This is a genomic window from Oleiagrimonas sp. MCCC 1A03011 (assembly GCF_003267965.1).
GTDB classification, from domain to species: Bacteria; Pseudomonadota; Gammaproteobacteria; order Xanthomonadales; family Rhodanobacteraceae; genus Oleiagrimonas; species Oleiagrimonas citrea.
The window spans coordinates 228,814-344,156 of the sequence record NZ_MSPY01000002.1 but is presented as its reverse complement, the minus strand read 5'-3'; the positions used below and the strand labels follow the sequence as shown (position 1 = coordinate 344,156).

The following is a 115,343-nucleotide window of genomic DNA, read 5'->3' as shown; positions in this document are numbered from 1 at the left end:
GTGCAGTGCGAGCACGGCGAAGCCTTCGTGCCCTACACCCGCTCCACCGCGCACGCCGCGGGCTGGCAATGGCGCATTCCGCTGCAGCACCGCGTCGGCAACGGACACGTCTACTGCAGCCACTACATCAGCGATGACGAAGCCACCGCCACGCTGATGGATCACCTGGAAGCCCCCGCCCTGACCGAACCGCGCCTGCTGCGCTTCACGACCGGCCGACGGCGACGCTTCTGGCATCGAAACTGCGTCGCCATCGGCCTTTCCGCCGGTTTCCTCGAACCGCTCGAATCAACCAGCATCCATCTGATCCAGTCCGCCGTCACACGCCTGCTGGCGCTGTTCCCGGACCGCGACTTCGATCCGTACACCACGGCGGAATTCAATCGGCTGACGGGCCAGGAATACGAGCGCGTGCGCGATTTCCTGATCCTTCACTACTGTGCCACTCAACGCGAGGAACCGATGTGGCGCCACGTTGCACGCATGGATATCCCGCAACCACTGGCCTACAAGCTGGCACATTTTCGTGGCCATGGGCGCCTGGTCGCGGAGAACCACGAACTGTTCCAGAATCCGAACTGGCTGGCGGTCCTCGTCGGCCAGGAGGTCTGGCCCGAGCGATACGACCCACTGGTCGACCTGCGCAGCGAAGTCGACGCCCCGCAGATCCTCGCCGGTCTGCGCGACGTGATCGGCCAGGCCGTCGATGCCATGCCCACGCAACGCGAGTACATCGACCGTTACTGCCGCGCGCAACCGGGGAAATAGTCAAACTGCGGCGCACGGTCTGCGCCGCAGTTTGATGATAGGGTCCGTGGATGCGTCGCGATGGCACACCTCGCCTCGCACAGCGGCGCTGGATCACCCGGCCTTCAAAGCACAGGATGTATTGCATGCGATCAAGCCGGCGCTGCCTGCGGACACTTTTGCTCGCTTGCGCTGCGCTGCTGACATCGGCCAGCGCATGGGCGGCACGCCCCTTGCGCGTGATCTATCCGCGCGCCGAATCGCAGCAGGACGCGCGCCAACGGTATCCTCTGGAAGTCCTGCGGCTGGCACTTGCCCACAGCGGCGTCGCCTATCGGCTGCATCCCAGCCACACCGACATGCAGCAAGCACGCAGCCTGCGCATGCTCGAAGCCGGACGCGCCCTCGATGTCGTATGGACCGTCACCACCCGCGAACGCGAGCGACACCTGCGCGCCATCCGATTCCCCATCGACCGCGGCATGATCGGCTGGCGCGTACTGCTGATTCATCGCGGCGATCGTGCGCGTTTCGCAGACATCAAGACCTTGCACGAACTCTCCGACTTGCGTGGCGGGCAGGGACATGACTGGCCAGATCTGGCCATTCTTCGCGCTAACGGTCTGCGCGTCGACGCCGCGGCAACTTATGAAGGCCTGTTCCAGATGCTGGCTCGCCGCCACATCGACTACTTCCCGCGATCGATCGCCGAGGTCGACGGTGAACGGGTGCACAACGCGGCACTGCCGATCGAACTCGAACCGCATCTGCTGCTGCACTATCCCTCTGCATTGTATTTCTTCGTCAACCCGCGCAACACGGCGCTGGCCGACGCCATCCGCCTCGGCCTAGAGCGCAGCCTCGACGATGGCAGCCTGCTGCGCCTGTTCCACCGCACCTACGACCGGGATCTCGCCCGACTCGGTCTGGCCCGACGCCATATCATCGAACTGCGTAATCCGGATTTCCCGCGCGATGCTCCGCTGCAACGTCACAACCTGTGGTTCCACCCGGAAAAGCGCCCATGACCGCCCGCGCGAAGAATCGACATTCGATCAGTCTGCGGCTGGCTGCCGCCACGGTGTTGCTCGGACTCATCGTTTCCGTGGCTGTGACCGCCCTTCAAGTCCATGAGATCTACCGCAACCAGGTCGAGAGTGCACGGGAGCAACTCGACGAGATTCGGCAAAGCCTGGTGCCGAGCCTGGAAGCCGGACTCTGGCAGGTCGACCGCGGCCGTACCCGCCTGCTGCTCGATGCACTGGCCCACACTCCCGGTATCGGCTACGTGCAACTCGACAGCGAAGGACGGCATGTGACCCGCGGGCAGGCCGATGCCCCGGTGCTACTCGAGCGCAGCTATCCGCTGATCCACGACGACGGCCAACGTTTCGATCTCGGCACGCTGCGCGTCGTCATCGACAGCCGCAGCACAATGACGCGGCTGCGCAACGCCATCGCACGCGAATTGCTGACCACGACCGCTGCACTGCTGAGCATGTCGCTGCTGCTGCTGTGGTTGTTCCGCCGCTGGGTGACACAACGCCTCAAAACCATGGCCACCTACGCAAGCGAACTGGACATCGAGCGTTTGCAGACCCCTCTGGAATGGCCGAAGCGTCCCAGTCGACATGCGGACGACCTCGATCTGGTCGCACAGGCCCTCAATCAGATGCGCGAGCGCATGCTCGAGGAATTCGAAGTACGCGTCCGTCACGAGCGCGAATTGCAGCAGCACCGTGAGCGCCTGGAGTCACTGGTCCGGGCACGCACCGCCGACCTGGAGGACAAAACGCGCCAACTGGAAGAAAAAAGCCGCCAGTTGCAGGAACTGGCCAACACCGACAGCCTCACCGGCGTCTGTTCGCGACGCCAGTTCCTCGCACTGCTGGACCAGGAACTTGCACGTGCGCAGCGCGGCGGCGCCGCCATGACCGTGCTGATGTTCGACGTCGACCACTTCAAGCGCATCAACGACACCCACGGTCATGCCACAGGTGACCGCGTGCTCGTGCGCATCGCCGAATGCTGCCGCGAGCAGCTGCGCCGCATTGATGTGCTCGGACGTCTTGGCGGCGAGGAATTCGCCGTGCTGCTGCCGCGCTCGGATCGGCGCGGCGCAGCCGTCACGGCCGAGCGGCTGCGCGCAGCGATCGAGGCACTCGTGATCAAGAGCGATCAGGGCGAACGCATCTCCATCACGGTTTCGATCGGGGTGGCCGAACTGGTCCACCCGGACGAGAAACCCGACGCCCTCATCGCACGCGCCGACGCCCAGCTCTACCGCGCCAAGCACTCGGGCCGCAATCGCGTCTGCGTCGACGACGAATCGACGCTCTGATTCGAACCCATCCCCGTTCCTCCATACCCGTCTGACACCGTATTTTTCCCGGGTCCGTCCGGTGCTTCATACTCTGCGTCCGCCCCCGTAATCCGGACGACTTCATGACCCCGAACGATCAAGCGCTCAAGCAGGCCTGCACCTTTGTGCTCTCGCGACTGTCGCCGCCCAGCGCCGCCGAAACCCTGAACCGACTGGCCCGCCACGCAGCCTCCGAGGACGGCATCGACCTGTACGGGGAAGGCGGCGCGGTCGAGCGTCTCGAAGCCGTCACCACCGACCGCCTCGGCAAGGAAACCGGCCTTTTCTTCATCAAGGGCGTGACCGCGCAGTTGTGCGTGCTGCGCGCCTATGCCGAGGCGCGCAACTGCCGCAACGTCGTCATCCATCCGCTGAGCCACCTCGGCATGGACGAATCCGACGCCATCGAGCGCGTCGCCGACCTGCACGCCATCCGCCTCGGTCATCACGCACCGTTCACGACCGCCATGCTGGAAGACGTGACCGAACCGCTGGCCGCCGTGGTGGTCGAACTGCCTCTGCGCCGGGTCGGATATCTGCTTCCCGATCTCGACGAACTCCACGCCATCTCCGCCTGGTGCCGCGAGCACGACGTGCCGCTGCACCTCGACGGTGCACGCCTGTGGGAAGCCGCCGCCGGGTATGGCGTGACCGAAGCCGAGCTGACCGCACTGGCCGACAGCGTCTACGTTTCCTACTACAAGGGACTCGGCGGCCTCGGCGGTGCGCTGGTGGCGGGAAGCGAGTCCTTCATTCGCACACTGCGCGTGTGGAAGACGCGTTACGGCGGCAATCTGTTCACGGCCTATCCCTATGCCATCGCGGCATTGGACGGGCTGGAGCAGCGTGCACCGCACCTGCCCTCCTACGTCGAACGCGCACGCAAGCTGGCGGACGCGCTGAACAAGCTTCCGGACCTGATCGTGCATCCCCGGCGTCCGCACACCAACGCCTTCCAAGTCTGGTTGCCGGGTACGCCCGCGGCGCTGACCGAGCAGCATCGCCGCTTCGCGCACGAGCGCAAGACATGGCTGTTCGAACGCTTCGGCGAAGCGCCACTGACCGGCTACGCCATGGCCGAGATCGAGATGGGGCCGGCCTCGGATCGCTATGTCATCGCCGACGCCATGGAGCACATCGCCCACTTCCTGACATTCATTCGCGCCTGACCCGGGGCGCCTGCCGCGCCCGCCGACACGCGGCAAGTGTGCGGCAGGCGCACGAACGTTGCACGAAAACGGCAAAACCGTGGCCGTTCGTACGTTTCCGGCGCGAAACAGCGATATGCTGGATCGGTCATTTCCAGCCGGAGCCGTCACTCTGGTTCAGATGCGCCCGGCCATGAACGTGGCAGACAGGGGGACACGGAAGCGGTCCGCCTTCGCGTTGCATCGCTTCCTTCGCACGATCTCGATTCGCATTGACGATCAGTGATCTCAAGGAGGATTCATCATGTCTGCATTCCACCGCTCGATCCTCGTCGGCAGCGTACTGTCCGGCGCCCTGCTCCTGGCATGCGCCGGACCCGCGCACGCTGCAGGAAGCACCACCGGCGCGACTCCGCAGGATGCCGTACACCACGACCGACTACCATCATTGCGCGGTCTCCTGCCGCGTCCGGAAGACTTCTCCAACGGCCAGGCGCACCCCGCGCGTCCGATCCCGTTCCTGGTACAGAAAGGCAATCTGGGCGACGGGGCCCTCCAGACCAGCGCCATCGTCAGCGCACTCCCGGCCGCAGGCGCCGGCTTCGAAGGCATCGGCGAGGGCTTCAGCGGACCGCAGGGCGCATTCACCATCCAGTACGCGCCGCCCGACACCGTCGACGCCGTCGGCGCCACGCAATACGTGCAGGTCGTCAACGACGCGCTGGCCGTGTTCGACAAGTCGACCAAGGCTGTGGTCTACGGCCCGGTACCGACCAATACGCTATGGCAGGGCTTCGGCGGCGGCTGCGAGAACAACAACGACGGCGATCCCGTGGTGGTCTACGACCAGATCGCCGGACGCTGGGTCGTCTCGCAGTTCTCGGTGTCGACCACGCCGTATCTGCAGTGCGTGGCGGTGTCGGCGACCAGCGACGCTACCGGCGCCTGGTATCGCTACTCGTTCTCGTACGGCAGCGTTTTCCCCGACTACCCGAAGATGGGCGTCTGGCCGGACGCCTACTACGAGACCTTCAACATGTTCGGTAACACCTTCCAGGGCGCCAAGCTGTGCGCGTACGATCGCAGCGCGATGCTCAACGGACAGCCGGCCACGCAGCAGTGCTTCCAGCTCTCGTCCAGCTACGGTGGCGTGCTGCCCTCGGACCTGGACGGCAGCAGCCTGCCGCCCTCCGGCTCGCCGAACTACATGATGAACTTCACCAGCAATGCGCTGAACCTGTGGCGGTTCCACGTCGACTGGAGCAATCCGGGCAACACTACGCTGACCGGACCGATCAACATCCCGGTGGCCGGGTTCAGCGCCGGCTGCAGCGGCGGCGGCACCTGCATCCCGCAGAGCGGCACGCGCAACAAGCTCGATTCACTGGCCGATCGCCTGATGTTCCGCCTGGCCTACCGCAACTTCGGTGATCACGAATCGCTGGTGCTCAACCACACCGTGCTCGCCGGCAGTGGCAAGGGCAATCCGACGAAGAACAACTACACCGGCATCCGCTGGTACGAGATCCGCAACCCGGCCGGCACACCGGTGGTCTACCAGCAATCGACCTATGCGCCCGACAGCACCTATCGCTGGATGGGTTCGATCGCGATGGACAAGCTGGGAGACATGGCACTGGGCTACAGCGCATCCAGCAGCAGTATCCATCCGGCGATCCGCTACACCGGTCGTAAAGTCGGCGACCCGCTCGACACCATGCAGGCCGAGCAGACCATCCTCGCCGGCACCGGCTCGCAGACCGGCAACCTGAGCCGCTGGGGCGACTACAGCGCGATGACGGTCGACCCGGTCGACGACTGTACGTTCTGGTACACGACCGAGTACCTGGTCAACGACGGCTCGTTCAACTGGCACACGCGCATCGCTTCGTTCAAGTTCCCGACCTGCCAGTAAGCCCGCAGCCTTCGCTGCACGTACCACCGCCCCGGCGCTTCGCCGGGGCGGCATCCGCACCGGACGCCCGCAGGCCACAGATCACTTCTTCGGCTTCGACAGTTTGCTCTTCCATCCACCCGGCACCTGCCCGAGACCGTGCTTGTTGAACTTGCGCTGCACATGCTCGCTCAGCCGGTGCTCGGGGACGCCCTTGGCCTGTCCGAGCCGGCCCGCATGCTTCGCCGCCTTCATGCGCGATGCTGCGATCTGGTCGACCAGTCCCTGCTCGCCCTGCCTGCGCAGCTTCTGCACGCTGTCCAGCTGCGGGAAGAGCTTCGTCAGATGCTTTAGCGCCTTCGTGGGCGAAACCTGGGTGCGGTCCTCGCGCGGCAGATGCTGCTGCCGGCTGCTGTGCTTCCATTTCTGCGCCATTGCCTCGGCCATGAGTCCCAGGCCCGCGTCGCTCTCCTCCGACCCCATGGACGACCCACCCAGTGCCGTATGCGGTTCATTCACGCGAAACAGCACGGCGGTCGCCTGCGCTTCGCTGCTGTAGGGCTTGCCGCGCCAGAGACTGAGGCCCGGGGTGGGTTGCAGCATGTCGCTACCCCCCTTGACGAACGCCTTGTTGGCACGTCCCAGGTCGGACAATCCCTCCAGATTCTCGAACAGCCGGGTGTACTTTGTGCTGGCGGTATCCGGCGCGGTCAGCTTCCACTGATCCCACACCTCTCCTTTGCTCGGTGCGAGCTGCGAAGTGAAGCCCTCGTAGACGCCGGAGCGGCTTCCGCCGGGGCGCACAAAGGCCGACTCCAGCTTTTCCGGCTGCTTGCGCAACGCCTGTCGCGCCCGGCGCAAGCTCTTGAAACGTCTCGGACGGCGACCGCCGAAGCCGCCGGTATACGCCGAACGGCGATCTTCGCTCTCGCCGTCCTCTTCACGCCCCCGCTTCAGCGAGGAGCGAAACCCTCGCGCATCCGGCACCTCGCCCAAGCCGTGCTTCTCGAATTTTCCCTGCACATAGGCATCCAGGTCGTCGCCGCGCTTGCCCTTGGACTTCCCCCAGGCCCGCGCTGCCTTGGCGGCGCGCATGCGGGAATCCTCAATCTTCGCACGCAGGCCGTCTTCACCTTGCGCGCGCATTTTTTCGGTCGTGTCGAGCTGCGCGAAACGGCGATTCAGTTTGCTCAATGCGCGGCGACCGCCGAGCCTGCTCGTCCTACCCTGCTCTTGCTTGTGGGACCACTTGAGCGCCAGCGTCTCGGCCATCATGCCCGTGCCCGCATCTTCGCCATCCACGCCCATCGACGCCGAGCCGAACGCCGTGCTCGCCTCGTTCACGCGCATGAGCGAAGCCGTCATCTGCGCCTCCTTGCTCAGCGGGCGTCCTTGCCGATCCGTCCCGGCCTTGCCGCTGACGAGGGCCTTGTTCGCACGAGTGAGCTCGGACACATCCCTGATCTTGCCGAACAGCGCCGTGTACTTGGTACTCATGCGCTTCGACGGCTTGGCGAACTGCTGCGTCCAGGTCGTGCCCTCGGTGCTGGTCACGTGGGTCGCGGTACCCTGGTACACCGTGAACGAACTGCCCTCCGACCGCAGACCGAAACTCTGTCCGTGCTTCGATGCCGTCCGTGCCTCTTCCAGCGTGCGAAACAACGGCATCGGCCTTGGATGGAGCGCACCATCGGACGACGTCCCGGCGTCCTCTGGATGACTGCGCCGGCTCCTCTTGCCCGATGACTCCGGCAGCCCCGTGCTGGCCGTTGTCCGTGCGCGTTTCTTGTTGTTGGACCGATCCATGTACTCCGTCCCCGGCACGTCCATCGTCGCCCAGTGAGCTTGCATGCTCATGCAGTTCGCCTACAAGTGCACGCCCGGGACACATACGCCTCATGCCCTTGCGCCGTTATCTGTGGAGTGCGCTCCTTCTACCGGTCCTCTGGTGGTCAAAAGAGACGCAGATCACGCTTTACCTGAAGCTTGCCGAATTCGCGCATGGTGGCCACAAGCCATTTTTCCGCACACAAATCCATCCCAAGCAGTATGGATTCGTCAAAAATGGATCACGTAAATAACTGTTTATATTACAATAAATAGATAACAAAACATCCGGAAAACATCGCTGATGCAGATTTCTCTTAGTTTTCACTTATAGCCATTTTTCTTATTTACCCATCCTGGGGATGATTCCTAAGGTCAATGCACCCACCGACTCGGAGAAGTTCTGGATGGGTGGTTCTGGAGAGATGGTCCGCTGCGCGACGAACGCCGCGACGTCTTCAAGATGCACGAACTGTCGTCAGGGAGGGACGTACACAGGACGTGCATCCAGGCGGAACCCGCACAAGAGCAAACACGCAGTCCATCACCATCCGAAGCGTGTACTTCATGCGTTCGGGGCAGGAACGGCTTTGCCTGCGTTCCGGGCACCGAGCGATCCAACCTTCATTGGGGAGTCGAATATCCATGGCTTTGAATATGATGAAAACGGTAGTCGCGACTGCCGTGCTCGGTCTGATGACCAGCGCGGCCTACGCGGGTACCGGTCACTCCAACAAGATCCACAACCCGTATTCGCCGGCCTACGGCCACACCTACCGTCACGGCGCTGTGCCGACCCGCGAGACCTGGGGTCAGATGCGTCGTTTCGAGGATACGCACGCCTCTGCGACTACCGCAGCGACCGGCACCAAGACGCTGAGCTACGGCGGCGGCGTCGACGGCATCGGTGTCACCAGCGGCACGCCGAAGGTCTACCTGGTCGTCTACGGCAGCCAGTGGGGCAGCGCAGGCACCGACGCCAACGGCAACATGACCCTGTCGGGTGACTCGCTGGGTGCGGTTCCGTACCTCGAGAGCATGTTCAAGGGCCTGGGCACCGGCGGCGAACTGTGGTCGGGCGTCATGACCCAGTACTGCGACGGCTCGGCCGTCAGCTCCGGCGCCACCTCGTGCCCGTCGAACGCCAACTACATCGGTTATCCGACCGGTGGCGCGTTTGCCGGCATCTGGTACGACAACTCGGTGTCTTCGCCGAGCAACGCCACGGCCGCGCAGCTGGCCCAGGAAGCGATCAAGGCGGCCGCGCACTTCGGCAACACCACCGCCGCCTCCAACCGCTACGTGCAGTACGTGATCCTGTCGCCGACCGGCACGCATCCGGACGGCTTCAACACCTCCGGCAGCGGCTTCTGCGCATGGCATGACTGGAACGGCGACGCGGGCGTGTCCTCGTCCTACGGCGATATCGCCTTCACCAACATGCCGTACGTGGCCGACATGGGCACCAGCTGCGGCCAGGGCTTCGTCAACGGCTCTTCGGCCGGCAAGCTGGATGGCTTCTCGATCGTCGAAGGCCACGAGTACGCCGAGACCGTCACCGACCAGAATCCGGCCGGCGGCTGGACCAACCACACCGGTAGCAGCTCCAACGGTCAGGAGAACGGCGACGAGTGCGCCTGGATCTCGTCCGGTCAGGGCGCCAGCGCCAACGTGAGCATGGGCAACGGTTCGTATGCCATGCAGAGCACCTGGTCCAACGACACCAACGAGTGCGACATCAGCCATCCGATCGTCACCGGCAGCGGTAGCGGCGGTGGCGGTGGCGGCGGCGGCTCCGGTCAGCTGCTGAGCAACACCGGCTTCGAGAGTGGTTCGGCCGCACCGTGGTCGCTGAGCTCCGGCGTTCTGTGCAGCAACAGCACCTGCAGCGGCCAGTCCGCCCACAACGGCTCCTGGTTCGCGTGGCTGGACGGTTACGGTTCCTCGCACACCGATACCGCCTCGCAGTCGGTGTCGATCCCGAGCGGCAACACCTCCGCCACGCTGGCGTTCTACCTCCACATCGACACGGCGGAGACGACCAGCTCGACGGCCTACGACACGCTCAAGGTGCAGGTGCTCAACAGCAGCGGTTCCGTGCTCGCGACGCTGCACACCTACTCCAACCTCAATGCTGCGTCGGGCTATGTGCAGCACAGCTTCGACCTGAGCAGCTACATCGGCCAGACGGTGACCATCAAGTTCACCGGCACCGAGGACTCGTCGAACCAGACCTCGTTTGTCCTGGACGACATCACGCTCAATGCGCAGTGAGTCCTTCCGTGACCGTCCAGCCCTTCGCCGGACGGTCGCATGAAACGAAAAACGGGGCCGCAATCGCGGCCCCGTTTTTTTGTTCAACGCGGCATGTACGGCGAGTACCGTTCATGCCGGCGAACCCTCGCCGTCACGGCGCAGCACACTGATCGTGCGGACAGGCGAAGTTCACTTCCAGACCGCGCCCGACCGTCAACGGCACTCGGTGGTACATATCGATGACCTTGTCGCCCTTCTTCAACGTCACGCTGTAGACGCCGAGCGGAAGATGCCGCAACTCGAACTGACCGTTCTTCTTGACCACGGTGGTCCGGCGCACGCCGGAGGTACTATGCGCGAGAACCACATCCCCCGCCTGGGCCTGGCCGTGGATCATGCCAGCCGTGGATTGCGCCCGCACTGCGGTCGCGGGTAGTAATGCTCCGGCACAGGTGACAACCGCCACCGCCAGCACGGCCGACATCCCACGCACTCGGCCGCCATGCAAACCGTTCTTCTGCTTCCTGCCTTCCATGTAAATCCCCATCGGTTTTCGTTGATTTTCTGATCGCGCTCCTGTGCGCGATTTTCGCTGTTACCCGGGACATTTTTCGTTGCGCGCCCGGATAGCAACAGATTGAGGATATATAGAACGCGCTTCCTGTGTACAGACCACCAACCCGAGCCATTGGCGAAACAAGCATGCATCATCGAGACATGCTCGTTTGATACGGATGCTTGTCCTGCGTCACGTGGCACCCGACATCAGGGGCGTTGCGCATGGTTCTCGGACATGCGCCGATACCGCAAGATGCGCAAAGATGCGCCATCCCGAAGCCGCCATAGTGCCGGCCTGACTTGAGAGGGCAGACCATGCAATCGACCCAGGCCGACGCCTACGCGCAACGGTTCGAGGCGGTATTCGCGCACATCGAACGCCACTTCGCCGAAAACCTCACCGTCGAACGGCTGAGCCGAGTCGCGCATTTTTCCCGCTTCCATTTCCATCGCCAGTTCACGCAATACGCCGGCATCAGCGTCAGCCGCTACATCCAGCTGACGCGACTGCGCAACGCTTCGTACCGGCTCGTGTTCGAGGACCGGCGACGGATCATCGACATTGCCCTGGAAGCGGGATTCGAAAGCGCTGCCGCGTTCTCGCGAGCGTTCCGCACCGCGTTCGGTCAATCGCCCTCGCAATTCAGGAAGCGCCCGGCCTGGCAGCCGTGGCGCGAACGCTATCGACTTCCTGTCCGCGAACGGAGACCTTCCATGGACGTACACATCATTGACTTCCCCACCACCCGCATCGCCACGCTCGAACACCGGGACGCACCCGAACGCGTCAACGACACGGCCCGCACCTTCATCGAATGGCGCAAGGAAACCGGCCTGTCGCCCGTGGCGAGCAGCGACACCTTCGGCATCGCCTACGACGACCCCGACACCACCCATCCGGCCGCCTTCCGCTTCGATATCTGCGGCTCGATCGAGGATGACGTGCCAGCCAATCCGCAAGGCGTCGTCACACGCTACATTCCCGGCGGACGCTGTGCGGTGGCCCGCCATCACGGTTCACACGAACGTCTGGGCGAAGTGGCCTACTACCTGTATCGCGACTGGTTGCCGGAAAGCGGCGAGGAACTGCGCGACTACCCGCTGTTCTTCCATTACCGCAACCTGATCCCCGACACGCCGGAGCACGAACTGATCACGGACGTGCATCTGCCCCTGCGCTAGTCGTCGCCCCCTGCAACCCGCGCGGATCGTGAAGCTCTTCGTCCGATCCGCGCGGGTCGCGTGCGCGACCATAACGCGTGTATCTGACCGCATGCTCTACCTCCCATGAGCCATAGCAGGCACCTATCGGGCCCATAAGAAACTTTCATTGGAATCTATATTAGATTTTTCTTATAAATAGATCGTACACACGACTCCCCCTTTCCAATGAGGCAACGTCCATGAACGATAAGATCGAAACCAAACCCTTCGGCATGCCCCAGCTCAATGCGCCGGCGCCGGACTTCGAAGCTCGCACCACGCACGGCGTGCGCAAGCTGTCCGACTACAAGGGCAAGTGGCTGGTGCTGTTCTCGCACCCGGCCGACTTCACGCCGGTATGTACCACCGAGTTCATGGCCTTCGCCAAGGCCTATCCGGAATTCCAGAAGCTCGACTGCGAGCTGCTGGGTCTGTCGATCGACAGCTACTACTCGCACGTCGCCTGGGTGCGCAACATCAAGGAGAAGTTCGGTGTCGAGATCCCGTTCCCGATCATCGAGGATCTCAGCATGAAGGTCGCGCAGTCCTACGGCATGATCCATCCGGGCGCGGCGGACACATCGGCGGTGCGCGCCACCTTCGTCATCGACGACAAGGGCATACTTCGCGCCATGGTCTACTACCCGATGACCAACGGCCGCTCGATTCCGGAATTCATCCGCCTGGTCTCCGCCCTGCAAACCTCCGACGCAAACGGCGTGGCGACGCCCGAGAGCTGGGCTCCCGGCGACAAGGTCATCGTGCCGCCGCCGGCCACGGCCGAGGCCGCCGAGGCGCGCATGGACGAAGGCTACGAGTGCACCGACTGGTACTTCTGCAAGAAAGCGCTCTGACGCGAATCCGGACCGCTCCGCCATGCGGAGCGGTCCGGCACCGAGTCAGGCATGCCCCGCCTCCGCGGCCTTGCGCGCCAGCCCTGCATGCATGATGCGGTCGGTCCAGGCGATGCCGATAGCCGACAAGATGAAGACCACGTGGATGATGGTCTGCCACATCACGCCCGTCGAGGTCAGCGTGCCGCAAGCCAGCGGCTGGTTCGGGTCCAGCGCCTGCGCCGCCGCCAGCGCCTCGGGCGTGCAGAACGGCAGCCCGCCGATGGTGCCCGCGGCGATGAAGGTCTTCAGCAAGTGAATCGAAGAGATGCCGATGATCGCCATCGCCAGCTTCACCTTCAACACCGATGCATTGACGTGCGACAACCACTCGGGCTGATCCGGATGCCCCTCCAGCCGCAGGCGCGAGACGAAGGTCTCGTAGCCCCCGACGATCACCATGATGAGCAGATTGGAGATCATCACCACGTCGATCAAGCCCAGCACGATCAGCATGATCTGCTGCTCGCCCAGGTGCGGCGCGTCGTGGATCAGGTGCCACAGCTCCTTGACGAACAGGAACACGTACACACACTGCGCCACGATCAGCCCCAGATACAGCGGAAGCTGCAGCCAGCGCGAACCGAAGATCAGGAAACGGAGCGGCTTGAAACCGCCATTCGTGGACTCGTGCATCGATGCGACCCATAACGGAACCGACGCAAGCGTAGCGGTCCGCGCGCTCCCTTCCAAGCACGGAATCGAGCCTGCGTAAAAGCCCGGTGCAATCGGGTTGCCGATTCGCTTGCATCCGCTTCGACATGGAGAGATGCTGAGCGTCCGGACTACAGGGAATGTGCTCTTCGCAAGGAGTCGACCGATGCCCAAGGAAAGTCTGCGCACCCGCGTGGCGAACAAGCTCGCCGAAGCCAACCGGACCGGCAAGGCGCCCAAGCTCGCCAAACGCGAGGAACGATTCGTGCCACGCCTCGCCCGCAAGCCGCGGGCCGGTTTCACGCCGGAACTCCTGCAACGCCAGAAGGGCGCATTGCGCCGCGTCGAGGAAGTGAATGTCCATGGCTCGCTGAACAACGTGCAGGTCAAGCGCACGAGCGCGCAGGATGTGGGTTCGTTCGTCGATCTCGCCACGGATGCGAGACGCTCGATGCACGAGGTGATGAGCAAGCCCGGCGGCCATCGCATGATGACCGAGCTGGACGACCGGATCGGCCGCAATCGCGCTCACGCCGGCACCCACGCCAACGTGTACATCCGCTCGCTCAAGCCTACCGACACGAGCAACATGAATTCCCCGCACGCGACACCGGGCGTCGAGGAAGGCTATCGGTTCGACGGTCACGAAGGACGCGGCTGGGGAAGCGAGGTGCGCTACGACCCCAGTGCGTCGACCGCCAACCGCTTCATCGGCCTGGGCCATGAAATGGTGCATGCGCATCGGCTTGCACACGGCAAGGCCGTCGGTGTGCCCCAACTCAATCAGTCCGGCAATCCGCTGTTCACCGACCCCAGGTCCGTCGGCGCGTCTGTGGATTCCGGCCAGAACGTGGCGTTCGGCACGCATCTGATGAACGTGGTGCAGCAGGCCAACCACCTGCAGGAAGAATTCGAGACCGTCGGACTCAGTCCCACACCGCGCGGCGCATTCAATCCCACCGAGAACATGCTGCGCCAGGAGCACAACAAGCCGCTGCGAGACAACTACAGCCGCATGCGGCCCGGGCAGTTCGACGACACCGTGAACCGGTCGGATGCGCTGTTCGATCGTCGCTCGACGGCCAGCAAGATCTGGCACGGAATCTCTGGCAACTCGCCAGCCCCGACGCCCGTACGCAATCTCGTCAAGCGCTACAAAGACTGACGACGCGTCCCATCCAGCGCAGACCGGCGAGCAGTCACGGAATCAAGTGAATCAGGTAGATCAGCATCGCGCCGAACACGATGGACACCATCAATGCATCGGCCGCCTTCGAACGATAGATCCGGGCCATGTCGATCTGTGACCCTCCGCCGCCGAGCATGAACGGCTCGCCGTTCTCGGGCTTGCGCACGACGTCGACTTCCGGCTCCGCCTCGCTTCGCCGCATCCGTGCGGCAACTTCGGTTCGGGCCGCTTCGCGCGCAGCCTCCCACTCGGCCATGTCGATACGGCCATCCTGATCCGTGTCGAAACGTTCGACCAAGCGCCCCTGATCCTGCTTCCACTGCGCCAGAAGATCGGCCACCGCGCGCTCGAACGTCTCCCCCTGCCGATGACCCGAGAACGTTTGCAACTCGCCGGCCACGTAGAGTTTCTCGCCCACGCGCATGCGCTCTTCGGTATAGAGGTAACGTCCATTGCGAACATGGTCGCGAACATCCATGGGGCGCGGCGGCGATGCCAGACGGCCTCGCCAGCGATGCGTGATCGATGGCGTGACCTCGGCGCCATCTGGATCCACCAACAACTCTCCGCCCCGGTTCTTGAGGAGAATCGGCGTCGAGCTGGTGCCTTCCTCCAGCGTTGTCAGACTTTTCTTGCCGTCGAGGCCCCGCTTCTGCACTTGAATGCGGTAGCGCCACCACGTGCAGGGCGTGCCCGTCAGCGGAGCCTCGACCGTCTGATCCGGCGGTGCGTACTGACGCCCGATCAGCTCGACATAGCCCTGTGCCGCAGAGGGAATCCTGGACGTGGGAATGTCCTCGATCCGGCGCGCGCACTTCAAGGAGTTATACCAGCCCCGCAGGAACACATAGGTCATCAAGGCGCAGAGCGCCATGCAGAAATAGAGCATGCCCAGCGTGACGTAACCATTCAGCTCATGCCACATGCCGACCTCCCGCGAGCGCCTCCGTGACCACGAAGGCGCCGACGCTTCCTGAAACCGTCGCCATGGCGTCAGCCGAACAGTGCCTTGATATCGACGTCCCGAGTCTCCCGGGCGCTGAATCGAAGCATCTCGGGCGGACGGAAACGGAACACCCGCGCGACAAGAAGGTCGGGAAACTGATCGATGCGAACGCGGAACAGATTGACGGAGTCGTTGTACAGCTCGCGGCGATCCGCAATGGCGTTCTCCAGCCCCGAGATGCGGCTCTGGAGATGCTTGAACGAAGTGTCCGCCTTCAGATCGGGATAGTTCTCGGCCAGTGCGAACAGATGCGTCAGTCCGTCACGCAGCGTCTGCTCGGCCTGTCCCAGTTCCTTCAGATCGGCCGCGGCGCGCGCGGAGAACACCTCGGCACGCGCCTGCACGATCTGCTCCAGCGTGCTCTGCTCGTAGCGCATGTACTGCTTGCAGACTTCCACCAGCTTGGGCAGTTCGTCGTGCCGCTGCTTGAGCAGCACGTCGATGTTGGCCCAGGCCTTGGCGGCGTTGTGCTTGAGCTGCACAAGATTGTTGTAGACCAACACCACGTAGGAAAGAACAAGCAGCGCGATGGCGCCTTCCACGATTTCCCTGATCCCCATTGCGAGCGCTCCCTAGCCTTTGTTCCATGCTGCCATGCACGCGGAATATAGCGCAGTCTCACGGCAACCTGGGTCACATGCGTTATCCGGCGTGGTGTCCGGCGAGCACGCCGATCGTTCGCATCCACTTTGTGGCCAATGCGGGCCACCGGGTGATCGGCGCCTTTGTCCGGCGCAGCCCGAATGCATGCCCGCCGTGGGCATACAAATGCATCTCAGCCGGTACACCGGCTTTCGTCAGCGCGGTGTAGTAGACCAGCGCCTGTCTCACGCCATCGACATGATCGCTCTCGGCCTGCACCAGAAATGTGGGCGGCGTGGCATGCGACACGGGGACGTTCGGATTCAGCTTCCACGCATCGTCCGCGAGATGCCCCGGATAGATCGCCATGGCGAAATCCGGCCGGGCGCTCTCGCGATCGGCCGCATCGACCGGCGCGTACAAGCGGTCATCGAAATGCGTACTGATCTCGGCGACCAGAAACCCGCCTGCCGAGAATCCGATCACGCCGATCTTGTGCGGATCGATATGCCACTTCGATGCATGCGCGCGCACCAGCCGGATCGTTCGCTGGGCGTCCTGCAATGCAGGCACCGGCACTTCGAAATTGTGCGGCCGACAGTTACATGACCAGCGATAGGGAATACTCGGAACCCGATACTTGAGCAGTACGCAGGTCACGCCGGCAGAAGTCAGCCAGTGACAGACCTCGGTGCCTTCGAGATCCATGGCCAGCACTTCGAACCCGCCGCCCGGAAACACGACCACCGCTGCACCCGTATTCTTTCCCTTGGGCGCATACACCGTCATCGTCGGTCGGGTCACATTGGTCACGGCCATCCACGGCCGCCCCGCCACATCCCCGCTGGATTGCGTGAGGGTTTCCGGACCCGGAACCGGCTTCAGATCAGGCGCCTTGCCGGGCCACAGAAGTACCTGCTTGTGCCCGACCGTCGGCGACCAGACCTTCGGCTTCGCTTGTGCAGCCGGGGCCACGACGACACACAGGCACAACACGATCACCCACCACGATTTCATGCTCATCTCCAGTCCATCACTGATCGACGCCCTCGCGTCGCATTCGCGTCGGTGAATCCCGTTCATTGTGCATGACCATCAGGCCGAACGCGGGCAAATACATGGCCATTCGCGGCCCGGATGCAAACTCGTTCCGCATGGCCTCAAACGATTTTCTATTGGCGCATTCAAATCGCTTCCGTTAGGTTATCTCCACACACAGGACGTGTAGGGGAAAATAATGAAACACCCATTTCTGGTCTGGCTCACGCTGGGCCTTAGCGCACTTGCTCTGCTGCCGACAGTCTTCGGCTTCTTTCACATGCTGTTCAACATGCTCGGCGCCGTGCATGTATCGCACCAGGCCGTGGTCGCACTCATCTTCCAGCTCGCATTCTCGATCTATCTTGGGCTGGTGATCTACGGCGTCATCCGTCGTCCGCGCTGGGGACATGGGCTGTGCATCAGCTTCAGCCTGCTGCTCGTGCTCGCCGCAACGCTCGCGGCCTTCGATCTGCGTGCGGATTACCAGTACATGATCTTCCCGATATCCCGCATGCAATGGAAGATTGCGCACGCGCAGATCGTGATCGCCAGCGTGCTTTACGCTTACCTGATCGCCATCGGCTCCCGTCAGTTCCGGCATTACTTCTCGCCGCCTCCGATCGCGGACGATGCCGAGACGTACGAGGAAGAGGCCCCGCACAACGCGAACGCCCCCGCCCACGACACGCCTGCGAGAGCAGCCGTGAAGGCGCCGCCCCAGCCGGCTCCGCCTCCGAAGCCGGCCCCGGTCTCTGAGCAACCGGATGCCGTAGAGATGCGCCTGGATTTCGACTGACCACAACCCAAGCCGAAGCCGGCCCGCATACGGAATCGCCAGGGTTGCGGATCTCGATGGTCCGCAGCCGCGGCACCACCACGAGGCACTCGACGCACACCTATCCCGTGCGCACCGCGAACACTGCGGGGAACGCAGCTTTCATCGAGCGGTCCATCCTTTGTCAGACGACGCTCGAAGGAAGGAATCCGGCTCATGGAAGTCACCCGCTTGCAGCCGGATCATCAACAGGCGTTTTCGCTTCGACGGGCCACGATCATGGCCTGGATCGTCTTCGGTCACGGCATGCTCGGACTGTTGCTGCTTGCTCCAGCCTCGCCACGGCGGTTCGTTCCGCGCTTGCGCGCTCGCGCGCACTCGACCCCAAGAGGATTGATCGCAGTCTTCCTGAAATCGAACGAACGGCACGCTGAGCTGCCGTTGAAATCTCCACACTCACCCCAGACCAAAGCCGTCAACAAACGGGGCTCGGTACAACCGCCACACCCACCATCAAGGCGCCTCAAGACGCCACGAATCCGCACGACGGGCCCGATTCACCCCATCGCTTCGCCCCATCGCCTCGAACTCGGACTTCCTTCTCCACACCACCGCAACGCGCATAGCTCACCCGCCCCCGTGCCCCGCTACATCGCCGGCGGCCAAGTTTTTCAGCAGCGGCTTCGTCGCGCACGTCTGGAAGCAGAACGCGGTGTGCCTCACGATGACGACATTCCCGGCATGCCGCACTTCGCCATGCGCGATCCGAGAAAACGCGGGATCGCCGGAGTGCTGCACTTCATCACGCACTCCGTCCTGGATGCAGCGGACCCGGCCTGCGTCCAGGCCGGCGCCGATGTCACCATGTCGAAAGCGCAGCGCGAACGGGTCGTCTTCGAACATCACTGCATTCTGCGACCACATTCCTGGCTGGCGCCCGACGGACCCGCCACACATCTCACAGGACGCCCTCCTGGACATGGCATGCCATGAAACGTCGGCCGTCATGCAAGCCCGACGGGACATGCACCCATCCACCACCACGCGGACTCCACCGCACGACGTGGAATCCACGATCGGATTGAACGAATACGCATGAAGCCGGGAGCGTCTCCCGGCTCACATCAAAGCTTTACCCGGACTCGCCGCTTGCCGACGCTGAAGGAAATCCGGAGATCCCTCGGCTCGGATTCCGCAGCGCCATGCATGTTCGCGTTGATCCATTGGTGCGCGGCTTCGGTCACATACCGCCCCACCACGGGGGAACAACTGGAATTCCCCTTGTCCACCTCTTGCACGCGTCCATGCACGCCCACGGTCACCCACACGCTCATCTCGCATGCCTGATGCCGATTCGCCGGAATACGCGGAGCCGGGGTGTACACCCACTTTCTGGCCGCCGTGGCACGCTGCCGAGGCAGGTACATCGAGCGTTGCCGATCCCCGGCCATGTACAGAACCCGCCCCGACTTGCCGTCGAACTGCATGGCCACCGGCCAGCCATTCCCCTTGCCGGGTGGCAGCGGAAACGTCACCGAAGCAATTTGATCGGCCACGCATGCGGTAAAGGCGTTGTCCGGCAGCGGAACGGGCGCCTTGAGCATCCCGTCCAGTCGCATGATGCCCAACAAGCTGAATGTCTTGACGCTCGCATGATGCTTGCGGGCGCATGCTTGTTCCACGCGTCGCACGGCATCTGCATTGACGGATTTCTGCAACTCGCGTGAGTATGCCGACTGGGATGCAGTCGAACTCACCTTGCTGATCTGCACAAGCAGTGCGTCGAAATTCTCCGGCGACCGATCAGCCGCCTCGGCGCTCGCTTGCAGCGCTACTGTGCCCATGACGCATATCGCCAGGCATGCATACCATTTCATGTCCCCTTCCCCCTGAATGTACCAATCTCTAAATCCCGCCCTCTCCTCTGTACAAGCCTCATCCGTCCCTGATTTCGCGATGAAACGCTACCAGACTACTCCACTCTGGATCGAAAAATGCGATGGGGGCCATGGAATGATCTGCCGATTTCCGAATTGTCCGGGTCCCATTCGGGTCTACCGCAATCGAATACGGACCGTATCGCCGATCATTTGGACACAGCGGACCCGCCAGAACGGACCACTGATCAGCGATCGAATCTGCTGCCCCTAACGACAGCCGGCGAACCCGACATCGCTTCCATCTCATGAACAAAAAAAGCCCCGGCATACGAATGCCGGGGCTTTGCATGGATACGGCTATCGATCACATTGCAGATAACCGATCAACGCGCTCACTCATTGACACCCAAAATCCGCACCGTCGATGTAACCGTCGAAATCATTGTCGATGCCGTCGGAGCAGGTGTTGCCGACATACTTGCTTTCCGAACCCGGATTCTTGCAGATGAACATGTCGGGGATCGCGCCCCACAGGTTGTTGTAGTACGTCTCGTAGTCGTAACTCATCGCACCGACCGCGCCGTTGCGGATCCACAGTGTGTTCTCGTCGTTGTCGGCGTTGGCCGCGCCCGTGAAGTTCTGCGAGCCGATGATCATGCTGTTGTTGTCGGCCAGCAGCGCCTTCATGTGCATGCGGCCCTTGAAGTTCTCGATCTTCACCGGAATGCCCGCCGCGCACAGTTGGTCGTGCGTACTGTAGGTGTTGCTGGCGCCGTTGCTGTCCAGAATCACGCGCACGGTCACGCCGCGGTTCTTCGCCGCCAGGATCGCATCGGTGATCGGCTGGCTGGTCAGATAGAAGATCGCGATGTCCAACGTGTGCTGGGCGCCGTTGATCGCCGGGATGATGGCGTTGTTGGTAGCGTCATCGGTCGGCGAGAAGTAGCTCTCGACCTGGGTGCCGTCGGTATAGACGGGCAGCAGGTGCACCGTGTTGTCCGACTTCAGGTGATGGGTCAGTCCATCCATCCACATCTCGTCGAACTCGGTCGTGTAGACGCTGGCCAGATTCGCGGACTGGATGATGATGGTCCAGTTGGCGTTGTACTCGCCGCCGATGCCGGTGTCGCTGTAGTTGGTCGAGCCGGTCGAGACCCAGTCGCTGTCGATGACGAAGAACTTATTGTGCATGATGTAGCCGAAGCCCTCGCCCGTCGACGGATTCTTGTCGACGCGGACCCAGGGATTGCCGGAGCTGTCCTTGCCCAGCGCCGTGATCACGGCCTGCGTATCGCAGCCGTTGTTGTCGTGGTACGTGAAGCTGCCGTCCGAATTCTGGTCGACCACGCCACGCACGACGACGCCACGCGCCTGCGCCGCGACCAGCGCATCCTCGAATGCGCACTGATCGCGGAAACCGTAGACCGCGAAGTCGATGGTCTTGGTCGCCGCATTGATGCGCGCCAGCATGGCCTGCGCCATGGGCAGGTTGTCGCTCGACGAAGGTTCCCCGTACGGGTCGGTCACCGTACTGCCCGACAGGCCGCCGGCGAACTTCAGGTCATAGTGGAACGCCTCGCTGATCATCGGCGGCGGCGTGTCGGCCGCATCCTGCGGCGTACCGTAGCCGAGACCGGAGCCGTAACCGGTGGTGGCCGTGGCCCAGCTGCTGGCAAGCGTGCCGTCGCCGCTGAGCTTGGCGCGCTGCATGGTGGCCTTGGTGGTGTTGTCGCCAGCCGCCCAGGCGGAAGCGGTCTGGTCCTGCACCGTGCCCTGGCTGTCGGTCAGCACCAGCGTCTCGCCGCCATTGCCCAGCGCACCGGTGTAGATTTCGTCCGCGGCCACGCCCGGGACCGAGGTATCGTCGGTGCGCTCGAGCAGGAAATGCCCGTGGGCCGGAATGGTTCCGCTCAGACTGACGGACGGCGTGCCGTCCTGCGACTGCAGCGTCCAGCCGTTGAGACTGATCGGCGCGGCCGTGGTGTTGTACAGCTCCATCCATTCATCGGACGAACTGTTCGTCGTGCCCATCCAGGACACTTCGGAAATGACCACCTGACGGGCATCCGCAGCCCTTGCCCACGAAGGGAACAGACTGGCGGAAGCGACGACGGTCGCGAAAAGAAAGACAAGCGCACGCGGTACCGCGTGAACGGCACGATTCATGGTCGATACTCCCCTCTAAAGCAGCTCTTGGCTGCGAAAATGACCGAGGGAGTCTCGTGGGGACGTTTGACAACGCGGTGACAACCGGAACTATCGGGCCATCCGGCTCCCGGCACCGTGAGCCCAGTCACGGTTCATGCGGCACACAAGAACGCCGTGGACCTGAAGCCGCTGAGGGTCTTGATGTCATCGCCTCTGGAGTTTGCGAAAGTAAAGCGCAACTGTGCTTTGCTGTAGCACAATCGTTTCGTCACTCTTGCAAGGGAGTTCCAGATGAAAAAGATACCCACTGATACATGGATCCTGGTCGCCGATGGCGCGGAAGCACGCCTGTTCCGCAACGCAGGAACCGACTACAGGCTTTCGCTGGAACAGATCGAACTCATCCAGCCCCGTGATCTGCTCGATGAAGGCCCTTCCGGTCACCGGCCGCCCGAGTCCGACGAGCAATCCACCGATGAAGCCACTTTTGCCAAGCAACTGGCGAATCGGCTCAACGCCGCCGCACTGCAGAACACTTACGCACATCTCGTGCTCGTGGCCGATCCGCAGACGCTGGGCCAGATGCGACCGCAATTGCACAAGGAAACCCAGCGACGCCTTCTCATGGAAGTCGCCAAGACCTTCACCAACGCGCCCCTGGCGGACATCCAGAGCGCACTGCAGGCGGAATGAACCGTCTTCGCCTGACGCGCCTGCCTCGGCGACGCGACAGTACAAGGAGCACGACATGCAGATTCAGCTCAACACCGACGACCGAGTTCCCGGCGGCGAGGCGCTGCAGGCCAGCGTCGACAGTCTGGTCACGCAGCACCTCGAACGTTTCTTCCCCTACCTGACGCGTATCGAAGTGCATCTGGCCGATGCCAACGGCACCAAGGGCGGCGGCCGCGACAAGCAGTGCGCCATCGAGGCGCGCATGAGCAACGGCCCATCCATGGGCGTCAACCATGACGATGAAACCATGGAAAAAGCCATTCGCGGCGCCTGCGAGAAGATGCGCTCCCGCCTCGACAGCCGCATCAGCAAGCGCGGGCATTGAGCGCAACGCCGGGATGCGAAGCATCCCTGCCATCCCGGCGCTTCCATGATTGCGGCAACGGCCCGGGCATCCGAAGCCGGACCGGCGCGGACCGGCTCCGGGCCTGCCGTTCCAGACCGCCACCGACCTGGCTCTCCAAGGATTCTTGACGAACGAACTCGACGCGCAGTAGCTTGATCCGAAAGCTTTTCTTGAAACAAGAATCGCCCCGTCGAGGGGACCTCGCCGGCTGCGATTCCGGACCTCGACACGGCACGGCACACTCGGCAAGGATGCGCGACGCGGAAGCTCCCGCCCATCGTGTCGTACCGACCCACCGAAGCATCACCGACAAGGACGCCTCGCATGCCCAACGTGACCAAGGAACAGCTGCAAGCAGGCCGCCGGAATCTTCGGGCGGCCGACCATGGCGTGGTCAGCCCCAAGTACAGCGGCATCCGCGCACGCCGCGGCATGGTGCAGTCCGCCGCCGAGTACTACGACCACATGCTGGAGACCCGGCGGGCCATCACACGCCTGGACAGCAAGCCCGTCGGTTCACGGATGCTCAGCGAGCTCAACAGCCGCACTTCGACCGTGTCGCCTCCCACAGACCGACACAATGCGTACACGCCCAATACGTCCGTCGACATCTACGCCCATGATCGCCGCGGTCACCACCACGCACCGCGCACCACCATGTTCGGCGGTGCGGATCTGCAGGCGGCCGAGGCGCGGATGGCCTATCGCTACAAGGGCGTTTCCGGTCCCGGCCAGGCCAGCGAGGTGAAATTCGACGCCTTCGCGACCAACGACCGCGGCGACGCCTTCGTGGGTCCTCAGCGGCGCGCGATCGGTCTGGGGCACGAACTGGTCCACGCGTGGCGCGCCTCGCACGGCATGGCGGTCAGCCCGCCCGAAGTCAGCATGGACCGCCATGAACCCCTGCTCCATCCGACCAACGAGCACGGACAGTCGGCCAAGGACATCCTCGACATGGGCATGCGCCTGAAAGAGGAATTCGAAACCGTGGGGCTGGAACCGACGCCCAGGATGCGCCACCGCTTCCAGCCCACCGAGAACCTGCTGCGTCACGAACACGGGCTGACCGCCCGACGGCACTATTCCGGTTACCGGCCGGGCAGCATGGATGGTGACCTGGATGTGGCGGACCGGTTCACCGATACGCGCTCGATGAAGCAGAAATACTGGGACAGCCCGACTCCGCTGTCGCCGATGCGGCGCATCATCAAGAATCTGACGGACTAGCGCTTGTTCACCCGATCCTGATCGTTTCTATCGGCTCGGTCCCGTCATCGGGCTTGCAGGGATGCGTCAGCGTGCAGAGAGAAGACCAGAGCAGCGTGCCATGACTCTGCCGCTTTCCGGTTGCCCGGGCCTCAGCGCCGTCACTTGTTCTTGTTGATCAGCTCTTTCATCTTCGGCATGGGCGTCATGCCCGAGTACTCGGTGCGTGGCGCAATGCCGTGCTCCTTGCGCAAGGAGTTCTCGGTGATCCCCTGCGGCGCCTTCAGCAAGCCGACGGTCTCGAACTCCTCGATCTGCGTGTGCAGCAGCTTGCGCTTGGGCATGTGATCGAGTGCGTTGGTATCGACCGCCATGCCCGTCTGGTTGCGCAAGGCATGGACCAGCTCGTGCCCCAGGCCAATGAAGGCCGGACGCGAACCGTCGGATTTCTTGATGTCCGGGTTGTAGTGCACGGTCGTTGCCTCGCCGAATCCCGGCGAGTCATGCTTGAGTGGCTTGTCCCGAAACGCCAGCATGCCTTGCGGTTTGGCGGTGTTGCCCTGGTCGTCGCGCGTACGGGCGTCGGCGATCATCACCGTCGAATGGAAATCGACCATGGATGGACTGGGGCCATTGTTGAGTTGACTCAGCAACGATTTGCCTTGCGGCTGGCTGTCGAGCGTATGCAACGCGCGACGAGTATCGACCATGAAATCGGTGAACCCGTGACTGCTCTGCCCTCTCTTGCGCTGCAGACTGAGGTGGTCGTAGCCGGACATGGCCGGCATCAGTCCGACCTTCCGCAGCTGGCTCTTCTGTCCGGTCAGTTCCTGCCCGGTGATCTTGGCGCGACCGTGATTCGGGTGAATAGGCTCGACGCCCAACTGCTTATGCTTGCCACGCGCCACATCCGCGTAGCTCATCACCTGCCGGGGTTTCCATGGACCGGACATTGCGCACCTCCCTGCATGCAAGAATCGGACATCCAACCGTTTGTTTTTGCAGTATCCCTGTCGGTCGCTGGCAGATCAACTCTCCGGTCGCGAACCGCCCTCGGATAATGAGGGAGGGCGCACCGGTCGCATCCACGCCAGGCAAGTCCTCGTCTGCTGGATGCTACGGCGGCCTCTCGCTATCCGGATTGTCGGACTGGACTCGGGTAGCGTTGTGCTCGTGCGTCAGTGCATTTTCGGCCCAAGGCCGCGAAGACGAAGGTTGAGGCGCCATCATTGGGATCGGCCCTCGATCCGTCCTCGTCGCGAATAGCACCGTCGACACGATCATGAAAGTGACCCCCAGGCCACCAATCAGGATACGTTGCCAACCCAACAATTCCTGGAGTTTCATATCCTTGATTTTCATCGGCTTTCCGATGACGGCCCAGACCAGAAGGATCAGTCCGGCAAGCAACAGGAAGCCAGCCAACGTCTTGGGCATGATGATCCCTCCTTCCTGGAAGCATGCTGCTTGTTAACATGGCAGCGAGCGGGATTGAACTAGCCGTTTGACCGACTTACCCATGGACGAGCAGCGCGTTGATCCGCGGCATCAGGGACTCACCCTTGGAGCAAAGCCCGCGCCCACTCAGACTGCCGGGCCCCGGCTAGGGGCCGCTGCGCGTACGGGGTCAAATGCCGCTTTCACTGGTGCCAGCCAAGCTGCGTATGCCCAACTCTGCCTCATGGAACAAGCTTCCCGGCATGGCTCTACGGAACGGACAACTGCCACGCTTCCTCCGTCCTCGGCTGATTCAATCATCAGCTGATTCAATCATTCGCAGGCCGGGCACAATACGCCCCCTGTCTTCGGGCGTCGCCGGGTTGTACACGATCATGCTCAGATCGGGCGGCCGTCCACCGCGAAGATGGAATACTCGAAGGCCAGCAGCCCGAGTTCCGGGCGCTGGATGTGCTTAACCGCTGGGCGGTTGTTCTCGTACTCGACGCGGCGAAACTCTACCGTCAGGTCATGGAAAGCAATCAGCCCGGCGCGAGCTACCAAGCAGGTGCCGAGGAAGGCATCGCGCCCCGGGACATCGCGCGGACGCTCGGCAAAGGGCTACACCTGCCGGCGAAATCGATCCGCGCCGACGAGGCCGCAGCGTACGTCGCCTGAGTGGCGCCGTTCGCCAACATGAACCTCACCGCCGCCAGCACCTGCACGCTCAAAACACTGGACTGGCATCCCACCGAGCCGGGCCTGATCGAGGACCTGGAAAACAGGGACTACGCGCTCATTAAAAAATAACAGAATTGAAGCAAGCAGAAGGCAGAGGCGATAACCTGACTTGTTCGCATCTGAACTTTTCAGTACGAATAAAAGCCCTATGTATTGCTATGATCGCAAGCCTGAAAACAATGAGGCCACGAATCCGCCCGCATTAACTTTATCTATACGTAGAAAATCATGCTTTCGAACGGCCTGATCGTAGGCATGAAATTTTCTCCGACCTTCTTCCTGAGGCATCAGCTCTGTAGTACCTGCAGCCCCAACGATAAAGAACTTCGTGACTTTCGAACCCGAAGACCCAAGATACGAAACCCTCAAGTATCTACGCACAGCTATATTTGCGGAATACCCTCGTAACTTAGCATAGCCTTCAATAGATTTTTCAAGATCGAAAATTTTTAGATTATTCCCCGACCTACTGTATACAGCAACCACACCTTTCCGCCCATCACCCGGAACATACGAGTCATAGTACAACCTCAATGCAAAATCTTTATTTAGCACCACCTCTCCTGTACTGATTTTTTTAATCGTAACGCCCAGCATAACTTTGCATGTTGGGTGGAATTCGAATACCGGCGCCCCCTCGTTCACTATATTGAGCACATCTCCGGCGTACACACCCAAATCGCTTTTATCCACGTATTTGGATGTTGGAATAATCAAAGGATCCACCCCGCGCTCGGCAACACGAAGCTGCGCGGACATCAGCTTCATTTCCTTTATGGACACAAATAGCTGCGAAAGAGAAACCGCAAGAGCCATGATCCCGAGCAGCACCATGGCAAAAATCTCGAAATAGATCTTGTTATCTTTGAGCCACGACTTTGCAAAAATCTTCATCGCATAACCCCCTTTGCGAATCCATTCATCCAAAAACTGGAATACATCTCATCGATAAGACGCGCACTGAAATAAAAGTTACGGCCGCAATAACTTCCCACTCACTGCCTTACTCTTTTTGTTAAAGGCATTAGAAACCTACACGCAAAGCAGGAACAATTACACGCACAAACATATTCTCAGGAGCATCGCCGCTCAAGCAGATAACATATGCGAGGTGTGATGTCGAAAATTTCTTGCATCCATCCAGGCTTCGTCAACTCAACCCCGCCAGTTCGCATGCTCCTGCCAGAAGGCCACGCTTTGCTGATATGCCGCGCGATCCAGCGGCACGCCCGAACCGCCTTCGTCGACGCCGACGGCATTGCGCATCATGGTGATCGGCGCCATCGGTGTCTCGGCCGGCTCCATGGTGTACAGACAACCGACCACTCCCCAGTCCGCATCGATGGGCGAGCCCTCTTTCTCGAGTTGCCCGGCACTGTAGAGAATCGGCAGCAAGTAGCGGGCGACGGGCGGATCCACACCTTCGAACCAGCGCACCAGCACCGGCAGTTCGTCCGTCGAGCGGGCCTCGTAGGCCGAATGCAGCAAGTGGCGGTTGTCGTCGGTGATCGGCACCGCCATGCAGCGGGTCGAAGTCCAGTTGCGATGCACGTGCAGGCGGCAGAACGGCGCATAGCCTTCCAGTACTTCGAGCGGCGCCTCTTCGTTCAAGCGTCGCTCGAACGCCTCGGCGGTGCAATTCTGGATCGTGTTGCGTCGCGGCGCATCGGGAAACAGCCGGGCGCGGGCAAAGGGAGTGAGGACAATGGACATGGGCAGTTGTCTGGGAAACCAACGGCAAGGGTAACGCGACGCCTCGTCTGACCGTCGCGCACGGCGTACGCGGCAACCGCAAAAACCGTGACAGGCGCACTCTGCGCAAGCGTACCGGCCACCGTTTTGGAAGTCCGGATATCAAGCGTATACACCCATCAAGGAAAAAGAGGCCGGGCGCACGTCATTACCCGAAGAACGAATCCGCCAATCATTTTCGCGGACGAAACGATCGACTGGCGACGAACCCGGGCGGCAGCTCGGGTTCCAACGTCGGCGTCAACAAGGGTACATACATACCGTAATAGCCCGGCGACCAGTTGGAACGCCTGACAAGGTCTCTCTCTGCGGCCAGCTCGAAGTGATCAAACTGGGGACTGTAATACTGAAGTCTTTCGGTGTTGGGGATGCGCATGGCGATGCCCTCTGACGCTCGCATAACTGGCGTGACTGCGAATGCAACCATCCACGTCTCCGATTCAATCGGAGATTCGGTCCAGTCGCGATGGGCATACTGAGAGCCGAAGCGTCTGAAAGTCCCAGTGACTTCGATCTACGCATAACGAGGATACGCTCATTCCTGCCCTCTGCCTGTCGCACGCCTGCCACCGGGCCGCGAGTTTATAGCCGGTACAGGCCGGCCAGTGCTAGGATCGAAGGGGACGGTTTGGTTGGTTTTCATTTCATGACCGCCCTCGCATCTCGTGAGGCGCACCATTGAACCGCAACCCAGGCAACAACGCCCCGGCTCTCCCTGTCACCTTCCCGGTCGCGGGCAGGTTCGTGATCAGTCTGCGTGTCCTGCGTACGAAAGTCGCCGCAACCATTCGGCGGCTACCGGGGTGCATGCAGACATGACCTCTCCAGAATCCACGCGCCTCCCGCACAAGATGTCCGACCGCTTCACTGTTCCGTTCCTGCGTTTCCTGCGGATCGAAGCCGTCGCCGGCGCTGCACTGTTCCTTGCAGCCGTAGCGGCGCTGATCGTGTCGAACACGGCCTGGTCCGAGCCGTTCCATGCCTTCTGGCAGATTCCGCTTGGCCTTCAAGTCGGAACGTGGGCGTACGCGCGCCCGATGCAGGACTGGATCAACGACGGCCTGATGACGCTGTTCTTCTTCATCGTCGCACTCGAACTCAAGCGTGAGCTGGTTCTGGGCGAATTGCGTCATGTGCGCATCGCGGCGCTATCGTTCGCCGGCGCGCTTGGCGGCATGCTGGTGCCCGCGGCCATCTATCTGATGATGATGCTCGGTCGCACCGGGATCCACGGCTGGGGCTCGGTGATGCCCACCGACACCGCGTTCGTGATCGGGTGCCTGGCGCTGCTGGGGACGCGCATTCCACCGACGCTGCGGTTGTTCCTGCTGTCTTTGGCCATCTTCGACGATATCGGCGCCATCATCGTCACTACCGTGGGTTATGGGCATGCCCTTCACGTCATGCCGCTGGTGCTGGGCATCGGCGGCCTGACCGCTATCGCAGGCGTATCGTGGCTCGGAGTCAAGAGCATGTCGATCTACGTCCTGGCCGGTTGCGCGATATGGTTCTGCATCGATGCATCGGGCATCCACCCGACATTCACGGGCGTGGCACTGGGACTGATGACCCCAACCGGCGCCTGGGTCAAGGATGCGCGCTTACGTGCCATCCTGGAACGCATCCTGACCCATGAAACAGGCGAGCACTGGAGCGGGGATACCAACGGGCGCCGTGACCTACGCATCGCTCGCACTGCGGTCACCGAAGCGCTGTCTCCCGTGGAACGGCTCGAAATCGTGCTGCATCCGTGGGTCGCATTCGTCATCATGCCGATCTTCGCCCTGGCCAACGCCGGGGTCACACTCTCCGGCGTAGATACGTGGCAGCCCGTGTCCACAGCCATTCTCGCGGCCCTGGTCATCGGCAAGCCCGTCGGCGTCATGGCATTCACCTGGATCGCGGTCCGCCTGGGTCTGGCCCGGCAGACCGCCGGGCTGCACTGGCCCCTGCTCGCGGCCGGGAGCCTGCTCACCGGTATCGGCTTCACGATGTCGCTCTTCATCGCCGAACAGGCCTACCCACCGGATCTGCTGGACGCCGCAAAGATCGGCATACTCGGCGCATCGACCTTGTCCGCAGCCATCGGCCTCGTCTTCCTGGTCAGGCATGGTTTCAAGAATCGGAATGAATGATGCGCGATGGAAACCTCAGCCAAGAGGGGACGGCAACACAACCGACTCAGGCCCATTTCGAGGGCAGTCAAACGCTGTGATCCGTCCGCCCTTGGACGGCCAAAAAAGCGTCGCGCCCCCTCGGGACGAGACGCTCGTTTCACAGGACGCTTCCTGGTTTCCGGAAGCGGTGCCGCGCTTCCTGCCCGCATCGCTCATCCACGCGGTTCGGACAGACAGGTGGCTGCTTAGTGTCGGGTCGCCGGCTTGGGCGGCTGCATGACCACATCGATCGCATGGATCACGCCATTGCTCGATGTGATTTCTGTGCCGACCATATGCGCATCGTCGATGGTGAAGTCACTGCCATCTCTGGCGATGCTCACCGACTGACCCTGCATCATCTTCGGATGAGCCATCGTCCCGACCTCCTTTGACGAGACGCGCCCAGGGAGTACGTGATACTTCAGCACCGAAACCAACTCGGCCTTGTTTTCCGGTTTCAACCAGTTTTCGAGCGTTTCCTTGGGCAGCTTGTCGAAGGCTTCGTCCGTCGGTGCGAAGAGCGTGTACGGACCACTTCCTTTCAACACGTAGCTCAGCTCGGCAGCGTCCAGCGCCTTGCACAGCGTCTTGAACGAGCCATGAGCCCTGGCTGTGTCAATGAGATTGGTAGCGCGAATGTCGGTAGCGGTACTGTTCATGGGGATGCCTGTGAGTGATGGCCTGCCGATGCAGGACTTGGCGGCCGAGACCGCAACCCCGGAGTTGCCCGGGGACATGCTCAGTGGCGTTAGGAAGAGAACCGCTAGGCTGAGGTGCGACAGGAGCGAAACTTGTCCCGGCACCCGTCCACTGTACGCGTTCCGTTGTTACGCGCCTGTGATGCGGTGCGGTGAAGAAATCAGCGATGTGGCGTAACAATATGCGCGGCTGTGCGCACCGGCCGGCGGAGTGTGTTCGCACGAAGCGCTGCAGGACTCTTTTCCTCCGACATGGCTCTGTTAAGAGCGCTACCAAGAGTGATACCAAGCGCACTTTCCGAAGAGCCCAGGTCTCGCTTCAAACGGCGCAAGTGAACCTGAAACCGTTTTTTCCGTCGCCCTAAAGTGCACTCTGACTCGGGTTTTGGTTAGTCTGTAGCCGACGGCAAAGCGTTTGAACCATCTTTCCGTCGGGTTGTGCTTCATCCGTGCGCACGTCGCGCGATCAGCGGGCGGCGCTTCAGGGGCAGGTATGCCCCGTGGTCAGGGTGGTCGGGCCGGGACCGATATGAAGCTGAGACGTGCTTATGCAGGGTATCAGGCGGCCAATCTGAGGCCGATGATTCCGCTGAGCCTGCTTGCCACGGTAGCGGTGTACCTCGCGGCGGTGGAGGCGGATGCCTGGACACTGCCTGGAGTTCTACGCTTTGCGCCCACGCTGCCGCTACTGTTGCTGGCACTGCTGGCCGGCCGCACCAAAAGGCCTGTGTCGCTGAGTGTGGTGGCACTGTGCGCCGTGCTGTTCACAGAGGTGACGATCAATTTCGCCGGCATCGGCCTGACCGAGGGGCTGACCTGGGCAATGCCCGGAAGCCTCCTGCTGCCGGTGGTCACCTCGGTGTTCTGGCCTGCGCGCTGGAGTTTTCTGACGGCAATGGCGCTGACGGCATTCGGACCGCTGCCGATGCTCCTGATGCAGGGGAGCGAGCTGCAGCAGTTGCAGTTCGCTGTCTACATGAGCGTGGCAGTCACCTTGTCAGCCATGATGCACGCAGTGATGGAGCGCACCTCGCGCCGACAGTTGCAACTCGAGTTGCAACTGCGCGAACAGGCGACGTTCGATGGCCTCACCGGGGTACTACTTCGCAACCGCTTTCTCGATGCAGCGCAGCGTGTTCTGGAGGAGCATCACGCGCAGCGCACGCCAGTGTGCGTGGCGTATCTGGATGCCGACCGCTTCAAGCGGATCAACGACCACTACGGCCATTCCGCCGGCGACGCGGTGCTGATCGGCCTGGCCGATGTTCTGCGCGCCCACGTACGCGCACACGATCTGATCGGTCGCGTGGGTGGGGAAGAATTCGCCATACTGCTGCCGGACATCGACCTGGCGGCGGCGCAGTATCGAATGGAGACGGTACGGCGGGCCGTACGCCTGATGGTGCAACGCCCGGATGGACCGATGACGATCAGCATCGGCATCGCCCAGAGCCGTGGACCCGGCGAAACCATCGACGCGCTACTGGTGCGCGCCGACCACGCCATGCGCCAGGCCAAAGAAACGGGCCGCGACCGCGCCGTGCTGGACACTACCTTGTCCTGATGACGACCCCAGGGAAGAGTCCGGGACTTCCCTCTCGAATCCTTTGCCCTGGCCAGAACAGTGCCCCTGAAGAATCAGGTCGCCGCCCCTGCGCGAGACGGTACGTTTGTGCTGACCAGCACCCGAGCGCCGCCAGCGAAAGCAAGCAACGATGCCTCAGACACCCTTTTTCGACTGCCTGCGCAAGATGCGAACGATGCGGTGGTAGACGACATTCGTCAGCAGTTCCTTGTTGTCACCGGTGGTGCTCGCGAACTCAACCACGACCGTGTCGATGTCCCGGTAATAACGCGCGATGCTTTGATATCCCGGTAGCCAGCCGGCATGCCCGTACTGGTAGACCGAGGCATAGAGGGCCTGCTCGTCGGGAGTCAGCAGGGTGCCGTCATTCAGCGCCCGCACGAACACCCCGACATCACGTGCCGTGGCCACCATCGAACCGCCGGGCGTCTCGAAATCCAGCGTCTTCATGTCCGCGTCGACACCGTGCTGATGGCCGCTGGCCAGATCGGCAAGGTTCACGTCGCGGAGCGAGCCGTAGGTGTGCGTCAACCCGAGCGGCTTGAGGATTTCCCGCTGGATGTAGCGCTGATGGCTATAGCCCAGCGCCCGATCCAGGATGGCGCCGAGCAGCAGGTAGTTGGTATTGGAGTACTCGCGACGCGCGCCTGGTGCGAAGTCGGCCGGTTGGTCCAGCACCAGCTTCAGATTGTCATGGGGATCGGCCTGCCGCTGCCCCCAGTCGAACCCGTCCGCGTCGACGAAATTGGGAATACCGCTGCGATGCTGCAGCAACATGCGCAGGGTAATGCGGTCCGCGTTCTGGATGCGACCGGCCAGCTCCGGCAATCGCTCGGCCAGGGTGTCGTCCAGCGACAGCACATGCTGGTGGACCAGCTTGACGGTGGCCACGGCGATATACAGCTTGCTGATGCTGGCGATCTTGAACAAGGCATGCGGATCGGCGGGCACCCGATGCGCCGCGTCCTTCCAGCCCGCGGCGTAGAGCCGGGGCGGCTTCCCGCCCTGATCGACATACACGATGATGCCGTCCAGCCCGTCATGCGCGGCATCGTCGACCTGCTGCTGGACCGTGTCCGGCAACGGCGCCAGCCAGGCCTTGATGCCCGGCCACGGCGGCAGCGTCACGACACAGACGATCGCCACGACCGGCATGACGATCCGGAGTATGCGGATGATGCGTTTCTTGTCGGCTTTCATGCGGCGGCTTCGAGGCAGGAGGCGTAATGAATAGGTGGAAACGGCAACAACTCGAGCATACACGCCAGCGCGACCATCCAAACAAAGCGCGCAAACCGCTCCAGCCCCACGCACAACGGAGCGGAGGGGAAGGCCATCAAGGCGATTTAATGGCCTCCGCTTCCCTTTTCGCCATCAACCGTCCGCCTCGAATTCCTCGTAGGCGCGCACGGCTTCGGCGGCATACATCAGCGACGGGCCGCCGCCCATGTAGACCGCGACGGCCAGGGTCTCCATGAACTGATCGCGCGGGACATCCATGCGGCGCAGCGCCTTGACGTGGAACCCGATGCAGCCATCGCAGTGCCCGGCGACGCCGATCGCCAGCGCCATGAGTTCCTTGTGCACCGCCGTCAACGCGCCAGGCGCGAGCGCCGCCTTGGCCAGGGACGAGAAGCCGGCCATGGTGTCCGGTTGATCGGCGCGGAAGGTCGCCAGGGCCTGGTTGAGATCCTGGGTCAGGGTCTTGAATGAAAGGTGGGACATATGCACTCCGGGTCGTCGGGACGGATTCGAAGTGTGCCCGCATCGTGCCGCGGGCGATTGGACCTGGATCAAGTCCGGCGCCGATCGCCCGGCCCGTCGGTCGACGCGACACGGGGGTCAAAGGTCACAGGAGATTGAATCGGCTTCATGGCCTCCTTCCCCTTTTTGCGCCTTTTAGCAGTCGAGTCGTGAAAGAATCGACGCTGACCTTGTGTGCTCATCACGGTGAAGACCTGCATGCACCCGCCGCAGCACAAACCGCGCAGACCACCTGGCGCCAGTACGGTGCACCTGTCGCCGGGCGACGGGGACACGGTGCTGGAGTGCCTGTGTTCGCGCTTTCCCGCCGTGTCGCGGGACACCTGGAAGGAACGCATGCAGCGGGGACGCGTGCTCGATGCAGCCTGGGAGCCACTGGCCATGCATGCGCCGGTCCGGGACGGTCTGTGCGTGCATTATTTCCGCGAGGTGATCCACGAACCCCGCATTCCGGTGACCGAGACGGTGCTGTATGCCGATGCGCACCTGCTGGTGGCGGACAAGCCGCATTTTCTGCCGGTGATGCCCGCGGGACGGTTCGTCGAGGAGACCTTGCTGACGCGCTTGCGTCGCCGCATGGGCCATCCGGACCTGGTGCCGTTGCATCGCATCGACCGGGCCACGGCGGGCCTGGTGTTGTTTTCCGTTAATGCATCCAGCCGAGCGGCGTATCAGGCACTGTTTCGCGAACGCCGTATCGTGAAGTCCTACGAGGCGCTGGCAGCCCCGCTGCACCAACAGGCATTCCCACAGATCTACCGCTCGCGACTGGTACGCGGCGAGCCGTTCTTTCGCATGCGGGAAGAAGAAGGACGCCCCAACAGCGAAACGCACATCGCCGTCCTCGAGCGTGGCCCGGATCTATGGCGCTACGCATTGACCCCAGTCACGGGCCGCACGCACCAGTTGCGGGTGCACATGGCCGCACTGGGTGCGCCGATCCTGCATGACCGCTGGTATCCGCAGTTGCAGCCCGAGGCGGACGATGATCACGCCCATCCGCTGCAACTGCTGGCGCGCACGCTGGAGTTTGTCGACCCGTTGAATGGTCAGCCTAGAGTCTGGCACAGCCAGCGGCAGTTGCTGCCTATCGACTGAGAGGGAAATGGTCCCTGACACCATTTTTCTTTACTGCCGGAAGTGTACCTGGAACCGTTTTTAGCAGTGCCCGGCGACGCCGATCGCCAGCGCCATGAGTTCCTTGTGTACCGCCGTCAGCGCCCCAGGCGCGAGCGCGGCCTTGGCCAGGGACGAGAAACCGGCCATGGTGTCCGGTTGATCGGCGCGGAAGGTCGCCAGGGCCTGGTTGAGATCCTGGGTCAGGGTCTTGAACGAAAGATGGGACATATGCACTCCGGGTCGTCGGGACGAATTCGAAGTGTGCTCGCATCATGCCGCGGGCGATTGGACCTGGATCAAGTCCGGCGCCGATCGCCCAGCCTGCCGGTCGGCGCGACACGGGGGGCAAAGGGCACAAGAGATTGAATCGGCTTAAGAGCCGCCTCCCCTTTTTGCGCCTATTAGCGGTCGAGCCGTGAAAGAATCGACGCTGACCTTGTGTACTCACCACGGTGAAGACCTGCATGCACCCGCCGCAGCACAAACCGCGCAGACCACCTGGCGCCAGTACGGTGCACCTGTCGCCGGGCGACGGAGACACGGTGCTGGAATGCCTGTGTTCGCGCTTTCCCGCCGTGTCGCCGGACACCTGGAAGGAACGCATGCAGCGGGGACGCGTGCTCGATGCAGCCTGGGAGCCTCTGGCCATGCATGCGCCGGTCCGGGACGGTCTGTGCGTGCATTATTTCCGCGAGGTGATCCACGAACCCCGCATTCCGGTGACCGAGACGGTGCTGTATGCCGATGCGCACCTGCTGGTGGCGGACAAGCCGCATTTTCTGCCGGTGATGCCCGCGGGACGGTTCGTCGAGGAGACCTTGCTGACGCGCTTGCGTCGCCGCATGGGCCATCCGGACCTGGTGCCGTTGCATCGCATCGACCGGGCCACGGCGGGCCTGGTGTTGTTTTCCGTTAATGCATCCAGCCGAGCGGCGTATCAGGCACTGTTTCGCGAACGCCGTATCGTGAAGTCCTACGAGGCGCTGGCAGCCCCGCTGCACCAACAGGCATTCCCACAGATCTACCGCTCGCGACTGGTACGCGGCGAGCCGTTCTTTCGCATGCGGGAAGAAGAAGGACGCCCCAACAGCGAAACGCACATCGCCGTCCTCGAGCGTGGCCCGGATCTATGGCGCTACGCATTGACCCCGGTCACGGGCCGCACGCACCAGTTGCGGGTGCACATGGCCGCGCTGGGTGCGCCGATCCTGCATGACCGCTGGTATCCGCAGTTGCAGCCCGAGGCGGACGATGATCACGCCCATCCGCTGCAACTGCTGGCGCGCACGCTGGAATTTGTCGACCCGTTGAATGGCCAGCCTAGAGCCTGGCACAGCCAGCAGCAGTTGCTGCCTATCGACTGAGAGGGAAATGGTCCCTGACACCACTTTCCGAAATGCACGTGACGACGACCCGGCATGTTCCCTACTTCGTGCTGACATCCCTGGCGACCGTGGCGAAGAACACGACCTGGCCGAGGAACAGCGCGACGAGCCACACGTAGAGACTGTCCCCTGAGAACCAAATCCTGTAGATGGCCAGCACATGGGCCAGCATGAACAGCACCCAGAGACTGGAAACGCACCGCGCAATCGCCTTCGGCTTCCCCTTGTTGAAATGGAGAATGCCGAAGCCGCCCGGCAGATACAGGACAATGACGCCGAACGCGAAGGCCAACGTCGCTGCAATCTTTGCAAAAATGTCCAAGCCTGCCCCCCTGTCGACACTCGTCCGTAGTCTATTGCGGGAATGGTCTGCTGCGATGCAGCGCCCCGTCGATCATGCCGCAGCCTCTCGCGTGCGCAAACCAATCAAAGGGGACGGAGGGAATTATCTCGATTTAATTGCCTCCGCCCCCTTTTTCGAAGCATTCATCGCCCGATACAAACAAGCGTAAGTGCGCCTGGAACCGTTTTTTAACCGTTTTTTTGTTTTATGCGCCCAGTGCGGCACGGTCGTGTCGCTTCACGTTCCGCACCATCATCCAGATGTTCGCGAGCAAGAGAACGACGAGGAGACTGTAGACGCTTTGCACGGCCCACGTATGCTGCGCGGCGAATACCATCGTCCAGATCGCGCGACAAAGCATCAGACCATTGAGCGTCAGCGCAACAACCGGGCGCCAACGTATCCGTGGCTTCCTATCTGCGTACAGGACGCTCGCATACGGCAAGGCGAGCAAGAGACCAAGCAAGCCGCGCGCCTGTCCTTTCAGCAGCACAAAGACTTCCGTCAATAGCAGAACGATCAGCACAACCCAGTTGAGAACGACCCAAAGACGACGCATAGCACCCCCGCACGAAATAAGCTCGGACCGACCCATCCAACTGAGCTCAAGTGTACCTGTCACTGTTTTTTGACATCCCGATTCAAACGGGTGTATGTGTACCTGGAACCGTTTTTTCGGCAGATACAGGACAATGACGCCAAACGCGAAGGCCAACGTCGCTGCAATCTTTGCAAAAATGTCCAAGCCTGCCCCTGTCGACACTCGTCCGTAGTCTTTTGCGGGAATAACGGTGCCAGGTGCACTATCAAGGTGTTGAGCGCACCGACGCACACGGCCATATATGCACCTGGAACCGTTTTTGTTGTTAGGCGCGCCTGACCTTGTGCCTATCGGGAAGGAAAAACAGTACCAGCAAACCAATGATGCTCAGGAGGCCGAACAGTCCGAACCAACCGGAGTGCCCCTTGGCTTTTGCGTACTGCGCGCAACCCCAAATGAATACGATGATCGCTGCCAAGGCGACCACGCCACCGAGCAATACCTCACCAGGCGCTTTGGAATCGATGAGAACCCTGCCGGGAAATGGTCCCTGACACCATTTTTCTTTACTGCCGGAAGTGTACCTGGAACCGTTTTTATCAAGTGTACCTGTCACTGTTTTTTGACATCCCGATTCAAACGGGTGTATGTGTACCTGGAACCGTTTTTTGGACACACTTCCGAGCTGAGGCAAAAGAAGAACGCTCAATCAAAGGGGACGGTGGGAATTATCTCGATTTAATTGCCTCCGCCCCCCTTTTTCGCATTTTCCATCCTTAATTATGCCCAACAGGAAGGAAAATTTTTGAATTGCAAGCTGCGAAGAATTTCGGCCATGGAGCGACGATTTTGCAAAGAACCCTATATTGCATAGGTGCAGACAAGTTGATTTTTTCTACAAAAACCTGGACCTCATCGCTATCATCTGCGAGAACATTAAAATCTTTTGCATAGTATTTTGGTGCGTACCCAACTAAAGACACTGGATCATCTGTACGCAATAAGAGAGCGAACGGGTCATGAGGATTCTGAAAATCTTTCATCAAATACAACCGACCTCCGACCTCGAGCTTTTTACATCTCTCGCCCACTTCATCTGGAAAATGTCTAATGCCGCGAGCGAAAAAATAAGCGACGTATTCATTCGATTCATTTGGCTCCGGGCAGGGGATTAGCTCCAATGAATCTGTGGCCCTCAGCCCCCCGGTTCGAGCAAGCTCCTCCAAATCACTATGGCTCTCTGGCGTAAGGCCAAGCCAACTTAAATATTCCATATACTCAGGACGTGATTTCGGAAGCACGCGGTTGGTGAATAAGGGGAAAAGCTTCGTTGAAACGTACTCTTCCTCAAGATTACTCATCCTGCCAAAACCAGAGAAACCTTCCAACTCACGAGCCCCATTTGTATACACAAGATGGTAATTTGTTTCGGTTTTCGTTAAACGCGCCACTGGAAACCAGTGACGCGTTTCCTGATCTTGATATGCAAGGAAAAGGGCTTTCATTGGAAAGTCTCAGCCAAAATTAATTTACGGTTAATTCTCATCATCTCGTACGCAAAATCTCTTGCCGGTTCAGTTATCCATTCTTCTGGCACTTCACTGATAACTTCACGAAGCCTCTCTTCACTGACACGCCTCAAACGCTCCTGCCAGTGGGCCCCAGCCTCAGGCTCTAACTCAGCAAACGCTCGGAATGCCTCCAGTGTTCGTAGGCGCTTCTTTGCAAGATCGTACAACTGACTTTTTGCTTTACGTACGTAGGCATCTACTGATCTAGCTGTATCGATCGACTCCATCCTAGTAAGCCGAAATTCATCAGATTCATTCCGGCCAAGACTTGACGCATGATCGAACGTTGGCGATAGACGCACCTGTTGGGATCCAACTAATACTGCCCAGTTTTCTTCGTGTCGATCTTGGTTTCCGATCAATGCATCTAACATCAAGTATCCCACGAACACACCCGCAGCATTCGTGATTGCATCCGGTTGGTTCCAGGTTGGTGGAACGAGAATGTTCGGGTGCTTCAGCAATGCATAAACGCGACGAACCGTGTGCATTCGTCGCCGAAGTTCTCCCATCGCTGTCTCACGGGTCGAGACGACCCCGATAAGCTCGTTCCCATGCACTAAGCGCCACCCCTCTGGAACGAAGTTAGGGGTGACAACGCCTTGGTGTTGATCAAACGTAGCTAGCTCGTAGGAAGCATGGGGCAAGCCTAGGTCACTGGCAACTTCAGCAGACACCTTTTCCGCCCAGTTCTCTCCGGTCCCTTGTCGGCCTCGCTTGAAGAGAAACGCCTCGTTCTCAAACCAGAACTTACTCTTTGTACCAAGCTGTTCAAATTGCTCTGGAGCCCCTTTGGGAACCTGGATAACTTGATACATATCAGTTACCTAAACACCAATTAGCAGCTATCACAAAGACAAAGGGCGGCACATCGGCCGCCCTTGATTCTTACATCAACAATTCACATCACCCACACTTCGAATACCCACAATTCAAACAAGTCTGACAATTATCCATCAGCACAAGCGCCTTGGTATTGCACTTGCTGCACAGACTCGCACTGGCCGGAAACGCCCCACCCTCGGCACTCTCAGCAGCCGGCATATCGGTATCCTCAGCCGTCTTCTGCCCACTCTCGTAAGCCGCCCGCTTCTCCTCCATCAACGCCCGCTGACTATCGCTGATATCCGGGTCCTTGATCATGCCGATCAGCTTGAGATGCTGCTCAATGACAGACCCGATCTCGGCGACGATGGACGGCATGTACACCCCACCCGCCTTGAAATACCCACCACGCGGGTCGAACACGGCCTTCATTTCCTCGACCAGGAAGGTGACGTCGCCGCCCTTGCGGAATACCGCGGACATGATGCGGGTCAGCGCCACGATCCACTGGAAGTGGTCCATGTTCTTGGAGTTGATGAAGATCTCGAACGGGCGGCGCTGCTCGTGCGGGGTGCCCTGGTTGAGCACGATGTCGTTGATGGTGACGTACAGCGCGTGCTCGAACAGCGGCGACTTGATCTTGTAGGTGGAGCCGACCAGAACCTCCGGGCGCTCCACGCTTTCGTGCATCTGGATGACCTCGGCGCCGGCACTCTTGGGCTTGGCGGCGGCCTTGGGGGTCTCGGCGGGCTTGTCGTCCGGCTTGACGACCTGGTAGCCCTTGATTTTCTTTTCGATCTTGATGGTCATGTCGGTGGTTCCTGTCTCGCCCTGCCGGAAAGAGGTCCCGCCCCGGCACCATGCCGAAGCGGGCTCAGTGTTCGCGGTCCGGTGCTGCGACCGCGCTGGCAGTGGGCTCGGTAGCCGCCGGTGGCGGCCGTCCCGGCGTCGGGTTCTTGCCCGTCGCCTCGTTGTCGGCAGTCTTGCCGCTGCCTCGGCTTCCCCCTTGGGGAATGTCCAAAACTTTTTGTCGTCATCCCGGCGAAGGCCGGGACCCAGTGACTGCGCGCACTTGCGTGGTCCCAAGGCGCTGGGTTCCGGCGTTCGCCGGAATGACGGGGTGCTCAGAACTTGCCGTAATAGCCTTCCTTGAGGGCATCGAACAGGTTGGCGGCGGTGTGCAGTTCGCCGTCGTATTCGATCTCTTCGTTGCCCTTGGCTTCCACCACGGTGCCGTCTTCCAGCTCGAAGCGGTAGGTGGTGTTCTCCAGGTCCGATTCCTTGACCAGCACGCCCTGGAAGGCGGCCGGGTTGAAGCGGAACGTGGTGCAGCCCTTCAGGCCCTGCTTGTACGCGTAGACGTAGATGTCCTTGAAGTCTTCGTACGGGTACTCGGTGGGCACGTTGGCGGTCTTGGAGATGGACGAGTCCACCCACTTCTGCGCCGCGGCCTGCATGTCCACGTGCTGGGTCGGCGAGATGTCGTCGGCGGCCACGAAGTAGTCGGGCAGCTTGGCCTTGGGGTCGTCCGAGTACGGCATGGCGTCGGCGTTGATCAGCGCGCGGTAGGCCAGCAGCTCGAAGGAGAACACGTTGACCTTCTCCTTGGTCTTGCGGCCCTCGCGGATGACGTTGCGCGAGTAGTGGTGCGCGAAGCTCGGCTCGATGCCGTTGCTGACATTGTTGGCCAGGCTCAGGCTGATGGTGCCGGTCGGCGCGATGGAGGTGTGGTGGGTGAAGCGCGCGCCCTGTTCGGCAAGCTTCTCGACCAGCTCCGGCGCGGCCTCGGCGATGCGCTGCATGTAGCGGCTGTACTTGGCGTGCAGCACGGAGCCGCGGATCTTGCCGCCGACGGTCCAGCCGTCCTTTGCCATCTCCGGACGCTTGCGCAGCATTTCGGCGGTGACGGTGTATTCGTCGGCCAGCACCGGCGCGACGCCCTTCTCCTCGCCCAGCTCCAGCGCGACTTCCCAGCCGGCCACGGCCATCTCGCGGGCGACCCGCTCGGTGAACTCGGCCGCTTCCTTGGAGCCGTAGCGTTGCTTGAGCATGGTCAGCGTGCTGCCCAGGCCCAGGAAGCCCATGCCGTGGCGGCGCTTGTTCATGATCTCGGCGCGCTGCTGCGGCAGCGGCAGGCCGTTGATCTCGACCACGTTGTCGAGCATGCGGGTGAAGATCTTCACCACCTCGCGGTACTCGTCCCAGTCGAAGCGCGGCTTCGGACCGAAGGCGTCGCGCACGAACATGGTCAGGTTGACCGAGCCCAGCAGGCACGAGCCGTACGGCGGCAGCGGTTGCTCGCCGCAGGGATTGGTGGCGCGGATGTGCTCGCACCACCAGTTGTTGTTCATCTCGTTGACGCGGTCGATGAGGATGAAGCCCGGCTCGGCGTAGTCGTACGTCGAGACCATGATCATGTCCCACAGATGACGCGCGCGAACGTGGCCGTAGATCTTGCAGGCGACCAGGCCGTCCTCGCGGTCGACGTAGTCGGCGTGCGTGGGCCATTCGCGCCACACCACCTGCGACTCGTCGTTGAGGTCGACTTCGTGCTGTTCCTTGATGTGCACCGGGAACACCAGCGGCCAGTCGGCGTCGGCCTCGACCGCCTGCATGAAGCCGTCGGTGATCAGCAGCGACAGGTTGAACTGGCGCAGGCGGCCGTCCTCGCGCTTGGCGCGGATGAACTCGCGCACGTCCGGATGGCGCACGTCGAAGGTGCCCATCTGCGCGCCGCGGCGGCCGCCGGCGGAGGACACCGTGAAGCACATCTTGTCGTAGATATCCATGAACGACAGCGGGCCGGACGTGTAGGCGCCGGCGCCGGACACGTACGCGCCGCGCGGACGCAGCGTGGAGAACTCGTAGCCGATGCCGCAGCCGGCCTTCAGGGTCAGGCCGGCCTCGTGCACCTTGTCCAGGATGTCGTCCATGGAGTCGGTGATGGTGCCCGACACGGTGCAGTTGATGGTCGAGGTCTTGGGCTTGTGCTCCTGCGCGCCGGCGTTGGAGGTGATGCGGCCAGCCGGGATCGCGCCATGGCGCAGCGCCCACAGGAACTTCTCGTACCAGGTCTGCTTCAGTTCGTCAGTGGTCTCGACGTCGGCGAGGGCGCGCGCGACGCGCTTCCAGGTGTCGTCGACCTCGACGTCGACGGGTTCGCCGGTCTTGGCCTTGAGGCGGTACTTCTTGTCCCAGATGTCCTGGGACGCCGGCTGCAGCGGAATGGCGGTGATGTCGGTGCCCATGGCTTTCTTGCGTGCCGTGCTCATTGTTCCGAAGCCCCCCGCCCGATGGTCTCTACATGCATGAATCTGGCCTTGTTTTTCTGGTCCGCCGGCGTGCGAACCGGCGGCGAAGCGGTGTCGCTGCGCACGCACGGAGCGAGCGCATCGACGGAAATTCCTGTTATCGCTGGCGAACCCTGGAAGTCACTGCGCACATCCCCCGTGGGCCTGAGGCCCGTGCTGCACGTTGATCCGGCGTACTCGTGAATGGGACACAAGATGTTGTGATCGCTCGCGAGAGACAACACTAACCCTGCGGTGGGCGCTTGTAAAGCATCCAAATGGCCGAGGTGATCGGGAGGCTGCGCAGGGGCCTGAATGCTGAAGAAAAGCGGCGCTCGGGAGGCATCCGGGACGGTTTTGTCCGCGCCTTGAGAAACTCCGGAAGGGGTTCCACAGTCCATGTTCCATGGGCGCCCCGCGCCCGCGACCGACACACCCAAGGAGACGACCATGCAAGCTGCCGCACCGGCGCGCCTCTCATCCACGTTTCTCGCCCTCTGCCTGGGACTCGCCGCACTGGTTGCCGCGCTGCCCGCCGGGACCGCCCACGCGGCGCTGCCGACCGCCGTGAACGGCCAGCCCGTGCCGTCGCTGGCGCCCATGCTCAAGCAGGTGACCCCGGCGGTGGTGAACATTTCCTCGAAGACGCTGGTGCGCGAGCGCAATCCGTTCTTCAACGATCCGGTGCTGCGCCAGTTCTTCGGCAGCCCGCCGCCGCGCGAGCGCGTCGAGCAGAGCCTGGGGTCGGGCGTGATCGTGAACGCGGCCAAGGGCTACGTGCTGACCAACAACCACGTCATCGCTGGCGCCGACGACATCACCGTCACGCTGAAAGACGGCCGCGACTTCAAGGCCAAGCTGGTCGGCGCCGACCCGGACACCGACATCGCGGTGCTGAAGATTCCCGCGCAGAACCTGGACGAGCTGCCGCTGGCCGATTCGGGCAAGACCCAGGTCGGCGACTTCGTGGTCGCGGTGGGTGACCCGTTCGGCCTCGGCCAGACCGTGACCTCGGGCATCGTCTCGGCGCTGGGACGCAGCGGGCTGGGCGACACCTACCAGAACTTCATCCAGACCGACGCCTCGATCAATCCGGGCAATTCCGGCGGCCCGCTGGTGAACCTGAACGGCCAGCTGATCGGCATCAACTCGATGATCTATTCGCCGTCCGGCGCCAGCGCCGGCATCGGTTTCGCCATTCCCGCCAACCTCGCGCACGAGGTCATGCAGCAGTTGCTGAAGTACGGCAAGGTGCGCCGCGGCAGCCTGGGGCTGTCGGTGCAGGCCATCAACGACCGAATGGCCCGCGCCCTGCACCTGAAGCGCGCGCAGGGCGTCGCGGTGACGCGGGTGCAGACCGGCTCGCCGGCGGACAAGGCCGGCGTGCAGGCCGGCGACGTACTCACCGCGATCAACGGCAAACCGGTACGCGGCCCGCGCGATCTGGACAACAGCGAGGGCCTACTGCCGGTCGGCAGCCAGGTCGACCTGACCCTGCTGCGCGACGGCCGCACCGTGCACGTGACCTCGCGCATCGAACCGGAGCAGGTCGCGCACGCCGACGGCGCCAGCATCGACCCGCGCCTGGACGGCGTGCGTCTGAGCGGCCTGACCCGCAATCAGCGCCACCAGGGCCTGTACGGCGCGCGCGTGGACACCCTGCAGGACGGCAGCCGCGCGGCCCGCAGCGGACTGCAGAAGGGCGACGTCATCATCGCCGTCAACCGCCAGCGCATCGCCACGCTGCGGCAGATGCGCGAGCTGCTGAAGGAATTCCACCCCTCGCGGCTGGTGCTGACGGTGGTACACGGAAACCGGCTGCGTTTTGTGATGCTGCGCTGAATTCAAGCACTTCCACCGCCCGTGGATGAACGCAACGTGACGCGCTAGACATGCGGGATACAGCGACGGACCGCATAATCGTGGCTGTATTCCCATGATCTGCCTGTCCCGTATGAAGATCCGATTCCGCTACATCGCCGCCTTCGCCCTGGCCTGCGTCACCGGCAGCGCCTTCGCCCACGGCGGCCGCGCCCCGGCCGGCCACACGCTGACCTGGCGCGGCGACGTCACCACCGCGCGCGCCTTCGTCGACGACATGGCCGCGGCCTGGCGGCGCAGCGGGCACGCGCGCGTGACGCTGGAGCCGTTCAACACCATCTCGGCGCTGGATCAGCTCAGCCACGGACAGGTCGACATCGCCGGCACTGCGCGCGGCGTCGCGCCGCGCCGCGCCGAGGAGAAGTCGCTGCAGTTCACGCCGGTGGCCTGGGACGCGCTGGTCATCATCACCAATCACCGCAACCCGGTGCGCGGCCTGACCCTGAAGCAGCTGCACGACATCTACTTCGGCAAGATCCGCAACTGGAGCCAGCTCGGCGGCCCGCATCGCCCGATCAATGTCTACGCGGTGGCCAGTCCCAGTGACGGCGTCGAATTCAGCCTGCGCCGCCTGCTGTACGGGCGGGGCAACCAGCCCGTCGCCGCACCGCGCCTGTACATCAACGTGAAGAGCCTGGAGAAAGCCGTGGAGCTGGATCCGGACGGACTCGGCGTCAGCACGCTGTCCGGCGTGCACGGCAACCGCAAGCTGAAGATGCTGGCCATCAGCGGCGTGCGTCCGAGCACCGCGCACGTGGCCAACGGCAGCTATCCGCTGTACACGCCGCTATACCTGGTCACGCGCAACGACGAGCACAACCCCAGCGCGCAGGCCTTCATCGATTTCACCGCCAGCGCCACCGGCAAACGCATCCTGCGCAAGCATCATCTGCTGCCCTACGCCGACGGCACGGCGCTGGCCCAGGGCGACGACGAACGCATGGCGAACATCGCCGACGCGGTCGGCCGCGTGATCCACAACGGCCCGACCGCCGCCCCGCGCGCCACCTACACCTCGCGCACGGCCATCGCGCCGACCTCGCCGCTGACGCGGGCCGCGCGCGATCGCATGCTCGACAAGCAGGCGCGTGAGGCGGAAAACCGCAAGGCGGCCAAACGCTCCAATGCGGCCAATGCCGCCGCCACCCGCAAGGCAAGCGACAAGCAGGGCTGATCTCCCCGATCCGTACGCCCTTCGACGCCCGGCCATCGCGCCGGGCGTCGTCGTTTACGGCGCCCTGACGCTGCATGCCCAGGCAGGCAACCGCGGTATGCTTGTCCTTTCGCACACAGCACTACGCAGAAGGAGTTGGGCATATGAGCGGATTGATCGAATACCGAGGCCGTGGCGCCGTCACGCCGATCGAGGCCGTCGACCGCCAGAGTATCGCCGCCTGCCGACGCCGACTGGGCGCCGCGGCGCGCCGCTGGCTGGATGCCTCCGGATTCGAGCCTTCGCGCGGCAGCGCCGTGCTGATTCCCGACGACAAGAACGGCCTGGCGCGCGTGCTGGTTGGCGTCGACCCGCAGCAGCCACTGGCGGCCCTCGCCGGCCTGCCGCAGCAGCTGCCCGCCGGCCGCTACCGGCTGGCCGAGGAAGGCGTCGCGGTGGACCCGCAGCTGGCGGCGCTGGGCTGGGCGCTGGGCGCGTACCGCTTCGACCGCTACCGCAAGAGCGCGCCGGTGCCGGCGCAGCTGGTGGTCTCGCGCGCCGACCTGAACACGCTGAAGCCGCAGATCGAGGCCGTCGGCCTGGTCCGCGATCTGGTCAACACGCCGACCGAGGACATGGGGCCGGAGCAGATCGCGCAGACCATCAAGGACATGGCGCGCACGCATCGTGCAAAGGTCAAGGAATGGGTCGGCGACGCGCTGCTGAAGGCCAATTTCCCGACCATCCACGCGGTCGGTCGCGCCAGCCACCGTGCGCCGCGCCTGGTCGAGATGACCTGGGGCAAGGCCACCGACCCGAAGCTGGTCCTGGTCGGCAAGGGCGTGTGCTTCGACACCGGCGGCCTGGACCTGAAACCGTCCGCCGGCATGCGCTGGATGAAGAAGGACATGGGCGGCTCGGCGCACGCCATCGCCCTGGCCAGCCTGGTGATGGCGGCCAAGCTGCCGGTGCGCCTGACCCTGCTGATCCCGACCGTGGAGAACGCGGTGTCCGGCAACGCCCTGCGCCCCGGCGACGTGGTGCGCACGCGCGCCGGCCACGCGGTGGAGATCGACAACACCGACGCCGAGGGTCGCCTGATCCTGTGCGACGCGCTGGCCTACGCCGGCGAGCAGGACCCGGACCTGATCGTCGACTTCGCCACCCTGACCGGCGCCGCGCGCGTGGCGCTGGGGCCGGACCTGCCGGCGCTGTTCACCAATCGCGAGCCGCTGGCGTCGGGTGTGCTGGAAGCCGCCGAGGCCACCCACGACCCGATGTGGCGACTGCCGCTGTGGCGGCCGTACCACAGCATGCTGAGTTCGTATCTGGCCGACTTCGCCAATTCCGGCGCCTCGCGTCACGCCGGCGCGATCACCGCCGCGCTGTACCTGGAACGCTTCGTGCCCGAGGCCACGCCCTGGATGCACGTCGACGTCTATGCCTGGAACGACAGCCATCGCCCGGGCCGCCCGCGCGGCGGCGAGGCGCAGAGCCTGCGCGCCTTCTTCGCCTTCCTGCAGAAGCGTTACGGCAAGGCCCAGCGCGCCAGCAAACCGCGCAGCCGCAAACGCTGACACCGCGCTCCGACATGCGGACGTCGCTCCCGCGACGTCCGCGATGCGTGCGGCACGCGCTTGCGCACGGTGCGAGGGCGGGGATACTGTCAGCTTCTCCCGTCATGGCAGAGGCTCCGATGATCCGGTTGCTGCCGTTGCTGCTGGTTCTGCTCACCGCACCGACATTCGCCTCCGGCGCACGCGCCGATGCGCACGCCGCCGCGCCCTCACCGACGCAGGTCTGTACACCGGCCTGGTATCACTGGGTCGACCGCAATGTGTCCACCCGCGATGCGCAGCAGCACGGACCCGACGTGGGTTCGGCGGAGTGGCAGTCGGCGCTGGAATTCCGTCTCGGACTGCGTGGCGACGCCAACCTGCCCGCCCGCGGCAGCAAAGCCTGGTGCCAAGCCATCGACGCCCGCGTGCGCCAGCGCATCGCCACCCCCAAGATCGCCACCACGAAAGACGCGAAGCACGTGTCGAACGGCCCCTCCTTCGATTGCGCCAAGGTGCAGCCGGGCAGCATCGAGGCGCTGATCTGCCGGGAACCGGCGCTGTCCGATCTGGACCGCAAGCTGGCCTTCCTCTACACCGCCGCCTCGAACAAGGTCGATGCGCGCATGCAGGCGCAACTGCGCGCCGAGCAACGCGGCTGGATCAAGGGCCGCGACGACTGCTGGAAGAGCGACGACCGACCCAGCTGCGTGCGCAGCGCCTACCTGCAACGCATCGCCGAGCTGGAAGCGCGCTACCGACTGGTGCCGTCGAAGGGGCCGCAAACCTACGCCTGCGACGGCCAGCGCGCCAACGAAGTCGTGGTGACGTTCTTCGAGACCCGACCGCGCACGCTGATCGCCGAACGCGGCGACCAGACATCGCTGATGTTCGCCGAGTCTCCCGAGATCTACCGGGGACGCAACGAACGCATCGTCCTGCGCGATGGTCACATGACGCTGGTCTGGGGCCACGGCGCCGCCCTCGTGCACTGCGAGATCGTCCCATCACGCTGAATCGACCGCGCGCAACGGCCACAAGGAACCCGCCATGACCAGAACCGTCCGTCTGCACTGCATCGACCGCGCGCCACCGGCAAGCCTCTGGGCACGGAACTGAATATCGTCCAGGAGAGGGGCGGCCCGACGCGATCCCAGTCGAGACCGGCTATCTGGGCGGGCAGGAATCGCTGACGCTGCTGGCTCACCGGGTCGAACCCGATATTCCGGACGGCACACCGTCCTGACCGCGTACACTCGACCGCAAAGCCATCGCCCGTCACGAAACGCCATGAGTCCGATCACGTTTTCACGCGAAGAAAAGGACCGAATCATTGGTCGCATCAAGCGCTATTTCTCCGAGGAACTGGATCAGGAGATTGGGCAGTTCGATGCCGAGTTCCTGCTCGACTTCTTCGCCGAGGACATCGGCGCCTACTTCTACAATCGCGGCCTGTACGATGCGCAGACGGCCCTGTCGGCGCGCCTCGACGATGTGCAGGACGCGATCGGACAACTGGAACGACCGACCGAATTCAGGAAATAGCCGCGCACTCTCTCCTATCGAAAACGCGACGGCGCGGCCAAAGGAGTGACCAAGCCATGTTGACGTCCCCGATCCTGCTTGTTGCCGTCGTGCTGATCGCACTGATCGCGCTGACGTATTTCAAGCGTGTCGCGAGCGGCTCGGTGGGACTTCCCTACCGAGCACGCAAGACACTGTTCTCCCCGGCGGAGCGCTCGTTTCTCGGCCTGCTCGATGCCGCCGTCGGCAGGGATTACCGCGTGTTCGGCAAAGTGCGCATCGCGGACATCGCCACGGTGCGCAGCGGTCTGGGCGCATCGGCGCGGCAGGCTGCCCTGAACCGGATCGCCTTCAAGCATTTCGATTTCGTGGTGTGCCGCGCGGACGATCTCTCGGTCGTCTGCGCGGTGGAACTCGATGACGCCTCGCACAACCGTGCGCGTGCGCGACGGCGCGACCGATTGGTCGCGGATGTATGCCGCGTGATCGACCTTCCGCTGCTGAACGTTCCGGCGCGGCACGGCTACGCCCTGCCGGAACTGCGCGAGCGCTTCCGTTCCTGCATCACGCCCGCATCGACGGTGACATCGACGGATGCGCCTCACCCCGCATCGCCGCTCGCTCCCTGAAAAGACAGGTCCGGTCCGGTTAGCATCGCCCCACCGTCCTTGCGCGATAATGGGACGCAGAAATCCCGCACTGCCCTCTCGCCTCGGAATCGCTGCATGACCCTATCCTCGACTTCCTCCGCGTCGCCGGACGACGCGGCCGGAGGCATTTCCGCCGGCCTGACCGTACTGCTCGCTGCCGCCTGCGGCCTATTGGTGGCGAATCTGTACTACGCGCAGCCGCTGGTCGGTCCGATCCATCGCGCCTTGGGACTGTCGGCCGAGGCCGCCGGCCTGATCGTGACCCTGACCCAGGCCGGCTACGGCATCGGCCTGCTGTTCATCGTGCCGCTCGGCGACCGGCTGGAGAACCGCCGCCTGGTCGTCGGCCTGGTACTGCTGTGCGCGCTGGCCTCGCTCGCCGCTGCCTTCGCGCAGGGACCGGACACCTATCTGATTGCCGCGATGCTGATCGGCATCTGCGCGGTCGGCGCCCAGGTGCTGGTGCCCTACGCCGCGCATCTCGCTCCGGAGCAGCGGCGCGGGCAGGTCGTCGGCAATGTGGTCAGCGGCATCATGCTGGGCATCATGTTCGCGCGCCCGCTGGCGAGCTTTCTCACCGACGCGTTCGGCTGGCGCGCCGTGTTCTTCCTGGCCACAGCGCTGATGGCGGCGCTGGCCGCGCTACTGCGGTGGCGCATGCCACCGCGTCACGCGCACGAACAGACGATGAGCTACGCGGCGTTGCTGGCCTCGCTGCCGGGCCTGATGCGCGACACGCCGGTGTTGCGCCGGCGCGCGCTGTACCACGCTGGCCTGTTCGGTGCGTTCAGCCTGTTCTGGACCGCCGTGCCCCTGCAGCTGGCGGACACGTTCGGACTGTCGCAGAACGGCATCGCCGTGTTCGCGCTAGTCGGCGTCGCCGGGGCGATCTCCGCACCCATCGCCGGGCGCATCGCCGACCGTGGCTGGAGCCATGGCGCCACGGCACTGGCCATCCTCGGCGCCATGCTGGCGCTGGCGCTGTCCTACGTCGGCCATGTCGCCGGCGATCTGCGCTTGGTGACGCTGGCCGCGGCCGGCGTGCTTCTCGATTTCAGCGTGACCGCGAACCTGGTGCTGGGCCAGCGCGCCATCTACAGCCTCGGCGCGGCCGAGCGCGGGCGCCTCAACGGCCTGTTCATGGCTACTTTCTTCGTCGGCGGCGCGGTTGGATCGGCACTGGGCGGCTGGGCCTATGCGCATGGCGGCTGGCCGCTTACCCTCGGCGCCGGTCTGGTACTTCCCGGTCTCTCGCTGCTGTACTTCCTGACCGAACGCCGACCGCGCTGACGAAGCGGGCGGAACGCGTCACCCGTGCCGCGCCGGACGCGGCGCGCCCGGCTGGTGCGCTGGGTGGCGGTATTCGGGCACGAACAGCACGATCACCGCGGCCAGTACGACACATGCCGGGACCGTCAGCAGCGCCATCCGCAGGTCACCACCGGCCAGGCTCTCCAGATCACCGACCAGCGGCTGGAAAATCAGCGCGCCACCGATGCCGATCATGTTGACGAAGGCGACCACGGTGCCGACGCGGCGGTTGTCCTGCCCCTCCTTGGCCATCACGAAGGTCAGCATCTGCAGGCCACCGAAGAAACCGCCGGCGAACAGCAGCGCGCCCAGTTGCCACTCGGTCAGCGCAGGCAGATAGAGCGCTCCGGCATAGGCCGCTCCGGTCAGCACCGCCCCGACAAACACCAGATACTTGCGATGGCCGAGCCGGTCGGAGAGCCAGCCACCGGCGATGCTGCCGCAGGCGATGCCCCAGAAGATCGTCGACACCACAGTCTCAGCGTGCACCGGAGTCAGTCCGCGGTCGCGGACCAGTTCAGTCACGCCCCACAGCCCGCCGTAGACGTTCACCGGCATGTAGTACAGCAGTCCGACCACGGCGATGCCCCAGGTCCGCGCGTCGCCGAACACGGCCCGCAGGCTGTCGCGTACATGGGCGGCCGCACCGGACGCCTTCGGCCCGGATGCCGGCGACGCAGGCTCGCGCAGGAACAGTGCGGCCAGCAGAAAGATCACGAAGCCGCCACATGCAGTGGCAATGAACACGACGCGCCAGCCCACGTGATCGATCAGCCCAGACAGGGCAACACCGCCGATTGCCGTGCCCAGCATGCCGATCGCGTTGACGCTGCCCGACAGCAGTGCGAAGCGTTCCGGCGCGAACCAGTGGTTGACCAGCCAAAGCGCCGAGACGAAGGCGAACGACGCGCCGAACCCCATCAGCACCCGGCCCGCGCCACCGACCCACGGCTGCGCGGTCAGCGCGAACACCAGCACGCCGCTCGCGCAGAGCGCGCTGCCCAGCAGCACGAAACGGCGCGCGCCGTAGCGGTCCAGCAGCAGGCCCACCACGATCTGCATCGGCGCGTAGATCCAGAAGAACAGACTGGCCAGAGTGCCGAAACGCGCATCCGACAGACTGTAGAAGCGCTCGATCGCCCCCGTCGCCAGACTCGGTTCGATGCGCACCACGAATTCGAAAAGAAAGAACAATGCGGCGATCGCGAATGCGATCCAGGCAGCCGTGGCGGGCGACCACGAACGGGACATAGTCATGCGGAATCCTAACGTGCGCGATGACGCGCTTTATGGGTGTACAGCGCCGCGTCTGCGACTTCGATCAGCGCCGTCGCAGTGCGACCGTCTTCCGGCGCGGCCGCGACACCGGCGCTGACGCCGGGATAGGAAGGCTCGCGCGCGGCCACATCGTGAACGGCCTGCACGATGCGACGCGCGATCACCTCGGCCTGTTTCTTGCCGGTGCGCGGCAGCACCGCGATGAATTCGTCGCCGCCGTAGCGGCCCAGATGATCGCCTTCGCGCAGCAGCCCCCGCACCTTTTCCACGACCCAACGCAGTGCGCGATCGCCGGCAGTATGGCCGAAGCGGTCGTTGATGGCCTTGAAGTGATCCAGGTCGAGCACGAACAGACTCAACGGCTGCTGCGTACGCAGACAGGATTCCAGCTCGGTCTCCAGCAGCGCCAGCACCGCGCGCCGATTGAGCGCGCCGGTCAGCGGATCCTCCGCGGCCTCGGTGACCAGGGATTGCCGCGTGACTTCCCAAGTCTCCGCCATCTCGTTGAAACAGGTGGCCAGTGCGGCCAGCTCGTCCTGTCCCTCCACCGGCACGCGCACGCCGGTTCGACCGGCACCGATCTCGCGCGACGCGCCGACCAGCTGCCGTATCGGGCGCAACAGCGAATACAGGAAGGCGCCGGCCAGCGCGATCGCTGCCGTCAGCGTCAGCACCCAACCCCAGACCAGCCACCACAACTGGCGGTGGCGCTGCGCCGCGGCGCGCGTGTACCGTGCTTCGATCACGAACGACAAGTGCTGGCGTGCCGTGGATACGTCGTGAATGGCGCGCTCCAGCTCCTCGCGCGTATGCGCCAGGCCGTCCTGCGGAAGGCTGCCGCGCGTGGTGCGCACCTGCTCGACAAGGCGCCGTACGGCCGGACGCGCCTGCATCCAGGCATGCTGCGCATCGTCCATCACGGCGAGCGGAAGATCCTGCTTGTCCGCGCCGACGCGCAAACCGGAGAAGCTCTTGTCGATGCTGTCGGTCAGGCCGGAAAAATCCGGTGCGGACTGATTCGATTCGGCCAGCAATTCATCGACCAGCGCGCGCTGCAGGTAATGCTCCAGAGTGGTCAACGGCAGCAGCGTGTGCACGGACTCCTCGACCGATTCGCGAAAGGCCATCTCCTGCTCGTTGAGCACGACCATGCTGACCGCGCTCAGCACCGCCATCGGCAACAGCAGCAGCGCGACAATCATCGCCACCCGCTGACCGACCGACCATTTCCGCAACTGACGTCCCAGTCTCATCGTCTGTGCCGAACTCCTGTTTTCATCATGACTGCACACGCTTACGCCGTGCGCACGGACCGATGATAACCGCAGCTCGGTCTGTCAGCAGCGTACTCCGCGCAGGTCCCTATGCCATGGCCGGAAACGGCGCGTCGACGACACACATCACCGCCATGCTTGTCGCCCCCTTCAATGGAGACATGCCATGGCCTCGTTTCGTCTCACCGGCCTTGATGCCTCGCCGTTCATCCCGCTTTTCACACTGTCCGATGCCGAGTTGGCGCGCAGAAACATGGTTCGCGTGTTCGCGGATGACGACTCCGGTTATCCGTGCCGCGTCAGTCTGGAGGATGCGGCCATCGGCGACGAATTGCTGCTGCTGCCGTTCGTGCATCTTCCCGAAGCCTCGCCCTACCGTTCCTCGGGCCCCATCTTCATCCGGCGTCACGCACAGCAGCGCATCCTGGTGCCCGGCGAGGTGCCGCCCTATGTCACGCGTCGGACGATCTCGCTGCGCGTGTACGACACCGCGCACCGAATGATCGACGCGCATGTCCTGGAGGGTCCGGAAGTGGCTGCGGGCATCACGCACGCCTTCACCCACCCACGCGCCGCGTACATGCACCTGCACAATGCCCGACATGGATGCTTTTCGTGTCAGGCCGACCGTGCGCAATATGCTGGATCGCATCAGTGACTCGTATCGCGTGCCCCTGATGCCTCCAGGGAATCTCGAGTCACAGGAACATGACCAAACAGCTGATTAAAAAAAAACCCACCCCAACGTCTATGCCGCTGGGGTGGGTTCTTGTCCACGGACCGTGTCGCGTTGGCTACAGGATGTCGTGACTGTGTTCCATGAACTCCATCTTGCACAGTCGCCCGCCCATCGCGAAAGGCGCGTCCTCCGGCCTCTCGTGCTCCATCAGACCCATTTCGCCACCCGAGCCACCATCGAAGTCGGACATGGCCTGGATCAGCCGATGAATCTGGAGATCGGTTCCGGCATCCGGAGCAAAATGATCCGCACTCGCTTGAAGATGGTAATTCTTGCCAAGCCAATGAGAATCAAGCGTACTTGCCCCTTCCTCTCCGACGTCCAAGGGAGAGATTCCGCCTGAACTCGGAATACTTCCCGCATGAGTGTGCACGTTTTTCGTACCGCCGGAAGCCATCCCCAGCATGTCAGGCGAAACCTGGACGCCTTCGCCGGAAGAAGCGATCTGGGGTTCCCCACTCAGAGTGGCAGTTGTCGTACTGGCAGATGCAGAAGGCATCGGCGTGAGCATGCCGTCGATGTCGGAAGAAGGAATAGCGTATCCGTCGCTGGGCTGTACGTAGCTGATCACGTAATCCCCGCCCTGGAAATAGTTCTTTACCCGCACGCTCTGACTGCTGTCGTCATCAACCATGATGACCAGGTCATCACCATCCTGGTGGAAACCCAGGCGAGTACGGTCGATATCGCTGAAGAACAGCCAATCGGTGCCACCTCCCGTATTGTCGATCGTGTCGCTGCCCGAGCCGGTCTGCCACACGTACTTGTCGTCACCCGCGCCACCGATGAGCATATCCGACCCGTCTTCGCCGACCAGCTGGTCGGCACCATTGCCGCCAATCAGAATATCGTCGCCGGAGCCACTGAACGAACCATTTCCGCCATAAAGCTGGTCGTCACCATCGCCGCCTTCGAATTTGTCGTCGCCGCCGAAACCGAAGATGGTGTCGTTACCGCCCAGGCCGTGGATGAGGTCGCGACCTCCGCTGCCAAGCAGCTGCTCGCCGGCCGAGGTGCCGTCGACCACGTTGCCGTAGTCGGCATCGTTGCCGGTCTCGCCCGAGGTACCGCCGCCGCTTCCGCCGCTGCTGCCGCCGTCGACCAGGGCATTGATCGCCGCGGTATCCAGCAGCGAACCGCTGGCCGGCTGCACGTAGTCGATCGCGGCATCACCGCCCAGGAAGTGGTCGGTGACGCGTACAGTGCTGGAGGCATCGCCACCGACGGTGATCACTAGATCGTCGCCGTCACGGCTGAAGGCCAGATCGCCGGCGGTGATGCCGTCGTTGAAGAAGATGCCGTCGTTGCCGCCGTCGGACGTGTCGATGACATCCTGACCGCCACCGTAGACGTACTGATCGTCGCCAAGACCGCCGATCATGGTGTCGTTGCCGTCTTCGCCGACTAGCGTGTCGTTGCCGTCGCCACCCTCAAGACGATCATTCCCCGAACTCGTGCCGCTGCCATTTCCACCGGCGAGATAATCGTTGCCGTCGCCGCCCTGCAGCACATCGTCACCGGCAAAACCGAACACGGTGTCGTCACCGCCCATCCCCTCGACAAGATCATTACCGGAACTGCCGGTCAACTGTTCACCTGCCGCTGTGCCCTCCACAACCTGGTCGTACTGCCCACCCGTATCGTTGGCGGCCACAATCTGATTGATCTGAGCCGTTGTGAGGTAATTTCCGCCGTCGGGCTGTACGTAGTCGATGGCTGCATCGCCACCCAGGAAATGATTTTGCACGCGGACCGCAGGATCGGTGGCGTCATCCACGTAAATCAGCAGATCATCGCCATCTCGGGCAAAGCTCAAGCGATCGCTCGTGATGCCGTCACCGAAAAATACGCCGTCGAAGCCACCACCCGTATTGTCGATGAGGTTGCTACCCGAACTGGCATCGATGACGTACTTGTCGTCACCGGCTCCGCCGACGAGCACATCGTTGCCTTTGCCGGCAGCCAGTGTGTCGGCACCATCCATCCCCTGGAGTACATTGTCTCCATCATTGCCCCCGAGGTAATTGTCCAGCGCATTGCCCGTACCATCGAGATTGCTGCTTCCGTTCATCAGCAGCAGATTCTCCACGTTGCCCGAGAGCACATACGAAGCACTTGCCTGCACCTGGTCCGTACCTTCATCCGCGTTCTCGATGACCACGTCGTTGGCATTGTCGACGATGTAAACGTCATTGTCGGTACCACCCGCCAGGGTATCGACACCGGCACCGCCATCCAGGTAGTCGTCGCCACTTCCACCATCAAGCCGGTCATTGCCGTTGTTGCCGAACAGAACGTCGTCTCCGGCCAGTCCTTCCAGCACATCGTCGCCGTCGAGGCCCGCCAGGGAATTGGCGGCAACATTGCCCGTGACATGGTTGTCCAGCGCATTGCCGTTTCCGGTCTCGATGCCGTCAGCCAGATACAGATCCTCGATGTTATCGGCAAGCACGAGGTTGGTCTCGTAGTGCCGCTCGACCGTGTCGTGGCCTCCTCCGGCCTGCTCGAATACCAGATCGCCGCTTGAATCGACGACATAGTAGTCATCACCCTGACCGCCACTCATGGAGTCTGCGCCCAGACCACCATCCAGACGGTTGCTACCGCCGTTGCCGACAAGCACATTGTCCTTGTCATTGCCCGTACCGTTCAGGTCGGCAGTCCCCAGCAGGGTGAGGTTTTCCAGCGTGCTCGCCAGCGCGTAATCGATGCTGGCCTTGACCGTATCAGTACCTTCTCCTGCGTTCTCGACCACGTCGTCATTGACGTTGTCGACGACATAGGTGTCGTCGCCCAGGCCGCCAGTCAACGTATCGGCCCCTTCTCCGCCATCCAGCATGTTGGATGCGGAGTTGCCCACAATCGTGTTGTCATCGCTGTTGCCGACACCGTCATGCGCGGCGCTGCCCTCGACCAGGGTCAGCTTTTCGATATGGTCGGAAAGGGTGTAATCGCTCGTCGTCTCGACCCCGTCGAAGCCTTCACCGGCCTGCTCGACGATGACATCGTTGGCGTTATCCACGATGTACGTATCATCGCCCGCGTTGCCGGACATCGTATCTGCGCCCGCGCCTCCATCGAGCGTATCGTTACCAGCTCCGCCTTCGAGCACATCGTTGTCGCCCTGACCGGAAAGCACGTCATCACCACCCAATCCTTGAAGCTGATTGACGCCGTCGTTGCCCGTCAGCTGGTTGTCCAGCGCGTTGCCCGTTGCATCGATGTCGCCCATACCCGTCAGCGCAATGTTCTCGACCTGATCGGGCAAGGTGTAGCTGACCGAACTCTGGATCGTGTCGATGCCTTCGGCTGCGTTCTCGACCACAACATCGCCGACATCATCGACGACATACGTGTCGTTGCCCGCTCCACCCTGCATCGAATCCGCGCCGGCACCGCCATCGAGCGTGTCATCGCCCGCATCTCCGTACAGCGCATCGGCGCCGTTCCCGCCGTTGAGTTGATCCGCTCCCTCACCACCCTGCAGCGAATCGTCTCCCTCATCGCCGCGAAGATCGTCGTTGCCGACACCACCCGCAAGCGAGTCCGCACCATCGTCGCCGTGAAGCACGTCATCCCCAGCGCCACCGTCAACGATGTCGTCGCCTGCTCCCGCGTACACCGTGTCCTGACCATCCAATGCCTGGATGGAGTTACCCAGATCATTGCCGTAAATAACGTCGTCGCCAGGCGCACCCTGCATGACCTGAGTGTCCACATCCTGTTTGCTCAGATCCCAGGTCGTATCGCCTTCGATACGGAGTGCAAGGAGGGCCTCGCCTGTCGTGGCATCGAAGAAGCCGTCCAGGCGGATTTCGTCTCCGGCGTTGCCGTCATAGTGGACCACCAACGTGGTTCCATCGCGCCGCATCTGCACATCACTGTTCGCCACGCCATCGAGCGTCAGCGTGCTGAGCCCATCCACGTCGACGATGGTGTCCGTGCCATCGCCAGATGCAAAGACGTAACGATCATCGCCCTGGCCGCCCTCGAGCTCGTCATCGCCCGCACCACCGGACAGCACATCGTCATCCTGACCTCCCTGCAACGTATCGACGCCGATGCCGCCCGTCAGACTGTCGTTGCCGGCACTACCCTGGAGGAGGTCGTCTCCGTCACCACCCGCCAACGTATCGTTGCCGTCACCGCCGTCAAGCGAGTCGCCGCCAAGGCCTCCGTCGAGCTGATCGTTCCCCGCCCCGCCCAACAATGTGTCGTTGCCCAGGTCGCCGGAAATCACATCGTCACCAGCATAGCCCCGCAACAGATCATCACCATCCGTCGGGTTCAGCACCAACGACTTCACCGTGGATACATCCCATGACGTCCCGTCGGCAAAGGTCACGGCATCAAGTCGCCAGGCACCCTCGGCATCGTCCAGAAAGTAATTTTGTACGGTCACAGTGCCGCCGCTGTCGGCGACCTGCAGCACCAGGTCGTCATCCACTCGCGTAGCCGTGACGTCCGCAACATCAATCCCGTCAGCAAACTCCAGCTTATCTACGCGATTGACCGTGTCGTCTTGATTGCTGATCGTGTCTTGACCGTCTCCGCGAGCGAAGACGTAGACATCGTTGCCGGTGCCTCCTTCGAGGTAATCATCCCCCAGACCGCCATCGAGAACATCGTCACCGGCATCCCCGTACAAGGAATCGTTGCCGTTCTCGCCTTCCAGATGATCCGCATCCAGGCCGCCGTGCAGCACATCGTTGCCGGTGCCACCCAGCAAATGATCGACACCCGCTCCACCGTCCAGCTGATCGTCTCCGGCATCTCCATACAAGTCATCGGCGCCGCCCATGGCTTGAATGGTGTCGTTGCCGTCGCCGCCGTGAATGACCTCATGGCTGTCAAAGCCCGTGATGAGATCATCGCCGCTGGTGGGCTGGATCAACGCATTCTTCACGTCGGCCAACGTCCAATGGGTGCCATCATCGAAGGCGAGGCTCGTCACCGGAGAGAAGTTGAAATAGCTGCCGCCGCTATTCGCGTCCGGGTCGTATTGCAAGAAGAAGTTCTGGATGGCGACGGAACCGCCCTCATACGTGACCGTCAGATTTTCGTTGCTGCGCGACAAGCTAATGTCGTCGGGACCCAGCCCGCCCTCCAGCTTGAGCACGCCACCAAGCACCGTCCCGGTCGGGAGTGAGGTGCCGGGCGCGACGATGGCGTCATTTCCATCATTTGCAGCAACGACAAAAGTGTTTATGCCAAGCCCACCTACCAGCGTGTCATTACCAACACCACCAGTGAGTTCATCGTCATTGTCGCCACCAAAAATAAGATCGCTTCCTTCTCCACCAAACAGTTGGTTTGCACCGGCGCCACCACTCACATAATCGTTGCCAGCACCACCGTAAAGGATGTCATCACCCCCTTGACCGTAGATGGTGTCGTTGCCATCCCCCCCGTCCAAGGTGTCGTTGCCGTGCTCACTTGCATCCACTGCAGCATCGTCACCTTCGAGATAGTCATCTCCGAGTCCGCCAGTCAAACTGTCGTTGCCGCCCCCACCCCAAAGCTTGTCGTCATCGGCCCCGCCATCCAGTGTGTCTGCACCATCGTTGCCATTTAGTTGGTCGGCATCGTCGCTCCCGAACAGCGCATCATCACCAGCGCCACCCAGAATTGTATCCTTGCCTGCGCCGCCGTACAGCGTGTCGTTCCCAGGCTGACCCGCTTCAGGGTCGCTTTCGTCGCCGACAATTAGGTCATCGCCGACTTCTCCACTAAGCACATCATCCCCGGACATCCCCCATAGGCTGTCGCTACCATCACCTGCTCGCAACGTATCGTTACCATCGTTACCAACCAGCTGATCGTCATCACTTCCGCCATCGAGGATGTCATCTCCCTTGCCGCCGAAAAGCTGATCTTCCCCGGCCCCGCCGGAAAGCGTGTCATTGCCATCATCGCCGGAAAGCGTGTCATTGCCATCGCCTCCGTCTAGATAATCCGCCCCTTGATACTGCTCCGAGAGAAGATCCTCACTATTGTCTCCTCTGATGACATCATCCCCATCGCCCCCTAAAAGGGTATCGTCTCCGCCGCCACCCACGAGCGTATCCATGCCAGCGTCACCAAAGAGAACATCGTTTCCATGGCGAGATTCTTCAATCTGGTCGCTGTCGCCAAACATGGAATCATTGCCTTCTCCGCCATAGAGCACGTCGTCAGCACCACCACCATCCATCGCATCGTTGCCAGCATCGCCATAAAGGACGTCGCTGCCATTTTGGGTATCTGAATCCGAGTTATCACCCGAAATCACATCATCGTCGGCACCGCCATGAAGAATATCGTTGCCGTCATCTCCGATGATTGTATCGTTACCAATACCCCCATCAATATAATCAGAATCCGGGTCATCATTATCTATAGGCTCTGGATTTCCATTACCGTGCAGCATGTCATCTCCGGCACCGCCATCAATCACATCGTTACCGCCGGCACCTGCTACCGTATCGTCGTCATCGCCAGCATAGATAATGTCGTTACCGTTCTTCTTCGCTTGCGCAGACACTCTCGACGTGGGATCTCCACTTGCAATCAAGTCCGCTGAACTATCCCCCCAAATTAGATCTGCACCCGCACCACCATAAATCAAATCGTTGTCTGCACCACCATCCACATAATCGGCCCCATCGCCTCCATGGACTGTGTCAGCGCCTTCCCCTGACCAAATAACATCATCCCCATCACCGCCATCAATGTAATCTTCTCCACTCGGGGCTTGATCAGGGTCCAGAGCCTGGATTCCATTAGCCGTAACTGTGGTATAGGTTTTATTGTCACCATCTTCGGTGACATACACATACCAGCCCTTACCCTTCGCTATTACTGCTGAGCCAAGTGCCGCGATATTTGCCTCTTCTCGTTCTCGTTGACTCTGACCATCAGTGCCAACGACATCACTCCAATCCTCGAAATCCACAAACTCAGAATCATCAGTGATGACATCGTTCCCAAGGCCACCCAACAAGCGATCGTCACCACTGCCGCCGCGAATCAGATCATTCCCCTCACCAGCATCGATGACATCGTCACCGCCGCCGGCCGAGATACCATCGTTACCGGCCAGGGCTTCAATGTAGTCATCTCCCGCATTGTCCCCATCGTGACCAAACAAGTCATCGCCGCTTGTCAGCAGGCCCGATTGCGGCGGTGTCGTTTCATTAGCATCCGGAATCTCGATGCCCAAATCGCCATCGCTCCAATTTTCTACAACAATCTTGGAACCGGAATCATTGTGCTGTATGAGCAACGAACCAGCATCTTTTTGCCATGAGAGGTGAAATACGCCGTCCTGAGTATCCCATTCTGTCGCACCCGTAGCCGCGAGTGAGGAAAAACTTTCATCCTGACCCAGAATTTTGCCATCAAATTTTATACAGCCTGAGCCATCTTCATCATTGATAAGGTCATATATCGCACCGCTACCAAAATCATTCTGCGTAAAAACATATTCGTCATATCCGGCCCCACCGTTCAGGTGATCATTGCCACCGCCACCATCGATGGTGTCGTTGCCTGAACCACCAAAAAGAAAGTTGCTCTCACCGCCCCCAGAAATTTGGTCGGCATAGTCAGTTCCCTTGATCGTTTCCGACCCGCGCACTTCAATGGAACCACTGCCAGCCATATTTGAAACCGTAACCGCATGATCACCCGCCTTCGCAACCAAGACGCCTCCGCTCATGCCGCTCAAATCCAATACATCGCCCTCCACACTCTTGTTAAAGCCCAGATCAATCCATTCCAGCCCTGATAACTTCTCACTATCAAGGTTGTCGATAGTCAGCGTGTCGTCTCCCGTGCCGAGCTTCACTCTCTCAACACCGTACAACAAGTCCAATGATGGCGACGTTACTGCTAGAAGAGGATCCCATTCCTGACTCAAAACATCGATGCGATATGTAAAACCACCATCGTTCTGCTGAAGATCGGCATCGAGAACCACGTTCATAGTATTTTCGAACGACAAATACGAAACCGTGTCTACCCCACCAGCCCCATCAACAAGGTCTTCGCCCAGTGACCCGACTATCGTGTCGTCTCCAGTTCCGGCGTTGATCACGTCGTCAAATCGCCCCCCTTCAATATCATCATCATCTGTGTATTTGCCGAGAATATAGCTCTCGCCAACGATTGAGCCTAGATTATTAAAAGTTAGATCGTCACCAGGATTGAATGGCGAATCCGAACTGAGTCCATAGAAGCCCCAAAAAAATTGATTGGCTTGATCGATCAAGTCCGTTTGATTTGTATCCAGGGCGTCGACAGGACCATCGATATTCTGTAATGCCTGCAGCACATTATTCCCCCCCGCACTTACGCTGGCCTTCCGACCAGCCGCAATGGCGGCGACTAAATCATAGGTCCCCTTCGCATGCTTAAGCGTCTCCGTACTATTATCTGGAAGTGTAGCTACGACCTCTTCGCTACTAAGAATCAAATCCTTAAAAAAATTATCAAACCCAAAATACGGGAAAAGCAACGTACCGGCCCACGGCGCATAATCAGGCCCCACCCCTCCAGGCAGATCATTAAAAACCTTGCTAGCTGCCGCCCCTGCATCAATTGCCCCCAGCCCTGATATACCAGGCAGCTCACCACCATGTGAAACAATATCCTGAACTAAATTGAACGCAATATTGTTTGATGCAATCTGATTTAGAGAATCCGCATCACCTAAACCGCCACGCATCTCATACTGCTCAGACGTATAATCGCGTATAAAGTCTGCATAAAAACCATCTGCGCTATTTACCTTGGCCGCTCCTTTAATCCATGTCCATACAGCAACGTCCACACTGGGTTTAGGCACTTTAATTGGAATTTCCTCCTCATGAGACACGCCCTCTCCATCGATCCATCTATGCGTCTCGGTAGAATCATCACTGATGAAATTAAAAATCATGTCATAGAGGGGAGCACCCAAGCCGATATCATCTCTATGCCCTTCTTTTTTATAAATATTAAATTGAGTGTTGTATAACGAATCCAACTGATCAAGTTGATCTGAAGTCAACGTGATTCCACCATGCTTTCTATCGTATGTAGTCATTTTGCACTCCCTAAACGTTGTGGAAAGAAGATAATATTCGAACAAACTGATGTATCACAAACTAACTTCACTCAATCCTTAAGAATAAATAATCGCACAGACTTACGCAGAGAATGATCCAACTCAACTATGTCTTTAATATTTACTTTTCTACGATCGAATTTGTACTCCAAGATCAACCGCGGAGATAACGAGTAGGCGACGCCACATTCATAATTATAAATACCCCCACCGGGGGGGCCAGCGAGCGCACCGCAATTAACAGTGAAGACATGCTTATCAGGCGTTTTGTATATCAACTGAGAAACCGCAAAGGCAAGGGGTGTAGTTGGTGTAACTGGAGAAACCGCGCACCGATACAACCCATTTCCAATGTCATGGCACTGGTGTTCTGACCGCATCTCGGACAATGACTTCTCCGAATTGGCTTGCGGCCAACGCGGCAGTATGGAGTCATATAAATCAAACCCCTTTAGGCCATTACGCGCTGACGCTGGCCAATCGGCCAGTAACCGATCACGATACGGATAAAGAAAAAGGGTTTGCAATGGCACAGGATGACCTCGACACCCTTCCGTACCCTTACCTCCGACCTGGGTACGGTACTTGTAACCCCACAGACCGATCGACGAATCGTACGGCATTCGTAAATCGACACCGGCAATTTTTACGTACACCCACCCCGGCTCAGGGTGCGGACATTGGTCCAACGCAAGGAAATATTGACTCTTCGAGAAGTCGATATTGGATTCTTTGGCGATTGCGGTATGGATTCCACAAGTGAATACGATGAAAGCGATCATCGATAAAATTGAAATCCACTTGGCGGTGCGTGAATAGCCAACGGACACACACAGCCCTTGTTTGATGGATGCGTTAACGCTCACCTGCGATCTCCTTACCCGCGTCGATAGTCGATAACATGGCTCCCGCAGGCGCGAATTTCCATGTTTGGAAAAGCATCAGGGTCACCTCATGCCCTCGCCGCAACGCATCTGATGTGATACTTGCCCCGCACAAGTCACTTTTGCAGAACGCCCCCGAGCATTCAAAACAGTCGCCATGATTCTTACGTACTGACGGACTCCTTCCATGGAGGAATAGTCCCTCGCAGTGCGTGACGCCTGCTTGCGTATTGCCACTCCACTGTCTTCTTGCAATAAGAACAACGGTGACAGGTGCACTTTTTCCTGAACAATTCAAACGACCGTAAGTGTCCCTGTCACCGTTTTGCTTTAAACTGCTTTGAAGTCATGTTCAAAAATTCTGTTGGCAGCACCCCCACCCCCTCGCTTTGGAATTTCTCGAAACCTTTAGACGAAAACGATTCGTTTAGATTAAATTTTCCCAACATGGCGCATGCTCCTTCAGTTTGTTAAATCCTTAATTTAAATTCACCAACACTCAACCAACAACACATTGCCAGAAACTTCAATATAATTCAGCGACCTTTCCACAAACACTCATGGGGACATATTTAGTGTACAACTTAGCCACCCTCCGCCCACCAACATCATAAAACACCGTATAATTAATCCGCACGAAATCATGCACCGATCCAGTTACCTTTAACATAAATCCAGGTGCACCTAGCTCTGGATCGCGCTTAACAACCAAACAACAACTCTTATTCTTATTAAGAAAATCATCAACCCCGTTATAAAGAGACTCCCGCCTGACGATTGCAGCGCCGGTAACTCGCCTCCCGCCAATACTGATGGTTAGATTTTTATCTGGCGGATATATACGTAGCATGTATCGGACCGCCGAACGTACACGCTCCTCGGGCCGGAGCTTCCGATCAATATTTGGACAAAATCCATAGAAAACATTATAGTAAACTACAAATTTTGACAGAAGATACGAAAAAAATATCACTCCAAAAAGCACAGGAATTACGACTTTAATCCACCTGTATAAGTTAATTTTTTTCATCACACCTTCTCCACTGCTCGAAGAATGGTGGCAGGTACACTTTTTCCTGAATAATTCAAACAATCGTAAGTGCCCCTGTCACCGTTTTTACTTTGCATTTCGCCATTTCGGTCCTTGAACAATTTGGCGACAACCGCAGAAACCTCGACAAAGAAGAAATTCTCAGGCGTCGATGTATTGGGGTTTGACATGAGCAATCCTTGATTCGGAAAGATTGAATGCAGTTCGGGTGACACAGGAAAAATGAAGCTGAATCCTTCACTCAAAGGCATGACTGATCAGGAACACAACGCCGACTGCAAGCGTTGACAAATACAGCAGTGTCATGAACGAAAACCACCACGGATCCTTGACCTTGTAGGTCACGATCAACCTGACCCACGGCACGATCACGAACCCCTGTCTTACGTCGTTTATCGCAATCAGCCCAAAGGCCAGCAGTGCAGCGGAGGTCAGCAGCATGGCCACCGGCTTGAAAATGACGAACACCTGCTGTTGTTGCACGTCATGGAAAAGAGTGATCCTGATTGCATACAGAATAAAGATGAGTGCAGCCCAGACAAGCAGCACCCGGATGAGCCTGGCCATGGAGGCCCGCACCTCGGGAGGCTGTGAATTCCTGTTTACCATGGCGATTTCTCTATCATTCATATTGAGGGTGTGCAGAATTTTGTGTCCCCGAGATTTGAGTTACCGCTGAGTGGGAAGAACGGTGACAGGTGCACTTTTTCCTGAATAATTCAAACGATCGTAAGTGTCCCTGTCACTGTTTTTCAATACTGAACTGGCGCGCATGGGTCGGCTGTCTTTGTTGGTTTCGTCGCCTTGAAGACTGCGCCATGCGCGCACTTTTTCCAAACCGGGTCGACAGCAAGCTGCTGATCTTGCTGACGGATTCGTGGGGAAACCTCAGTCCCTGTCACCGTTTTGTTGAAAATCATGTCATAGAGGGGAGCACCCAAGCCGATATCATCTTTATGCCCTTCTTTTTTATAAATATTAAATTGAGTGTTGTATAACGCATCCAACTGATCAAGTTGATCTGAAGTCAACGTGATTCCACCATGCCTTCTATCGTATGTAGTCATTTTACACTCCTTGAATTTCTCGGAAAGAAGATAGTGCTTTTACAAATCAGTTACCCATTAGAACAAGCCTTACTTAATCTTTAAAATATAGGATCGCAAAGATTTTCGCACGACGCGATCCAACTCAACCACGTCTTTAATATGAACTTCTCGGCGATCGAATTTATATAACAGAAGCAATTTCGTTGTTAATAAATAAGTTATACTACATTCATAATTATAAACTCCGCCACACTCAGCAACAAAGACATGCTTATCAGGTGTTTGGTATCTCGACTGAGAAAATGCAAAAGCGAGGAAGGTTGTTGGTGTAACTGGAGAAGCCCCGCACTGATACAACCCATTTCCAATGTCATGACACTCGTGCCTTGATCGCATATTGGACACCGATCTCTCCGAACGGGACTGAAACCAGCGCGGCTTATAAGTATCAAACAATTCAAACGCCTTTAGACCGTTACGCGCTGACGCTGGCCAATCGACCAGTAACCGATCACGATACGGATAAAGAAAAAGGGTTTGCAATGGCACAGGATGACCTCGACACCCTTCCGTACCCTTATCTCCGACCGGGGTACGGTACTTGTAACCCCACAGACCGATCGACGAATCGTACGGCATTCGTAAATCGACACCGGCAATTTTTACGTACACCCACCCCGGCTCAGGGTGCGGACATTGGTCCAACGCAAGGAAATATTGACTCTTCGAGAAGTCGATATCGGACTCTTTGGCTATTGCGGCATGGATTCCACAAGTGAATACGATGAAAGCGATCATTGATAAAATTGAAATCCACTTGGCAGTGCGTGAATAGCCAACGGACACGCACAGCCCTTGTTTGATGGATGCGTTAACGCTCATCTGCGATCTCCTTACCCGCGTCGATAGTCGATAACATGGCTCCCGCAGGCGCGAATTTCCATGTTTGGAAAAGCATCAGGGTCACCTCATCCCCTCGCCACAACGCATCTGATGTGGTACTTGCCCCGCACAAGTCACTTTTGCAGAACGCCCCTGAGCATTCAAAACAGTCGCCATGATTCTTACGTACTGATGGACTCCTTCCATGGAGGAATAGTCCCTCGCAGTGCGTGGCGCCTGCTTGCGTATTGCCATTCCGCTGTCTTCTTGCAATAACGCATGGCTCACGACATCCGCAAGTTCGTCGGGCTCGAAGAAGTTCACCAATACCCCATTCTCCTGATTGCTGATGACCTCGCGCACCGGTGCGGTATCCGAGGCGATGACATGGCAGCCGCACGCCATGGCTTCCAGCAATGACCAGGACAGAACGAACGGGAACGTGAAGTACACGTGCGCTTTCGATACCTGCAGCACCTTCCTATACGTGTCGTAGTCGACCCTGCCCAGAAAGTGCACACGGGTGAGATCCATGGGATTTTCGCGAAGCAGTTTTTCGCGCCAATGGCGGGCGTCGGCCGGCCTGCCTCCGTAACTGACGCTGTCGCCTCCCAGGACGACAACATGACAGTCCGGATTCTGTTCCAGGACCTTGGGTAGGGCGCGCATGAATTGATGGAAACCTCGATAGGGCTCGAGGTTGCGCGCGACGTACGTCACGATCGGTTCGCCCGCACTCAGGACCTGACCGCTGGGCAGTTCCAGGGTCGCATTCGGATCCGGCTGCAACCCCTCCAGGTCGATGCCCTCGTGGATGATTCGCAGCTTATGGCGATAGGCTTCCGGATGCAGGCTGTACTGCCACTTCGTGGGCGTGATGCCGAGATCGCAATGCTCCAGATTCAGCAGATGCAGGGCATTGCGACTTTCAATAGCGGCCGCACGATGCTCAGTGAGTGGAAATTCCGGATCGAAATCCGTATCTGCCCCTCTGGGGCGGTAGTAGTACTCGCAGAAATGGATGAGCGGTACATCCGGATACACTTGCTTGGCGTACAGCGTTTCGCCCCATCCGGGATGGGCAATGATGACGTCCGGTCGGTAGCCCTTCGCTCGCCAGCCCAGGAGCATGCGCAGCACTTGCTGTCCGTACAACACGGCCTGCTCGAAGGTGCGCGCATAAGGATGCGTCTGCGCGGCCGCGTCGCGATGCGGCTTGTAGCGATGCAGCGGCACGCCGCGCAGACCCGGTGCCTTTTCGCGACCAATCGCTCGGACATCCACGTCGGGCTGCCCGGCCAGGTGCTTCGCGATATGGCGAAACTGCCCGGGGAAATTCTGGTGGATGAAAAGAATCTTCTTCATCGTTCGCGCAGCGCCTCGTCCACATGGGTCTCCAGGGGGCTCAGCAGATAATCGATCACACTGCGCTTGCCGGTGCGGATTTCCGCATTGAGGGACATGCCCGGCGTGACTTCCACCGCGACGCCATTGATGGTGAATTTCGTCGAATCCAGTCGGATGTGCGCCGGGAACACCAGCCCGAGCTTCTTGTCCTGCGCGGCATCGTGCGAGATGGTCTCGACCGTACCGGTGAGATAGCCGTAGCGGGTATAGGGGAAACTGGTCACCTTCACCGCAACGTGCTGCCCGGTACGCACGAACCCGATGTCCTGGTTGAGCACCGTCGCTTCGACTTCCATCGCCTTGTCAGAGGGGACTACCTGCATCAGCGCCTGGGCCGGAGTGACCACGCCACCGATCGTGTGGATCGCCAGCTGGCCGACGGTGCCGTCGACGGGTGAACGCAGCTTCATGAAGCGGTTGCGCTGCGCAGTCTTGGCGACCTCCGGGGTGAACTGCTCGATCTGGTCCTGGGCCTTGCGGTGTTCGTCCAGCAGCTTTCGTCTTGCATCCGCCACCGTGGCGCGAAGCTGTTCTCGTGCGCTCTTGATGGCCGACTCCAGCTCCGCACGCCGACTGCGCTGCGTGGCGAGTTGCTTGTTGGCATCGATCAGCTCCTGTCGCCGCGTCAAGTAGTCCTGTTTGGACACGTAACCCTTTTCGATCAGCTTGCCGTAGTCGCTTACTCGTATCTTTGCGATGGCCGCATATTCGGATAATGGCGAAATCGACTCATTGACGGTGTTCAACTCGGCCTGCTTCTGCTGAACCTGATCACGCAGGCCTTGTTCCTGCGCCTGCAACGAACGATATTCGCTTTCGGCTTGCTGCCTGGCGACTTCCTGGCGGTCGGCAGACACACCTTCGACCTCCGCCAAATGCGGCATATGATGATTCTCCAACGCATCGATCAGGGCAGCGGTTCGTGCAGCATCGACCTTCGCACTTGCCAAGGCCTGTCGCGCCTTGCTCTCGTCTTCGGTGACACCGACCGCATCCAGCTCGATCAAAAGCTGACCCTTTTTCACCGCCTGCCCGTCATGCACCAGAATCCGATGCACCACCGCCGTTTCGGAGGGCTGAATGATTTTGGTCCGACCACTGGGCACAACTCTTCCCGGAGCTACCGCGACGATGTCGAGCTTGCCGAAACAAGCCCATAACAATGCGATCACGAACAGCAACATGATGATCCATGCGCTCCAACGCGGTGCCGGCGAAGCCGGACTCTCCATCAGCTCCAAGTGCGCTGGAAGGAAGGCCCGCTCGTCGTTGGTGCGTTCCACCGGGACGAGACTTTTGCGCTCGCGCCAAGCTGCACGGAACACGGCACCGTAGCGGCGCAATACATCCAGAAAAGCTTCCATGCGCATGCTCATTGCATCACCCCTGTTGCAATCGATGCAGGCGGGTGTAGTGGCCGTCTTCGCGTGCCAGCAATTCCTGAGGCGCCCCTTCCTCGACGACGGCGCCCTTGTCCAGCACGATGACACGATCCGCGTGACGCACGGTTGACAGCCGGTGCGCAATGATGAGCACCGTACGCCCGGCGCAAATGGCACGCATGTTCTCCATCACCGCGCGCTCGGACTCGTAGTCCAGTGCACTGGTGGCTTCGTCGAAGATCAGGATGCGCGGATTCATGACCAGTGCGCGCGCGATCGCCACGCGCTGGCGCTGACCGCCGGAAAGATTCGCACCATGCTCACCGACGACGGTGTCGTAGCTTTCGGGAAGCTCGGTGATGAAGTCGTGCGCGCCGGCCAACCGCGCCGCCTGCATGACCCGTTCCAGCGGCATGCCTGGATCGGCCAGCGCGATGTTCTCGCGCACGCTGCGGTTGAACAGGAAGTTTTCCTGCAGCACCACGCCGAGCTGGCGGCGCAGCCATGCCGGATCGGCCAACGCCAGATCGTTGCCATCGACCATCACACGGCCGCGCTCGGGCACGTACAGACGCTGCACCAGCTTGGTCAGCGTGCTCTTACCGGAACCCGAGCGACCGACGATGCCCACGACCTCGCCCGCGCGGATGTCCAGATTGATATCGCGCAGGACCTCCGCGGTATCGGGACGGTAGCGAAAGCTGAGGTTCTCGAAGGTGACCCGACCCTTGATCGGGGGAAGAGCCACGCGGCTGCCGCCGGTCTCGGTGCGCGTATTGAGAATCTCGCCCAGGCGCTCGACCGAGATGCCGACCTGCTGGAAGTCCTGCCACAACTGCGCCAGACGCACGATGGGTGCCGCAACACGGCCTGCCAGCATGTTGAAGGCGATCAGTTGGCCCACCGAGAGGGTACCGTCGATGACCATCTGCGCACCCCAGAACAAAATCGCCACGGTCACCGTCTTCTGCAGGAACTGCACGCCCTGCTGGCCGATGTTGGCCAACTTGGTCACGCGAAAGCCGGCGCTGACATAGCCGGCCAACTGGTTGTCCCAGGTGCGCGTCATGCGCGGTTCGACCGCCATCGCCTTGGCGGTGCCAATGCCCGATATGGCCTCAACCAGAAACGACTGGTTGTCGGCGCTGCGCATGAATTTCTCATTGAGTCGGCGACGCAGCGCCGGCGTGATCAGCGCCGACCAGATCGCATACAGCGGAAGCGAGATCACCACGACCAGGGTCAGCCAGCCACTGTAGAAAAACATCACGGCAAGAAACACAAACGTGAACATCAGGTCCAGTACCGACGTCAGCGTCTGGCCAGTGAGAAAATTGCGGATCTTCTCCAGTTCGCGAACACGAGCGATGGTGTCGCCGACGCGACGTGCCTCGAAGTAGGCCAGTGGCAGCGCCAGAATGTGTCGGAACAGGCGCGCCCCGAGCTCGACGTCGATGCGGCTGGTGGTATGCGCGAACAGGAAGGTTCGCAACCCTGCCAGCACCGCGTTGAAGATGGTCACGACCACCAGCGCGACCGTAATCACGGTCAGTGTGGTCATGGCGTGATGAACCAGGACCTTGTCCATCACCACCTGGAAGAACAGCGGCGTGACCAGCGCGAACAACTGCAGGAAAAGCGAAATGACCAGCACTTCGATCAGCAGCTTGCGGTACTTCACCATGGCCGGAATGAACCAGCTGAAGTCGAACTTCGAAAGTTCGGCCACCAGCGAAGCACGGGACGCCACGGTCAACAAACGGCCAGCGTAGCGCGCACGGAATTCTTCTGGCGCGAGCACCACCGGGCGCTGCTGCTCCAGATCGTGGATAAGGATTTTTTCCGCGCCGCATTTGGCGATGATGAACGCCTTGCCGTCATCGCAGAGTGCCATGGCAGGCAAGGCGACGCGGTCGACACGATCAACGGACTGCTTGACCAGCTTGGCTTTCAACCCGAGTTTCCGGGCCGCGAGCAGAAGCGATTCTTCGTCGAAAGGATCGTCACCGCGGCCTGACTCGTGCCGCAATTGATCGGCATCTGCGGCAATGCCGTGGAACTGCGCAAGAAGCACCAATCCCGCCAAGCGCAAGTCGTATCCGGTCGAACTCTCGGGGCCTGTGGAAAAATCTTCAGGTTCCGGCGATGCTTCTTCTCTAACTGCCGCGTCCATGCGCAACATTTCCCCCATGAAATCTACCGCCGCATCCCTGCTGCGGCGATGTATACGCGTCTTTGCGCGCGTGATGTGGGAAGCCGGTATCGGGAGAACCCCCGTTCTTTCACCGATCACGACTCCTGAATGTAAGCTCCCACAATTCGGAAACCCCCGTCAAATGACCGAGTGGATCACCGCCACGAAACGTGGAACAGCACACGCAATATCCAGGCATCAAGCGAAAAAAAAGGAGGCCGAAGCCTCCTTTTTCATCTTTCGAGTGAGTCACCCGATCAGTCCGCGATCGCAGACTTGCCATGGTATGGCAGCACTTCGGCTGCCAGCTTGGTGTCGGCCTGGATCAGGCCCACCTCGTCGGCGACGATGTGCGCGGTCTCGTCGAGCATCACGTCGGTGGCCTTGTCGGCCTCCTTCTCCTGCTTGATCTGATCCTTGATGCTGCGCTCGCCCGGCGTCAGGCCGTCGTCCAGCGTGACCTCCATGGTATCGGAGGTGTCGCCGTTGATGGCCTTGTGCCGCTTACGGAATGCCTTCTGCACCGCCTCGACATGCTTGCGCTCGGCCAGACGCGTGTCGTAATTCAGCGACACCGTGGTCTTGTCTCGGTTCTTGCGGAACTCTGCCAGCTCGTCGAGCATCAGCTTCCACGCCGGCAGCTTGGCGATGCGCTGTGCGTGCTTGTGCTCGAGGATCGGCACCAGCATTTTCAGATTGGCCACCGGCTTGTACTTAGCCGGCTGGATGTCGGTCCACGGCAGGGCGTTGTCGTAGGTCGACTCGCCAAACAGCTTCTCGTTGCCGTTCCTGGGATAGGCGATGTCCGGCGTCACGCCGCGCAGCTGGGTGGAGCCGCCATTGATGCGGAAGAACTTGGCGATGGTCATCTTCAGCTCGCCGTACTTCGGCTTCTTCTCGCCATCGCCGAAGCGGTCCAGATTGACCAGATTCTGCACGGTGCCCTTGCCGAAGGTCGGCTCGCCGATGACCAGGCCGCGGCCGTAGTCCTGGATCGCCGCCGCGAAGATTTCCGAGGCCGACGCGGTGCCGCGGTTGACCAGCACCGCCAGCGGACCGCTCCAGACCATGCCCGGCTGATCGTCGGTCTGTTCCTCGACGCTGCCGTTGCTGGAACGCACCTGCACCACCGGCCCCTTGTTGATGAACAGGCCGGTCATGGCGGTGGCTTCGGTCAGCGAACCGCCGCCGTTGTTGCGCAGGTCGACGATGACGCCGTCCACCTTGTCCTTCTTCAGTTCCTTGAGCAGCTTGGCGACGTCGCGCGAAGCGCTCTTGTAGTTCGGATCGCCGTCGCGGCGCGCGCCGAAGTCCTCGTAGAACGACGGCAACTCGATGACGCCGATACGGCGGGTGACGCCATCGTCCTTGACCTGGATGATCTTCTTCTTGGCGGCCTGCTCCTGGATGGTGACCTTGTTGCGCACCAGGGTCACGATCTCGTGCTTGCCGTCCAGACCGGTCTTGCTGGGAATGATCTCCAGCCGCACGGTGGTGTTCTTCTTGCCGCGGATCTTGGACACGACGTCATCGAGACGCCAGCCGATCACGTCCTGGATCGGACCGTCCTTGCCCTGGCCGACGCCGACGATGCGGTCGCCGACATGCACCTTGTCCGACTTGGCCGCCGGACCACCCGGCACGACCTCGCGCACCATGGTGTATTCATCGCTGGCCTGCAGCACCGCGCCGATGCCTTCCAGCGAGAGCTTCATCGCGATGTCGAAGTTCTGCGCCGCGCGCGGACCGAAATAGTCGGTGTGCGGGTCGGTGGTCTCCGCGTACGCGTTGAGGAAGGTCTGGAACGCGTCCTGCGAATCGAGCTGATCGATACGGTCGATGTAGTTCTTGTAGCGCTTGTCCAGCGTCTTGCGGATGTCGGCGTCGTCCTTGCCGGCCAGCTTCAAGCGCAGCCAATCGTTCTTTACGCGCTTGCGCCAGATGCTGTCGAGCGCCTGCTCGTTGGGCGCCCACTTGGCCTTGTCGCGATCGAAGTCGTAGCTTTCCTTCTTGCTGAAGTCGAAGCCCTTCTTCAGCAGGCTGCGCGCATACTGCAGGCGCTGCGTGGCGCGCTGCACGTACAGGTTGAAGATGGCGAACGGGCCGGACAGGTCCTGGTTCCAGATGGCGTCGTCGAGGCTGTCGCGCAGGCTGTCGAAGTGCTTGATGTCGGCCTGCGTGAAATACAGTTTGTCGCCGTCCAGGTCCTTCAGGTACGCGTCGAAGATCTTCTCCGACATCGCGTCGTCCAGCGGCTTGGCGTCGTACTGGAAGCGCGTCAGGAAGCGCGCCGACAGCGCCGCGGCCTGGGCCTCGGCCGTGGTCGGCTTCAGCGTCAGCGAATCGGACTTGGTGGGGACGTCGGCATGCGCGGCCACACCGGTGAGGGCGAGCAGCAGCGTGGCCAGGAGAAAGCGCTTGATCATTCAGGCGACCTCGACAAAACCGGCGGCATGGGCCTGCTCGTCGGCATGATAGGAAGAACGCACCAGCGGACCGGACGCGACATGGGTGAAACCCATCTCCATGCCGGCCACGCGCAGCGATTCGAATTCGTCCGGAGTCCAGTAGCGGACTACGGGATGGTGGTGGGCGGTCGGCTGCAGGTACTGCCCGATGGTGACCATGTCCACGTCGTGCGCGCGCAGGTCCCGCAGCGTGCCCAGCACCTGCTCCATGGTCTCACCCAGACCCAGCATGATGCCGGACTTGGTCGGCACTTCCGGATGCGCGGCCTTGAACTTCTTCAGCAGGTCCAGCGACCACTGGTAGTCGGCGCCCGGACGCACCTCGCGGTACAGCTCCGGCACGGTTTCCAGGTTGTGGTTGAACACGTCGGGCGTGTGCTCGGCGAGCGCTTCCAGCGCGCGCTCCATGCGGCCCTTGCCGCGGAAGTCCGGGGTCAGGATCTCGATCTGGATGTTCGGGCTGGCGTGGCGCACCGCGCGGATGCACGAGGCGAAATGCGCCGCACCACCGTCGCGCAGATCGTCGCGGTCGACCGAGGTGATGACCACGTAGCGCAGACCCATGTTGGCGATGGTCTCGGCCAGACGTGCCGGCTCCAGCGCGTCGGGCGGCGCCGGACGGCCGTGGGCCACGTCGCAGAACGAGCAGCGACGGGTGCAGACCTCGCCCAGGATCATGAACGTCGCGGTGCCCTTGGAGAAGCACTCGTGGATGTTCGGGCACGAGGCTTCCTCGCACACCGTCACCAGATCGTGTTCGCGCAGCTTGGCTTTCAGCTGCTGCACCGCATTGCCCTGCGGCAGGCGCACGCGGATCCACGAGGGCTTGCGCAGCACCGGGCCGTCGGTGTCGAAGCCGGCGCGGTTGCGGGCGATCTTGTCGCCGGCGACCTGCTTGTCGACGACCTGCAGGGGAATGTTCTTGCTGGAGGACTGAATTTCGCTCATGGCTGTACTTATACGCAGACCGCGCCCTGCCCCGGGAGTTCAGGGATGCGCGGTTCGGAAATGTGGGCCCGGAAGTCGAATTGACGGCAGATCTCGTCGATCAGCACGTCCTCGACCGCTTCCAGACCAGAGGGTCCGCCCAAGTCTACCACCTGCGTCACCTGCAAGCCCTTGTAGCCACAGGGATTGATGCGGTGGAACGGCTCCAGGTCCATGTTCACGTTGAAGGCCAGGCCGTGGAACGTGCAGCCGCGGCGAACGCGCAGGCCCAACGCCGCGACCTTGGCGCCGGCCACGTACACGCCGGGCGCGCCCTCGACGCGCTCGGCGACGATGTTCCAGTGCGCCAGCGTGTCGATGATGGCCTGCTCGATGCGATTCACCAGTTCGCGCACGCCGACACCGAGCCGACGCAGGTCGATCAGCGGGTAGGCCACGATCTGGCCGGGACCGTGATAGGTCACCTGGCCGCCGCGGTCGACGGGAACGACGGGGATATCGCCGGGCATGAGCACATGCTCCCATTTGCCGGCTTGCCCGAGCGTGAACACCGGGTCGTGTTCCAGCACCCACAGCTCGTCGGGCGTATCGCCGTCGCGGGCATCGGTGAAGGCGCTCATGGCCTTCCAGGTGGCCTCGTAGGGCTGTCGTCCAAGACGGCGGATGCGCAGCTCGCGCCCGCCTTCGGCGGACGCGGCTCGGGATGGGGCGGTTGCAGTCATGCTCGATTCCTGGTGTCCGCGGCCCGCCGATTCAAGGCGCGAACGTGCTCAGAGGGTGTAACGGATATCCGGATCCGCGCGCAGCGCGGCGTGGGCCTCATCGTACTCCTCACGGCGCGCGCAATCGAAATCGACGGTCACGGCCATGTAGTTGCCCTTGCTCGACGGCCGGGTCTTCATGCGATCGATGTGGACCCGGCGACCGAGCTGGCGCAGGATCTCCGGCACCTTGCTCTCCAGCACCGCCTCGGCATTGCCCATGGCGGTGATGGTGAAGGTGCCGGGAAACTGGAAGCCCTGATCGGGGTTCTCCGGCTGGATGTTCTCGACGTCACGCATCACTTGGCGTCTTTCTTGTCGTGGCTGCTGTGATGGAACCACAGCAGGATCGTGTCCCACAGTCGCGAGAAGAAGCCGCCTTCCGGCGCATCCTGCAGGGCCACCAGCGGCTGTGTCAGTACCGGCTTGCCGTCCAGGGTAATGCGCAGGGTGCCGATCTTCTGGTCCTTCTTGAACGGGGCGATCAGCGGATCGGGAATGTCCATGGTCGCCTTGAGCTTGTCGTACTCGCCGCGCTTGACCGTGACCAGCACCGGCTCGGCCACGCCGATCGGCAACTTGTCGGCCTCGCCCTTCCATAGACGCGGCGTCGCCAGCGCCTTGCCCGGCGTGTAGACCTTGTGGGTCTCGAAGAAGCGGAAACCGTAGTTCAGCAATGCCTGCGCGTCATCGGCGCGGCCCTGTTCGGTGGTCGCACCCATGACAATGGCGATCAGGCGCTGGTCGCCGCGCTTGGCCGAAGCCGCCAGGCAGTAGCCGGCTGCGGAGGTGTGGCCGGTCTTGATGCCGTCCACCGACGGGTCGCGCCACAGCAGCGTGTTGCGGTTGTGCTGGGTAATGCCGTTCCACTTGAACTCCTTGATCGCCGAGATCGCGTAATCGGCGGGGAAGTTGTGGATCAGCGCACGCGACAGCACGGCCACGTCGCGGGCCGTAGTGTAGTGGTTGGGCACCGGGTAGCCGGAAGCGTTGGAATAGTGCGTGCCGCTCATGCCCAGCTGCTTGGCGTAGGCGTTCATCAGCGCGGCGAAGGCGCCCTCGCTGCCGGCCACGTGCTCAGCCAGGGCAATGGCGGAGTCGTTGCCGGACTGGATGATCATGCCGTACAGCAGATCCTTCAGCGGCACTTCGGAGTTGACCTTGAGGAAGCTGGTCGAACCGTCGGTGCCCGCGCCACCCGCCTGCCAGGCGTGCTTGGAAATGAACACCTTGTCGTTCATGTGGACCTTGCCAGCGGCGATCTCGGCCGAGACCACGTAGTCGGTCATGATCTTGGTGATCGAGGCCGGGATGACGCGCTTGTTCGGGTCCTTGCTGGCGAGGATGCGGCCCGTGGCGTAGTCCATCAGTACCCAGGACTTGGCGTCGATGTCCGGCGGCGGCGGCACCGGCGCGGCAGGCACCACGGGTCGAGGCACCGTGGGCGCGGGCGGCGCCTGCTGGGCGAACGCACCGCCGACCAGAGCGGCGGCGACAATCGCGAGGGTGGCCAGAACAGTGGTGCGGCAACGGAAAAACGTCATGGGTGCGATCCGATCGGTGATGGGTCCAGCGCCGGGGGCGCGTGCAATACAGGTATACGGTAAAACGATGGCCGTGAACGGGCACGCAAGCGGCCCGTTCGTGGCGCGCAGCTCGCCACAACCGCCTAGTCTACCGCCACTTGGGGCGTCGGCAGACCCAAGGCGGTCACCCGGCGGCTCAGACGGTCGGCCGCGGACACGCTTTTCAGCGGCCCCAGCCGAACCCGTCGCACGTCGCGTCCCTGCACGTCAAGGCGAGTGATCTGCACCGGCCCGAGGCCGGCGGCACGCAGTCGGCTGGCCACGCGCTCGGCATTTTCGGGATCGCCGAACGCACCGACCTGGAGCCAGATGCCGGGGTGCGCGCCGGCGCTTTCGACCGCGTGCGGCTTCGGCAGTTCCTGCGGATGTTCGGGATCGATCGCCTGCACTTCGACCAGGCCGGTGCCCTTCGGCCAGATGCCGATGCGCACGGCGGCGGCGTAGCTGAGATCGATGATGCGGTTGCTGACGAACGGACCACGATCGTTGACGCGCACGATCACGCTCTTGCCGTTCTCCAGATTGGTCACACGCGCCCAGGTCGGTAGCGGCAGCACCTTGCTGGCGGCGCTGAACTTGTACATGTCGTACTTCTCGAAGTTGGACGTCATGTAGCCGTGGAACTTGCTGCCGTACCAGCTGGCGATGCCACGCTGGTCGTAACCCTTGGCGCTCTTGAGCACGCGATAGGTCTTGCCGCGCACGACATAGGGCGACTTGTTGCCGTAGCGCGATCGCGGCTCAGGCACCGGTACCGGTTCGGAAAGCGTGGCGATATAGGACGGCGGCTTGACCGGACCGCCGTCGCGGGTGCGACCGTAGCGACTGTCCTGCGGCAGGCTGGTGTCGTCCACCGGGCCGGTCGCGACCACGGTCGGATTGGCGGTCGTCGGCTTGCCCTCCGCGGAAGCCGGAGGTGCAATCGGCCGCGGGCGATGGCCCGCGCAACCGGCGAGCATCAGCAATATCAGCAGGGGCGGAAGAAGTGCTCCGCGCCTCACGGCGCGGCCTCGACGGCCGCCGGGTCGTCGACACCGTGGGCGATGGCGTCGGCGATTTGCCGCACCGCCATGGCATACAACGGGCTGCGGTTGTAGCGCGTGATCACGTAGAAGTTCTGGAACGTGAACCAGTGCTGGGGACCGTGCTCGCTCTGCAGGGTGAGCAGGTTGGCCGCCGTGTCCGGCTTCATGCGCTGCAGGGGCGCGTAGCCCAGCGCTTCGTACTGCTCCAGGGTCCGCCGGGGCGGCTTGGCCCGGTACTTCAGCACGTTGGCGCCGGGCTGCGCCTGCGCCTGCGCGGCGACTTCGCCGCCGGGCTTCCAGCCGTGCTGGTGGAAGTAGTTGGCGACGCTGGCCAGGATATCCGGCAGCGAATCATGCAAATCGATGTGCCCATCGTGATCGGCATCGACGGCATAGGCCTTGATCGACGACGGCATGAACTGTCCCCAGCCCTGTGCGCCAGCGTAGGAACCGGTCAGCGTGTCCAGCGGACCGGCCAGCTTGCTGTCGGGAAGCTCCAGCAGCGTCTTCAGTTCCTTGCGGAAGAACTTGGCGCGCGGCGGGTAGTAGAACGCCAGCGTGACCAGCGCATCGAGCACCTTGTACTTGCCGGTGATATGGCCATAGCGGGTCTCGACGCCGAGGATGGCAATCAGGTACTGCGGCGCCACGTCGTACTTCTTCGCTGTGGCGTCGATCAGCGCGCGGTGCGCGCGATAGAAGGCGATGCCGTCCTGGATGCGCTCCGGCGTCACGAAGATGGGTCGGTAATCCTTCCACGGCTTGGACTCGGCCGGACGGCTGATCGCATCCAGGATGCTCTGCTGCTTCTGCGCCCCGTCAAGCAGGGCGGTGAGCTTGGCCGGGTCCTTGCCCGTATCGGCGGCCACTTCGCGCACCAGGGCCGCTTCGCCCGGATGCGTTTCGGCGTGGGCCATGGTCCAGGGCGCCACGAAGGCGCAGACGGCTAAAACGGCAACCAGACAGCGGGACATGGGCATGGGTCGAACGCGGGCATACATGAAAAAGTGTTGACAGCGTAGCAGTTTGCGCGCGTTTTTCTAGCAGTTTGTGAACCTCGGCCGGAGGATCAATCGCCGTGCTTGCCGCGTTTGGCCGAGGACGCGGCCTTGCCGCGCGGCTTGCCGGCGTCCTTGGCTTTCTTTTTCTTTGCCTTCGCCTTGCCTGCCCCTTTCACTGAAGGCTTCGACTTGTGCTTGGGTTTGCCCGGTGCGCGAGAGTCGGAGCCAGCGCCATCCGCAAACGCTTCCTGCGCGGAGATCTGCAGCATGCGCCCGGCCACCCGCACCTTCTTCAGATGCGCAAGGATTTCCTTGGGCATCTCCGGCGGCAGGTCGATCAGGCTGTGGTCGCCCTGGATGGTCAAACGGCCGATGTACTGGCTGTCCAACCCCGCCTCGTTGGCGATCGCGCCGATGACATTCCCCGGCTTGATGCCGTGGACGTGGCCGACTTCCACGCGGTAGGTGCGCTTGCCGCTCTCGGTGACGTGCCTGCGCTCGCTGCGCTTGCCGAACTTGTCGTGCTTGCCGCTCTTGTGCCGGCCGGGTGCGCCGCGGTCGTCGGCGCCGGCCTTGCGCGGCGCGCGCTCGATCAGGCTCTCCTTGAGCAGCAGCGGCTTGTCGCCGTGCGCCATGCGCGCCAGAGCCACCGCGATGTCCTCGGCCGACAGACCGCGCTCACTCTCATAGCGCGCGACCAGATCGCGGAACGGCTGCAGGTCGTCGTGCTCCAGCGCCGCGTCGATGCGCTCCATGAAGCGCGTGACGCGGCGGTCGTTGACGACGTCCACGCCGGGCAGATGCATCTGCTCGATCGGCTGCCGCGTGGCGCGCTCGATGGCGCGCAGCATGCCCTTCTCGCGCGGCGTCACGAACAGCACCGCCTCGCCGCTGCGTCCGGCGCGACCGGTGCGGCCGATGCGGTGCACGTAGGATTCGGTGTCGTAGGGAATGTCGTAGTTCAGCACGTGGCTGATGCGCTCGACATCGAGGCCGCGCGCGGCGACGTCGGTGGCGACGAGGATGTCGAGTTGACCGTCCTTGAGCTGACCGATGACGCGCTCGCGCTGCGGCTGGGCGATGTCGCCGTTGATGGCGGCCGCGGCGAATCCGCGCGCCTGCAGCTTGGTCGCGAGTTCCTCGGTGGCCTGCTTGGTGCGCGCGAACACGATCATCGCGTCGAACGGCTCGGCTTCCAGAATGCGCGTCAGCGCGTCGAGCTTGTGCACGCCACTGACCCACCAGTAGCGCTGGCGGATGTTGGTGGCGGTAGTGGTCTTGGCGGCAATCGCCACCTCGACCGGATCGCTCAGATGCGTCTGCGCGATGCGCTTGATCGGCGCCGGCATGGTGGCCGAGAACAGCGCGACCTGACGGCTCTTAGGCGTCGCCGTGAGCACCGCCTCGACGTCTTCGGCGAAGCCCATCTTCAGCATCTCGTCGGCTTCGTCGAGCACCAGGAAGCGCAGCGCGGACAGGTCCAGCGTCTTCTTCTTCAGGTGATCGACCACGCGCCCCGGCGTACCGACCACGACGTGCACGCCGCGACGCAGCCCCTGCAGCTGTGGGCCGTAGCCCTGCCCGCCGTAGATCGGCAGCACGCGGAAACCGGGGATGTGCGCGGCGTAGCGCTGGAAGGCTTCGGCAACCTGGATCGCCAGTTCGCGTGTCGGCGCCAACACCAGCGCCTGCGGCTTGCCGGGCGTGGCGTCGAGCCGCGACAGAATCGGCAACGCGAAGGCAGCGGTCTTGCCGGTGCCGGTCTGCGCCTGACCGAGCACGTCGCGCCCCTCGAGCAGCGGCGGAATGGTCGCGGCCTGGATCGGCGACGGGGACTCGTAGCCGACGTCGGCCAGCACCTGCTGCACGGCGGGCGCCAGCGCAAGCGCGGCGAAGCTCGGCCCGTCCTTGGCGACGGGAGCGGAATCGGAAGCGGGGGATGTCATGGGAACCTCGGGGGGTAACGCGCGGCGAACCGCCGCGCGCGATACTGCATTCTAGCAGGCCCCGGGCCGATGTCGCCGCCCCGGCTTCAGGCGAGCAGCTTCAGCAGCGCCTCGGCGCTGGCCACCGACGACGCCGGGTTCTGTCCGGTGACGAGTCGTCCGTCGACCTGCACGAAACTGGACCAGTCGTCGCCCTTGGCGTACTTGCCGCCCAGACGCGCCAGCTCGTCCTCGACCAGGAACGGCACGATGTCGGTCAGGCCGACCGCCGCTTCCTCGCTGTTGCTGAAGCCGGTCACGCGGCGGCCGTCGACCAGCGGCTTGTCGCCGTCATGCACATGACGCAGCACGCCCGGTGCGTGGCAGACCGCGCCAACCGGCTTGCCGGCGCGCCAGAAAGTCTCGATGAGGTCGATGGACGCTTGGTCCTCGGCCAGATCCCACAGCGGACCGTGCCCGCCCGGATAGAACACCGCGTCGTACTCGCTGGCGTCGAGGTCAACCAGTTTGCGCGTGTTGGCCAGCGCCTGCTGCGCCTCGGTATCGGCCTTGAAGCGGCGGGTATCGTCGCTCTGCGCATCCTCGGCGTCGCTGCCGGGATCAAGCGGCGGCTGGCCGCCGGCCGGCGACGCCAGCGTGATGTCGACACCGGCGTCCTTGAACGCGTAGTACGGCGCGGCGAACTCCTCCAGCCAGAAACCGGTCTTCTTGCCGGTGTCGCCGAGGCGGTCGTGGGATGTCAGAACCATCAGGATCTTCATGGATGAACTCCTTGCTTGATGCGGGAAAAGGGGGATTCGTGCCGCTCAGGCCGTCGCGTCGTCGGGACCGACGCGCACGGCCAACTTGCCGAAGTTGGCGCCTTCGAGCATGCCGATGAAGGCTTCGGGCGCGCGCTCGAGGCCGTCGACAATGTCTTCGCGGTAATGCAACTTGCCGGCCGCCAGCCACGGCTGCATGGCGGCGAGGAATTCGCCGTAGCGGTCGCCGTAGTCGTCGAAGATGATGAAGCCCTGCATGCGGATGCGCTTCTTCAGCAGCGTGCCGGCGAGCAGCGGCAGACGATCCGGTCCGGGCGGCAGCTCGGTGGCGTTGTAGCTGGCGATCAGGCCGCACAGCGGAATGCGCGCCTTGCTGTTGAGCAGCGGCAGCACAGCGTCGAAGACCTTGCCGCCGACGTTCTCGAAATAGACGTCGATGCCATCCGGGCACGCAGCCTTCAACTTTTCAGCCATGTCCGCCTGACGGTGATCGATGCAGGCGTCGAAGCCCAGCGTGCCGGTGACGTAGTCGCACTTCTCCTTGCCGCCGGCGATGCCGACCACACGACAGCCGAGCAGCTTGGCGACCTGCCCCACCACCGACCCGACCGCGCCGGATGCAGCGGCCACCACCACGGTCTCGCCAGCCTTGGGCTGGCCGATATCGGTCAGCCCCATGTAGGCGGTGAAGCCCGGCATGCCGAGGATGCCCAGCGCCCACGACGGCGGCGCGCGCTGCGGGTCGAGCTTGAATAGGCCCTTGCCGTCGGACAGCGCGTAGTCTTGCCAGCCGCTGTAGGCCAGCACCCAGTCGCCTTCGGCGTAGTCGGGATGCCTGGACTTCGCCACCCGGCACACCGTGCCGCCGACCATCAGCCCGCCAACTTCCACCGGCGCGGCGTACGAGGGCGCATCGCTCATGCGGCCGCGCATGTATGGGTCCAGCGACAGGAACACTGTACGCAGCAGCACCTCGCCGTCGCCCGGCTCGGGCACCGCGTCGGTCTCCAGGCGGAAGTTGTCCGGCACCGGCGCGCCCTCGGGGCGCGAGGCCAGCACGAAGCGGCGGTTCTGATCGGAAGTCTGAGACATCGAGAAGTGTCCTGGGTGATCGGCGAATGCAGGCCTTCATGGATGCTGTCGGATGCACGCGAATTCAACACCCCCGTGCCGGGCCGTTCAGCCGAAACTTCTGAATGAAAAAGAAAAACATGGTCTATTCGGAGGTTTTGCTATATCCTCCGCCGTGTCTTGCGGGTCGGATCGTCGACTTCCCTACGGATCCCCGCGGCCGCCAGCCCCGCTGTGCAGCCCGGCCCACGCCACTCGGCGTCCTTCGCATTGACCGGGCAGTCCGCCATCACGGCGTGCATCCGCCATATTCCCCACTCGCAGCGCGGTTCATCGGGAACGCTCCGAGTCGTCAAACCTGTCTTCACAGGTGGAGCTTTCATGCATTTCGAATCTCTCGGGCTTTCGCCCGCGTTGCTGCGCGCGCTTGCCGATCAGGGCTACAACGAGCCCACGCCGATCCAGGCCGCCGCCATTCCGGTGGTGCTGGAGGGCCATGATCTGCTGGCCAGCGCGCAAACCGGCACGGGCAAGACCGCCGGCTTCTCCCTGCCCATGCTGGAACGGCTGTTCCCGAACGGGAAGCGTCCGACATCGGGCCGTCCGCGCAAGCCGCGCGCGCTGGTGCTGACACCGACCCGCGAACTGGCCGCGCAGGTGCACGATTCCGTGCGCGACTACAGCAAGTTCCTGACCGTCTACAGCACGACCATCTTCGGCGGCGTCGGCATGGGCAACCAGATCCAGAATCTGCGCCGCGGCGTGGACATCGTGATCGCCACGCCGGGCCGCCTGATCGACCACATGCAGCAGCGGCACATCGACCTGTCCGGCATCGAGATCCTGGTGCTGGACGAAGCCGACCGCATGCTCGACATGGGCTTCCTGCCGGCGCTCAAGCGCGTGATCTCGGCCATGCCGCAGCAGCGCCAGACGCTGCTGTTCTCGGCCACCTTCGCGCCCGCCATCAAGGCGCTGGCGTCGCAGTTCATGCACAACCCGAAGGAAGTCGAAGTGGCGCGCGCCAACACCGTGGTCGCCACGGTCAGCCACCGCGTGCATCCGGTCGACGCCGAGCGCAAACGCGACCTGCTGCTGCACATCCTGGCCGAGGACAGCCGCCGCCAGACCCTGGTCTTCGCGCGCACCAAGCACGGCTCGGACAAGCTGTGCAAATTCCTCAACCAGTCGGGAATGCGCAGCGCGGCGATCCACGGCAACAAGAGCCAGAACCAGCGTACCCGCGCCCTGGGCGACTTCAAGAAAGGCAAGGTGGACGTGCTGGTGGCGACGGATATCGCCGCGCGCGGCCTGGACATCGAGCAGCTGCCGATGGTCATCAACCACGACCTGCCGATGGTCGCCGAGGACTACGTGCACCGCATCGGCCGCACTGGCCGCGCCGGCGCCAGCGGACTAGCGGTTTCGCTGGTCAGCCACGAGGAATCGGGACTGCTGCGTGACATCAAGAAGCTGCTGAAGGACGAGATCGACATCGCGCCGATGGAAGGCTTCGAGCCGTCGCAGCCGCTGCGCATGGACGCCGGCGCACCGAAGCCGCGTCAGGGCGGCCAGCGCCAGCGTCCGAACGGCAACAAGTCCTCGCACCAGCGCCGTCCGCACACGCAGGAGCGCAAGTCCGGCGGCAGCACTCAGGCACAAGCACAGGCGCAGGCCAAGCGCCGCCGGCGTGGCGGTTCGCGTACGCGACGCTCGCCGAACGCCTGAACACGGCACGCGGGACGCTCGTCGGAGCGTCCCGCATCCTGGCCGTCAGGCCAGAAGCCCGCCGTCGAGCACCCAGCTCGCACCGTTGACGTAGCTCGCCGCCGGCGTGCACAGGAACGCGATCGCCGCGGCGATCTCCTGCGGCTGCGCGGCACGCCCCAGCGGAATCTGCGCGCGCAGGAAGCGCATCAGCTTCTCGTCATCCAGCAGGGCCGAGGCGAAGCGGGTGTCGGTCAAACCGGGCAGCACCGCGTTGACGCGGATGCCCTGCGGACCGAGTTCGCGCGCGAAGCTCTCCGTCATCGACACGATGGCCGCCTTGCTCATCGAATACGCGCCCTGCCCCGGCGCGGGCCGACGCGCGTTGATCGATGCGACATTGACGACCGCACCGCCACCCTTGGCCTGCATGCGCCGCACGGCCTGCGCCGTGGTCCAGAAGTAGCCGCGCACATTGACGTCGAGCGTCTTCTGGAAACTGTCCAGATCCTGCTCCGTCAGCGGCCCGTAGTACGGATTGGCGGCGGCATTGTTGACCAGGATGTCCGGCGCGGCATCGCGCGCGTCGAGCGCGGAAAATCCGGCCTCGATGGCATCGGTGTCGCCCATATGCATGGCCAGCGCCTCGGCCGCGCCGCCCTCGGAACGGATCGCTTCGGCCACCTTCTCGCAGGCGTCCTGCTTGCGGCTACTGACCACGACCCGCGCGCCCCAACGCGCCAGCTGCCGGGCTGTTGCCTCACCGATACCGCGCGATGCACCCGTGACCAGGGCGACCTTGCCGTTCAGATCGAACGATTCCATCTTGCTCATGCGCATCCCTTTTCTGCTTGCCGTAGCGGGACGCCACGGCGGGGCATGGCCGCGTCGCGACGCATTGCCAACCAGCATGGCACAGGCCCGCGGACGGGCGAACCCGCCCGGCTTCAGCCGCGCGCGTCGGGATGCAGCAGCGCGGTCAACACGTGGTCGCGCCAGGCACCAGCGATCTTCAGATAGCTGCGCGCGTAGCCTTCTCGTTCGAAGCCCAGTCGCTGCAGCAGGCGCTCGCTGCGCTGGTTCTCGGGCATGTAGTTGGCCATCACGCGATGCATGCGCAGATCCTCGAATGCCCAAGACAGGCCCGCCTGCAGGACTTCGAACATCACGCCCTTGCCCTGCTGTTCCGCGGCGACCCCGTAGCCCAGATGACAGGCCTGAAAGATGCCGCGCGCCACGTTGGAGAACGTGAACGAGGCAACCACCACACGCTCGTCCGGGTCCAGCGCCAACAGCGGATAGGCGCGATCGGCATGCGCCGCCGCGATCTGTTCGGCAATGGCGCGTTCGCAGCCTTCCAGCGAAAAATAGCCCTCGTCGCGCTCCGGCTCCCATGGCGCCAGATGTGCACGATTGCCGAGACGATAAGCCAGCAGGCGCTCTGCATCGTCCTCGCGCGGCAGGCGGATGTGCGTGCGCGCGGTGCGCAGGTCCGGCAGCGGGTACATGGACATTCTCCGTCGACGTGGAGCGGAAGGATACACAGCCCGCCCGGCTTTCGGATGCCCGAAACGAAACGGACCGGGCACGAGGCCCGGTCCGTTCATGCCTTCCGTGGCCTGCCTTACAGACCGAAATCCTGAAGGAAGCGGTTGGTGTACTCGAGCGACGTGGTGCCGGAGACCGAGTTGCAGGTCGGCGACGCGTAGCCGCTGTTGCTGGCGCACGGTGTGTCGCGATCCAGCGACCAGAAATGCACGCCGGCCAGGCCCGCACTCTTGGCGTAGTTGGCCACGGTGTCGACGTTGCCCGTCGTGAACACTTCGGACGTGTTGTCATTGAGGCCGATCATCGGCGTCAGCTCGATCTGGCTGGCCGGCACCCCGTAGGTGTGTTCGAGGTTCTTGGCCGCCTGGATCGCCGACTGGCCCATGTCGCAGGCGCCATTGACGACCACGCAGATGTTCGAACCCGCCGCGCCGTAGTCCATCACCATCAGATTGATGGTGTAGTGCTGCAGACCGTTGCTCTGGATCGCCTGCATCACCGTGTCGCCCAGCGAGTTCAGGCCGCCGTAGCTGCCGTCCGACGCGGCCAGCGTGGCCAGCGTGAACGAGAAGCGCAGGTTCGGGTACTGCGTCTCGGCATAAGCCACCTGCTGCACCAGCGCGTTGAGCTGCGATGCGGTCTGGCCGCCCTCTATGTCGAAGTCGACGCCGACCATGTGCGGCGAGTAGTAGCGCTGGATGAACTGCACCATCGACGACGGATCGGAGCAGCTGAAGGTGCCTGCTTGGCCGCCGGTGGAGACGATGTAGTCCACGCCCGCGCTGTCCAGCGCCGAAACGTTGGCGCTGGCGAAGTCCGCTCCCGGCACGCCGCCCCAGTTCTCGCTGCCGCAGGTGCCGGTGGCGAAGGCCAGGGTGATCGCGCCGAGATTCGGCTCATAGTCCGAGATCAGGCTGCCGCTACCGACCACCGGGATCAGCGAGCCGGTGACCTTGGTCGACATCACGTTGGTATTCCAATTCAAGTTGACGGTGATGTCCTTGTACGGGCTGAAGATGAAGCCCGCCGGCGTACCGCCGCCGCCGCTACCGCTACCGCTCGACACGGTCACGGACGCGCTCTTGGTGTCCGTGGCGCCGCCGTTATCGGTCACGGTCAGGGTCACGGTGTAGGTGCCGCCCGCGGCGTAGGTATGGCTGGGGTTGGTCGCAGTCGAAGTCCCGCCATCGCCGAAGTTCCAGGCGCGCGAGGCAATGGAGCCGTCGCTGTCGCTGGAGGCATCGGTGAAGCTGACACTGAGGCCGCTGATCGCATCGGAGAAATTCGCCGTCGGCGGATTGTTGCCGCCGCCGCTGCTACCGCTACAGCTTCCCTGCGACGTCCACGGCTGACCGGAACCGTTCGGACCGTTGTTCGTGGCGGGGTCGTCGCCCTGCGTCCACCAGTTGGCCACATAGTTGACGCCATTCTCGCTGGCCACATCGCCGCCGTTGTACGCGGTCGAGGCGCTCCACGTCGCCGCGCAGCTTCCGCTGCCCGTGCCGCCGCCGGAACCCGACGAACCGCAGGTACCCTGCGACGTCCACGGCTGCCCGGAGCCGCCAGGGCCGTTGTTCGTGGCCGGGTCATCGCCCTGCGTCCACCAGTTGGCCAGGTAGTTGACGCCGTTCTCGCTGGCGACGTCGCCGCCGTTGTAGGCGGTCGTCGCGCTCCACGGCGCGGCGCAGGCGGTGGCCGTCTGCGCATGCACCGCGCGCACCGGCACGACGGCAAGCATCAGCGTGGCGATGCTTCCGCCGACCACGCTGCCCAACGCACCCAGGGTCAGGTGCGCCCATCTCTTCCATTGCTGTGTCTGCATCATCTCTGTCTCCTCCTCATTCGGGAATCGCATGTGTTGGCCTTGCTGCCTGGCGATCGACCGACCACGTCCGGGTGATCGGTGGGGACAGTCGCCGTCCGCGTCCGTGCGGGCGACCGTTCTGATGCGGTCATGCCGGTTGTGATAGCAACCGGATGACAACGTTGTCTACAAACTTGTCCAGCAAGACTGAAGAAGCCTCGAATGATGTGACGCAGTTCACGTTTTCGCGGCGGACAGACCTCTATCGAAGACCATGTCGATCACCGTCCGCACGCCGAAACCCGGTGAACCCCAGAAGAACAATCATTGCCTGCATAACAACTGCACGCATACCGGGCACGCCAACATGCAAACCAGCCGAAGCACAGCGTTGCGTTGCGCGCACTGGCAAGCACACGCACCAATCGATTGACAACGTTGTCCAAAAAACACAGAAAAAAGGGCACGCTGCGCGACACCCCGAGCGCCTCCCGGAGCGCCGCGCGTGCCCGCGGGGTCAATCCTCGTCGGGATCGATCTCGAGATCTTCCTCGAAGCGCAGATGCTTCACACTGCGACCGTGCCGGCGCACCAACTTCAACGCCTCGATGCCCACCTTGATGTGCGCCTCGACGTAGTTCTCGGTGACCTTGCGGTCGCTGGCCTCGGTCTTCACGCCCTCGGGAATCATCGGCTGGTCAGACACCAGCAGCAGCGCGCCGGAAGGAATGCCATTGGCGAAGCCCGCGGCGAAGATGGTCGCGGTTTCCATGTCCACCGCCATGCAGCGGGTCTGGCGCAGGTAGCGTTTGAAGCTCTCGTCGTGCTCCCAGACGCGACGGTTGGTGGTGTACACCGTGCCGGTCCAGTAGTCGTGGCCGAGGTCGCGGATCATGGTCGACACGCCGCGCTGCAGTTGGAACGCCGGCATCGCCGGCACTTCCGGCGGCAGGTAGTCGTTGGACGTGCCCTCACCGCGGATGGCCGCGATCGGCAGCACCAGGTCGCCAATCTTGTTCTTCTTCTTCACGCCACCGCACTTGCCCAGGAACAGCACTGCCTGCGGCGAGATCGCCGACAGCAGATCCATCACCGTGGCGGCGTTGGGGCTACCCATGCCGTAGTTGATCATGGTGATGCCGTCGGCGGTTGCGTTGGGCATCGGACGGTCCGCGCCGCGGATCTCCACGCCGTGCCACTGGGCGAAAAGTTCCAGGTAATGGCCGAAATTGGTCAGCAGGATATGGTCGCCGAAGTCGCCCAGTTCGGTGCCGGTATAGCGCGGCAGCCAGTTGGCGACGATTTCATTCTTGTCTTTCACGCAGATTCTCGCATCGGGCGCGCCGCGGCATGCGACGCGCAGCGCCGGCGACGCCACGCCGGCAGGAAAAACACATTTCGGTTATCCCGCCTATTGTACGCGCTCAAGCATGAATCGGCGCCGGCACCGGCGACACGCCCCGCGGACATGAACCGCAACGCACCGGCACGCGAAAGATGTTTTGGCAGTCGCGCGCGTAGACCGTCAGAATGGGGGCGTCGCGGATAAGGAGTCGCCCCATGCTGCTTGCAGGAATCCTCATCGCCGTGCTCGTGCTGTTCGCCTTCGCCATCGGCGGCCGCGGCTGGCAGAGCTGGACCGCCGCCCTGACCGTGTTGTTCCTGACCTGGCTGGTGCACGGCGTGGCCTCACCCGCGCTGTTTGGCCTGCTGTTGCTGCTGGCCGTGGCGCTGGCGCTGATCACCGGCTTCGCACCGCTGCGGCGCGCACTGTTCGCGAAATCGCTGATGCCGCTGATGGGCCGCGCGCTACCGCGCATCGGCGAGACCGAACGCATCGCACTGGAGGCCGGCACGGTGTGGTGGGACGCGGAGATCTTCTCCGGCATGCCCAACTGGAATCGCCTGCAGCACTTCCGCTGCCAGCCACTGAGCAAGCGCGAGCAGGCCTTCATGGACAACCAAGTCGAGACCCTGTGCCGCATGCTCGACGACTGGCAGATCGAACAGGACCGCGAAATGCCTGAGGCGGTCTGGGACTACCTCAAGCGCGAACGCTTCTTCGGCATGGTCATCCCGGAGGAATACGGCGGCCTGGGCTTCTCCGAAATCGGCCATTCGCGCGTGGTCACGCGCATCGCCAGCCGCTCCATCGCCGCCGCAGTGACCGTGATGGTGCCCAATTCGCTCGGCCCCGGCGAACTGCTGCTGCACTACGGCACCGACGAACAGAAGCAGCGCTATCTGCCGCGCCTGGCCGATGGCCGCGAAGTGCCCTGCTTCGCCCTGACCGGTCCCGAAGCCGGTTCCGACGCCGCCGCCACGCAGTCGACCGGCATCGTCGAGCGCGGCATGTACGAGGGCGAGGAAGTGCTGGGCATGCGCCTGACCTGGGACAAGCGCTACATCACGCTGGCCCCGGTGGCGACGCTGATCGGCCTGGCCTTCCGCCTGAAGGACCCGCACGGCCTGCTCGGCGGCGCCGAGGACCTGGGCATCACCTGCGCGCTGATTCCGCGCGACCTACCCGGCATCGAGATCGGCCGCCACCACGACCCGATGGGTGTGCCCTTCAACAACGGCCCCACCGTCGGCACCGACGTGTTCGTGCCGCTGGACGCCATCATCGGCGGCCGCGAGCAGATCGGCCACGGCTGGCGCATGCTGATGGAATCGCTCGCCGCCGGGCGCTCCATCTCGCTACCGGCACTGTCGATCGGCGCGGCGCAGATGGCCACGCGCATCTGCGGCGCCTACGCCACGGTGCGTGAGCAGTTCGACACCCCCATCGGCCGCTTCGAGGGCATCGAGGAACCACTGGCGCGCATCGCCGGCATGACCTACGTGATGAGCGCCACGCGCACCCTCACCTGCGGCGCGCTGGACGCCGGCGAACGCCCCGCCGTGCTCGGCTCCATCGCCAAGGCCTACCTGACCGAAGGCATGCGCGAAGTGGTTGCCGACGCCATGGACATCCGCGCCGGCGCCGCCATCCAGCGCGGCCCGCGTAATGTGCTCTCGCGCATGTGGATGGCGATTCCGGTCGGCATCACCGTCGAGGGCGCGAACATCCTCACCCGCTCGATGATCATCTACGGCCAGGGTGCGATCCGCTGCCACCCGTTCGTGCAGAAGCTGATCGGCGCGGTGGAGGAGAAGGACGAGGCCAAGCTGGACAAGGCCCTGTTCGGTTACGTCAACTTCGTCTGCACCCGCGCCATGCGCGCCTTCGCACTGGCGCTGACCGGCAGTCGCCTGGCCAGCGCCCCGAACGGCGATCTGAAGCGCTTCTTCCAGCACCTGTCGCGATTCTCGGCCGCGTTCGCCTTTGTCTCCGACCTGTCGATGGCGACACTGGGCGGCACGCTGAAGCGGCGCGAGAAGATCTCCGGTCGCCTCGCCGATGCGCTGGCCTGGCAATACATGGCCGCCGCCGCGATGAAGCGCTACCTCGACGAGCCGAAGATCGCCAGCAACTACGACCTCGCCCGCTGGAGCGCCGCGACCGCGCTGTACCGCACCCAGGAAGCGCTGCGCGGCGTGATGGAGAATCTGCCCAACCGCGCCGCCTCGTGGCTGGCGCGCATCGTGGTGTTCCCGCTTGGCGCCCGCTTCCGCCCGCCGTCCGACGGACTCGGCCGGCGCGTGGCGCGCACCATCCTGGAAGACCGCGAAGCGCGCATCCACCTGACCGAGGACATTTTCGTGCCGCAGGGCGACGAACCCGGGCTGGGCATGCTCGAAGCCGCGCTGGACAAGGCCGTGCGCGCCATTCCGGTCGAGACCAAGATGCGCGATGCGGTGCGCGCGGGCAAGCTCGAACGCGCGCCGGGCTATATGCTCGACGACCTCGCGCTGCAGGCCGGCGTCATCAGCAACGAGGAATACGAACTGCTCGACGAGGCGCGCGAGGCGCGCAACGAAGTCGTACAGGTCGACGCCTTCGATGCCGATACCTACAAGTCCCTGCGCTGAAGACGTTCGACATCGGTTGCAACCATTTTTGTTAGCGCAACGTAGCTTGCACTGAAAGGGCTGATTACGTGATAGGTTTCACACCGTCAGCCATGCGTACGACTTTTGGGAGGGTTTCTATGCGTATCGGTCTGGTCATGGATGCGACGTGCGATCTGCCACTGGAATTTGTGCAGAAGAACAACATCACGGTGCTGCCGATCTTCGTCAACGTGGAAGGCGAAACCTTCGCCGACCAGCACGATCCGGTCGAAACCCAGCGCTTTCTGGACTCGGGCATGGGCAGTCGAAGCCATGCCGCCGAGACCACCCCCTATTCCGCCGAGGAAGTCATGCAGCTGTTCATGGAACGGCTGGTGATCGACTACGACTGCGTGTTCTGCTTCACCATCACCGCCACGCGCAGTCCGGTGCACGAACAGGTCAGCAAAGCCAGCTTCTCGATCCTGAAGAACTACCGTCCGGTCCGCCAGGAAGCCGGTGTGACCGGCCCGTTCCTGATGCGCGTGATCGATACGCAGACGCTGTTCGCCGGCTCGGCAATCCCGGTCATCGAAGCGGTGCGTCTGCTGGAAACCGAGCAGAGTCCGGGACAAATGCGCGAACGACTGGAACAGGTCGCGCAGAACTCGCACGGCTTCCTGATTCCCCGCGACCTCAACTACCTGCGTCAGCGCGCGCGCAGGCGCGGCGACCGCAGCATCGGACTGTTCGGGGCCACCCTGGGCTCGGCGCTGGACATCAAGCCGATCCTGCGCGGCTGGCGCGGCAATACCGAGCCGATGACCAAGGTGCGCGGTTTCGAGGCCGCCGCGGAAACCCTGTTCAAACACATCGAGGAACGCATCCGACACGGCCTGATGGTGCCGACCGTGACGCTCAGCTACGGCGGCGATCTCGACGTGATGCGCGACCTGCCCGGCTACGACGCGCTGCGTCAGACCTGCGCCGACCACGGCATCGGCCTGATGGAATGCCCGATGAGCATCACCGGCATGGCCAACACCGGTCAGGGCGGCCTGTGCGCGGGCTTCGCCTGCGAACCCTACGAACCCGAGTTCTGAGCGCACGCGCGCTTCATGCGCGTGCGGTTACAATCCGGCCATGGCCCGGCATCTTTCCGCATATGCACGGCGAGCCGCGCTCCGGCGCGGCCTTCCGCTCCTGCTTCTGTCGCTGCTGATCAGCGCACCGGCCGCGGCCGACACGATCTACAAGTGCACCGACCGCAACGGCCAGGTCAGCTATCAGGACACGCCGTGCACAAAAGCCAGCAAGCAACAGACGCTGGACATGCCCGCGCCACCGCCAGTGAGCCATCCCCCGACAGCACCGCCTAGCGCACCGCCCGAGCCGCCACCGGCACGTATCGCGCCGGCGCCCAGACCGGAGCCTGCCCCGGTCACGATTCCGCAGCTCTACAGTTGCGTGCGCGCCACCGACGGCAAGGTGTACGTCAGCCGCAATGGCCATCCCAACGCCTACCTCGCGCCGCTGGGCATGCTCGGTGCATTCCAGCTGCCGCTGGCCAATACCTACGGTGGCAAGAACGCCGCCCGGCGCGCGGCGTCCGACCCGCAACTGGCGCGTGGACGCATCACGAAGGGGCTGGTCTCCGGACACTACACCTGGGTGCAGGATCGCTGTCGGCCGATGAGTCCGTACGAAATCTGCCTCACACTCCGCGGCCAGCTCGACGAGGTCGAGGACAAGATCCGGAAGGCTTTTCGCAGCGACCGTCCGCCGCTGGAACGGCAGGCCGCGGCGCTGCGCAAGGACATGGTCGGCTGCAATCGCTGACCCTCACGCGGCGCGCATGCAGCGCCGTTCGTGCTCGAGCAGCCATTGCTTGGCTTCCATGCCGCCACCGTAGCCGGTGAGGCTGCCGTCCGCGCCAATCACGCGATGGCAGGGCACGATGATGGAAAGCGGATTGGCGCCATTGGCCGCGCCCACGGCGCGCACGGCGCGCGGCCGACCGATGCTTCGGGCCAGCTCAGCGTAACTCGCCGTGCGTCCGTAGCCGATATCGAGCAGACCCTCCCAGACCCCGCGCTGGAACGGTGTGCCGTGCGGACGCGTCGGCAGGTCGAAATCGAAACGCTCGCCGGCGAAATAGGCGGCGAATTGCGCACAGATCGGCGCCAGCCGTGCGCGATCCTCATGCACCGGTCCGAGGTCCGGCGGCGGCTTGCACGACTGCGGAAGATTCACGCGCACCAGCGCGCCGTCCTCGTCGGCAATCAGGGTGAGCACGCCGATCGGCGTGTCGAGGCGGTCCTGGTAGAACATGGTCGTCACTCCTCGCAGCGCCACAGCAACAGCGTGGCGTAGGCGCGCCACGGCCGCCAGGCCGCGCTGCGCGTTTCCAGTTCTCGGGTCGAAAGCGTTCGACCCGCCCCGGCGCGTCGGCGCAGGATCAGGTCGGCGGCCGGGAAGGCATCCGGATGACCGAGCGCGCGCAGGGCGATGTAGTGCGCAGTCCACGGACCGATGCCGGGCAAGGCGGTCCACATCGACACAAAGGCATCGAGACCGCGTTCGGGACGGAAATCGACCTCACTGGCGGCGACGGCCGCGGCCATCGCGCGGATCGTGCGTGCGCGCTGCCCCATCACGCCGACGTCCTCCAGTTCGGCATCGGCCAGCGCACCCGGCGTCGGGAAGGCATGCAATGGAGTACCGTCCGGCGTGCTCAGAGAAAGCGCATCGCCCCAGCGCTCGACGATGCGCGAAGCCAGCGTGCGCGCCGCAGCGACACTGACCTGCTGACCCAGCACCGCGCGCACCGCGATCTCGAAGCCGTCCCAGCCGCCCGGCACGCGGATGCCCGGATGCCGCCGCAGCAGACGCCTCAGCAGCGGGTCGCCGGACAGCCCCTGGGCGATGGCCTGCGGCTCGGCGTCCAGGTCGAACAGACGCCGGACGCGGGCCACGACGTCGGTCAGCACATCCGTTCGCGGATGCTCGACATGCAACTGCAACGCCGACTCACCAGCCAGTGCCTGCACGCGCAGCCGCCCCGCTTCGCCGCGCATCCGGAACACGCGTTCGTATGCATCATCGGTGACGCGCTCGATGCCCGGCATGGCGCGGGCGGCGAGGAAATCGAGCATCGCGGAAAAGTCGTAGGGCGGTCGATACCCCAACCGCAGTCGCACACCCGATGCGTCGGTCGTGACGCGGCGACGGCGCATCTCGCGCGGCGGCACGCCAAAGCTGTCGAGGAACGCCGCATTGAAGCGACGCACGCTTCCGTAGCCCGCACCCAGCGCAATCTGCGTGATCGGCAAGGCGGTCTCGTCCAGCAGTTTGCGTGCGAACAGCAGGCGCCGTGTCGCCGCCACCTGCAGCGGGCTCGCACCCAGCGTGTCGGCGAACAGACGGCGCAGATGGCGTTCGCTCAAGCCGGTCCGTTCGGCCAGCACGGCCACCGGCGCATGATCGAGCAATCCGTCCTCGATCATGCGCAACGCGCCGGCCACCAGTTCGTTGCCGCTGCGCCACGCCCACGCGCCCGGCGCCAGTTCGGGCCGACAGCGCAGACACGGTCGATAACCGGCCGCCGCGGCGGCCGCCGCCGTGGCGTAGTAGGTGACGTGCTGCGGTTTCGGCGCGGGCGCAGGACAGACCGGACGGCAGTAGATGCCGGTCGAGCGCACGGCGGTGAAGAACAGGCCGTCGAAGCGCGCGTCGCGACTCAGGCGTGCCTGTTCGCATACCTGGTGCTCGGGAAGCTGCAGTGGATCGGCCACGGAAGTCATGCGCCAAGCTTAGCGCCGTCGAAAGACTAAACCAGCCGTTTTCGGCCATGTAAGTATCGTGGGGCCGGAGCAGCTCAAGCCACTGTTTGACCCGCTCCGGCCTTGCTACATCACCTGCGCTAAAAACCGTAGCGCAGAAATCCACCGTCGACGGCGATCAGTTCTCCGCTGATGTAGCTGGACGCAGGCAGACACAGAAACGCGACCGCCGCCGCCACCTCTTCCGGTTCGCCGATGCGCTGCATTGGTGTGCGTTCGAGCACTTCTTCCAGGTAGTCCTCGTCGGCCAGCGCCGGCTCCGAGCGCTGGGTGCGGATGTACCACGGCGCCACCGCGTTGACGCGAATACCGTCACCGGCCCATTCGCAGGCGAGATTGCGTGTCATCTGATGCAGCGCGGCCTTGGTCATGCCGTAGAGCACACCGGTGCGTACATGCATCACACCCGACACCGAGCCGATGTTCACGATGCCGGCGTTGGCGTGCTGCACCAGATTCGGATGCGCGAGGCGGCTCATGTCGAAGGCGCTGAACAGGTTCTGCTCGAACAGCGCGCGCACGTCCTCGTCGGTGTATTCGAGCGCCGTCTTGATGACATTGCCACCGACATTGTTGACCAGCAGCGACAGCGGCACGCCCAGGTCGGCAACCCAATCAAACACGGCCATGCGCTCCTCGGGCTGCGCGAGATCGGCAGCGAACGCGCGCACCTGGACGTCTGGACATTCCTCGGCCAGCTCGTCGCGAACCTGCTCGAGATAGTCGCCGTCGCGCGCCACCAGCAGCAAGTCCGCGCCCAGCGCACCGAGTTCACGCGCGCAGGCCAGGCCGATGCCCTTGCTGGCGCCGGTGATCAACGCGGTCTGGCCGTGCAGACGCCAGCTGGTGAGTCGCGGATGCATGCTCGATTCTTCCTTCACGTATCAGGAGCACGACCGTGCGCGACGATGGGAAATGTGCGCCACACGACCGTTTCGCCGCATCGTACAACGCATGCGCTTGCCGCGTGCGCGAACGCGCGCGAGACTGCGGCGGACATTCATGCCTCGGGGGACTTACTCATGCGTTACATGAAAACCGCCGCCTGCGGACTGCTCGTCGCGCTGCTGGCCGCCTGTTCGAAGTCGCCCGCACCCGATACGCCGCAGCCGCCTCAGCCGAAGGCCGCCACCGCATCCACCGCGATGCCGGCCTCGAACCCGCTCACCCCGCTGCTGAACACGCGCGACCGCGCCAAGTCGGTGCAGCAGACCCTGAAGGCCCACGACGACGCCGAGCGCAAGGCCCTGCAGGACGCGCAGCAGTAACGATCACGGGCCACCCGATGTCTCAACGCGGCGCGCAGAGGCAGTCGGCGTAGACGTTGAGCTTGCCCGGCTTGGCGTGCTGCAGCAGGGTCCAGCCCGGGATGCGCTCGCGCATCTCGCGCAGCCAGGCCGGCGGCTGCAGACCGAGACTGGCCAATGCATGCGCCGCGGCGCTGTCGCCGAAGCCCGTCATCAACCGCTTCAGACCGGAACTTCCCGGCGGAGCCATGTAGCGCACCGCGCTCGATTTCAGCCCGGCCTTCTTCGCGGCGTAGGCGATGGCATCGCGCACCCCGCCGAGCTGATCGACCAGACCGCGCTGCAAGGCCTGCGTTCCCGTCCACACACGCCCCTGCGCGATAGCGTCGATCTGCTTGAAGGTCTTGCCGCGTGCCTTGGCCACGCCGCCGACGAAGTCGCGGTAGCCCTTGTCGATCACGCCCTGCATCAACTGGGCCATCTGCGGATTCAGCGGTCGCGTGATGTCACCCGCGCCGGCCAGCGGGCCGACGCCGACACCGTCGTTGTGCACCCCGATCTTGTTCAGCAGACCGGGCACGTTGTAGACCATGCCGAAGATGCCGATGGAGCCGGTGATGGTGTTCGGTTCGGCAAAGATGCGGTCCGCGTTCATGGAGATCCAGTAGCCGCCGCTGGCCGCCACGTCGCCCATCGAGACCACGACCGGCTTGCCATCGGCGCGCAGCAGCGCGACCTGGCGACGGATGCGCTCGGCAGCGTAGACCTCACCGCCGGGCGAATCGACGCGCAGCACCACGGCGCGCACATGCCCGTCCATGCGCGCGCGGTACAACTGCTGCGCGGTGGAGGCGCCGCCGATCTTGCCCGGCCGCTGCTTGCCGCCGACGATCTCGCCCTCGGCGACGATCACCGCAACATGATCGCGGCTCGACGACACCGGGCCGCTCACCGCGCGCAAGTAATCCTTCATGTCGATCTCACGAATGCCCTGCCCCTTCGCGCCCGCCGGCACGCCATCCTTGCGCAGCATCATCACCAGATCGCGACGCGTCGCCAGGCCGTCGACCAGGTGATCCTCGACCGCCAGCTTGCCCAGGTCGCCGCCAGCCGCGGCCAGACGGTCGGTGACGCTGTCCACGGATTGCCGCAGCGCATCCGGATTCAACTTGCGCTGCTTGGCGACGTCGTTCAGCCACTGCTTCCACAGTCCGCCCATCCAGTAGGCATCGGCCTCCTTGGCCTGCGGCGAAGCCTGATCCAGCACGTAGGGCTCGGCGGCGGACTTGAACTGACCGACGCGGAACAGATGCACGTCGACGCCGAGTTTGTCGAGCAGATCCTTGTAGAACAGACGGTAGCTGGACAGACCGGTAATCAGCAGGCCGCCCATCGGGTCCAGCAGCACCTTGCTGCCGTGCGCGGCCAGGTAGTACTGGCTGCGGTCCATGCTCGGCGCCCATACGTCGACCGGCTTGCCGCTCGCGCGGAAGCGATCCAGCGCCGCGCCGACCTCGCGCAACGCGGCAAAGCCGCCGGCGCGCAACTCGCCCGGCAACAGCACGATGCGGGTGATGCGCGAATCGGTACGCGCATGGTCGATCGCCGCCACCAGATCGCGCACCTGCACCTGGCCGATCGGATCGCCAGACAAACCGGCCAGCATGCGCTCGAGCGGTGCGACGCTATATTGCTCGACCAACTGCCCCTGCGGCTGGAGTACCAGCACGCTGTCGCGTTTCACCTCGGGCTTGTTCGAACCCGACAGCACGCTGAAGAGCAGGAGCAGCAGCCCGAAGAAGATGACGTTGAGGATCAGCAAGCGGAACAGGTTGAGACCGCGGAAGATCAGCACGATGAAGGCGATGAAGCCGTTGCGTTGGGTGCCCGCCATGAACGCATTCCAGATGAATCGGTGACTCAGCCTAGCGTGTCGCCCCGATCCGGTCATCTGCCACAGGTCAGTCGTCCACCGCCGCCCCCGGCGCAAGCGGAACGTGACGCAGCCAGCGTTCGCTGGACAGCGTGCGCCACAGCCGCGTGAACAGCAGCACCGCCGCGGCACTGAGCCCGACCACGAGTCCCGCCCACATGCCGCGCGCGCCCCAGTGCAGATGGAACGCCAGCCACCAGCCTGCCGGCATGCCCACGCCCCAGTAGGCGAATGCGCTGATGAGCATCGGCACGCGCGTATCCTTCAGTCCGCGCAGAGCGCCGTTGGACGCCACCTGGATGCCGTCCGAGAACTGGAACAGGCCCGCCAGCACCATCAGCTGCGCGGCCATCCCGACCACCGCCGCATCGTCGCTGTACAGCCCGGCGATCGCGTGCGGAATGCCCAGCATCAGGCTGCTCGACACCACCTGTGTGAACAGCGTCAGGCCCACGCCGCACAGCGCCGCGTAACGCACGCCGATCACGTCCCGGCGGCCCGCCGCATGACCGACGCGGATGGTGATCGCCATGGCCGTGCCCAACGGCACCATGAAGGCCACCGAGGACACATTCAGTGCGACCTGGTGCGCCGCCGTGACCGTTTCGCCCAGCGTGGCGACGGCCAGCGCCACGGCCACGAACAGGCCGCCCTCCATCAGCAATGTGAACGCCATGGGCGCGCCCAGGTACAGCAGCTCGCCCATCACGCGCGGATGCGGCAGATCGAAACGTTCGGTCAGGCGGATGCCCCGGTAGTTCGGATGTTTCAGGACGTAGAACGCGAAACCGAGCATCTCGCACCACAGCACGATCGCCGTGGCGATGCCGCTACCGCGCGCGCCCATCGGGGAAAAGCCCAGCCGGCCATACATCAGCACATAGCCCAGCGGCGCCAGCAGCACGAGACCACCGAGGCTGAAGAACATCGACGGCCGTGGCAGCGACAGCCCTTCGGACAGCCCGCGCAGGGCGAAATACAGCGTCAGCGCCGGCGCGCCCCAGCCGACGGCGTGCAGGAACGCCACCACATCGGGGCGCAGGCTCGGCACCACACCCACCAGCCGCAGCATGAACTCGGCGTGCCGCACGGCGTAGACCAGGATCAGTCCGAGCAGCAGCGCGATCCACAGAGCCTGGCGGATCGTCGCACCAATCTCGCCGCGGCGTCCGGCGCCATCCAGCTGCGCCACGGTCGGCGGCACCGCGAGCATGGTGCCGATGCCGATCAGGATCGCCAGCGTCCAGATACCGGCGCCGGTCGTCACCGCCGCCTGCACATGCGCATTCAGATGCCCGGAGAGCATGGCGTCGACCACATTCGTACCCACGGCCGCCAGCTGCGCCGCGATCAACGGCAGCGCCAAACGCAGCAACGCGCCGGTTTCACGCGCAACGCGCACGCGATCGATGCTGGATAAGGGCTTGGGCACGGAGAGTCGCCGGGGGATTCGGGCCGGTCATTCTAGCCGCGGTTGGGGGTTCAGGTGACCCCGACCGACTTCTCCCCCGGAGGTTTCAGGCCACCCGGACCGCGCAAGTGCTTGCCGGTGCACGGATTCGGAAAAAATACTGTCGCGACAGTATTTTTCACACCCCGCGCGTCAGGTTGTGCACAGTCGGCGTTGCGTCTCAGCAACCTGTGAGCGAAGGCCGAGGCGAGCTTCCGAATGACTTTCGACACATTTATAAGCACATGTTTTTAAACAATTATTTCAGACTGGTTAAACTTTCACCAATATGTAACTGACCCCATAGCCATGCCCTCTGGGGGCCATGATCCCAACAACGTCCACAGACTTATCCACAGCTTTTGTGGATAACCGGGAAATACGTGACTAAGCGGACACTTAGGGACTTTTCCGAGGAAAACCGTGAACTGTGCCCTGTATCTGACGCATGACGTGCACCCACCCATGGACGTAGGGACCACGCAATGAGGCTGCCGCCTTATGTCAGAATCGATCGCTCATCGGGGGGAGCTCATGCAGGACATCAAGGTATTCGAGGGCGCGCACTGCACCAACTGCGGCGAACCGCTGCAAGGCGCGTACTGCCATCGCTGCGGACAATCCGTACACAGCGTGCTGCGACCCATGCACGGTCTGGTGGAGGAAACGGTCGAAACCGTGCTGCATATCGACAGCCGGATTCTGCATACCGTGCCGAAACTATTCCTGAAACCGGGCTTCCTGACCCTGGAATACTTCGCCGGCCGGCGCATCCGCTACATCGCACCGTTCCGGCTCATGTTCGTGCTGTGCCTGTTGACGTTCTTTGCACTGCATTGGTCGGTCGACAACATTTCCACGATCGACAGCGGCCTGTCCAAGATCGAGAACAGCGCCACCCCCGATACGAGCAATTTCGCCGACGCCCACACGCCGGAGCAAGTGCGCCAGTCGCTGCAGAAGCGGCTTCAGGACCTGGATCAAGTACGGCAGGCTCCGAACGTGCCGACGCTGGCCATCGAGCAGATCGACCGGAGCGAACGCATCCTCCGCAAGCAGGCGAACCAGCGCCTGAGCGAACTCGGCGCACCCCCGCTTCCCGTGCCGGCCACGTCTTCCCGACTGCCCGCAGCGACATCCACCGCCGCCACACCGGCGTCGCAGGAAGCCGATTCGGATACCCTCGCCTCACGCATCGAAGCCAACTGGAAAGCCTTCGCTAAAGGCAACGCGCGCGAGCGCAGCGCCGCCCGGCGACGCATGACCGATGGCGTCTTCGGCACCCTGCCGCAGGCTCTGCTGTTGATGGCTCCGCTTTTCGCCCTGCTGCTGAAAGTCTTCTACCTGTTCAAGCGTCGCCTGTACATGGAACACCTGATCGTGGCCATGCACAGCCACGCCTTCCTGTTCCTCAGCGTGCTTCTGATCACAGGCGTCGGGCTGCTCTCTCACTGGCTGACCCCGCATGCCGCCTGGCTGGAGCATCCGCTGAGCTGGCTGATGCGCGCCCTGCTGCTGTGGATCCCCATCTACCTGTTGTGGATGCAGAAACGTGTCTATCGTCAGGGCTGGCCGGCCACCATCTGGAAATTCCTGTTCATTGGGACGCTCTACAGCGTGCTGCTCACCACCGTGGTGATGGTGGGCGTGGCGCTCGGCATGGCGCACTGAACGCATCGCACACGGCTGACCACGTTCGCCCTGCACACGGCGCGCTCCCCGCTACACTTGCCGCATGTCCGCCGTCCTGCGCATCGCCCTTGCGATTCCGTTGCCGCGCCTGTTCGACTACCTGCCGCCGACCGACGGCACGGTCGAGGTCGGCACGCGCGTGCTGGTGCCGTTCGGTCGCCGGATGCAAGTCGGCATCGTGGTCGAGCATGCTGCACAGAGCAGCGTTCCCGAAAAGCAGCTGAAACGGATACAGCGCGTGCTGGACGACGAACCGCTGCTGCACGGCGAACTGCTCGACAGCCTGAAATGGGCCACCGACTACTGGCTCGGCACGCCCGGCGATGTCTTCCTCAACAACGCGCTGCCCACCGCACTGCGCCAGGCCAAGCCCTGGCCGACACTGGGTGAGGAACGCTGGAGCCTGAGCGAGGAAGGGCACGCGGCGCAACGGGAAGGCAAACGACGCGGACGCAGCCGCGCGCTGCTCGACTTGCTCACAGAAACGCCCCTGCGCGCCAGCGAACTGGATCTGCGCCTGCCCGGCTGGCGCGATGCCGCGCGCCGCCTGCAGAAGGCCGGCCTGGTCGACAGCACAATTACCGCCGAAGACCCACCCGCGCCGCCCGCCCTGGCCGGACCGGAGCACAACGCGGGCCAGCGCGAAGCCATCGACGCCGTGGCCGGCACGCTGGGCGGCTTCGCTCCCTTTCTGCTTCACGGCGTCACCGGCAGCGGCAAAACCGAGGTCTACATCGCACTGATTGAGCGCGCGCTGGCCGCCGGCCACCAGTGTCTGCTGCTGGTGCCGGAAATCGGCCTCGCCCCGCAGACGGTGGCGCGGTTGCGGGCGCGACTCGGCGTGACGGTCGACGTGCTCCACTCCAACCTGGCCGAGGGCGCGCGTGCGCGCGCCTGGCTGCGCGCACGCAACGGCCGGGCGCGAGTGATCCTGGGCACGCGCTCGGCCGTGTTCACGCCGCTACCCGAAGCCGGCCTGATCGTGGTCGACGAGGAACACGACACCTCCTACAAGCAGCAGGAAGGCTTCCGCTACCACGCCCGCGACCTGGCCGTGGTCCGCGCACAACGGCTCGGCGTGCCGATCGTGCTCGGCTCGGCCACGCCGTCGCTGGAAACGCTGGCCAATGTCGACGCTGGCCGCTACCAACGCCTGAACCTGCGCGAGCGCACCGGCGCGCATAGCAAGCCGCCGCGCGCGGAGATCATCGACGTGCGCGGCCAGTCCATGCAGCACGGCCTGTCCAACCCGCTGCTGGCCGCGCTGGATGCCTGCGTCGAACGCGGCGAGCAGGCGCTGATCTTCCGCAACCGCCGCGGCTACGCACCGCTGCTGACCTGCCACCTGTGCGGCTGGCACGCCGAATGTCCGCGCTGCGAGAAACCGCTGGCGCTGCACCACGGCCGCAACCGCCTGATCTGTCATCACTGCGACCTGGAACGTCCCGTACCGACCGCCTGCCCAGGCTGTGGCGGCGAGGGCCTGCACCGCCAGGGGCACGGTACCGAACGCCTGGAAGAAGCCCTGCAGACCCGCTACGCCGATATCCCGGTTCTGCGCATCGACCGCGAAACCACGCGCCGGCGCGAAGCTTTCGAGGATCTTATGGGCCCGCTCGCCGACGGCCGCCCGGCCATCCTGGTCGGCACGCAGATGCTGGCCAAGGGCCATGACCTGCCAAACCTAACCCTGGTCGCCATCACCAGCCTCGACGAAGGCCTGCACAGCCTCGACTTCCGCGCCAACGAACGACTGGCGCAGTTGATCGTGCAGGTCGCCGGACGCGCCGGACGCGCCGGCAAGCCCGGACGCGTCCTGCTGCAGACGCACCACCCCGAACACCCACTGCTGCAGACTCTGCTTCACCGCGGCTACAGTGCCACCTGCGCACTCATGCTGGACGAACGCCGCGCGCTGCAATTGCCGCCCTTTGCCCATCAGGCGCTGCTGCGCGCCGACGCCACCCGCCGCGAGCACGTCGACGCCTTTCTCGCCGCTGCCCGCGAAGCGCTACCGGCATCCGACGCGCTGCGCACATCCGGCCCGATGCCCGCGCCGATGCCGCTGCGCGCCGGCCGCCATCGCGGTCAGCTGCTGCTGGAGGCCGATACGCGCGGCGCCCTGCACGCCATCCTCAGGTCCTGGCGCGAAGCACTGTCCGCGCTCGAGGGCGCGCGCCGCGTGCGTTGGTCCATCGATGTCGACCCGGTCGATTTGTACTGACCCGCGCCACGGTTTTACTCTGAACGTTCCGCCACGCATCCCCCAAGGAAACCCATGGCTTCCCAGCTCGAACAACTGCGCGCGATGACCACGGTTGTCGTCGACTCCGGCGACCTCGCCGCCATCGAACGGCACAAGCCCGTCGACGCCACCACCAATCCGTCACTGCTTCTCAAGGCCGCCTCCATGGATGGCTACAAGGCGCTCATCGACGACGCACTGGACTGGGCACGCGGCCAGAGCAACGACCGCGGGACGCAGATCACCGACGCCAGCGATCGACTCGCCGTCAACGCCGGCTCGCACATCCTGAAACGGATTCCCGGCCGCGTCTCCACCGAGGTCGACGCCCGCCTGTCCTTCGACACCGAGGCCACCATCGCCAAGGCACACCGCCTGGTCGGCATGTATGACGATGCCGGCATCGGCACCGACCGCATCCTCATCAAGATCGCCTCCACCTGGGAAGGCATCCGCGCCGCCGAACAGCTCGAACGCGAAGGTATCCACTGCAACATGACGCTGCTGTTCGCCTTCGAGCAGGCCGTCGCCGCCGCCGACGTCGGCGCATTCCTGATCTCGCCCTTCGTCGGCCGCATCTACGACTGGTACATCGCCAATACCGACCACGACGACTTCGCCGCCGAGGACGATCCCGGCGTGCACTCCGTGCGCAAGATCTACGACTGGTACAAGCGTCACGGCATCGACACCGTGGTCATGGGCGCCAGCTTCCGCAACACCGGGCAGATCACCGCCCTGGCCGGCTGCGACCGCCTCACCATCAGCCCCGACCTTCTGGAAAAGCTGGACGCCACCGACGCCGAACTTCCGCGCCAGCTCGAAGACAGCGGCCACCGCGCGGAGCGTCCCGGAAGCCTCGACGAAAAAGCCTTCCGCTGGGGCAAGAACGAAGACGCCATGGCCACCGAGAAACTGGCCGACGGTATTCGCCGCTTCGCCGCCGATCAGGTCAAGCTGGAGAAACTACTCAACGACAAGCTCTAATCCCGCCTGCCCGGCGCAGACAATGCCGAATGTGTATGCTCAACACAAACGCGCGACGATAGGCGAGGGAGGGGGCTGCATGTCGAGCATCAAGAACTTTTTCGATGGCGTTTTCCGCTGGGTATGGCGGATCAACGGCGTGCTGCTGCTGGCCCTGCTGGTGTTCGCTCTGATCGTTTTCAGTCTGATTCCGAGCGGATTCCACCCGGGACGAAACGAAGTCGCCCAGGAAGGTTCGATCACGCCCCATACCGCATCGCACCCGCACGTTCCTGCGCTGCACTTGGGTCTGATGCGGGACCTTTCGGGCACTCCCATGCTCTACGCACCGCTGAAAGCAGCCGACCCCGACTCGACGGTTTCATTCTCCGGTTCGGTGTCGACGCAGGTGCACAACGTACTCTTCTTCGACATGTCGACAAAGCAGGAACACTGGCTGTTCAAAAATAACCGTCAGGTCATCTCGCGACCCGAAGTCCTCGAGCACAATATGCCTGCACCCTCGGCAAACATGAAACCTGCAAAAAAAGCCGTCGGCCTGATTTTCGGCGTACGCCGGCAAACAGGCGACCCCACGAGTGCCGCGCTATGGGACATCGAGCTGGCTTCTGTCGATGGCCGCCGCGTCACTACGCTCGCATCCGACGTGGATGCCATGATGGGTTTCCACTTCGCAGACGGCACCCGCGCGCTGCTTGTGTTTTATACATCGCATGGCGCAGCACATGTGTTGAATGTAGACCTCGAAACACACAAGGTGCTCTCGACCAGGAAACTCGCAACACCGTTGTAGATACGCAAAATCCGATCAGCCTTTACCTGGCTGAACGCTGACCCGCCATTCAACGAACAATCCTGATTCCGTACGGCTCAGCGCGAACAACTGACTGCTGGTAATCGGAGGTGCATGTGGCCAAGCAAGCCAAGAACACGGTCTGCCTGTGGTACGACGGTGAGGCGGAAGAGGCCGCGCGCTTCTACGCTGCGACATTCCCCGACTCCTCGGTCGATGCCGTGCATCACGCACCCGGCGACTATCCCTCCGGACAGCAGGGCGACGTGCTGACGGTTGAGTTCACAGTGATGGGCATCCCCTGCCTCGGTCTCAATGGCGGACCGCACTTCAAGCACTGCGAGGCGTTTTCGTTCCAGGTCGCGACCACGGACCAGGAAGAAACCGACCGCTGCTGGAACGCCATCGTCGACCATGGCGGCCAGGAAAGCGACTGCGGCTGGTGCAAGGATCGCTGGGGCGTGTCCTGGCAAATCACGCCGCGGGTCTTGATGGATGCGATCACCGACGCCGACCCCGGCATCGCCAAACGCGCCTTCGACGCCATGATGACGATGCGCAAGATCGACATCGCCCTGATCGAGGCTGCACGCCGCGCTTGAGATGCCCGGCCGTCGCATGCGGCACATCCGAATCCGTACGACGACGCCGCGAACCGCACTGCATGCGCAGAAACCGATCTCGTCGAACACCCGTGCCGCGCATGCGGTATGCGCATACCTGTAGGCTCTGAAGTACGTCGACGCATGCACGACCACGGCGACGCCCTCCACGCAGGCATACGGCAATCCGATGAATCCTTCGCTCATCCTCCCGATGGCCGCCCATGTGGCGCTTACCGCATTCCTCTACTTCTTGCTGACCGCCGTCCGCGCGCCCGCCGTCTGGGGTGTGGGCCGGCGGGGCCGTGACCTGCCTTCCTGGACCGCATTCGAACCGCGCATCAGCGCAAATCTCTCCAATCAGTTCGAATGGCCCCTGTTCTTCCACCTCGCATGCCTGCTGTTGATGTCTTTGCACGCCGTCGACACGTGGGCACTGTGGCTGGCCTGGATTTTCGTCGCCGGACGCCTGCTGCACAGCGGCGTGCAGATCCTCATCCCCAACATTCGCCTGCGCGGTCTGGTGTTCACCGTCAACTTTCTCGCTGCCGTAGGATTATGGATACGCGTGCTGATGCTCTGGCCGCACTGAAGCCAGCATTCCGTCCGCAGAGCCGTGTTCCACGAACCTCTTCATCGCCATGTCCGACACCACGCCCACCATCCGTTTCGAAGCGACGCTGCTGCGACCCAGGCACGCGGAGAAGGGGGACCGATGGAGCTTTCTGGTCTTGCCCAGGGACGCCAGCGCACAGCTCCCCACCCGCGGACAGGCATTCGTGAAAGGCACGATCAACGGCGCCACGTTCCGCGCCACACTGGAACCCGACGGACAAAAAGGCCATTGGCTGAAAGTCGGCGCTGCACTGCGCAAGCGCGCGCAGGCGATACCAGGCGAATCCGTCACACTGGCCATCACCACCGACCCGACGCCACCCGAACCTAGGCTGCCGCCGGATGTGCGTCAGGCGCTCTACGATGCGCCCGAGGCGAAGGCCGCCTGGGCCGACATCACCTGTGCGGGCCGCTGGGACTGGCTGCACTGGATCACCGCCGCCAAGCGCGAAGAAACGCGCGCGCGCCGGATCGCCAACGCCTGCGACATGCTGGCTTCCGGCAAGCGGCGCGTGTGCTGTTTCGATCGATCTGGCTTCTACAGCAAGGAATTCAGCGCGCCCGAGGCGGCGGACTGAATTTTCTCAAGTCCCGTCATGGCCCGTGTGCAGTCGTTGCCCTGAACATGCACACTTGCGATTCGCACCTTGCCATTCGACCTCACCATCGGCCGGCACTATCTTCAGTACCAGGAGTTCCTCATGGAGTGTTTTGCGCATCAAGGAAAGCATGCCGTCGGACTATGCAAGGTCTGCACGCGCGGCGTATGTCGCGATTGCGCCATCAAAGCGGAACACAGTCTCGCCTGCTCGCAGGAACATGCGGCATTCGCCGAGAAGCTGACCGAAGTCCAGTTCGCCTCCCTGGGAAACGCCCAGCTATATCGAGCACAGCGCTATGTGCAGCCACTTGCTTCCCTGGCCTTGATTGCGCTCGGCCTGGGCTATCTCTATGCCTATGACGACGACTTGTTCGGGTGGCTTTTTCTCGGCTTCGGCCTGCTCATGGGTCTGACGCATTTCTTCCCTAGGCGCAAAAAGAAAAACTGATTCGATGACGCATTCGCCCGATGGCGCAGAAGGCTCGTGCGCGAAGATCGCCGAAGCCTGGATCCATCTCTGGTCGGGGCCTGAAACTCCCGCCATCGGTCCAGATGTGGGTGACTCGCCGCTGGACTGGACGCTTCCACGCGAAGAGCCGAAACGTTGCCTCGAAGTCATTCTCGAGATACTCGAACGCATCGACACCTCCTCACCGAACGACCTCCTGGCCGTGCTGGCTGCCGGACCACTCGAAGACCTTCTTGTCATGAACGGCCCTGCCGTCATCGATGAAATCGAGACGCTTGCCCGCCAACGCCCTCCATTTCGACGCCTGCTCAATGGCGTTTGGTACCGACGCTGTGAGCCAGACATTCGTGCCAGACTGGCCAAGTATCTACGGCATCGTTGGTAATCGCGCTGTCGGCTATGCATCGGCGCATGAATACCTCCGCCATACTCGCAGCACCACCCCGCTGACAGGCTTCGGAGAGTCTTTGCGTGAACCTCAATCAGATCACCCTCCCAGTCACCGACTTCGAACGCACCGTGGCTTTCTACCGCGACATGGGTTTCACCCTGATCGTGCACTCGCCGCCGCGCTACGCGCGCTTCGCCTGCCCCGATGGTGACGCGACGTTCTCGCTGCACCGCACAGAGCGTCCGGTCGGCGACAGCGGCGTGGTCGTGTATTTCGAATGCACGGATCTGGATACGCGCGTCGCACGGTTGCAGGCAGCCGGATTCGTGTTCCAGCAAGCACCCACGGACGAGCGCTGGCTGTGGCGCGAGGCGCGCCTGCGCGACCCTTCAGGCAACGAGCTGTGCCTGTTCCATGCCGGCGAAAACCGCAAGAACCCGCCCTGGCGCGTGAAAGATTGAACGCCATCCACCGGCACCCTACTCACCCGAACCGCGGGCCGAAGATCCCGCGCACCGAGTCCCCGCGCATGCTCAAGTCTTCCTTCGTCGCCCTGCTCCTGCTCGGCCTGGCGCTGCTGCTCTCCGGATGCCAGCCCGCGCCACCGCCGCGCGTGGTCGGATACGCGACCATCAAGACGGACCCGGCCGACATCGAAGCCTCGCGCCTGGACGCGATCATCTTTGCCTTCGCACAGGTCGAGAACGGCGAAGTCGTGCTCGACGCCAAGCACACCGATGCTTTCGCCCGTTTCCAGCCGCTGCGTCAGCGCAACCCGAAACTGAAGCTGCTGATTTCGGTCGGCGGCTGGGGCGCGGACGGATTCTCGGATGCGGCGATGACGCCTGCCTCGCGCAAGCGTTTTGCGGACAGCGCCGTGACCCTGCTGGAACGCGTCCACGCCGACGGCCTGGACGTCGACTGGGAATATCCCGGCCACGCGAGCGCGGGTATCAAGGCCCGCGACAGCGACCGCGTGCATTTCACCCTTCTGCTCAGCGCATTGCGCCGTGCCATGGATCACGCCTCGCGCACGCATCCGGAAGATCCGCGGCATTTCCTGCTGACCGCCGCCCTGGCCGACGGCCCATTCGTCGATCACGTCCAGTTGCGTGCGATCGCACGCCTGCTGGACTGGATCAACCTGATGACCTACGACTTCAACAACAGCATGACGCCGACCACCGGGCATCACGCCGGCCTGTACCGCTCCGCTGTGTCGACCGCGCGGACCGATCGCTACGCCGACAAGGCCGTACGCCAGTACCTGGCCGCCCACGTACCCGCCAGAAAGATCATGCTCGGCGCGGCGTTCTACGCCCGTGCCTTCACCGATGTGCGCGACCGCGAACGCGGACGCTACCAGCCGTATGGTTCCTTTCTCGGCACCTTCGACTGGCAACAACTAAAGACCGGCTACATCGACCGCAACGGCTTCACCCGTTACTGGGACGCCCGCGCGCAGGCGCCCTATCTCTGGAACCCGCGCACGCGCACCTTCATCACCTACGACGATCCGCAATCGCTTCGCGCCAAGGCCGACTACGTGAAGGAACACCGTCTCGGCGGCATCATGTACTGGGAACAGAGTCTGGATCCGACGCATGAACTGCTGCACGCGTTGACCGACGAACTGAAGGGGCCCGTCTCGCCGGCCTCCAGCCCTCGCACACCGAAAGCACGGCCCTGACTGAAGACGGACTTCCGCCATATGAAGTCGGACCGCCCGCATCCTAGGATGGGAGGTGATCCTTTCCCGCACACGGAGAAGCCTGTGCAGCCCATTGCACGCCTGATCGTCGTCGCCCTGCTCGCGATCTCGACCGCTGCGCTCGCCATCGTGCGACGACCCGGCGTGCCCGACGCACGCTACCGCGTCGAGCGCAACGCCCTGCCCGCGCTGGTGAACCTGCCCGGCGAAGGGCACGGCGCGCTGATCGCGCCGCAATGGGTGGTCACGGCCGGGCACGCCACGCTGGGCTACGACCTGAAACGGGTGTGGATCCACAGTGCATGGCGCACGGTCGACGCAGTGATCACCTATCCGGGCTTCAAGCAGCAATTCGCCGCATTCCGGAAACAGGCCCAAGAACCGACCCTGGCTCACTGGAAAAAACTGCATGCCGGCCTCGAAGGCATGCACGACATCGCGCTGGTCCATCTGCGCAAGCCGGTCACGGATGTGCGCCCGCTGACGCTGTACCGCGACCGCGACGAAACGGGCAAGGTCGTGCAGATCTTCGGCGCCGGCGCGACCGGCGACGGCCGGGTCGGCCAGTATCCGCACGCACCGCACCGCGGCGAGCTGCGCCGAGCCTACAACCGCATCACCCGCGCCCACGTGCAGTGGCTCGACTACCGGTTCGATTGCGGCAAGCAGGCGCTGCCGCTGGAAGGCGTGCTCGGCGACGGCGACAGCGGCGGCCCGGTACTGATCCGGCAGCGGGGCGAATGGAAACTCGCCGGCCTGGCCGACTGGAAGCACTGGCCGCCCGGCGCCCGCACCTTCCGCGCCGGCGTCTGCGGACAGACGTTCTCCAACTCGCGCATTGCGTACTACGCGGACTGGATCAATCGCACCCTCGCGGCCCACGCTCAGCCCCCCTCCCGGTGACCCGCGCCCGCGCATGAGCGCGCGGCCGTCCGCTGCTATGCTGCGGCGAACGCGGGCCTTGGCGCACCGCGATCAGACAGGGACGACCGATGCCGAACATGGAGTCACCCTCGAATCCGCCGCGCAATCTGGTGGTGTTCTGCGACGGCACCAACAACCAGTTCGGCGAGCACAACACCAACGTAATCCGCCTGCTGGCGGCCTCGGCGCGCGATGCGCAGCAGCAACTGGCGTTCTACGATCCCGGTGTCGGTACTTTCGCTGCCACCGGCGCGCTGACGCCAATCAGCAGGCGCGTGACGCAACTGCTGGGATCGGCATTCGGCTTTGGTCTCACTCGCAATGTCGGCCTGTGCTACGACTTCCTGATGCAGCATTACCGGCCGGGCGACCGCATTTACCTGTTCGGTTTCAGCCGCGGAGCCTACACGGCGCGTGTGCTGGCGGCGCTGATCCACGTCTGCGGTCTGCTACGTACCTACAACCCGAATCTCGCCGAGTACGCCATGCGATTGTTCCGGCGCGAAGCGGTGCAGGCCAAGAAGCGCAACGACCGCGCCGAAGCCGATGCCCATGTCTACCGCAGCCTGCACCTGCCACTGTGTGAACAATTCCGCGACACCTTCTCGATCACACCACCGATCCATTTCCTCGGCGTCTGGGACACCGTGTCCAGCGTCGGCTCGATCTACAACCCGTTCAAGCTTCCGTACACGCGCTGGAATCCCAGCGTGCGGACCGTGCGCCATGCCGTCTCCATCGACGAACGCCGCAAGTTCTTCCGCACCAATCTGTGGTCCTCGTCAAATACGGACACGGATGTGAAGCAGATCTGGTTCGTCGGCGCGCATGCGGATGTCGGCGGCGGCTACCCGCGCACGGAAAGCGGACTGGCGAAGATCGCCCTGGCCTGGATGATGGACGAGGCGCAGGCCTGCGGGCTGCAGCTCGACCCTGCGCAACGCGCACAGGTGCTTGCCGATCCGCCGCCGGATGCGCTGGGACCGATGCACGATGCGCTGGACCGCCTCGGCTGGAAACTGGCCCAGTGGGCACCGCGTCGCGAATGGTTGCGTGACGCCGCCAGCGGTCGCTACACGCCGCACTGGCGCTTTTCGCCGCGCCCACTGCCCCGTTTCATCGAGGAAGGCGCGACCATCCACAGCTCGGTATTCCGTCGCATGCGCGACGACCCCGGCTACCGCCCGCCGAACCTGCCCGACGTCGCCTACGACGAATCCGGCCAGCGCCACGACGCGTTCGCCGCGGATTGAACTGCGGCGTTCCCGTATCGCGCGCTCAGGGTTCGAGCACCATCGTCTTCGACAGCGTCGACACACCGCGCTCGTCGAACGCCTCCACCGCGACCACGTAGCGCACGCCCTTGTTCAGCGAGGTCAGCTTCAGCTTCGTCGGCTTGTCCGCGAAGCGCTGGTAGGTCTCGAACAGACGGCCCTTCGCCAGTCCCCAGCGCACGTTGTAGCCGACCGCGCCAGGCACCGGCTTCCAGGTGATCTCGGCATCGCGCGTGTCGGCCAGCCGCCTGGCCGAGACCAGCACCGGCGCGGGCGGCGGCGGGCCGGTCTCGTTGCCGAACACACGCAGGTCGGCGATGGCCAGATGCTTCGCACCGACATGGATGTGCACGTAGCGGATGTAGCGCAGCGTCTGGGCGTGCTTCAGCGGCAGGTAGGCATCAGCGCGACCGCGTCGGCTCTTCGATAGGTCGGCCAGGGTGTGCCAGTGCATGCCGTCCGCCGAACCCAGCAGACGAAAGCGCGTGACGATGTCCGGCGCGTCGCCGTAGCGGCCGGCCTTGTAATCGGCATAATTCACCTGCACCGCTCGCACCGTGCGCGGACCGCCCAGATCCACCGTCAGCGTCTGTCCCGGCGCATTCTTCGCCGCCACCCAGAAGGTGCGCGGATTCTCGTCCGTCGCCAGTGACGGCGGGTGATCGGCGATCTGCGACGAGGCCGTCGCCTGCTTGCGATAGGACAGCAGCATCCAGCCAGTGAAGGTACTCTCGCCCGGCTTCAGCTTGTGCTCGGGCATGTAGTGCGGGAAATCGCCGAAGCGCGTGTTCACCCACATCTGACCATCGGCGGTGAAGCCGGCGGGGTACAGGCCGATACGCCGCTCAAAGGTCCAATTGGTGCCGATCCAGCTGGTGCCGGTGTTCCACCAGTTGCCGTGCACGTCCTCGAACGAGGAACCGTGACCGGCACCCTGCACGAAACCGCCCGGCTTGTAGCCGATCGGGTTGTAGGGTGCGTAGTGGAATGGCCCCAGCGGCTTGTCACTGGTGTACACGCCGGTGGCGTAGACGTTGTACTC

Annotated in this window: 99 protein-coding genes (2 of these 99 only partly in view); 46 read left to right on the top strand and 53 right to left on the bottom strand. The window is 62.9% G+C overall.

Annotated elements, in window-relative coordinates:
- From BTJ49_RS05145 to BTJ49_RS05125, 5 genes are all read left to right on the top strand, one after another.
- Nucleotides 1-768: the 3' portion of a tryptophan halogenase family protein gene (locus BTJ49_RS05145; protein WP_113064292.1), read on the top strand. The gene continues 738 nt to the left of window position 1, outside the view; only the last 768 of its 1,506 coding nucleotides appear in the window; its start codon lies beyond the left edge, outside the window; its stop codon occupies nt 766-768.
- Nucleotides 769-893: 125 nt separating this feature from the next.
- Nucleotides 894-1,775: a hypothetical protein gene (locus tag BTJ49_RS05140; protein ID WP_168184671.1), complete on the top strand. Its 882-nt coding sequence runs from the start codon at nt 894-896 to the stop codon at nt 1,773-1,775.
- Complete coding sequence (locus BTJ49_RS05135; protein ID WP_113064290.1) at nt 1,772-3,088, top strand: GGDEF domain-containing protein; 1,317 nt, start codon at nt 1,772-1,774, stop codon at nt 3,086-3,088. Before BTJ49_RS05140 ends, BTJ49_RS05135 begins: the two co-directional genes overlap by 4 nt.
- A 104-nt stretch (nt 3,089-3,192) precedes the next feature.
- Nucleotides 3,193-4,278: a beta-eliminating lyase-related protein gene (locus BTJ49_RS05130; protein WP_113064289.1), complete on the top strand. Its 1,086-nt coding sequence runs from the start codon at nt 3,193-3,195 to the stop codon at nt 4,276-4,278.
- Nucleotides 4,279-4,561: 283 nt separating this feature from the next.
- Nucleotides 4,562-6,172, top strand: a complete 1,611-nt coding sequence (locus BTJ49_RS05125; protein WP_113064288.1) for a hypothetical protein — start codon at nt 4,562-4,564, stop codon at nt 6,170-6,172.
- Between the two features lie 81 nt (nt 6,173-6,253).
- On the opposite strand, the gene BTJ49_RS05120 is transcribed toward BTJ49_RS05125, so the two are convergent.
- The gene (locus tag BTJ49_RS05120; RefSeq protein WP_113064287.1) at nt 6,254-7,819 is read right to left on the bottom strand and encodes a hypothetical protein; all 1,566 of its coding nucleotides are present in this window, start codon (nt 7,817-7,819) and stop codon (nt 6,254-6,256) included.
- An 804-nt stretch (nt 7,820-8,623) separates the two neighbouring features.
- Here BTJ49_RS05120 and BTJ49_RS05115 point away from each other — a divergent pair.
- On the top strand, nt 8,624-10,252 hold the full coding sequence (locus BTJ49_RS05115) for a hypothetical protein (RefSeq protein WP_240601738.1): 1,629 nt from the start codon (nt 8,624-8,626) through the stop codon (nt 10,250-10,252).
- A 133-nt stretch (nt 10,253-10,385) separates the two neighbouring features.
- On the opposite strand, the gene BTJ49_RS15460 is transcribed toward BTJ49_RS05115, so the two are convergent.
- Nucleotides 10,386-10,781 carry a carboxypeptidase-like regulatory domain-containing protein gene (locus BTJ49_RS15460; protein ID WP_146742278.1) on the bottom strand — a complete coding sequence of 132 codons (396 nt, stop codon included), beginning with the start codon at nt 10,779-10,781 and terminating at the stop codon, nt 10,386-10,388.
- A 326-nt stretch (nt 10,782-11,107) separates the two neighbouring features.
- On the opposite strand from BTJ49_RS15460, the gene BTJ49_RS05105 reads away from it, so the two are divergent.
- Both BTJ49_RS05105 and BTJ49_RS05100 read left to right on the top strand, forming a co-directional pair.
- Nucleotides 11,108-11,974, top strand: a complete 867-nt coding sequence (locus tag BTJ49_RS05105) for an AraC family transcriptional regulator (protein ID WP_113064284.1) — start codon at nt 11,108-11,110, stop codon at nt 11,972-11,974.
- Nucleotides 11,975-12,195: 221 nt separating this feature from the next.
- Entirely contained in the window at nt 12,196-12,849 is a 654-nt protein-coding gene (locus BTJ49_RS05100; RefSeq protein ID WP_113064283.1) for a peroxiredoxin, read from the top strand.
- 45 nt (nt 12,850-12,894) lie between these two features.
- On the opposite strand, the gene BTJ49_RS05095 is transcribed toward BTJ49_RS05100, so the two are convergent.
- Nucleotides 12,895-13,524 carry a TIGR00645 family protein gene (locus tag BTJ49_RS05095; protein ID WP_113064282.1) on the bottom strand — a complete coding sequence of 210 codons (630 nt, stop codon included), beginning with the start codon at nt 13,522-13,524 and terminating at the stop codon, nt 12,895-12,897.
- A 184-nt stretch (nt 13,525-13,708) separates the two neighbouring features.
- Here BTJ49_RS05095 and BTJ49_RS05090 point away from each other — a divergent pair, with 184 nt between their 5' ends.
- Nucleotides 13,709-14,707 (top strand): M91 family zinc metallopeptidase, encoded by a 999-nt coding sequence (locus BTJ49_RS05090; protein ID WP_168184670.1) that lies wholly within the window; start codon nt 13,709-13,711, stop codon nt 14,705-14,707.
- Nucleotides 14,708-14,741: 34 nt separating this feature from the next.
- Here the strand turns inward: BTJ49_RS05090 and BTJ49_RS05085 are convergent, their stop codons facing one another.
- From BTJ49_RS05085 to BTJ49_RS05075, 3 genes are all read right to left on the bottom strand, one after another.
- A complete protein-coding gene (locus BTJ49_RS05085; protein ID WP_146742277.1) occupies nt 14,742-15,605 on the bottom strand; it encodes a hypothetical protein in 864 nt (287 codons plus the stop codon).
- 119 nt (nt 15,606-15,724) lie between these two features.
- Entirely contained in the window at nt 15,725-16,297 is a 573-nt protein-coding gene (locus tag BTJ49_RS05080) for a LemA family protein (protein ID WP_113064279.1), read from the bottom strand.
- An 82-nt stretch (nt 16,298-16,379) separates the two neighbouring features.
- Complete coding sequence (locus tag BTJ49_RS05075; protein WP_113064563.1) at nt 16,380-17,336, bottom strand: alpha/beta hydrolase; 957 nt, start codon at nt 17,334-17,336, stop codon at nt 16,380-16,382.
- A 301-nt stretch (nt 17,337-17,637) separates the two neighbouring features.
- On the opposite strand from BTJ49_RS05075, the gene BTJ49_RS05070 reads away from it, so the two are divergent.
- Nucleotides 17,638-18,156: a hypothetical protein gene (locus tag BTJ49_RS05070; RefSeq protein WP_146742276.1), complete on the top strand. Its 519-nt coding sequence runs from the start codon at nt 17,638-17,640 to the stop codon at nt 18,154-18,156.
- A gap of 195 nt (nt 18,157-18,351) precedes the next feature.
- Complete coding sequence (locus BTJ49_RS15455) at nt 18,352-19,128, top strand: hypothetical protein (RefSeq protein ID WP_146742275.1); 777 nt, start codon at nt 18,352-18,354, stop codon at nt 19,126-19,128.
- Nucleotides 19,129-19,259: 131 nt separating this feature from the next.
- Here the strand turns inward: BTJ49_RS15455 and BTJ49_RS05060 are convergent, their stop codons facing one another.
- Together BTJ49_RS05060 and BTJ49_RS05055 are read right to left on the bottom strand one after the other, a co-directional pair.
- Nucleotides 19,260-20,012, bottom strand: a complete 753-nt coding sequence (locus tag BTJ49_RS05060; protein WP_113064276.1) for a hypothetical protein — start codon at nt 20,010-20,012, stop codon at nt 19,260-19,262.
- Between the two features lie 399 nt (nt 20,013-20,411).
- Nucleotides 20,412-22,181, bottom strand: coding sequence for a phospholipase D-like domain-containing protein (locus tag BTJ49_RS05055; protein WP_113064275.1), 1,770 nt, complete (start codon nt 22,179-22,181; stop codon nt 20,412-20,414).
- 273 nt (nt 22,182-22,454) lie between these two features.
- Between BTJ49_RS05055 and BTJ49_RS05050 the strand changes: the two genes are divergently transcribed.
- From BTJ49_RS05050 to BTJ49_RS05040, 3 genes are all read left to right on the top strand, one after another.
- Nucleotides 22,455-22,856 carry a host attachment family protein gene (locus BTJ49_RS05050; RefSeq protein ID WP_113064274.1) on the top strand — a complete coding sequence of 134 codons (402 nt, stop codon included), beginning with the start codon at nt 22,455-22,457 and terminating at the stop codon, nt 22,854-22,856.
- A gap of 55 nt (nt 22,857-22,911) precedes the next feature.
- Nucleotides 22,912-23,223 carry an HPF/RaiA family ribosome-associated protein gene (locus BTJ49_RS05045; RefSeq protein WP_113064273.1) on the top strand — a complete coding sequence of 104 codons (312 nt, stop codon included), beginning with the start codon at nt 22,912-22,914 and terminating at the stop codon, nt 23,221-23,223.
- A 345-nt stretch (nt 23,224-23,568) separates the two neighbouring features.
- The gene (locus BTJ49_RS05040) at nt 23,569-24,471 is read left to right on the top strand and encodes a M91 family zinc metallopeptidase (RefSeq protein WP_113064272.1); all 903 of its coding nucleotides are present in this window, start codon (nt 23,569-23,571) and stop codon (nt 24,469-24,471) included.
- A 140-nt stretch (nt 24,472-24,611) separates the two neighbouring features.
- Here BTJ49_RS05040 and BTJ49_RS05035 read toward each other — a convergent pair whose 3' ends face one another.
- Together BTJ49_RS05035 and BTJ49_RS05030 are read right to left on the bottom strand one after the other, a co-directional pair.
- Complete coding sequence (locus BTJ49_RS05035; protein WP_113064271.1) at nt 24,612-25,403, bottom strand: M91 family zinc metallopeptidase; 792 nt, start codon at nt 25,401-25,403, stop codon at nt 24,612-24,614.
- 163 nt (nt 25,404-25,566) lie between these two features.
- The gene (locus tag BTJ49_RS05030; RefSeq protein WP_113064270.1) at nt 25,567-25,887 is read right to left on the bottom strand and encodes a hypothetical protein; all 321 of its coding nucleotides are present in this window, start codon (nt 25,885-25,887) and stop codon (nt 25,567-25,569) included.
- 471 nt (nt 25,888-26,358) lie between these two features.
- On the opposite strand from BTJ49_RS05030, the gene BTJ49_RS15720 reads away from it, so the two are divergent.
- The gene (locus BTJ49_RS15720; protein ID WP_168184669.1) at nt 26,359-26,565 is read left to right on the top strand and encodes a hypothetical protein; all 207 of its coding nucleotides are present in this window, start codon (nt 26,359-26,361) and stop codon (nt 26,563-26,565) included.
- 219 nt (nt 26,566-26,784) lie between these two features.
- On the opposite strand, the gene BTJ49_RS05025 is transcribed toward BTJ49_RS15720, so the two are convergent.
- A complete protein-coding gene (locus BTJ49_RS05025; protein ID WP_113064269.1) occupies nt 26,785-27,522 on the bottom strand; it encodes a hypothetical protein in 738 nt (245 codons plus the stop codon).
- 261 nt (nt 27,523-27,783) lie between these two features.
- A complete protein-coding gene (locus BTJ49_RS05020) occupies nt 27,784-28,341 on the bottom strand; it encodes a DUF3228 family protein (RefSeq protein WP_113064268.1) in 558 nt (185 codons plus the stop codon).
- A gap of 890 nt (nt 28,342-29,231) precedes the next feature.
- On the opposite strand from BTJ49_RS05020, the gene nhaA reads away from it, so the two are divergent.
- Nucleotides 29,232-30,515 (top strand): Na+/H+ antiporter NhaA, encoded by a 1,284-nt coding sequence (gene nhaA, locus BTJ49_RS05010; protein ID WP_206098369.1) that lies wholly within the window; start codon nt 29,232-29,234, stop codon nt 30,513-30,515.
- A gap of 227 nt (nt 30,516-30,742) precedes the next feature.
- On the opposite strand, the gene BTJ49_RS05005 is transcribed toward nhaA, so the two are convergent.
- Nucleotides 30,743-31,198, bottom strand: coding sequence for a fasciclin domain-containing protein (locus tag BTJ49_RS05005; protein ID WP_113064265.1), 456 nt, complete (start codon nt 31,196-31,198; stop codon nt 30,743-30,745).
- A gap of 532 nt (nt 31,199-31,730) precedes the next feature.
- Between BTJ49_RS05005 and BTJ49_RS04995 the strand changes: the two genes are divergently transcribed.
- On the top strand, nt 31,731-32,801 hold the full coding sequence (locus BTJ49_RS04995; RefSeq protein ID WP_113064263.1) for a GGDEF domain-containing protein: 1,071 nt from the start codon (nt 31,731-31,733) through the stop codon (nt 32,799-32,801).
- 156 nt (nt 32,802-32,957) lie between these two features.
- On the opposite strand, the gene BTJ49_RS04990 is transcribed toward BTJ49_RS04995, so the two are convergent.
- Nucleotides 32,958-34,022 carry a serine hydrolase domain-containing protein gene (locus BTJ49_RS04990; RefSeq protein ID WP_113064262.1) on the bottom strand — a complete coding sequence of 355 codons (1,065 nt, stop codon included), beginning with the start codon at nt 34,020-34,022 and terminating at the stop codon, nt 32,958-32,960.
- Nucleotides 34,023-34,196: 174 nt separating this feature from the next.
- Nucleotides 34,197-34,547, bottom strand: a complete 351-nt coding sequence (locus BTJ49_RS04985) for a carboxymuconolactone decarboxylase family protein (protein ID WP_113064261.1) — start codon at nt 34,545-34,547, stop codon at nt 34,197-34,199.
- A 237-nt stretch (nt 34,548-34,784) separates the two neighbouring features.
- Here BTJ49_RS04985 and BTJ49_RS04980 point away from each other — a divergent pair, with 237 nt between their 5' ends.
- On the top strand, nt 34,785-35,684 hold the full coding sequence (locus BTJ49_RS04980) for a pseudouridine synthase (RefSeq protein ID WP_113064562.1): 900 nt from the start codon (nt 34,785-34,787) through the stop codon (nt 35,682-35,684).
- Nucleotides 35,685-35,744: 60 nt separating this feature from the next.
- Here the strand turns inward: BTJ49_RS04980 and BTJ49_RS04975 are convergent, their stop codons facing one another.
- Nucleotides 35,745-35,933, bottom strand: coding sequence for a carboxymuconolactone decarboxylase family protein (locus BTJ49_RS04975; RefSeq protein WP_113064260.1), 189 nt, complete (start codon nt 35,931-35,933; stop codon nt 35,745-35,747).
- 236 nt (nt 35,934-36,169) lie between these two features.
- Here BTJ49_RS04975 and BTJ49_RS04970 point away from each other — a divergent pair, with 236 nt between their 5' ends.
- Nucleotides 36,170-37,069, top strand: coding sequence for a pseudouridine synthase (locus BTJ49_RS04970; RefSeq protein WP_113064561.1), 900 nt, complete (start codon nt 36,170-36,172; stop codon nt 37,067-37,069).
- Between the two features lie 61 nt (nt 37,070-37,130).
- On the opposite strand, the gene BTJ49_RS04965 is transcribed toward BTJ49_RS04970, so the two are convergent.
- The 6 genes from BTJ49_RS04965 to BTJ49_RS04940 all read right to left on the bottom strand — a co-directional run bounded on the left by BTJ49_RS04965 (nt 37,131) and on the right by BTJ49_RS04940 (nt 43,642).
- Nucleotides 37,131-37,412, bottom strand: coding sequence for a hypothetical protein (locus BTJ49_RS04965; protein WP_113064259.1), 282 nt, complete (start codon nt 37,410-37,412; stop codon nt 37,131-37,133).
- Between the two features lie 226 nt (nt 37,413-37,638).
- Nucleotides 37,639-38,178, bottom strand: coding sequence for a hypothetical protein (locus BTJ49_RS04960; protein WP_146742274.1), 540 nt, complete (start codon nt 38,176-38,178; stop codon nt 37,639-37,641).
- A gap of 572 nt (nt 38,179-38,750) precedes the next feature.
- Nucleotides 38,751-39,479, bottom strand: a complete 729-nt coding sequence (locus BTJ49_RS04955) for an HIRAN domain-containing protein (protein ID WP_113064257.1) — start codon at nt 39,477-39,479, stop codon at nt 38,751-38,753.
- Entirely contained in the window at nt 39,476-40,363 is an 888-nt protein-coding gene (locus BTJ49_RS04950; protein ID WP_113064256.1) for a HipA domain-containing protein, read from the bottom strand. The genes BTJ49_RS04955 and BTJ49_RS04950 overlap by 4 nt, the downstream gene beginning before the upstream one ends.
- Before the next feature lie 88 nt (nt 40,364-40,451).
- Complete coding sequence (locus tag BTJ49_RS04945) at nt 40,452-41,180, bottom strand: NrdJb (RefSeq protein WP_113064255.1); 729 nt, start codon at nt 41,178-41,180, stop codon at nt 40,452-40,454.
- 314 nt (nt 41,181-41,494) lie between these two features.
- A complete protein-coding gene (locus BTJ49_RS04940; protein WP_113064254.1) occupies nt 41,495-43,642 on the bottom strand; it encodes an adenosylcobalamin-dependent ribonucleoside-diphosphate reductase in 2,148 nt (715 codons plus the stop codon).
- Between the two features lie 36 nt (nt 43,643-43,678).
- Here BTJ49_RS04940 and BTJ49_RS15450 point away from each other — a divergent pair, with 36 nt between their 5' ends.
- The 8 genes from BTJ49_RS15450 (at nt 43,679) to BTJ49_RS04900 (ending at nt 51,714) form a co-directional block, all read left to right on the top strand.
- Nucleotides 43,679-43,864 (top strand): hypothetical protein, encoded by a 186-nt coding sequence (locus BTJ49_RS15450; RefSeq protein ID WP_146742273.1) that lies wholly within the window; start codon nt 43,679-43,681, stop codon nt 43,862-43,864.
- A 246-nt stretch (nt 43,865-44,110) separates the two neighbouring features.
- A complete protein-coding gene (locus tag BTJ49_RS04935) occupies nt 44,111-45,502 on the top strand; it encodes a DegQ family serine endoprotease (protein ID WP_113064560.1) in 1,392 nt (463 codons plus the stop codon).
- A 112-nt stretch (nt 45,503-45,614) separates the two neighbouring features.
- Nucleotides 45,615-46,715, top strand: coding sequence for a substrate-binding domain-containing protein (locus BTJ49_RS04930; RefSeq protein ID WP_168184668.1), 1,101 nt, complete (start codon nt 45,615-45,617; stop codon nt 46,713-46,715).
- 143 nt (nt 46,716-46,858) lie between these two features.
- Nucleotides 46,859-48,271, top strand: coding sequence for a leucyl aminopeptidase family protein (locus tag BTJ49_RS04925; RefSeq protein ID WP_113064252.1), 1,413 nt, complete (start codon nt 46,859-46,861; stop codon nt 48,269-48,271).
- A gap of 119 nt (nt 48,272-48,390) precedes the next feature.
- Nucleotides 48,391-49,266, top strand: coding sequence for a lysozyme inhibitor LprI family protein (locus tag BTJ49_RS04920; protein ID WP_168184667.1), 876 nt, complete (start codon nt 48,391-48,393; stop codon nt 49,264-49,266).
- Between the two features lie 274 nt (nt 49,267-49,540).
- On the top strand, nt 49,541-49,795 hold the full coding sequence (locus BTJ49_RS04910; protein WP_113064250.1) for a DUF2164 domain-containing protein: 255 nt from the start codon (nt 49,541-49,543) through the stop codon (nt 49,793-49,795).
- A gap of 56 nt (nt 49,796-49,851) precedes the next feature.
- A complete protein-coding gene (locus BTJ49_RS04905; protein ID WP_113064249.1) occupies nt 49,852-50,403 on the top strand; it encodes a DUF2726 domain-containing protein in 552 nt (183 codons plus the stop codon).
- Between the two features lie 96 nt (nt 50,404-50,499).
- A complete protein-coding gene (locus tag BTJ49_RS04900; protein ID WP_113064248.1) occupies nt 50,500-51,714 on the top strand; it encodes an MFS transporter in 1,215 nt (404 codons plus the stop codon).
- A gap of 18 nt (nt 51,715-51,732) precedes the next feature.
- Here the strand turns inward: BTJ49_RS04900 and BTJ49_RS04895 are convergent, their stop codons facing one another.
- Both BTJ49_RS04895 and BTJ49_RS04890 read right to left on the bottom strand, forming a co-directional pair.
- Nucleotides 51,733-52,992 carry an MFS transporter gene (locus BTJ49_RS04895; RefSeq protein ID WP_113064247.1) on the bottom strand — a complete coding sequence of 420 codons (1,260 nt, stop codon included), beginning with the start codon at nt 52,990-52,992 and terminating at the stop codon, nt 51,733-51,735.
- An 8-nt stretch (nt 52,993-53,000) separates the two neighbouring features.
- Complete coding sequence (locus BTJ49_RS04890; protein ID WP_113064246.1) at nt 53,001-54,266, bottom strand: diguanylate cyclase; 1,266 nt, start codon at nt 54,264-54,266, stop codon at nt 53,001-53,003.
- Between the two features lie 187 nt (nt 54,267-54,453).
- Here BTJ49_RS04890 and BTJ49_RS04885 point away from each other — a divergent pair, with 187 nt between their 5' ends.
- Nucleotides 54,454-54,945, top strand: coding sequence for a DUF1203 domain-containing protein (locus BTJ49_RS04885; protein ID WP_113064245.1), 492 nt, complete (start codon nt 54,454-54,456; stop codon nt 54,943-54,945).
- A 136-nt stretch (nt 54,946-55,081) separates the two neighbouring features.
- Here the strand turns inward: BTJ49_RS04885 and BTJ49_RS04880 are convergent, their stop codons facing one another.
- The 19 genes from BTJ49_RS04880 to BTJ49_RS04805 all read right to left on the bottom strand — a co-directional run bounded on the left by BTJ49_RS04880 (nt 55,082) and on the right by BTJ49_RS04805 (nt 84,551).
- Nucleotides 55,082-64,093: a calcium-binding protein gene (locus BTJ49_RS04880; RefSeq protein ID WP_113064244.1), complete on the bottom strand. Its 9,012-nt coding sequence runs from the start codon at nt 64,091-64,093 to the stop codon at nt 55,082-55,084.
- Between the two features lie 71 nt (nt 64,094-64,164).
- Nucleotides 64,165-64,980 carry a hypothetical protein gene (locus BTJ49_RS15445; RefSeq protein WP_146742272.1) on the bottom strand — a complete coding sequence of 272 codons (816 nt, stop codon included), beginning with the start codon at nt 64,978-64,980 and terminating at the stop codon, nt 64,165-64,167.
- A gap of 1,047 nt (nt 64,981-66,027) precedes the next feature.
- The gene (locus BTJ49_RS15440; protein WP_146742271.1) at nt 66,028-66,219 is read right to left on the bottom strand and encodes a hypothetical protein; all 192 of its coding nucleotides are present in this window, start codon (nt 66,217-66,219) and stop codon (nt 66,028-66,030) included.
- Between the two features lie 67 nt (nt 66,220-66,286).
- A complete protein-coding gene (locus BTJ49_RS04875; RefSeq protein ID WP_113064243.1) occupies nt 66,287-66,616 on the bottom strand; it encodes a hypothetical protein in 330 nt (109 codons plus the stop codon).
- 185 nt (nt 66,617-66,801) lie between these two features.
- Complete coding sequence (locus BTJ49_RS15435; RefSeq protein ID WP_146742270.1) at nt 66,802-67,116, bottom strand: hypothetical protein; 315 nt, start codon at nt 67,114-67,116, stop codon at nt 66,802-66,804.
- Nucleotides 67,117-67,185: 69 nt separating this feature from the next.
- Nucleotides 67,186-67,980, bottom strand: a complete 795-nt coding sequence (locus BTJ49_RS15430; protein WP_146742269.1) for a hypothetical protein — start codon at nt 67,978-67,980, stop codon at nt 67,186-67,188.
- A gap of 81 nt (nt 67,981-68,061) precedes the next feature.
- On the bottom strand, nt 68,062-69,345 hold the full coding sequence (locus BTJ49_RS04865) for a glycosyltransferase family 4 protein (protein WP_113064241.1): 1,284 nt from the start codon (nt 69,343-69,345) through the stop codon (nt 68,062-68,064).
- On the bottom strand, nt 69,342-70,751 hold the full coding sequence (locus BTJ49_RS04860; protein WP_240601737.1) for an HlyD family type I secretion periplasmic adaptor subunit: 1,410 nt from the start codon (nt 70,749-70,751) through the stop codon (nt 69,342-69,344). Before BTJ49_RS04860 ends, BTJ49_RS04865 begins: the two co-directional genes overlap by 4 nt.
- 16 nt (nt 70,752-70,767) lie before the next feature.
- Complete coding sequence (locus BTJ49_RS04855; RefSeq protein ID WP_113064559.1) at nt 70,768-72,942, bottom strand: type I secretion system permease/ATPase; 2,175 nt, start codon at nt 72,940-72,942, stop codon at nt 70,768-70,770.
- Between the two features lie 278 nt (nt 72,943-73,220).
- Entirely contained in the window at nt 73,221-75,389 is a 2,169-nt protein-coding gene (locus BTJ49_RS04850) for a carboxy terminal-processing peptidase (protein WP_113064239.1), read from the bottom strand.
- A complete protein-coding gene (gene lipA / locus BTJ49_RS04845; protein WP_113064238.1) occupies nt 75,390-76,379 on the bottom strand; it encodes a lipoyl synthase in 990 nt (329 codons plus the stop codon). It lies immediately after the preceding gene.
- Between the two features lie 8 nt (nt 76,380-76,387).
- Nucleotides 76,388-77,101: a lipoyl(octanoyl) transferase LipB gene (gene lipB / locus BTJ49_RS04840; protein ID WP_113064237.1), complete on the bottom strand. Its 714-nt coding sequence runs from the start codon at nt 77,099-77,101 to the stop codon at nt 76,388-76,390.
- A 48-nt stretch (nt 77,102-77,149) separates the two neighbouring features.
- Nucleotides 77,150-77,440 carry a DUF493 family protein gene (locus BTJ49_RS04835; RefSeq protein ID WP_113064236.1) on the bottom strand — a complete coding sequence of 97 codons (291 nt, stop codon included), beginning with the start codon at nt 77,438-77,440 and terminating at the stop codon, nt 77,150-77,152.
- Nucleotides 77,440-78,684 (bottom strand): D-alanyl-D-alanine carboxypeptidase family protein, encoded by a 1,245-nt coding sequence (locus BTJ49_RS04830; protein ID WP_113064235.1) that lies wholly within the window; start codon nt 78,682-78,684, stop codon nt 77,440-77,442. Before BTJ49_RS04830 ends, BTJ49_RS04835 begins: the two co-directional genes overlap by 1 nt.
- Before the next feature lie 125 nt (nt 78,685-78,809).
- Nucleotides 78,810-79,727 (bottom strand): septal ring lytic transglycosylase RlpA family protein, encoded by a 918-nt coding sequence (locus tag BTJ49_RS04825; RefSeq protein ID WP_240601736.1) that lies wholly within the window; start codon nt 79,725-79,727, stop codon nt 78,810-78,812.
- The gene (mltB, locus tag BTJ49_RS04820; protein ID WP_113064233.1) at nt 79,724-80,731 is read right to left on the bottom strand and encodes a lytic murein transglycosylase B; all 1,008 of its coding nucleotides are present in this window, start codon (nt 80,729-80,731) and stop codon (nt 79,724-79,726) included. The genes BTJ49_RS04825 and mltB overlap by 4 nt, the downstream gene beginning before the upstream one ends.
- 89 nt (nt 80,732-80,820) lie before the next feature.
- Nucleotides 80,821-82,698 carry a DEAD/DEAH box helicase gene (locus BTJ49_RS04815; RefSeq protein ID WP_113064232.1) on the bottom strand — a complete coding sequence of 626 codons (1,878 nt, stop codon included), beginning with the start codon at nt 82,696-82,698 and terminating at the stop codon, nt 80,821-80,823.
- An 86-nt stretch (nt 82,699-82,784) separates the two neighbouring features.
- A complete protein-coding gene (locus BTJ49_RS04810) occupies nt 82,785-83,459 on the bottom strand; it encodes a type 1 glutamine amidotransferase domain-containing protein (RefSeq protein WP_113064231.1) in 675 nt (224 codons plus the stop codon).
- A gap of 45 nt (nt 83,460-83,504) precedes the next feature.
- Nucleotides 83,505-84,551, bottom strand: coding sequence for an NADP-dependent oxidoreductase (locus BTJ49_RS04805; protein WP_113064230.1), 1,047 nt, complete (start codon nt 84,549-84,551; stop codon nt 83,505-83,507).
- Between the two features lie 360 nt (nt 84,552-84,911).
- Here BTJ49_RS04805 and BTJ49_RS04800 point away from each other — a divergent pair, with 360 nt between their 5' ends.
- Nucleotides 84,912-86,258, top strand: a complete 1,347-nt coding sequence (locus BTJ49_RS04800) for a DEAD/DEAH box helicase (RefSeq protein ID WP_113064229.1) — start codon at nt 84,912-84,914, stop codon at nt 86,256-86,258.
- 45 nt (nt 86,259-86,303) lie between these two features.
- Here BTJ49_RS04800 and BTJ49_RS04795 read toward each other — a convergent pair whose 3' ends face one another.
- From BTJ49_RS04795 to BTJ49_RS04780, 4 genes are all read right to left on the bottom strand, one after another.
- Complete coding sequence (locus tag BTJ49_RS04795; RefSeq protein ID WP_113064228.1) at nt 86,304-87,071, bottom strand: glucose 1-dehydrogenase; 768 nt, start codon at nt 87,069-87,071, stop codon at nt 86,304-86,306.
- Between the two features lie 113 nt (nt 87,072-87,184).
- Nucleotides 87,185-87,745 (bottom strand): GNAT family N-acetyltransferase, encoded by a 561-nt coding sequence (locus BTJ49_RS04790; protein ID WP_113064558.1) that lies wholly within the window; start codon nt 87,743-87,745, stop codon nt 87,185-87,187.
- A gap of 116 nt (nt 87,746-87,861) precedes the next feature.
- Nucleotides 87,862-89,610: a PKD domain-containing protein gene (locus BTJ49_RS04785; RefSeq protein WP_240601735.1), complete on the bottom strand. Its 1,749-nt coding sequence runs from the start codon at nt 89,608-89,610 to the stop codon at nt 87,862-87,864.
- 496 nt (nt 89,611-90,106) lie between these two features.
- A complete protein-coding gene (locus BTJ49_RS04780; protein ID WP_113064556.1) occupies nt 90,107-90,910 on the bottom strand; it encodes an AMP nucleosidase in 804 nt (267 codons plus the stop codon).
- A 239-nt stretch (nt 90,911-91,149) separates the two neighbouring features.
- On the opposite strand from BTJ49_RS04780, the gene BTJ49_RS04775 reads away from it, so the two are divergent.
- From BTJ49_RS04775 to BTJ49_RS04765, 3 genes are all read left to right on the top strand, one after another.
- Nucleotides 91,150-93,564: an acyl-CoA dehydrogenase gene (locus BTJ49_RS04775; RefSeq protein WP_113064227.1), complete on the top strand. Its 2,415-nt coding sequence runs from the start codon at nt 91,150-91,152 to the stop codon at nt 93,562-93,564.
- A gap of 119 nt (nt 93,565-93,683) precedes the next feature.
- Nucleotides 93,684-94,628 (top strand): DegV family protein, encoded by a 945-nt coding sequence (locus BTJ49_RS04770; RefSeq protein WP_113064226.1) that lies wholly within the window; start codon nt 93,684-93,686, stop codon nt 94,626-94,628.
- A 40-nt stretch (nt 94,629-94,668) separates the two neighbouring features.
- A complete protein-coding gene (locus BTJ49_RS04765; protein ID WP_113064225.1) occupies nt 94,669-95,364 on the top strand; it encodes a DUF4124 domain-containing protein in 696 nt (231 codons plus the stop codon).
- 3 nt (nt 95,365-95,367) lie between these two features.
- Here BTJ49_RS04765 and BTJ49_RS04760 read toward each other — a convergent pair whose 3' ends face one another.
- From BTJ49_RS04760 to BTJ49_RS04750, 3 genes are all read right to left on the bottom strand, one after another.
- Complete coding sequence (locus BTJ49_RS04760) at nt 95,368-95,856, bottom strand: methylated-DNA--[protein]-cysteine S-methyltransferase (RefSeq protein ID WP_113064555.1); 489 nt, start codon at nt 95,854-95,856, stop codon at nt 95,368-95,370.
- Between the two features lie 5 nt (nt 95,857-95,861).
- Nucleotides 95,862-97,328 (bottom strand): DNA-3-methyladenine glycosylase 2, encoded by a 1,467-nt coding sequence (locus BTJ49_RS04755; RefSeq protein WP_113064224.1) that lies wholly within the window; start codon nt 97,326-97,328, stop codon nt 95,862-95,864.
- A gap of 119 nt (nt 97,329-97,447) precedes the next feature.
- Complete coding sequence (locus tag BTJ49_RS04750) at nt 97,448-98,230, bottom strand: SDR family oxidoreductase (protein WP_113064554.1); 783 nt, start codon at nt 98,228-98,230, stop codon at nt 97,448-97,450.
- A 159-nt stretch (nt 98,231-98,389) separates the two neighbouring features.
- Here BTJ49_RS04750 and BTJ49_RS04745 point away from each other — a divergent pair, with 159 nt between their 5' ends.
- Nucleotides 98,390-98,635 (top strand): hypothetical protein, encoded by a 246-nt coding sequence (locus BTJ49_RS04745; protein WP_113064223.1) that lies wholly within the window; start codon nt 98,390-98,392, stop codon nt 98,633-98,635.
- Between the two features lie 22 nt (nt 98,636-98,657).
- On the opposite strand, the gene sppA is transcribed toward BTJ49_RS04745, so the two are convergent.
- Together sppA and BTJ49_RS04735 are read right to left on the bottom strand one after the other, a co-directional pair.
- Nucleotides 98,658-100,508 (bottom strand): signal peptide peptidase SppA, encoded by a 1,851-nt coding sequence (gene sppA, locus BTJ49_RS04740; RefSeq protein ID WP_113064222.1) that lies wholly within the window; start codon nt 100,506-100,508, stop codon nt 98,658-98,660.
- 67 nt (nt 100,509-100,575) lie between these two features.
- Nucleotides 100,576-101,979 (bottom strand): MATE family efflux transporter, encoded by a 1,404-nt coding sequence (locus tag BTJ49_RS04735; RefSeq protein WP_240601734.1) that lies wholly within the window; start codon nt 101,977-101,979, stop codon nt 100,576-100,578.
- A gap of 552 nt (nt 101,980-102,531) precedes the next feature.
- Here BTJ49_RS04735 and BTJ49_RS04730 point away from each other — a divergent pair.
- The 13 genes from BTJ49_RS04730 to BTJ49_RS04670 all read left to right on the top strand — a co-directional run bounded on the left by BTJ49_RS04730 (nt 102,532) and on the right by BTJ49_RS04670 (nt 114,280).
- Nucleotides 102,532-103,668, top strand: a complete 1,137-nt coding sequence (locus BTJ49_RS04730) for a DUF3667 domain-containing protein (RefSeq protein WP_113064221.1) — start codon at nt 102,532-102,534, stop codon at nt 103,666-103,668.
- 64 nt (nt 103,669-103,732) lie between these two features.
- Nucleotides 103,733-105,913 carry a primosomal protein N' gene (locus tag BTJ49_RS04725; protein WP_113064220.1) on the top strand — a complete coding sequence of 727 codons (2,181 nt, stop codon included), beginning with the start codon at nt 103,733-103,735 and terminating at the stop codon, nt 105,911-105,913.
- A gap of 54 nt (nt 105,914-105,967) precedes the next feature.
- Nucleotides 105,968-106,921, top strand: a complete 954-nt coding sequence (gene tal / locus BTJ49_RS04720) for a transaldolase (RefSeq protein WP_113064219.1) — start codon at nt 105,968-105,970, stop codon at nt 106,919-106,921.
- 79 nt (nt 106,922-107,000) lie between these two features.
- Nucleotides 107,001-107,714, top strand: a complete 714-nt coding sequence (locus BTJ49_RS04715) for a hypothetical protein (RefSeq protein ID WP_113064218.1) — start codon at nt 107,001-107,003, stop codon at nt 107,712-107,714.
- Between the two features lie 116 nt (nt 107,715-107,830).
- Complete coding sequence (locus BTJ49_RS04710; RefSeq protein WP_113064552.1) at nt 107,831-108,316, top strand: VOC family protein; 486 nt, start codon at nt 107,831-107,833, stop codon at nt 108,314-108,316.
- Nucleotides 108,317-108,506: 190 nt separating this feature from the next.
- Nucleotides 108,507-108,908 (top strand): MAPEG family protein, encoded by a 402-nt coding sequence (locus tag BTJ49_RS04705; protein WP_113064217.1) that lies wholly within the window; start codon nt 108,507-108,509, stop codon nt 108,906-108,908.
- Nucleotides 108,909-108,957: 49 nt separating this feature from the next.
- The gene (locus tag BTJ49_RS04700; protein WP_113064216.1) at nt 108,958-109,509 is read left to right on the top strand and encodes a YdeI/OmpD-associated family protein; all 552 of its coding nucleotides are present in this window, start codon (nt 108,958-108,960) and stop codon (nt 109,507-109,509) included.
- Nucleotides 109,510-109,578: 69 nt separating this feature from the next.
- Entirely contained in the window at nt 109,579-109,980 is a 402-nt protein-coding gene (locus tag BTJ49_RS04695; RefSeq protein WP_113064215.1) for a hypothetical protein, read from the top strand.
- A 4-nt stretch (nt 109,981-109,984) separates the two neighbouring features.
- Nucleotides 109,985-110,386 (top strand): DUF6869 domain-containing protein, encoded by a 402-nt coding sequence (locus BTJ49_RS04690; RefSeq protein ID WP_113064214.1) that lies wholly within the window; start codon nt 109,985-109,987, stop codon nt 110,384-110,386.
- A gap of 86 nt (nt 110,387-110,472) precedes the next feature.
- Nucleotides 110,473-110,853 (top strand): VOC family protein, encoded by a 381-nt coding sequence (locus tag BTJ49_RS04685; RefSeq protein ID WP_113064213.1) that lies wholly within the window; start codon nt 110,473-110,475, stop codon nt 110,851-110,853.
- 68 nt (nt 110,854-110,921) lie between these two features.
- Complete coding sequence (locus tag BTJ49_RS04680) at nt 110,922-112,082, top strand: glycoside hydrolase family 18 protein (RefSeq protein ID WP_113064212.1); 1,161 nt, start codon at nt 110,922-110,924, stop codon at nt 112,080-112,082.
- 84 nt (nt 112,083-112,166) lie between these two features.
- Nucleotides 112,167-113,006, top strand: coding sequence for a trypsin-like serine protease (locus tag BTJ49_RS04675; RefSeq protein ID WP_168184666.1), 840 nt, complete (start codon nt 112,167-112,169; stop codon nt 113,004-113,006).
- A gap of 98 nt (nt 113,007-113,104) precedes the next feature.
- The gene (locus tag BTJ49_RS04670; protein WP_168184665.1) at nt 113,105-114,280 is read left to right on the top strand and encodes a DUF2235 domain-containing protein; all 1,176 of its coding nucleotides are present in this window, start codon (nt 113,105-113,107) and stop codon (nt 114,278-114,280) included.
- Between the two features lie 25 nt (nt 114,281-114,305).
- Here BTJ49_RS04670 and BTJ49_RS04665 read toward each other — a convergent pair whose 3' ends face one another.
- Nucleotides 114,306-115,343, bottom strand: the 3' portion of a protein-coding gene (locus tag BTJ49_RS04665) for a family 43 glycosylhydrolase (protein WP_113064209.1). Its footprint extends 834 nt past the window's final position; only the last 1,038 of its 1,872 coding nucleotides appear in the window; the start codon falls outside the window, past its right edge; the stop codon is at nt 114,306-114,308.

Excerpts from the sequence above, each read along its gene's own strand:
- BTJ49_RS05140 (WP_168184671.1), top strand. The coding sequence starts at position 894 with ATGCGATCAAGCCGGCGCTGCCTGCGGACACTTTTGCTCGCTTGCGCT.
- BTJ49_RS05135 (WP_113064290.1), top strand. The coding sequence starts at position 1,772 with ATGACCGCCCGCGCGAAGAATCGACATTCGATCAGTCTGCGGCTGGCT.
- BTJ49_RS05130 (WP_113064289.1), top strand. The coding sequence starts at position 3,193 with ATGACCCCGAACGATCAAGCGCTCAAGCAGGCCTGCACCTTTGTGCTC.
- BTJ49_RS05125 (WP_113064288.1), top strand. The coding sequence starts at position 4,562 with ATGTCTGCATTCCACCGCTCGATCCTCGTCGGCAGCGTACTGTCCGGC.
- BTJ49_RS05120 (WP_113064287.1), bottom strand. The coding sequence starts at position 7,819 with ATGCCGTTGTTTCGCACGCTGGAAGAGGCACGGACGGCATCGAAGCAC.
- BTJ49_RS05115 (WP_240601738.1), top strand. The coding sequence starts at position 8,624 with ATGGCTTTGAATATGATGAAAACGGTAGTCGCGACTGCCGTGCTCGGT.
- BTJ49_RS15460 (WP_146742278.1), bottom strand. The coding sequence starts at position 10,781 with ATGGGGATTTACATGGAAGGCAGGAAGCAGAAGAACGGTTTGCATGGC.
- BTJ49_RS05105 (WP_113064284.1), top strand. The coding sequence starts at position 11,108 with ATGCAATCGACCCAGGCCGACGCCTACGCGCAACGGTTCGAGGCGGTA.
- BTJ49_RS05100 (WP_113064283.1), top strand. The coding sequence starts at position 12,196 with ATGAACGATAAGATCGAAACCAAACCCTTCGGCATGCCCCAGCTCAAT.
- BTJ49_RS05095 (WP_113064282.1), bottom strand. The coding sequence starts at position 13,524 with ATGCACGAGTCCACGAATGGCGGTTTCAAGCCGCTCCGTTTCCTGATC.
- BTJ49_RS05090 (WP_168184670.1), top strand. The coding sequence starts at position 13,709 with ATGCCCAAGGAAAGTCTGCGCACCCGCGTGGCGAACAAGCTCGCCGAA.
- BTJ49_RS05085 (WP_146742277.1), bottom strand. The coding sequence starts at position 15,605 with ATGGCGCTCTGCGCCTTGATGACCTATGTGTTCCTGCGGGGCTGGTAT.
- BTJ49_RS05080 (WP_113064279.1), bottom strand. The coding sequence starts at position 16,297 with ATGGGGATCAGGGAAATCGTGGAAGGCGCCATCGCGCTGCTTGTTCTT.
- BTJ49_RS05075 (WP_113064563.1), bottom strand. The coding sequence starts at position 17,336 with ATGAAATCGTGGTGGGTGATCGTGTTGTGCCTGTGTGTCGTCGTGGCC.
- BTJ49_RS05070 (WP_146742276.1), top strand. The coding sequence starts at position 17,638 with ATGCTGTTCAACATGCTCGGCGCCGTGCATGTATCGCACCAGGCCGTG.
- BTJ49_RS15455 (WP_146742275.1), top strand. The coding sequence starts at position 18,352 with ATGGAAGTCACCCGCTTGCAGCCGGATCATCAACAGGCGTTTTCGCTT.
- BTJ49_RS05060 (WP_113064276.1), bottom strand. The coding sequence starts at position 20,012 with ATGAAATGGTATGCATGCCTGGCGATATGCGTCATGGGCACAGTAGCG.
- BTJ49_RS05055 (WP_113064275.1), bottom strand. The coding sequence starts at position 22,181 with ATGAATCGTGCCGTTCACGCGGTACCGCGTGCGCTTGTCTTTCTTTTC.
- BTJ49_RS05050 (WP_113064274.1), top strand. The coding sequence starts at position 22,455 with ATGAAAAAGATACCCACTGATACATGGATCCTGGTCGCCGATGGCGCG.
- BTJ49_RS05045 (WP_113064273.1), top strand. The coding sequence starts at position 22,912 with ATGCAGATTCAGCTCAACACCGACGACCGAGTTCCCGGCGGCGAGGCG.
- BTJ49_RS05040 (WP_113064272.1), top strand. The coding sequence starts at position 23,569 with ATGCCCAACGTGACCAAGGAACAGCTGCAAGCAGGCCGCCGGAATCTT.
- BTJ49_RS05035 (WP_113064271.1), bottom strand. The coding sequence starts at position 25,403 with ATGTCCGGTCCATGGAAACCCCGGCAGGTGATGAGCTACGCGGATGTG.
- BTJ49_RS05030 (WP_113064270.1), bottom strand. The coding sequence starts at position 25,887 with ATGCCCAAGACGTTGGCTGGCTTCCTGTTGCTTGCCGGACTGATCCTT.
- BTJ49_RS05025 (WP_113064269.1), bottom strand. The coding sequence starts at position 27,522 with ATGAAGATTTTTGCAAAGTCGTGGCTCAAAGATAACAAGATCTATTTC.
- BTJ49_RS05020 (WP_113064268.1), bottom strand. The coding sequence starts at position 28,341 with ATGTCCATTGTCCTCACTCCCTTTGCCCGCGCCCGGCTGTTTCCCGAT.
- nhaA (WP_206098369.1), top strand. The coding sequence starts at position 29,232 with ATGTCCGACCGCTTCACTGTTCCGTTCCTGCGTTTCCTGCGGATCGAA.
- BTJ49_RS05005 (WP_113064265.1), bottom strand. The coding sequence starts at position 31,198 with ATGAACAGTACCGCTACCGACATTCGCGCTACCAATCTCATTGACACA.
- BTJ49_RS04995 (WP_113064263.1), top strand. The coding sequence starts at position 31,731 with ATGCCCCGTGGTCAGGGTGGTCGGGCCGGGACCGATATGAAGCTGAGA.
- BTJ49_RS04990 (WP_113064262.1), bottom strand. The coding sequence starts at position 34,022 with ATGAAAGCCGACAAGAAACGCATCATCCGCATACTCCGGATCGTCATG.
- BTJ49_RS04985 (WP_113064261.1), bottom strand. The coding sequence starts at position 34,547 with ATGTCCCACCTTTCATTCAAGACCCTGACCCAGGATCTCAACCAGGCC.
- BTJ49_RS04980 (WP_113064562.1), top strand. The coding sequence starts at position 34,785 with ATGCACCCGCCGCAGCACAAACCGCGCAGACCACCTGGCGCCAGTACG.
- BTJ49_RS04975 (WP_113064260.1), bottom strand. The coding sequence starts at position 35,933 with ATGTCCCATCTTTCGTTCAAGACCCTGACCCAGGATCTCAACCAGGCC.
- BTJ49_RS04970 (WP_113064561.1), top strand. The coding sequence starts at position 36,170 with ATGCACCCGCCGCAGCACAAACCGCGCAGACCACCTGGCGCCAGTACG.
- BTJ49_RS04955 (WP_113064257.1), bottom strand. The coding sequence starts at position 39,479 with ATGAAAGCCCTTTTCCTTGCATATCAAGATCAGGAAACGCGTCACTGG.
- BTJ49_RS04950 (WP_113064256.1), bottom strand. The coding sequence starts at position 40,363 with ATGTATCAAGTTATCCAGGTTCCCAAAGGGGCTCCAGAGCAATTTGAA.
- BTJ49_RS04945 (WP_113064255.1), bottom strand. The coding sequence starts at position 41,180 with ATGACCATCAAGATCGAAAAGAAAATCAAGGGCTACCAGGTCGTCAAG.
- BTJ49_RS04940 (WP_113064254.1), bottom strand. The coding sequence starts at position 43,642 with ATGAGCACGGCACGCAAGAAAGCCATGGGCACCGACATCACCGCCATT.
- BTJ49_RS15450 (WP_146742273.1), top strand. The coding sequence starts at position 43,679 with ATGAATCTGGCCTTGTTTTTCTGGTCCGCCGGCGTGCGAACCGGCGGC.
- BTJ49_RS04935 (WP_113064560.1), top strand. The coding sequence starts at position 44,111 with ATGCAAGCTGCCGCACCGGCGCGCCTCTCATCCACGTTTCTCGCCCTC.
- BTJ49_RS04930 (WP_168184668.1), top strand. The coding sequence starts at position 45,615 with ATGAAGATCCGATTCCGCTACATCGCCGCCTTCGCCCTGGCCTGCGTC.
- BTJ49_RS04925 (WP_113064252.1), top strand. The coding sequence starts at position 46,859 with ATGAGCGGATTGATCGAATACCGAGGCCGTGGCGCCGTCACGCCGATC.
- BTJ49_RS04920 (WP_168184667.1), top strand. The coding sequence starts at position 48,391 with ATGATCCGGTTGCTGCCGTTGCTGCTGGTTCTGCTCACCGCACCGACA.
- BTJ49_RS04910 (WP_113064250.1), top strand. The coding sequence starts at position 49,541 with ATGAGTCCGATCACGTTTTCACGCGAAGAAAAGGACCGAATCATTGGT.
- BTJ49_RS04905 (WP_113064249.1), top strand. The coding sequence starts at position 49,852 with ATGTTGACGTCCCCGATCCTGCTTGTTGCCGTCGTGCTGATCGCACTG.
- BTJ49_RS04900 (WP_113064248.1), top strand. The coding sequence starts at position 50,500 with ATGACCCTATCCTCGACTTCCTCCGCGTCGCCGGACGACGCGGCCGGA.
- BTJ49_RS04895 (WP_113064247.1), bottom strand. The coding sequence starts at position 52,992 with ATGACTATGTCCCGTTCGTGGTCGCCCGCCACGGCTGCCTGGATCGCA.
- BTJ49_RS04890 (WP_113064246.1), bottom strand. The coding sequence starts at position 54,266 with ATGAGACTGGGACGTCAGTTGCGGAAATGGTCGGTCGGTCAGCGGGTG.
- BTJ49_RS04885 (WP_113064245.1), top strand. The coding sequence starts at position 54,454 with ATGGCCTCGTTTCGTCTCACCGGCCTTGATGCCTCGCCGTTCATCCCG.
- BTJ49_RS04880 (WP_113064244.1), bottom strand. The coding sequence starts at position 64,093 with ATGACTACATACGATAGAAAGCATGGTGGAATCACGTTGACTTCAGAT.
- BTJ49_RS15440 (WP_146742271.1), bottom strand. The coding sequence starts at position 66,219 with ATGTCAAACCCCAATACATCGACGCCTGAGAATTTCTTCTTTGTCGAG.
- BTJ49_RS04875 (WP_113064243.1), bottom strand. The coding sequence starts at position 66,616 with ATGGCCAGGCTCATCCGGGTGCTGCTTGTCTGGGCTGCACTCATCTTT.
- BTJ49_RS15435 (WP_146742270.1), bottom strand. The coding sequence starts at position 67,116 with ATGACTACATACGATAGAAGGCATGGTGGAATCACGTTGACTTCAGAT.
- BTJ49_RS15430 (WP_146742269.1), bottom strand. The coding sequence starts at position 67,980 with ATGAGCGTTAACGCATCCATCAAACAAGGGCTGTGCGTGTCCGTTGGC.
- BTJ49_RS04865 (WP_113064241.1), bottom strand. The coding sequence starts at position 69,345 with ATGAAGAAGATTCTTTTCATCCACCAGAATTTCCCCGGGCAGTTTCGC.
- BTJ49_RS04860 (WP_240601737.1), bottom strand. The coding sequence starts at position 70,751 with ATGGAAGCTTTTCTGGATGTATTGCGCCGCTACGGTGCCGTGTTCCGT.
- BTJ49_RS04855 (WP_113064559.1), bottom strand. The coding sequence starts at position 72,942 with ATGGACGCGGCAGTTAGAGAAGAAGCATCGCCGGAACCTGAAGATTTT.
- BTJ49_RS04850 (WP_113064239.1), bottom strand. The coding sequence starts at position 75,389 with ATGATCAAGCGCTTTCTCCTGGCCACGCTGCTGCTCGCCCTCACCGGT.
- lipA (WP_113064238.1), bottom strand. The coding sequence starts at position 76,379 with ATGAGCGAAATTCAGTCCTCCAGCAAGAACATTCCCCTGCAGGTCGTC.
- lipB (WP_113064237.1), bottom strand. The coding sequence starts at position 77,101 with ATGACTGCAACCGCCCCATCCCGAGCCGCGTCCGCCGAAGGCGGGCGC.
- BTJ49_RS04835 (WP_113064236.1), bottom strand. The coding sequence starts at position 77,440 with ATGCGTGACGTCGAGAACATCCAGCCGGAGAACCCCGATCAGGGCTTC.
- BTJ49_RS04830 (WP_113064235.1), bottom strand. The coding sequence starts at position 78,684 with ATGACGTTTTTCCGTTGCCGCACCACTGTTCTGGCCACCCTCGCGATT.
- mltB (WP_113064233.1), bottom strand. The coding sequence starts at position 80,731 with ATGCCCATGTCCCGCTGTCTGGTTGCCGTTTTAGCCGTCTGCGCCTTC.
- BTJ49_RS04815 (WP_113064232.1), bottom strand. The coding sequence starts at position 82,698 with ATGACATCCCCCGCTTCCGATTCCGCTCCCGTCGCCAAGGACGGGCCG.
- BTJ49_RS04810 (WP_113064231.1), bottom strand. The coding sequence starts at position 83,459 with ATGAAGATCCTGATGGTTCTGACATCCCACGACCGCCTCGGCGACACC.
- BTJ49_RS04805 (WP_113064230.1), bottom strand. The coding sequence starts at position 84,551 with ATGTCTCAGACTTCCGATCAGAACCGCCGCTTCGTGCTGGCCTCGCGC.
- BTJ49_RS04800 (WP_113064229.1), top strand. The coding sequence starts at position 84,912 with ATGCATTTCGAATCTCTCGGGCTTTCGCCCGCGTTGCTGCGCGCGCTT.
- BTJ49_RS04795 (WP_113064228.1), bottom strand. The coding sequence starts at position 87,071 with ATGAGCAAGATGGAATCGTTCGATCTGAACGGCAAGGTCGCCCTGGTC.
- BTJ49_RS04790 (WP_113064558.1), bottom strand. The coding sequence starts at position 87,745 with ATGTACCCGCTGCCGGACCTGCGCACCGCGCGCACGCACATCCGCCTG.
- BTJ49_RS04785 (WP_240601735.1), bottom strand. The coding sequence starts at position 89,610 with ATGATGCAGACACAGCAATGGAAGAGATGGGCGCACCTGACCCTGGGT.
- BTJ49_RS04775 (WP_113064227.1), top strand. The coding sequence starts at position 91,150 with ATGCTGCTTGCAGGAATCCTCATCGCCGTGCTCGTGCTGTTCGCCTTC.
- BTJ49_RS04770 (WP_113064226.1), top strand. The coding sequence starts at position 93,684 with ATGCGTATCGGTCTGGTCATGGATGCGACGTGCGATCTGCCACTGGAA.
- BTJ49_RS04765 (WP_113064225.1), top strand. The coding sequence starts at position 94,669 with ATGGCCCGGCATCTTTCCGCATATGCACGGCGAGCCGCGCTCCGGCGC.
- BTJ49_RS04760 (WP_113064555.1), bottom strand. The coding sequence starts at position 95,856 with ATGTTCTACCAGGACCGCCTCGACACGCCGATCGGCGTGCTCACCCTG.
- BTJ49_RS04755 (WP_113064224.1), bottom strand. The coding sequence starts at position 97,328 with ATGACTTCCGTGGCCGATCCACTGCAGCTTCCCGAGCACCAGGTATGC.
- BTJ49_RS04750 (WP_113064554.1), bottom strand. The coding sequence starts at position 98,230 with ATGCATCCGCGACTCACCAGCTGGCGTCTGCACGGCCAGACCGCGTTG.
- BTJ49_RS04745 (WP_113064223.1), top strand. The coding sequence starts at position 98,390 with ATGCGTTACATGAAAACCGCCGCCTGCGGACTGCTCGTCGCGCTGCTG.
- sppA (WP_113064222.1), bottom strand. The coding sequence starts at position 100,508 with ATGGCGGGCACCCAACGCAACGGCTTCATCGCCTTCATCGTGCTGATC.
- BTJ49_RS04730 (WP_113064221.1), top strand. The coding sequence starts at position 102,532 with ATGCAGGACATCAAGGTATTCGAGGGCGCGCACTGCACCAACTGCGGC.
- BTJ49_RS04725 (WP_113064220.1), top strand. The coding sequence starts at position 103,733 with ATGTCCGCCGTCCTGCGCATCGCCCTTGCGATTCCGTTGCCGCGCCTG.
- tal (WP_113064219.1), top strand. The coding sequence starts at position 105,968 with ATGGCTTCCCAGCTCGAACAACTGCGCGCGATGACCACGGTTGTCGTC.
- BTJ49_RS04715 (WP_113064218.1), top strand. The coding sequence starts at position 107,001 with ATGTCGAGCATCAAGAACTTTTTCGATGGCGTTTTCCGCTGGGTATGG.
- BTJ49_RS04705 (WP_113064217.1), top strand. The coding sequence starts at position 108,507 with ATGAATCCTTCGCTCATCCTCCCGATGGCCGCCCATGTGGCGCTTACC.
- BTJ49_RS04700 (WP_113064216.1), top strand. The coding sequence starts at position 108,958 with ATGTCCGACACCACGCCCACCATCCGTTTCGAAGCGACGCTGCTGCGA.
- BTJ49_RS04690 (WP_113064214.1), top strand. The coding sequence starts at position 109,985 with ATGACGCATTCGCCCGATGGCGCAGAAGGCTCGTGCGCGAAGATCGCC.
- BTJ49_RS04680 (WP_113064212.1), top strand. The coding sequence starts at position 110,922 with ATGCTCAAGTCTTCCTTCGTCGCCCTGCTCCTGCTCGGCCTGGCGCTG.
- BTJ49_RS04670 (WP_168184665.1), top strand. The coding sequence starts at position 113,105 with ATGGAGTCACCCTCGAATCCGCCGCGCAATCTGGTGGTGTTCTGCGAC.